General features: G+C 69.4%; 106 protein-coding genes (2 of these 106 running past the window's edge). 50 read left to right on the top strand and 56 right to left on the bottom strand.

All coding sequences use genetic code 11. From position 1 onward, the window contains the following. Together ACGFJ2_RS41055 and ACGFJ2_RS41050 are read right to left on the bottom strand one after the other, a co-directional pair. Window positions 1-1794: the 5' portion of a hypothetical protein gene (locus ACGFJ2_RS41055; RefSeq protein ID WP_393477787.1), read on the bottom strand. The gene continues 51 nt to the left of window position 1, outside the view; only the first 1794 of its 1845 coding nucleotides appear in the window; its start codon is at window positions 1792-1794; its stop codon lies beyond the left edge, outside the window. 191 nt (window positions 1795-1985) lie between these two features. Then, the gene (locus ACGFJ2_RS41050; protein ID WP_393477784.1) at window positions 1986-3197 is read right to left on the bottom strand and encodes a methyltransferase domain-containing protein; all 1212 of its coding nucleotides are present in this window, start codon (window positions 3195-3197) and stop codon (window positions 1986-1988) included. Between the two features lie 399 nt (window positions 3198-3596). Here ACGFJ2_RS41050 and groES point away from each other — a divergent pair, with 399 nt between their 5' ends. The 4 genes from groES to ACGFJ2_RS41030 all read left to right on the top strand — a co-directional run bounded on the left by groES (window position 3597) and on the right by ACGFJ2_RS41030 (window position 6784). Then, complete coding sequence (gene groES, locus ACGFJ2_RS41045) at window positions 3597-3911, top strand: co-chaperone GroES (RefSeq protein WP_214633886.1); 315 nt, start codon at window positions 3597-3599, stop codon at window positions 3909-3911. Between the two features lie 82 nt (window positions 3912-3993). Next, window positions 3994-5613: a chaperonin GroEL gene (gene groL / locus ACGFJ2_RS41040; RefSeq protein WP_393477782.1), complete on the top strand. Its 1620-nt coding sequence runs from the start codon at window positions 3994-3996 to the stop codon at window positions 5611-5613. 386 nt (window positions 5614-5999) lie between these two features. Then, window positions 6000-6635 carry a sigma-70 family RNA polymerase sigma factor gene (locus tag ACGFJ2_RS41035; protein ID WP_357651164.1) on the top strand — a complete coding sequence of 212 codons (636 nt, stop codon included), beginning with the start codon at window positions 6000-6002 and terminating at the stop codon, window positions 6633-6635. Next, the gene (locus tag ACGFJ2_RS41030) at window positions 6632-6784 is read left to right on the top strand and encodes a hypothetical protein (RefSeq protein ID WP_357650738.1); all 153 of its coding nucleotides are present in this window, start codon (window positions 6632-6634) and stop codon (window positions 6782-6784) included. Before ACGFJ2_RS41035 ends, ACGFJ2_RS41030 begins: the two co-directional genes overlap by 4 nt. On the opposite strand, the gene ACGFJ2_RS41025 is transcribed toward ACGFJ2_RS41030, so the two are convergent. Both ACGFJ2_RS41025 and ACGFJ2_RS41020 read right to left on the bottom strand, forming a co-directional pair. Beyond that, window positions 6745-7122, bottom strand: a complete 378-nt coding sequence (locus ACGFJ2_RS41025) for a DUF5319 domain-containing protein (protein WP_225293853.1) — start codon at window positions 7120-7122, stop codon at window positions 6745-6747. The genes ACGFJ2_RS41030 and ACGFJ2_RS41025 overlap by 40 nt on opposite strands. Before the next feature lie 39 nt (window positions 7123-7161). Beyond that, entirely contained in the window at window positions 7162-8193 is a 1032-nt protein-coding gene (locus ACGFJ2_RS41020) for a helix-turn-helix domain-containing protein (RefSeq protein ID WP_357948278.1), read from the bottom strand. A gap of 410 nt (window positions 8194-8603) precedes the next feature. Here ACGFJ2_RS41020 and guaB point away from each other — a divergent pair, with 410 nt between their 5' ends. Next, the gene (gene guaB, locus ACGFJ2_RS41015) at window positions 8604-10085 is read left to right on the top strand and encodes an IMP dehydrogenase (RefSeq protein ID WP_393477778.1); all 1482 of its coding nucleotides are present in this window, start codon (window positions 8604-8606) and stop codon (window positions 10083-10085) included. 3 nt (window positions 10086-10088) lie between these two features. Further along, window positions 10089-11210 carry a GuaB3 family IMP dehydrogenase-related protein gene (locus tag ACGFJ2_RS41010; protein ID WP_357948283.1) on the top strand — a complete coding sequence of 374 codons (1122 nt, stop codon included), beginning with the start codon at window positions 10089-10091 and terminating at the stop codon, window positions 11208-11210. A gap of 511 nt (window positions 11211-11721) precedes the next feature. Here ACGFJ2_RS41010 and ACGFJ2_RS41005 read toward each other — a convergent pair. Continuing rightward, the gene (locus ACGFJ2_RS41005) at window positions 11722-12360 is read right to left on the bottom strand and encodes a TetR/AcrR family transcriptional regulator (protein WP_393477774.1); all 639 of its coding nucleotides are present in this window, start codon (window positions 12358-12360) and stop codon (window positions 11722-11724) included. 61 nt (window positions 12361-12421) lie between these two features. On the opposite strand from ACGFJ2_RS41005, the gene ACGFJ2_RS41000 reads away from it, so the two are divergent. The 4 genes from ACGFJ2_RS41000 (at window position 12422) to ACGFJ2_RS40985 (ending at window position 14481) form a co-directional block, all read left to right on the top strand. After that, window positions 12422-13090, top strand: coding sequence for a class I SAM-dependent methyltransferase (locus ACGFJ2_RS41000; RefSeq protein ID WP_358179503.1), 669 nt, complete (start codon window positions 12422-12424; stop codon window positions 13088-13090). Between the two features lie 87 nt (window positions 13091-13177). Then, window positions 13178-13651: a nuclear transport factor 2 family protein gene (locus tag ACGFJ2_RS40995; RefSeq protein WP_393477771.1), complete on the top strand. Its 474-nt coding sequence runs from the start codon at window positions 13178-13180 to the stop codon at window positions 13649-13651. 6 nt (window positions 13652-13657) lie between these two features. Continuing rightward, a complete protein-coding gene (locus ACGFJ2_RS40990; protein ID WP_393477769.1) occupies window positions 13658-14239 on the top strand; it encodes a TetR/AcrR family transcriptional regulator in 582 nt (193 codons plus the stop codon). Between the two features lie 56 nt (window positions 14240-14295). Continuing rightward, window positions 14296-14481, top strand: a complete 186-nt coding sequence (locus ACGFJ2_RS40985) for a hypothetical protein (protein WP_393477766.1) — start codon at window positions 14296-14298, stop codon at window positions 14479-14481. Between the two features lie 239 nt (window positions 14482-14720). On the opposite strand, the gene ACGFJ2_RS40980 is transcribed toward ACGFJ2_RS40985, so the two are convergent. From ACGFJ2_RS40980 to ACGFJ2_RS40970, 3 genes are all read right to left on the bottom strand, one after another. After that, window positions 14721-15476: an alpha/beta fold hydrolase gene (locus tag ACGFJ2_RS40980; RefSeq protein WP_393477764.1), complete on the bottom strand. Its 756-nt coding sequence runs from the start codon at window positions 15474-15476 to the stop codon at window positions 14721-14723. Window positions 15477-15570: 94 nt separating this feature from the next. After that, window positions 15571-16488 (bottom strand): alpha/beta fold hydrolase, encoded by a 918-nt coding sequence (locus ACGFJ2_RS40975; protein WP_393477762.1) that lies wholly within the window; start codon window positions 16486-16488, stop codon window positions 15571-15573. A 235-nt stretch (window positions 16489-16723) separates the two neighbouring features. Beyond that, window positions 16724-17209 carry a hypothetical protein gene (locus tag ACGFJ2_RS40970; protein WP_393477759.1) on the bottom strand — a complete coding sequence of 162 codons (486 nt, stop codon included), beginning with the start codon at window positions 17207-17209 and terminating at the stop codon, window positions 16724-16726. A 697-nt stretch (window positions 17210-17906) separates the two neighbouring features. Here ACGFJ2_RS40970 and ACGFJ2_RS40965 point away from each other — a divergent pair. Further along, window positions 17907-19340: a serine hydrolase gene (locus ACGFJ2_RS40965; RefSeq protein ID WP_358179513.1), complete on the top strand. Its 1434-nt coding sequence runs from the start codon at window positions 17907-17909 to the stop codon at window positions 19338-19340. On the opposite strand, the gene ACGFJ2_RS40960 is transcribed toward ACGFJ2_RS40965, so the two are convergent. Further along, window positions 19341-19532 carry a hypothetical protein gene (locus tag ACGFJ2_RS40960; RefSeq protein ID WP_393477756.1) on the bottom strand — a complete coding sequence of 64 codons (192 nt, stop codon included), beginning with the start codon at window positions 19530-19532 and terminating at the stop codon, window positions 19341-19343. Window positions 19533-19537: 5 nt separating this feature from the next. On the opposite strand from ACGFJ2_RS40960, the gene ACGFJ2_RS40955 reads away from it, so the two are divergent. Both ACGFJ2_RS40955 and ACGFJ2_RS40950 read left to right on the top strand, forming a co-directional pair. Continuing rightward, window positions 19538-20098, top strand: a complete 561-nt coding sequence (locus ACGFJ2_RS40955) for a sigma-70 family RNA polymerase sigma factor (protein ID WP_357948309.1) — start codon at window positions 19538-19540, stop codon at window positions 20096-20098. Next, a complete protein-coding gene (locus ACGFJ2_RS40950) occupies window positions 20095-20775 on the top strand; it encodes a hypothetical protein (protein ID WP_393477754.1) in 681 nt (226 codons plus the stop codon). The genes ACGFJ2_RS40955 and ACGFJ2_RS40950 overlap by 4 nt, the downstream gene beginning before the upstream one ends. Before the next feature lie 50 nt (window positions 20776-20825). Here the strand turns inward: ACGFJ2_RS40950 and pip are convergent, their stop codons facing one another. Further along, complete coding sequence (gene pip / locus ACGFJ2_RS40945; RefSeq protein WP_393477751.1) at window positions 20826-21791, bottom strand: prolyl aminopeptidase; 966 nt, start codon at window positions 21789-21791, stop codon at window positions 20826-20828. Between the two features lie 109 nt (window positions 21792-21900). On the opposite strand from pip, the gene ACGFJ2_RS40940 reads away from it, so the two are divergent. Beyond that, entirely contained in the window at window positions 21901-22668 is a 768-nt protein-coding gene (locus ACGFJ2_RS40940; protein WP_393477749.1) for an RNA polymerase sigma factor, read from the top strand. Window positions 22669-22912: 244 nt separating this feature from the next. On the opposite strand, the gene ACGFJ2_RS40935 is transcribed toward ACGFJ2_RS40940, so the two are convergent. Together ACGFJ2_RS40935 and ACGFJ2_RS40930 are read right to left on the bottom strand one after the other, a co-directional pair. Continuing rightward, window positions 22913-24331 carry a hypothetical protein gene (locus ACGFJ2_RS40935; protein WP_393477746.1) on the bottom strand — a complete coding sequence of 473 codons (1419 nt, stop codon included), beginning with the start codon at window positions 24329-24331 and terminating at the stop codon, window positions 22913-22915. A gap of 229 nt (window positions 24332-24560) precedes the next feature. Beyond that, window positions 24561-25838, bottom strand: coding sequence for a S1 family peptidase (locus ACGFJ2_RS40930; protein WP_393477744.1), 1278 nt, complete (start codon window positions 25836-25838; stop codon window positions 24561-24563). Between the two features lie 156 nt (window positions 25839-25994). On the opposite strand from ACGFJ2_RS40930, the gene ACGFJ2_RS40925 reads away from it, so the two are divergent. Continuing rightward, window positions 25995-26675: an SDR family oxidoreductase gene (locus ACGFJ2_RS40925; RefSeq protein WP_393477742.1), complete on the top strand. Its 681-nt coding sequence runs from the start codon at window positions 25995-25997 to the stop codon at window positions 26673-26675. 8 nt (window positions 26676-26683) lie between these two features. On the opposite strand, the gene ACGFJ2_RS40920 is transcribed toward ACGFJ2_RS40925, so the two are convergent. Beyond that, window positions 26684-27415, bottom strand: coding sequence for a TetR/AcrR family transcriptional regulator (locus ACGFJ2_RS40920; protein ID WP_393477739.1), 732 nt, complete (start codon window positions 27413-27415; stop codon window positions 26684-26686). Window positions 27416-27523: 108 nt separating this feature from the next. On the opposite strand from ACGFJ2_RS40920, the gene ACGFJ2_RS40915 reads away from it, so the two are divergent. Then, complete coding sequence (locus ACGFJ2_RS40915) at window positions 27524-27949, top strand: nuclear transport factor 2 family protein (protein WP_393477737.1); 426 nt, start codon at window positions 27524-27526, stop codon at window positions 27947-27949. Here ACGFJ2_RS40915 and ACGFJ2_RS40910 read toward each other — a convergent pair. Further along, window positions 27946-28515 (bottom strand): dihydrofolate reductase family protein, encoded by a 570-nt coding sequence (locus ACGFJ2_RS40910; RefSeq protein WP_393477734.1) that lies wholly within the window; start codon window positions 28513-28515, stop codon window positions 27946-27948. The two genes, ACGFJ2_RS40915 and ACGFJ2_RS40910, sit on opposite strands and share 4 nt — an antisense overlap. 90 nt (window positions 28516-28605) lie before the next feature. On the opposite strand from ACGFJ2_RS40910, the gene ACGFJ2_RS40905 reads away from it, so the two are divergent. Next, on the top strand, window positions 28606-29040 hold the full coding sequence (locus ACGFJ2_RS40905) for a GNAT family N-acetyltransferase (protein WP_393477732.1): 435 nt from the start codon (window positions 28606-28608) through the stop codon (window positions 29038-29040). Window positions 29041-29047: 7 nt separating this feature from the next. On the opposite strand, the gene ACGFJ2_RS40900 is transcribed toward ACGFJ2_RS40905, so the two are convergent. The 4 genes from ACGFJ2_RS40900 to ACGFJ2_RS40885 all read right to left on the bottom strand — a co-directional run bounded on the left by ACGFJ2_RS40900 (window position 29048) and on the right by ACGFJ2_RS40885 (window position 32948). Then, on the bottom strand, window positions 29048-29872 hold the full coding sequence (locus ACGFJ2_RS40900) for a ketose-bisphosphate aldolase (RefSeq protein ID WP_393477729.1): 825 nt from the start codon (window positions 29870-29872) through the stop codon (window positions 29048-29050). A 99-nt stretch (window positions 29873-29971) separates the two neighbouring features. After that, entirely contained in the window at window positions 29972-30946 is a 975-nt protein-coding gene (locus ACGFJ2_RS40895) for a 1-phosphofructokinase family hexose kinase (RefSeq protein WP_393477728.1), read from the bottom strand. Continuing rightward, a complete protein-coding gene (gene nagA, locus ACGFJ2_RS40890; RefSeq protein ID WP_393477725.1) occupies window positions 30946-32079 on the bottom strand; it encodes an N-acetylglucosamine-6-phosphate deacetylase in 1134 nt (377 codons plus the stop codon). Before nagA ends, ACGFJ2_RS40895 begins: the two co-directional genes overlap by 1 nt. Further along, window positions 32076-32948, bottom strand: coding sequence for an SIS domain-containing protein (locus ACGFJ2_RS40885; RefSeq protein WP_393477722.1), 873 nt, complete (start codon window positions 32946-32948; stop codon window positions 32076-32078). The genes nagA and ACGFJ2_RS40885 overlap by 4 nt, the downstream gene beginning before the upstream one ends. Before the next feature lie 128 nt (window positions 32949-33076). On the opposite strand from ACGFJ2_RS40885, the gene ACGFJ2_RS40880 reads away from it, so the two are divergent. Continuing rightward, window positions 33077-33847: a DeoR/GlpR family DNA-binding transcription regulator gene (locus ACGFJ2_RS40880; RefSeq protein WP_357948347.1), complete on the top strand. Its 771-nt coding sequence runs from the start codon at window positions 33077-33079 to the stop codon at window positions 33845-33847. A 266-nt stretch (window positions 33848-34113) separates the two neighbouring features. Beyond that, window positions 34114-35844, top strand: coding sequence for a glycerol-3-phosphate dehydrogenase/oxidase (locus ACGFJ2_RS40875; protein ID WP_357948350.1), 1731 nt, complete (start codon window positions 34114-34116; stop codon window positions 35842-35844). Between the two features lie 30 nt (window positions 35845-35874). On the opposite strand, the gene ACGFJ2_RS40870 is transcribed toward ACGFJ2_RS40875, so the two are convergent. Further along, window positions 35875-37851: a beta-propeller domain-containing protein gene (locus tag ACGFJ2_RS40870; protein WP_393477717.1), complete on the bottom strand. Its 1977-nt coding sequence runs from the start codon at window positions 37849-37851 to the stop codon at window positions 35875-35877. Between the two features lie 38 nt (window positions 37852-37889). Then, complete coding sequence (locus ACGFJ2_RS40865; protein ID WP_393477713.1) at window positions 37890-40028, bottom strand: serine/threonine protein kinase; 2139 nt, start codon at window positions 40026-40028, stop codon at window positions 37890-37892. Window positions 40029-40101: 73 nt separating this feature from the next. On the opposite strand from ACGFJ2_RS40865, the gene ACGFJ2_RS40860 reads away from it, so the two are divergent. Then, a complete protein-coding gene (locus tag ACGFJ2_RS40860; RefSeq protein ID WP_393477710.1) occupies window positions 40102-41607 on the top strand; it encodes a succinic semialdehyde dehydrogenase in 1506 nt (501 codons plus the stop codon). 55 nt (window positions 41608-41662) lie between these two features. Continuing rightward, window positions 41663-42421 carry an MBL fold metallo-hydrolase gene (locus tag ACGFJ2_RS40855; RefSeq protein ID WP_357948361.1) on the top strand — a complete coding sequence of 253 codons (759 nt, stop codon included), beginning with the start codon at window positions 41663-41665 and terminating at the stop codon, window positions 42419-42421. A gap of 230 nt (window positions 42422-42651) precedes the next feature. On the opposite strand, the gene ACGFJ2_RS40850 is transcribed toward ACGFJ2_RS40855, so the two are convergent. Next, window positions 42652-43389: an N-acetyltransferase gene (locus ACGFJ2_RS40850; RefSeq protein ID WP_358179539.1), complete on the bottom strand. Its 738-nt coding sequence runs from the start codon at window positions 43387-43389 to the stop codon at window positions 42652-42654. 33 nt (window positions 43390-43422) lie between these two features. Next, complete coding sequence (locus ACGFJ2_RS40845; RefSeq protein ID WP_357948368.1) at window positions 43423-43899, bottom strand: Lrp/AsnC family transcriptional regulator; 477 nt, start codon at window positions 43897-43899, stop codon at window positions 43423-43425. 64 nt (window positions 43900-43963) lie between these two features. Here ACGFJ2_RS40845 and ACGFJ2_RS40840 point away from each other — a divergent pair, with 64 nt between their 5' ends. The 6 genes from ACGFJ2_RS40840 to ACGFJ2_RS40815 all read left to right on the top strand — a co-directional run bounded on the left by ACGFJ2_RS40840 (window position 43964) and on the right by ACGFJ2_RS40815 (window position 51140). Next, window positions 43964-45322, top strand: a complete 1359-nt coding sequence (locus ACGFJ2_RS40840; RefSeq protein ID WP_393477705.1) for a pyridoxal phosphate-dependent decarboxylase family protein — start codon at window positions 43964-43966, stop codon at window positions 45320-45322. Window positions 45323-45366: 44 nt separating this feature from the next. Next, window positions 45367-46860 carry a DUF885 family protein gene (locus ACGFJ2_RS40835; RefSeq protein ID WP_357948373.1) on the top strand — a complete coding sequence of 498 codons (1494 nt, stop codon included), beginning with the start codon at window positions 45367-45369 and terminating at the stop codon, window positions 46858-46860. 87 nt (window positions 46861-46947) lie between these two features. After that, on the top strand, window positions 46948-48495 hold the full coding sequence (guaA, locus tag ACGFJ2_RS40830) for a glutamine-hydrolyzing GMP synthase (RefSeq protein ID WP_357948376.1): 1548 nt from the start codon (window positions 46948-46950) through the stop codon (window positions 48493-48495). 643 nt (window positions 48496-49138) lie between these two features. Then, a complete protein-coding gene (locus ACGFJ2_RS40825; protein WP_393477702.1) occupies window positions 49139-49465 on the top strand; it encodes a PadR family transcriptional regulator in 327 nt (108 codons plus the stop codon). Between the two features lie 2 nt (window positions 49466-49467). Further along, window positions 49468-49953 (top strand): hypothetical protein, encoded by a 486-nt coding sequence (locus ACGFJ2_RS40820; protein ID WP_393477700.1) that lies wholly within the window; start codon window positions 49468-49470, stop codon window positions 49951-49953. A gap of 317 nt (window positions 49954-50270) precedes the next feature. Continuing rightward, window positions 50271-51140: a hypothetical protein gene (locus ACGFJ2_RS40815; protein ID WP_393477697.1), complete on the top strand. Its 870-nt coding sequence runs from the start codon at window positions 50271-50273 to the stop codon at window positions 51138-51140. Window positions 51141-51402: 262 nt separating this feature from the next. Here the strand turns inward: ACGFJ2_RS40815 and ACGFJ2_RS40810 are convergent, their stop codons facing one another. From ACGFJ2_RS40810 to ACGFJ2_RS40795, 4 genes are all read right to left on the bottom strand, one after another. Then, on the bottom strand, window positions 51403-52638 hold the full coding sequence (locus tag ACGFJ2_RS40810) for an RNA polymerase sigma factor (protein ID WP_393477695.1): 1236 nt from the start codon (window positions 52636-52638) through the stop codon (window positions 51403-51405). Next, window positions 52635-52958 (bottom strand): YciI family protein, encoded by a 324-nt coding sequence (locus ACGFJ2_RS40805; RefSeq protein WP_142570976.1) that lies wholly within the window; start codon window positions 52956-52958, stop codon window positions 52635-52637. The genes ACGFJ2_RS40810 and ACGFJ2_RS40805 overlap by 4 nt, the downstream gene beginning before the upstream one ends. A gap of 324 nt (window positions 52959-53282) precedes the next feature. Then, entirely contained in the window at window positions 53283-53768 is a 486-nt protein-coding gene (locus tag ACGFJ2_RS40800) for an RICIN domain-containing protein (protein ID WP_393477691.1), read from the bottom strand. A gap of 30 nt (window positions 53769-53798) precedes the next feature. Beyond that, window positions 53799-54338, bottom strand: a complete 540-nt coding sequence (locus ACGFJ2_RS40795; protein ID WP_393477689.1) for a hypothetical protein — start codon at window positions 54336-54338, stop codon at window positions 53799-53801. A gap of 201 nt (window positions 54339-54539) precedes the next feature. Between ACGFJ2_RS40795 and ACGFJ2_RS40790 the strand changes: the two genes are divergently transcribed. The 5 genes from ACGFJ2_RS40790 to ACGFJ2_RS40770 all read left to right on the top strand — a co-directional run bounded on the left by ACGFJ2_RS40790 (window position 54540) and on the right by ACGFJ2_RS40770 (window position 59472). Continuing rightward, on the top strand, window positions 54540-55400 hold the full coding sequence (locus tag ACGFJ2_RS40790) for an SDR family oxidoreductase (protein ID WP_393477686.1): 861 nt from the start codon (window positions 54540-54542) through the stop codon (window positions 55398-55400). Window positions 55401-55533: 133 nt separating this feature from the next. Next, a complete protein-coding gene (locus tag ACGFJ2_RS40785; protein WP_393477684.1) occupies window positions 55534-57393 on the top strand; it encodes a CocE/NonD family hydrolase in 1860 nt (619 codons plus the stop codon). 154 nt (window positions 57394-57547) lie between these two features. Continuing rightward, a complete protein-coding gene (locus tag ACGFJ2_RS40780) occupies window positions 57548-58366 on the top strand; it encodes an alpha/beta fold hydrolase (RefSeq protein WP_393477681.1) in 819 nt (272 codons plus the stop codon). After that, on the top strand, window positions 58363-58563 hold the full coding sequence (locus ACGFJ2_RS40775) for a MerR family DNA-binding transcriptional regulator (RefSeq protein ID WP_393477679.1): 201 nt from the start codon (window positions 58363-58365) through the stop codon (window positions 58561-58563). Before ACGFJ2_RS40780 ends, ACGFJ2_RS40775 begins: the two co-directional genes overlap by 4 nt. 3 nt (window positions 58564-58566) lie before the next feature. Next, window positions 58567-59472: an alpha/beta fold hydrolase gene (locus tag ACGFJ2_RS40770; protein WP_393477676.1), complete on the top strand. Its 906-nt coding sequence runs from the start codon at window positions 58567-58569 to the stop codon at window positions 59470-59472. 677 nt (window positions 59473-60149) lie between these two features. Here ACGFJ2_RS40770 and ACGFJ2_RS40765 read toward each other — a convergent pair. Then, a complete protein-coding gene (locus tag ACGFJ2_RS40765) occupies window positions 60150-60413 on the bottom strand; it encodes a GntR family transcriptional regulator (protein WP_393477674.1) in 264 nt (87 codons plus the stop codon). A gap of 508 nt (window positions 60414-60921) precedes the next feature. Further along, window positions 60922-61521, bottom strand: coding sequence for a short chain dehydrogenase (locus tag ACGFJ2_RS40760; RefSeq protein WP_393477672.1), 600 nt, complete (start codon window positions 61519-61521; stop codon window positions 60922-60924). A gap of 132 nt (window positions 61522-61653) precedes the next feature. On the opposite strand from ACGFJ2_RS40760, the gene ACGFJ2_RS40755 reads away from it, so the two are divergent. Then, window positions 61654-62502 (top strand): helix-turn-helix transcriptional regulator, encoded by an 849-nt coding sequence (locus ACGFJ2_RS40755; protein WP_393477669.1) that lies wholly within the window; start codon window positions 61654-61656, stop codon window positions 62500-62502. A 14-nt stretch (window positions 62503-62516) separates the two neighbouring features. Here the strand turns inward: ACGFJ2_RS40755 and ACGFJ2_RS40750 are convergent, their stop codons facing one another. Continuing rightward, the gene (locus ACGFJ2_RS40750) at window positions 62517-63518 is read right to left on the bottom strand and encodes a CU044_5270 family protein (protein WP_393477667.1); all 1002 of its coding nucleotides are present in this window, start codon (window positions 63516-63518) and stop codon (window positions 62517-62519) included. Continuing rightward, window positions 63515-64081, bottom strand: a complete 567-nt coding sequence (locus ACGFJ2_RS40745; protein WP_357949474.1) for an RNA polymerase sigma factor — start codon at window positions 64079-64081, stop codon at window positions 63515-63517. Before ACGFJ2_RS40745 ends, ACGFJ2_RS40750 begins: the two co-directional genes overlap by 4 nt. A 130-nt stretch (window positions 64082-64211) precedes the next feature. Between ACGFJ2_RS40745 and ACGFJ2_RS40740 the strand changes: the two genes are divergently transcribed. Beyond that, window positions 64212-64574 (top strand): helix-turn-helix domain-containing protein, encoded by a 363-nt coding sequence (locus tag ACGFJ2_RS40740; protein WP_357948413.1) that lies wholly within the window; start codon window positions 64212-64214, stop codon window positions 64572-64574. Between the two features lie 4 nt (window positions 64575-64578). Here ACGFJ2_RS40740 and ACGFJ2_RS40735 read toward each other — a convergent pair whose 3' ends face one another. The 11 genes from ACGFJ2_RS40735 to ACGFJ2_RS40685 form a co-directional block, all read right to left on the bottom strand. Continuing rightward, window positions 64579-66039, bottom strand: coding sequence for a hypothetical protein (locus ACGFJ2_RS40735; protein ID WP_393477664.1), 1461 nt, complete (start codon window positions 66037-66039; stop codon window positions 64579-64581). Between the two features lie 19 nt (window positions 66040-66058). After that, window positions 66059-66736, bottom strand: coding sequence for a polysaccharide deacetylase family protein (locus ACGFJ2_RS40730; protein WP_393477662.1), 678 nt, complete (start codon window positions 66734-66736; stop codon window positions 66059-66061). Window positions 66737-66746: 10 nt separating this feature from the next. After that, entirely contained in the window at window positions 66747-67409 is a 663-nt protein-coding gene (locus ACGFJ2_RS40725; protein ID WP_393477659.1) for a class I SAM-dependent methyltransferase, read from the bottom strand. Window positions 67410-67418: 9 nt separating this feature from the next. After that, the gene (locus ACGFJ2_RS40720; RefSeq protein ID WP_393477657.1) at window positions 67419-68114 is read right to left on the bottom strand and encodes a class I SAM-dependent methyltransferase; all 696 of its coding nucleotides are present in this window, start codon (window positions 68112-68114) and stop codon (window positions 67419-67421) included. Between the two features lie 5 nt (window positions 68115-68119). Next, window positions 68120-69337 carry a glycosyltransferase gene (locus ACGFJ2_RS40715; protein ID WP_393477654.1) on the bottom strand — a complete coding sequence of 406 codons (1218 nt, stop codon included), beginning with the start codon at window positions 69335-69337 and terminating at the stop codon, window positions 68120-68122. A 74-nt stretch (window positions 69338-69411) separates the two neighbouring features. Beyond that, entirely contained in the window at window positions 69412-71685 is a 2274-nt protein-coding gene (locus ACGFJ2_RS40710; RefSeq protein ID WP_393477652.1) for a hypothetical protein, read from the bottom strand. Between the two features lie 58 nt (window positions 71686-71743). Further along, window positions 71744-72922: an acyl-CoA reductase gene (locus ACGFJ2_RS40705; protein ID WP_393477650.1), complete on the bottom strand. Its 1179-nt coding sequence runs from the start codon at window positions 72920-72922 to the stop codon at window positions 71744-71746. 41 nt (window positions 72923-72963) lie between these two features. Next, window positions 72964-73995 (bottom strand): acyl-protein synthetase, encoded by a 1032-nt coding sequence (locus ACGFJ2_RS40700; RefSeq protein WP_358179567.1) that lies wholly within the window; start codon window positions 73993-73995, stop codon window positions 72964-72966. Then, a complete protein-coding gene (locus ACGFJ2_RS40695) occupies window positions 73992-75392 on the bottom strand; it encodes an AMP-binding protein (RefSeq protein WP_393477647.1) in 1401 nt (466 codons plus the stop codon). Before ACGFJ2_RS40695 ends, ACGFJ2_RS40700 begins: the two co-directional genes overlap by 4 nt. A 30-nt stretch (window positions 75393-75422) precedes the next feature. Next, window positions 75423-76175, bottom strand: a complete 753-nt coding sequence (locus ACGFJ2_RS40690; protein WP_393477645.1) for an SDR family NAD(P)-dependent oxidoreductase — start codon at window positions 76173-76175, stop codon at window positions 75423-75425. Continuing rightward, window positions 76156-76401: an acyl carrier protein gene (locus ACGFJ2_RS40685; RefSeq protein ID WP_357948443.1), complete on the bottom strand. Its 246-nt coding sequence runs from the start codon at window positions 76399-76401 to the stop codon at window positions 76156-76158. Before ACGFJ2_RS40685 ends, ACGFJ2_RS40690 begins: the two co-directional genes overlap by 20 nt. A 221-nt stretch (window positions 76402-76622) precedes the next feature. Here ACGFJ2_RS40685 and ACGFJ2_RS40680 point away from each other — a divergent pair, with 221 nt between their 5' ends. The 3 genes from ACGFJ2_RS40680 to ACGFJ2_RS40670 are packed head-to-tail and all read left to right on the top strand — an operon-like array spanning window position 76623 to window position 81010. Continuing rightward, on the top strand, window positions 76623-77399 hold the full coding sequence (locus tag ACGFJ2_RS40680) for a hypothetical protein (RefSeq protein ID WP_358179573.1): 777 nt from the start codon (window positions 76623-76625) through the stop codon (window positions 77397-77399). After that, the gene (locus ACGFJ2_RS40675; protein WP_393477641.1) at window positions 77396-79108 is read left to right on the top strand and encodes a hypothetical protein; all 1713 of its coding nucleotides are present in this window, start codon (window positions 77396-77398) and stop codon (window positions 79106-79108) included. Before ACGFJ2_RS40680 ends, ACGFJ2_RS40675 begins: the two co-directional genes overlap by 4 nt. 15 nt (window positions 79109-79123) lie before the next feature. Next, window positions 79124-81010, top strand: coding sequence for a glycosyltransferase family 2 protein (locus tag ACGFJ2_RS40670; RefSeq protein ID WP_358179577.1), 1887 nt, complete (start codon window positions 79124-79126; stop codon window positions 81008-81010). 8 nt (window positions 81011-81018) lie between these two features. On the opposite strand, the gene ACGFJ2_RS40665 is transcribed toward ACGFJ2_RS40670, so the two are convergent. Continuing rightward, window positions 81019-82143 (bottom strand): DegT/DnrJ/EryC1/StrS family aminotransferase, encoded by a 1125-nt coding sequence (locus tag ACGFJ2_RS40665; protein ID WP_393477638.1) that lies wholly within the window; start codon window positions 82141-82143, stop codon window positions 81019-81021. Beyond that, window positions 82143-83126, bottom strand: a complete 984-nt coding sequence (gene pseB / locus ACGFJ2_RS40660; protein ID WP_357948455.1) for a UDP-N-acetylglucosamine 4,6-dehydratase (inverting) — start codon at window positions 83124-83126, stop codon at window positions 82143-82145. The genes ACGFJ2_RS40665 and pseB overlap by 1 nt, the downstream gene beginning before the upstream one ends. 88 nt (window positions 83127-83214) lie before the next feature. Between pseB and ACGFJ2_RS40655 the strand changes: the two genes are divergently transcribed. Together ACGFJ2_RS40655 and ACGFJ2_RS40650 are read left to right on the top strand one after the other, a co-directional pair. Further along, window positions 83215-83943: a glycosyltransferase family protein gene (locus ACGFJ2_RS40655; protein ID WP_357948458.1), complete on the top strand. Its 729-nt coding sequence runs from the start codon at window positions 83215-83217 to the stop codon at window positions 83941-83943. Further along, window positions 83940-84938 carry a PseG/SpsG family protein gene (locus ACGFJ2_RS40650; protein WP_393477634.1) on the top strand — a complete coding sequence of 333 codons (999 nt, stop codon included), beginning with the start codon at window positions 83940-83942 and terminating at the stop codon, window positions 84936-84938. The genes ACGFJ2_RS40655 and ACGFJ2_RS40650 overlap by 4 nt, the downstream gene beginning before the upstream one ends. Window positions 84939-85023: 85 nt before the next feature. Here ACGFJ2_RS40650 and pseI read toward each other — a convergent pair whose 3' ends face one another. After that, entirely contained in the window at window positions 85024-86067 is a 1044-nt protein-coding gene (gene pseI, locus ACGFJ2_RS40645; protein WP_357948463.1) for a pseudaminic acid synthase, read from the bottom strand. Continuing rightward, window positions 86064-86582, bottom strand: a complete 519-nt coding sequence (pseH, locus tag ACGFJ2_RS40640) for a UDP-4-amino-4,6-dideoxy-N-acetyl-beta-L-altrosamine N-acetyltransferase (RefSeq protein ID WP_357948466.1) — start codon at window positions 86580-86582, stop codon at window positions 86064-86066. Before pseH ends, pseI begins: the two co-directional genes overlap by 4 nt. A gap of 159 nt (window positions 86583-86741) precedes the next feature. On the opposite strand from pseH, the gene ACGFJ2_RS40635 reads away from it, so the two are divergent. The 3 genes from ACGFJ2_RS40635 to ACGFJ2_RS40625 are packed head-to-tail and all read left to right on the top strand — an operon-like array spanning window position 86742 to window position 90121. After that, window positions 86742-88181, top strand: a complete 1440-nt coding sequence (locus ACGFJ2_RS40635) for a glycosyltransferase family 2 protein (RefSeq protein WP_357948469.1) — start codon at window positions 86742-86744, stop codon at window positions 88179-88181. 49 nt (window positions 88182-88230) lie between these two features. Beyond that, the gene (locus ACGFJ2_RS40630) at window positions 88231-89055 is read left to right on the top strand and encodes a CDP-alcohol phosphatidyltransferase family protein (RefSeq protein ID WP_363993067.1); all 825 of its coding nucleotides are present in this window, start codon (window positions 88231-88233) and stop codon (window positions 89053-89055) included. A gap of 16 nt (window positions 89056-89071) precedes the next feature. Further along, entirely contained in the window at window positions 89072-90121 is a 1050-nt protein-coding gene (locus ACGFJ2_RS40625; RefSeq protein ID WP_357948475.1) for a sulfotransferase, read from the top strand. Between the two features lie 43 nt (window positions 90122-90164). Here the strand turns inward: ACGFJ2_RS40625 and ACGFJ2_RS40620 are convergent, their stop codons facing one another. From ACGFJ2_RS40620 to ACGFJ2_RS40585, 8 genes are all read right to left on the bottom strand, one after another. Further along, window positions 90165-91229 carry a glycosyltransferase gene (locus tag ACGFJ2_RS40620; RefSeq protein ID WP_393477630.1) on the bottom strand — a complete coding sequence of 355 codons (1065 nt, stop codon included), beginning with the start codon at window positions 91227-91229 and terminating at the stop codon, window positions 90165-90167. Continuing rightward, window positions 91226-93862, bottom strand: a complete 2637-nt coding sequence (locus ACGFJ2_RS40615; protein ID WP_393477627.1) for a CDP-glycerol glycerophosphotransferase family protein — start codon at window positions 93860-93862, stop codon at window positions 91226-91228. The genes ACGFJ2_RS40620 and ACGFJ2_RS40615 overlap by 4 nt, the downstream gene beginning before the upstream one ends. A gap of 159 nt (window positions 93863-94021) precedes the next feature. Next, window positions 94022-94759, bottom strand: a complete 738-nt coding sequence (locus tag ACGFJ2_RS40610) for an SRPBCC family protein (protein WP_357948483.1) — start codon at window positions 94757-94759, stop codon at window positions 94022-94024. 75 nt (window positions 94760-94834) lie between these two features. After that, on the bottom strand, window positions 94835-95689 hold the full coding sequence (locus ACGFJ2_RS40605) for an FAD binding domain-containing protein (protein WP_393477865.1): 855 nt from the start codon (window positions 95687-95689) through the stop codon (window positions 94835-94837). After that, complete coding sequence (locus tag ACGFJ2_RS40600) at window positions 95686-98001, bottom strand: xanthine dehydrogenase family protein molybdopterin-binding subunit (RefSeq protein ID WP_393477625.1); 2316 nt, start codon at window positions 97999-98001, stop codon at window positions 95686-95688. Before ACGFJ2_RS40600 ends, ACGFJ2_RS40605 begins: the two co-directional genes overlap by 4 nt. Further along, entirely contained in the window at window positions 97998-98480 is a 483-nt protein-coding gene (locus ACGFJ2_RS40595; protein WP_357948488.1) for a (2Fe-2S)-binding protein, read from the bottom strand. Before ACGFJ2_RS40595 ends, ACGFJ2_RS40600 begins: the two co-directional genes overlap by 4 nt. A gap of 70 nt (window positions 98481-98550) precedes the next feature. Beyond that, window positions 98551-98754 carry a hypothetical protein gene (locus tag ACGFJ2_RS40590; protein WP_357948491.1) on the bottom strand — a complete coding sequence of 68 codons (204 nt, stop codon included), beginning with the start codon at window positions 98752-98754 and terminating at the stop codon, window positions 98551-98553. Continuing rightward, window positions 98744-100405: a PspC domain-containing protein gene (locus tag ACGFJ2_RS40585; RefSeq protein ID WP_393477622.1), complete on the bottom strand. Its 1662-nt coding sequence runs from the start codon at window positions 100403-100405 to the stop codon at window positions 98744-98746. The genes ACGFJ2_RS40590 and ACGFJ2_RS40585 overlap by 11 nt, the downstream gene beginning before the upstream one ends. Window positions 100406-100518: 113 nt before the next feature. Between ACGFJ2_RS40585 and ACGFJ2_RS40580 the strand changes: the two genes are divergently transcribed. The 6 genes from ACGFJ2_RS40580 (at window position 100519) to ACGFJ2_RS40555 (ending at window position 105686) form a co-directional block, all read left to right on the top strand. Then, window positions 100519-101727 carry a PspC domain-containing protein gene (locus tag ACGFJ2_RS40580; protein WP_357948497.1) on the top strand — a complete coding sequence of 403 codons (1209 nt, stop codon included), beginning with the start codon at window positions 100519-100521 and terminating at the stop codon, window positions 101725-101727. Next, the gene (locus ACGFJ2_RS40575) at window positions 101724-102356 is read left to right on the top strand and encodes a response regulator transcription factor (protein ID WP_225293703.1); all 633 of its coding nucleotides are present in this window, start codon (window positions 101724-101726) and stop codon (window positions 102354-102356) included. The genes ACGFJ2_RS40580 and ACGFJ2_RS40575 overlap by 4 nt, the downstream gene beginning before the upstream one ends. 173 nt (window positions 102357-102529) lie before the next feature. Then, window positions 102530-103930, top strand: a complete 1401-nt coding sequence (locus ACGFJ2_RS40570; RefSeq protein WP_357948500.1) for a glutamate--cysteine ligase — start codon at window positions 102530-102532, stop codon at window positions 103928-103930. Then, the gene (locus tag ACGFJ2_RS40565; RefSeq protein ID WP_393477618.1) at window positions 103927-104571 is read left to right on the top strand and encodes a neutral zinc metallopeptidase; all 645 of its coding nucleotides are present in this window, start codon (window positions 103927-103929) and stop codon (window positions 104569-104571) included. Before ACGFJ2_RS40570 ends, ACGFJ2_RS40565 begins: the two co-directional genes overlap by 4 nt. Before the next feature lie 108 nt (window positions 104572-104679). Beyond that, window positions 104680-104937, top strand: coding sequence for a WhiB family transcriptional regulator (locus tag ACGFJ2_RS40560; protein WP_393477616.1), 258 nt, complete (start codon window positions 104680-104682; stop codon window positions 104935-104937). A 53-nt stretch (window positions 104938-104990) separates the two neighbouring features. Next, window positions 104991-105686 (top strand): CPBP family intramembrane glutamic endopeptidase, encoded by a 696-nt coding sequence (locus ACGFJ2_RS40555; protein ID WP_357948508.1) that lies wholly within the window; start codon window positions 104991-104993, stop codon window positions 105684-105686. A gap of 42 nt (window positions 105687-105728) precedes the next feature. Here the strand turns inward: ACGFJ2_RS40555 and ACGFJ2_RS40550 are convergent, their stop codons facing one another. Continuing rightward, window positions 105729-106448 (bottom strand): PIG-L deacetylase family protein, encoded by a 720-nt coding sequence (locus ACGFJ2_RS40550; RefSeq protein ID WP_358179601.1) that lies wholly within the window; start codon window positions 106446-106448, stop codon window positions 105729-105731. Between the two features lie 276 nt (window positions 106449-106724). Between ACGFJ2_RS40550 and pcrA the strand changes: the two genes are divergently transcribed. After that, complete coding sequence (gene pcrA / locus ACGFJ2_RS40545; protein WP_393477863.1) at window positions 106725-108944, top strand: DNA helicase PcrA; 2220 nt, start codon at window positions 106725-106727, stop codon at window positions 108942-108944. A 126-nt stretch (window positions 108945-109070) separates the two neighbouring features. Here the strand turns inward: pcrA and ACGFJ2_RS40540 are convergent, their stop codons facing one another. Both ACGFJ2_RS40540 and ACGFJ2_RS40535 read right to left on the bottom strand, forming a co-directional pair. Further along, on the bottom strand, window positions 109071-110081 hold the full coding sequence (locus tag ACGFJ2_RS40540) for a L,D-transpeptidase (protein WP_357948514.1): 1011 nt from the start codon (window positions 110079-110081) through the stop codon (window positions 109071-109073). Between the two features lie 137 nt (window positions 110082-110218). Next, on the bottom strand, window positions 110219-110992 hold the full coding sequence (locus tag ACGFJ2_RS40535; protein ID WP_393477612.1) for a hypothetical protein: 774 nt from the start codon (window positions 110990-110992) through the stop codon (window positions 110219-110221). 121 nt (window positions 110993-111113) lie between these two features. Between ACGFJ2_RS40535 and galE the strand changes: the two genes are divergently transcribed. Next, window positions 111114-111450, top strand: partial view of a UDP-glucose 4-epimerase GalE gene (galE, locus tag ACGFJ2_RS40530; protein ID WP_357948520.1) — the 5' portion only. Its footprint extends 650 nt past the window's final position; the window shows 337 of its 987 coding nt (coding positions 1-337); the start codon lies at window positions 111114-111116; its stop codon lies off the right edge, out of view.

Genomic DNA, 111450 nt, shown 5'->3' with positions numbered 1-111450 from the left:
CTCCTCCAGAGCGCCCAGACGCCTGGTGAGGTCGGTGGTGGCGGGCTCGACGATGTCGGTCACCGTCTGGGTGAGCTCGGTGCGGTCGGGGCGGGCCGCGACCAGCTCCGTGAGCACCGCCGCGGCGGCGGCCAGGCGCTCGCCCTGGTGGGTGGTCTGCGAGTCGAGGAGCTCGCCCACCCGCTCGCCGATGCTGAGCGTCGCGGGCAGCTGGCCGATGCGCTGATTGACGGCCTCGATCCGGTCGTCGACGGCTTCGAGGTGCTCACCGGCCTGCTCGGCGCGCTGGGCGAGGCCGGTCAGGTGGGTTTCCACGCCGTTGAGCTGGGTGCCGAGACCGTCGAAGCGGGTGGTCACCCGCTCCTCCACCTCGCCCAGGCGTTCGTCGAGCGTGTCCATGCCGTTGTCGAGCTGGTTGAAGCGGCCCTCGTTGCGGGTGGCGGAGTCGATGAGGTGGCGGTCGGCGGCGGCCAGGCGTTCGTCGAGCCGGATGAAGTGGCCGTCGACGCGGCCGTCGAGCGTGTCGAAGCGGTTGTCGTGGCGGGACAGGTGGCCGTTCACGGTGGTCAGATGTCCGCTTACCGTGCTCAGATGGCCGTTGACCGTGGTCAGGTGCTCGTCGACGCCGCCGAGCCGGCTGTCGAGGGCGCCGTGGACGTCGAGGAGCTTGCCGTCGACGCCGTCGAGGCGCCCGGCCACGCGCTGCTCGCTCTCGTCGAGGCGGCCCGCCAGGCGCTGCTCGGTCTGGTCGAGGCGGCTTGCCGCGCTCTGCTGGGTGTCGTCGAGGAGTTCGGTCAGGGTCTGCCCAGTTTCGTGGAGCCGGGCGGTCAGCGCCTGCTCGGCCTCGTCGAGGCGGTCGGCCAGGCCCTGCTCGGACTCGCCCAGACGGGCGGTGAGGCCCTTTTCGGCCCGGTCGAGGTGCGTGGTCAGGCTCTGCTCGGTCCTGTCCAGGCGGCCGGTGAGCCGCTGGTCCAGGTCGGTCAGTAGGTCCTCGGTCTCGCCCAGGCGTACGGAGAGGCGCTGCTCGGTGCCGTCCACCTGGGCGACGAGCCGGTCCGTGGCCGCGGTGAGCTTGCCGCCGAGCTGGTGGGCGGCGGCGGTGAGCTTGCCGTCGAGCTGCTCGGCGTTGGCGGCCAGCTTGCCGTCGAAGCTGTCGGGCAGCTCCAGCAGCGCGCCTTCGATGCGGTCCGTACGGGCGGTCAGCTCGGCGAGCGACTTGTCGATGCGGCTGAAGCGGCCGGCGGCGGCCTCCATGCCCGTGTTGAGGTGACCCAGCCTGACGCCCAGGTCGCTCATCCGCTTGGTGATGCCCTCCGTGAAGTCGAGGACCGCCTGCAGCTTCTTGAGCACCTCGTCCACGTTGTCGCCGACGGTGCCGACCTCGGCCCAGAGCCCCGGCAACTCCGCCACCGGCGCGACCCGCTGGTGAACCGACTCCACATGCGCGTCAACGGTGCCCACCTGCTCGCCGACGGCGTCGACGTGGTCGCGTACCGCCTCGACATGCTGGGCAAGGCCCTCCGCCCACATCGGCGGTTTGGCCGCGATGTCGTCAAGTCGCCCGCTCACCGTTTCGAGCGTGCCGCTCAGACCCCCCAACTCCCGCTCGCGGACCTCCCTGAGCAGCCACTCCATACCCTCAAGGCGCTGGCGGATCTCGTCGAGGACGGCACCCTGGGTCCGCTGCTCGTAGACGTGGTCCTGAGACGCACGCGCGAGCAGGTCCCGCATCCTTTCGGAGATGGCGGAATCGCCGCCTGCCTGTAGAAGGGTGGTGTGGTTGGCGTGATCCACCGAAAGGCTCCTTCGCTCGCCGACGGTCTGCCGCGCAGCGGTGGGATAGGTCCGGTTTGCAGATGAAACGAGAACGCGGCTAATCGCCAAAGGGGGAGGACTCCCGCGTGCTCACCTTAGCCGCTCGATCAAGGTCCGTCAGGAGCGAAGTAAAAGATCGGGGTTGGCCCGATAATGCCCTAGTTTGCCATTTATGCAGGTGGGGCGGGGTGACAAATCAGGGCGGAAGGCTTATCCATGATGCGGGTAAGTATGATTACCGCAGATTTGTCACCCGAAAGTCGCAGGTCATTTCTGAGTCGTTCGATGTCGACCGCCGAGGCTCGCTTCTTGATGACGACATTTCCGACTTGCCGCTCGCGGAGAGTAGCGCGGAGGCGCTTCAGCGAGAACGGCAGCACTTCTTCCACCGCGTAACGCGCGGCCCATGGGGTGTCGAACGGCTCGTCGCCGGTGATGTAGGCGATCATCGGGTCGGGGAGGCGGCCGCCGACCAGCTCGGCGACCTCCCCGACGAGGTGCGCGCGGATCGCGGCCCCGTCGGGTTCGTACACGAAGCGACCGACGGGGCCGGTCGGCGCCTCGGTCCCGCGGGCGACGAGCGTCTCGCCGCCGGGCAGCAACGTCGCCCGCCGCGTCGGCCCTTCGCCTCGCGTCGGCCCCTCGGCCCGCGTCGCCCCTTCGGCGGGGCCGGTCCAGAGGGCTGCCTCCTTCACCTCGCCCTTGTACGACACCCACTCGGCTTCGGCCTCGCCCGGGATGAACTCGTACGGGATGCCCGGAGCCACCTTCAAGCAGGCCCGCCGAGCCCTGGCGACCAGGTCGAGCACGACCGGCCACGGCGGCGAGTAGGCCATGGGGTCGAACGTCCTGCCGCGGCTGGTCCGGCGGGCGGGGTCGGCGAACAGCCAGTCGTAGTCCTCCGGAGAGACCGTCGCGGCGTCCGCCTGGCGTACGGTGACCCGATCCGCGAGCCCGAGCGCCTCCGCGTTGACCCGGGCGACGGCGACGGTCAGCGGGTCGAGGTCCACGGCGTCCACGACGCAACCGGCGCGGGCCAGCGCGAGGAAGTCGCCGCCGATGCCGCAGCAGACGTCCACGACCCGCGTCCCGCCGGCGGTTCCGGCCAGGCGGCGGGCCCGGTGGGCGCCGACCTCGGCTCGGGTGGCCTGCTCCAGACCGTGCGGAGTGAAGTACATGAGTGCCGCGTCGGCGCCGAACTTGGCCTTGGCGCGCTCGCGCAGCGCCGCCTGGGTGAGCGCGGCCGAAGTGAGGCCGGCGTCGTACGACCTGCGCAGCCTCGTCGCCGCGGCCACCGGATCGGCGCCCACCACCTCGACGGCCTCGGCGAGTGCGCGCTGCCCGCGCGGGGTGAGCAACTCGGTGAAGGCGTCGAGATCCACGTCACCCGACGTTAGCGCCTCCCCGCCGCACTCCAGCCTGCGGCCGTGCGCGTACGGTGGTGGACCGGAACGTCCGCCGTGCGCGTACGGCGGACGGCTGGAACGGCCGCCGTGCGCGGTGGCTGGAACGTCCGCTGTCCGCGGAGGTGCGGGCTCAGGCGTTCGCCCCGCGTCAACAGTGCGTGTCACCCCATTTAGCCCCAACCTTGGGCAAGCTCTTGGGCCTTATCGCTCTGAGCAGACGCGTTCGTGTTGACTGTCAAGCCCCTCTTGCATATGTTTCCTGTTGGCACTCTCCCCTTGAGAGTGCCAACGTGCGACGAGGCAGGTCTGACACCCGCGACGGCAGGCCCCGCTGGTCGCCTCTTCTAGATCATTCAAATCTGAAGGGGAGGTCCGATCGTGACGACCGCCACCAAGGTTCCCGTTAAGCCGCTCGGCGACCGCATCGTGGTTCAGCCGCTTGAGGCCGAGCAGACGACCGCTTCCGGCCTGGTCATTCCTGACACCGCCAAGGAGAAGCCGCAAGAGGGCAAGGTCCTCGCGGTGGGCCCGGGCAACTGGGATGAGGACGGCGACAAGCGTATTCCGCTCGACGTCGCTGAGGGCGACATCGTCCTCTACAGCAAGTACGGCGGCACTGAGGTCAAGTACGGCGGCGAGGAGTACCTCGTGCTCTCCGCCCGCGACGTTCTCGCGATCATCGAGAAGTAAGCCGGATGCGTCGGGCCCCGGGCGCGCGTCTCGTCTGAGCGCGTGCGGCCGGGGCTTTCGACGCTAGGAGAGGACTTTCAGCATGGCGAAGATCCTAGCGTTCGACGAGGACGCACGCCGCGCGCTTGAGCGCGGCGTCAACGCCCTCGCGGACGCCGTGAAGGTAACCCTCGGCCCCCGTGGCCGCAACGTCGTCATCGACAAGAAGTTCGGTGCTCCGACGATCACGAACGACGGCGTGACCATCGCTCGTGAGATCGAGCTGGAGGAGCGCTACGAGAATCTCGGCGCCCAGCTCGCCAAGGAAGTCGCCACCAAGACCAACGACGTCGCCGGTGACGGCACCACCACCGCGACGGTCCTGGCCCAGGCGATGGTCCGCGAGGGCCTGCGCAACGTGGCCGCCGGCGCCTCGCCGCTGTCGCTGAAGCGCGGCATCGACAAGGCCGCCAAGGCGATCAGCGACAAGCTGCTGGCCAGCGCGCGCCCGGTCGAGGACAAGAAGGAGATCGCGAACGTCGCGACCATCTCCGCCCAGGACGCCAAGATCGGCGACCTGATCGCCGAGGCGTTCGACAAGGTGGGCAAGGACGGTGTTCTCACCGTCGAAGAGTCCAACGCCATGGGCATGGAGCTCGAGTTCACCGAGGGCATGCAGTTCGACAAGGGCTACCTGTCGGCGTACATGGTGACCGACCCCGAGCGCATGGAGGCCGTCCTCGAGGACGCCTACATTCTGCTCACCCAGGGCAAGATCTCCTCGATCTCCGACTTCCTGCCGCTGCTCGAGCAGATCGCGCAGACCAAGAAGCCGCTGCTCGTGGTCGCCGAGGACGTCGAGGGCGAAGCCCTGGCCGTCCTGGTCACCAACAAGATCCGTGGCACGTTCACCTCGGTCGCCGTCAAGGCTCCGGGCTTCGGCGACCGCCGCAAGGCCATGCTGCAGGACATCGCCATCCTCACCGGTGGCCAGGTCGTGAGCGAGGAGGTCGGCCTCAAGCTCGAGAACGTCGGCCTTGAGGTGCTCGGCAACGCCCGCCGCATCGTCGTGACGAAGGACAACACGACCATCGTCGACGGCGGCGGCGACCAGCAGGCGATCGAGGACCGGGTCAAGGAGATCAAGATTGCCATCGAGCAGTCCGACTCCGACTGGGACCGCGAGAAGCTGCAGGAGCGCCTTGCGAAGCTGGCCGGCGGTGTGTGCGTGCTGCGCGTCGGCGCCGCCACCGAGGTGGAGCTCAAGGAGAAGAAGCACCGCCTCGAGGACGCGATCTCCGCTACGCGCGCCGCGATCGAGGAGGGCATCGTCTCCGGCGGTGGCTCCGCGCTGATCCACGTCGCCAAGGACCTCGACGACCTGGGCCTGACGGGCGACGAGGCGACCGGTGTCGCCATCGTCCGCCGCTCGCTGGTCGAGCCGACGCGCTGGATCGCCGAGAACGCCGGTCTCGAGGGCTACGTGGTCACCCACAAGGTCTCGGAGCTGTCGGCGGGCCACGGCCTCAACGCCGCCACCGGCGAATACGGCAACCTGCTCGACCAGGGCGTCATCGACCCGGTCAAGGTCACCCGTTCGGCCGTCCAGAACGCCGCGTCGATCGCCGGCATGCTCCTCACCACCGAGGCGCTCGTCGTCGACAAGCCGGAGGAGGAGCCGGCCGCCGCTGGCCAGGGCCACGGTCACGGCCACGGCCACTGAGCCGTTCTTTCACTGAGCCGTTTCTTCCTCACCCGACCCGCGCCTGATTTCCAGGTGCGGGTCGTGTGCTTTCTCCGGCGCGCCCCTGGGCCTCCAACCCCCGCAAAGCCATGTATGGCATATGACATACGGGCAATCCAGTCGAAGCTGCTGAGAGGGTGAGCGAAGGGTGATGAACCGGGAAAGTGGTTTATTCGGGTAAACCGGATGTGTGGCTTAAGCGTCTAGGCGTCTGACAATTTCTGCACATTTGGGGTTATGGGATGAAATATTCTTCCGCAATAAAGGCTTAGTGTGGCCGGTCGATTACCGCGCGTTATCGCCGCGTCAATGTGACCAATCCGTAGCCGTTCACGATGACGACAGGCCCGATCAGTGCGGGCATCATGCCTATCGTGAGCGAGGGAAGCGTCGCCGACGCCAAAATTGGGGTAAGGCTCGCGTCGAGACTTCCGGCACGGACGGATGACTCCGACCTAAGGGAACTGACGAGCCTCGCCGTACAGGGAGATCGCACTGCGATCGAATCCCTGCTCGGCGAGTTGCGTCCGATGGTGGTGCGCTATTGCCGCGCCAGGCTGGGCAGGGTTTCAGGGCAATATCACATTGCCGATGACGTAGCCCAGGAGGTGTGCATCGCGGTCCTGTCCGCGCTGCCGCGATACCGCGACATGGGACGGCCTTTCGCCTCCTTCGTCTTCGGTATCGCCTCGCACAAGGTGGCCGACGCGTTGCGGAGTTCGGTCCGCTCGGCCGTACCGACTCAGGATCTACCGGACGGGCCGGACGACGGACCGGGGCCCGAGGAGACGGTGGTCCGCTACATCGAGGTGGAGTACGCCCGCAGGCTGCTCGCCAGACTCCCCGACAACCAGCGCGAGTTGCTGTTGTTGCGGGTGGTGTCGGGGCTGTCGGCGGAGGAGACCGGTAATGTACTCGGTATGTCACCAGGTGCGGTCCGTGTTGCCCAGCATCGAGCGCTGGCGAGGCTGCGGCAGATGGCCGAACTGGAGTCGGCTTGACGCCGGAGGAGCAGACTGACGCGCTCCTCGACGTGCTGGCCCGCGGCGAGCTGCCCGATTCACGCGATCCGGCCGCGCGGCTGCTCGCCGCGCTGCTGGACGACGTGGATCAGCGGCGCTCCTCGGTGTCGATGACACCGTCGACGTAGCCTCTGGCGTATTCCCAGGTCACGTAGTCGGCCGGGTCAGGGTGAAAGGCCGGCTCGTGCATCTGGGGCTGGCCTTTGTCGATCATCTGGCGCAGATTGCCGCGCAGCAGCTCCCAGTCGAAGAAGTGCTGCTCGCCGCATTCCGGGCAGTCGAGCACCAGGCCCAGCACTCCCTGCTGCTCTAACAAGGAGCGGAAGACCTCGACGTCGGCCAGGTCGGTAATGGCCTCGTCGCGCTCGGAGGCGGTCAGCGGTTCGGCGTCGTCGAGCTCGCCCATCGCTGAGGAAGGGTCGTTCGGGTCGTCCGCGAACGGGTCGCGGGGGACGTCTTCCAGCACCTTCCCACCATATGACCGATGCGGCCACCGCGGTGGTGATTAGCTCAGCCATCCACGCCGGGCGGCCTCCACACCTGCGTGAAAGCGTGATTGCGCGCCAAGCTGAACCATGGCGTCGGCAAACCTGGCCCGTACCGTGCGCACGGAGACACCGAGCTGGCGGGCTATCGAGTCGTCGCACATGCCCTGCGCCGCGAGCCGCAGCACCTGCACCACGCCCTCGCCCCGGCGACCCCAGGGCAGGGGTACGGCCCGGCCCCACAGCTCCTCGAAGAGCGACCGGAGCATGCCCACGACGATCGGGGTCCGGACCAGGTAGAAGTTGTAGGCGTGGTCGGGCAGGTTGCCGCCCCACAGCGCGGGCAGGCCGGCGGCGTCGGGCCCGGCGGTCATGAACCAGCTCGGCACCCGGTCCAGCGTGCGTACGGTCCCGCCGGTGGCCAGCAGCCTGGTCAGCTGGTCGCGTACGCCGGGCAGGGTCAGGGTGGAGACCGGGATGACGGCCCGGACGTTCAGGAGTTTCCGCTGCTGTGCATCGATCCAAGGATCGGCAAATTTCCGTACGAAGTCCGCCATCGTCCGCTCGTCGGGAATGGCGGTGAGTAAGTGCATCGGCGGCGACTGGGACTGCACCGCCATGCCCACCACGCTCTCGTAGAGCACGTCGGCCCCGCTCACCATCTCAACCCGGAACGCGCCGTTCTGGTAGTCGTGCCCCACGTCGTAGTCGCGGATCAGCCCTCTGATCGAGCCGAGGGCGGAGTCGATGCGCCTGCTCTCCTCGGCCAGCCGGTCGAGGCGCTCGGCGATCAGCCGGCCGAGCGCGGCGGCGGGGTGCCGGGCGAGGTATTCGCCCGATTGTTCGTCGATCACCCCGAGCCTGACGAGATCGTCGAGCTGTCTGCTCACCTTGTCGACGGGACCGTCCATGGCCTCGGCCAGTTCGGTACGCGTAGCCCTGTGCAGGCGCAGCACCGCCGTGTAAAGCGCGGTCTGGGCCGGGTCGAGGCCCAGCGTCGCGAGGGGAGCGTCCGCGAGAGGGTCGGACAGGGCGTGGGACTCGCTGCGCATATAAGGGGCTCCGTAGGGGGGACACGGGCGTGTCGTGAGAATAACTCGGCGATACGTCCTTGTCCGCTCCTTGCGTGGACTCCTTGGCCACATGTGCAGCTTCGTGCAATTGCACGTTTTCACATTGCGGTGTGCCGATGAGTAACGCAGGCTTAACCCAGCGTCGGCATCCACTTGAGCTGGCAGCGCTTGCCATCAGGACGCGGAGGGGGGTTCGGTGGCGCTTTATGCGCTTCCGCCCGGATGTCGGTGGCCGGAGGATGGGGCGGATCACCGACCGCCCCATCCTCCGGCTCTTTGGGATGCCGGGGGTACGACGGGCCGTGGGGGTCATCGTGCTCCCGGCCTCGGGACGTTTTGCATGTAGGCCCTAGACTTGCCTCATCAGCATCGGCAGGAGGGGCCGCAGCATGTCCAAGTTCACCGAGACGGGTCTGACCTTCGACGACGTGTTGCTCGTCCCAAGCTATTCAGACCTGCAACCTGGTGACGCGGACACCGGTTCGCGCCTGTCGCGCGGTATCAACCTGTCGATCCCGCTGGTCTCCGCCGCGATGGACACCGTCACCGAGGCCCGCATGGCCGTCGCCATGGCCCGCCAGGGCGGCATCGGCATCCTGCACCGCAACCTGTCGGTGGAGGAGCAGGCCCAGCAGGTCGACCTGGTCAAACGGTCCGAGGCCGGGATGGTCACCAACCCGGTGACCTGCACTCCCGACGACACCCTGGCCGACGTGGAGCGGCTGTGCGCGACGTACCGGATCTCCGGGGTGCCCGTCACCGACCTCTCCGGCGTGCTCGTCGGCATCGTGACCAACCGCGACATGCGCTTCGAGACCGACCAGTCGCGGCCGGTGCGTGCGGTCATGACCCCGATGCCGCTGGTCACCGCCCCGGTCGGGGTGTCGCGTGACGGCGCGTTCGAGCTGCTGCGGCACAACAAGATCGAGAAGCTGCCCCTGGTCGATCCCGACGGCCGGCTGCGCGGTCTGATCACGGTTAAAGACTTCACCAAGAGCGAGCAATATCCGCTGGCCACCAAGGACGCGGACGGCCGCCTGGTCGTCGGCGCCGCCGTGGGCGTCGGCGGTGACGCGGAGCTGCGGGCCAAGGCGCTGATCGAGGCGGGCGTCGACGTGGTCGTGGTCGACGTCGCGCACGGCCACTCCAAGGGCCTGGCCGACATGGTCGCCAAGCTCAAGGCCAACAGCAAGGTCGACGTCATCGGCGGCAACATCGCGACCAGGGCGGGCGCCCAGATGCTCGTCGACGCGGGCGCCGACGCGGTCAAGGTCGGCGTGGGCCCCGGCTCCATCTGCACCACCCGCGTCGTGGCCGGCGTGGGCGCGCCGCAGGTCACCGCCATCTACCAGGCGTCGCTGGCGTGCGGCCCGGCCGGCGTGCCGGTCATCGGCGACGGCGGTCTGCAATACTCCGGCGACATCGTCAAGGCCATCGCCGCCGGCGCCGACACGGTCATGCTCGGCTCGCTGCTCGCCGGCTGCGAGGAGTCGCCCGGTGAGCTGATCTTCATCAACGGCAAGCAGTTCAAGTCGTACCGGGGGATGGGCTCGCTCGGCGCGGTCCGCAACCGCGAGCGCGGCGGCATGTCCTTCAGCAAGGACCGCTACGCGCAGGCCGACATCGGCGGCGAGGACAAATACATCCCCGAGGGCATCGAAGGCCAGGTCCCCTTCCGGGGACCGGTCGCGGCGGTCGCCCACCAGCTCGTCGGCGGCCTGCGCCAGGGCATGTGGTACGCCGGCTGCCGCACGATCACGCAGATGCACACCGACTGTGAGCTCATGCCGATCACGGCGGCGGGACTCACGGAGAGCCATCCCCACGACATTCAGATGACCGTGGAAGCCCCGAACTATCACAGAAGGTAAGACATGACTCAGCAGGTGGAGATCGGCCGGGGCAAGACCGGTCGCCGGGCCTACGCGCTCGACGAGATCGGCCTCGTACCCTCCCGGCGCACTCGTGACCCGGAGGAGGTCTCGATCGCCTGGCAGATCGACGCTTACCGGTTCGAACTACCCGTGGTCGTCGCCCCCATGGACAGCGTGGTCTCGCCCGCCACCGCGATCGAGATCGGCCGCCTCGGCGGCCTGGCCCCCCTCGACCTCGAAGGGCTCTGGACCCGCTACGACGACCCGTCGCCGCTGCTGGAGGAGTGTGCCTCGCTCGACGCCGAGGCCGCGACCAAGCGGCTGCAGGAGATCTACACGGCGCCGATCAAGGAAGAGCTGATCGGCCGCCGGATCGCGGAGATCCGGGAGTCCGGCGTGACCACGGCGGTCCGCCTGTCTCCGCAGCGTACGGTGCAGTATCACAAGGCCGTCATTGACGCGGGCGTGGACATCTTCGTCATCCGCGGCACCACGGTCTCGGCCGAGCACGTCTCGGGCCGGGCCGAGCCGCTGAACCTCAAGCAGTTCATCTACGAGCTCGACGTGCCGGTCATCGTGGGCGGCTGCGCCACCTACACGGCCGCCCTGCACCTCATGCGTACCGGCGCGGCGGGCGTCCTGGTCGGCTTCGGCGGCGGCGCCTCCCACACCACCCGCAACGTGCTGGGCGTGGCCGTACCGATGGCCACCGCGATCTCCGACGTCGCCGCCGCCCGCCGCGACTACATGGACGAATCAGGCGGCCGCTACGTCCACGTGATCGCCGACGGCGGCATGGGCACCTCGGGCGACATCGCCAAGGCCATCGCCTGCGGCGCCGACGCGGTCATGGTCGGCTCCCCGCTCGCCCGCGCGACGGAGGCCCCCGGCCATGGCTTCCACTGGGGCTCGGAGGCACACCACCCGGACCTGCCTCGGGGCCGGCGGGTGGCGTTCGACACGGTGGGCAGCCTGGAGCAGATCCTGCACGGGCCGTCCAGCGTGGCCGACGGGTCCATGAACCTGATGGGGGCGTTGAAGCGGACGATGGCCTCGACGGGCTACTCGGACATCAAGGAGTTCCAGCGCGTCGAGGTCGTGGTCGCTCCTACCCAGCGCTGACCATTTAGCGCCCACCCGCTTCCGGCCCAAAGGCCTTCGCGGGTGGGCGCTTCGCGCTTCGGGGGCAGACGTTGCTCCCAGTCGGGCCGGAGGGCTGAAGGGCCTCGCTCCGCTCGGACGTCCTTATGCAGCGCGGCTCCGCCACGCCCACGGCATATTGATGGGCCCCCAAGCTACCCATGATCGGATGGCCGGTAGCGTCTCGGTGATCGCTGTGGTGACCCGGTACAGTCGGCCGCCCCACTCCTCATCTTTGGCGCGGCCCCGGAAGTGATGTATTGATCAGGCGGTAAGTCGGTAGCCACCTGGTGGTAGGGCTGCGACCCTGGGGCCGGAGTCTTGTTTGTCGTGGTCGGCCTACCGGCCCCGGGGCTTGGGTGGTTGGGGTGATCTGGTCGGCGTAGGCCCGGTATGGGTGTCGGCCAGGTTGTCCGACCCGGCCCGCAGGAGGCCGGCCAGGTGGTTGGCCACCGGCATTGCGGCCTGGAGGACCATCGTGACGGCCGTCCGCTCAGCCGGGGTCGGCGCAGAGCTGGGAGGTCAAGGCGGTGCGGGCCCACTCTTCCCACATGTCCGGTGACCAGTCGCGGTCGCGGACGAAGATCAGGTAGAGCTGCGGGCTGAGCAGGCCGAACAGCAGGTCCGCCGCCATCTCGACGGAGAGGCCGGGGCGGATGTCGGGCTTGCGGGCCAGGGCTTCGGCCGCTGCGTACTGCACGGTGTAACGCGGGTCGGGGCCGTCCGGCCACTGTGCGGCGATCTCAGGGTCGGTGGCCGCGGCAGCCGCGATCAGCGGCATGATCGGGGCGACCCGGCCCAGGATCTCGCGGGTGCCGTGGACGTGCGCGCGCAATTGCCCGGCTGCGGTGGGCTCGGCGCACGCGGCGCGAAACCACTCACGATCCATGGTGGCGACCGGCTCGGTATCCCCGGCGATGGATGTGTCGACGACGTCCTTGAACAGCGTGCGCTTGTTGCGGAAGACGAAATAGACCGTCTGGACGGCCACGCCCGCCTGGTCCGCGACCTCCTGCAGGCTCGTCGCCCCGTAACCCTGCGCGACGAACAGCTCGCGAGCCGCCTCGACGACCTTTTCACGGGTGCGGCGTGAGCGCTCGGCTCGCTTGTCCGGCCGCTTGACTTTGTCCATATTGCGAGTATATCTCTAGAGTATGCCACTAGAGTTCAACTCTAGATTCTTGGAGGAGACGATGGACCAGCCCAACGCCATCCAGAAGCCGGAGCCGGACCTGGCCTCAACGCAGCGAGACCAGGAGGAGGAGTCCGTCCACCGCGCACTGGAGGGCTACTACCGCACCGGCAAGCCGCCGTGGGACACCGGCGTGACGCCGCCCGAGCTGGTCGCCCTGGTGGAGGGGCACGGCGCGCTGCCGCCCGGCCGCGCCCTCGAACTCGGCTGCGGCACGGGGACCAACGCCATCTACCTGGCACGGCACGGCTGGGAGGTGGCGGCCGTCGACCTGATCGACCGCGCCGTCGACCAGGCCAGGGAGAAGGCCGCGGAGGCGGGAGTGGCGGTACGGCTGCTGCACGGAGACGCCACCCGCCTCGACGAGCTCGACGTGCCGGGCCCCTTCGACCTGTTCTTCGACCTGAGCTGCTACTGCGGGGTCCCGCTGCACCGCCGCGACGCCTACGCCGCCGGGCTCACCCACCGCGCCGCTCCTGGAGCACGGTTGCTGATGTTCGGGTACGGCCCCGAGCCGCTCGGCAATCCGATCCCCGAGGTCACGTCGTGGGCGGCGGGCGTCACAGCCGACGAGCTCCGCGCCAGGTTCCCCGGCTGGGAACTACTCGACGTCACACCGGGCACCAACTCGGTGCCGACCTTCTGGTTCACGCTACGCCGCGACGCCTAGCAATCTCCGGTCGCGGGTTTGTGTCAGCGCCCGACCTGGCAGCTGCGGCTGGTATGTTATTGGTTGATTACTAACCTAGGAGTGGGTATGACAACCGACCAAGACCACGCCAGCCGCCGCACCGCTGCCCAGCACACCGTGGCCGAGCACCTGCGCCTAACCGCCGCAGGACGCACCGACGAATGGGTGACGCTGTTCGCTCCGGACGCGGTGCTTGAGTTCCCGTTCGCGCCGGTCGGCGTGCCTCAACGGGTGACGGGGCGAGACGCACTGCTGGCGCACATGAGCAACTTTCCCGAGACCTTCGACGTAGAGTTCGTCGACCTGGTGTTCCACCCGACGGTCGATCCGAGTCTCGTGATCGCCGAATTCCGCTCGACGGGCACCGCGCTGCCGACCGGCAAGCCGTACGAGCAGAGGTGCGTCTCTGTCGTCCGGACCGATAAAGACGCGCGCATCACCCACTACCTGGACTACTGGAACCCGCTGGTGGCGATCGAGGCACTCACACCCCACGACGTGCCGGCCGACCCTGAGCTCAGCGTGACGTTTGGAGGTTGAGGGTCCATGCCCGCCGCCGGCACCAGCACGAAGAGCGACGAACGACGTCGGGCCATCGTGGCCGCCGCGATGGATTGCTTCGCGCAGAAGGGTTTCTACGGTACGACGACGCACGAGGTGGCCGAGCGGGTCGGCATCTCTCAGCCATATCTCTATCGCCTGTACCCGAACAAGGAAGCGCTGTTCGCGGCGGTGGTCGACCACGTGTCCGTCGTGATGACCGAAACCTTGGTCGCGCACTCGCCGGCGTCGGGTGAGGCCGGGCTGACGTCCGAGGCGGCGTCGAGAGGGGCCGGGCCGGCGTCCGAGGCCGCGTTGGATGCGGCACGCGGTGCCTACACCGCGCTCATCGCGGACCGGACCATCCTGCGTTTCCTCATGCACGCGAACTGTGCCGCAGGCGAGCCGCTGGTAGGGCAGGCCGTGCGTCGGTGCTACGCGAAGCAGGTTGACACCGTTCGGCGGCTGCTGGGCGACGATGACGCCGTGCGGCGCTGGTTCGGCGCCGGAATGCTCGACAACGTGGTCGCCGTGCTGGGTCTGGCCGACATCGATGAGCCGTGGGCGCACGTACTCGCCGCTCGATGACCTGTCGCCGGGGGATACGCCCGATCGGGAACAGCAGGAGCACAGCGAGCACCAGCGTGACCATGGTGGAACCTGGCCGGGACGCCGTCGTGGGCGCGTACGTGGACGGCAAGTTCGCGGGCAGTGGCACCGCTGGGTCGCGGCCGCTCAACGGCGAAGGCGGCCCGATCCCGGCGGACTCCCGCTACTACCCCGGCTCCAACGGCACCCTGCGCGACGTACACCGCTTCAATGCCAGCTGAGGCAGGGGCGCCGGCGGCGTCGTCTCGACCACGAAGGACGTCAGTACCTTCCAGCGAGCCTTCGACCAGGGCAGGCTGCTGCCGCCGTCGCTACGGGAGATCCTCACCGGTGGGCCCCGTGGCAGCGGCGGCGCGCAGCAGGGCACGGGCCGGTGCGAAGAAGACCTGAGAATTCAGGGCGGCTCGGCGCCCGGCTGCACCACACTGATCCTCTTCTCGACCGATGGCCGGCAGCAGTTCTAGATTTCCGTCTCCAGGAAGTACGAGATCTCGTTCGCGACGACGTCGGGCATCTCGAGACCACACAGGTGTCCAAGCTCGCTCAGCAGGACCGCACGGCTGCCGGGGATGCGCCGCACGTCGTCAAGCTGCTTGGCTTGATCTACGACGACGTCCTTTCCGCCGAGTATGTAGCAGGTCGGTATGCGTATCTCAGACAGCTCGTCGGCCTGGCTCGTCAGCGCACCGCCGGCCAGCCAGCCGTGCCACATCTGTTCGGTGACGGTCAGCATGCTGCTCGTCAGACTCGAGGTCTTCGAGGGATCTACCGAGATCGCTGCCACTCCTTGCGTGAGAGCCTCGACGTTGCCGTAGGCGGCATCGAAGCCGGCGATCACCTCGTCCCCGGCAGTCGTCCCCGCGGCGTTCCACGGAACAACACCGACCAGCGCACGTACCTCATCCGGGTAGTCGAGCGCGATACGCACCGCGATCGCACCACCAAGGGAATAGCCGACGAGGCAGTAGGCGTCGACGCCCACCTCGTTGATCGCGTCGTGCAGGGTCGCGGCCAGTGTGGACAGTCTCCCGTCCGCCGGCGCGCGTACGGACTGACCATGTCCGGGCAGGTCGAAGATCAAGACGCGGAACCCGCTCAGGTGTCGCGCGATTCCGGTCATGAGATCAGCCGAGGCGCCGAATCCTGGCAGCATGACAAGGGTCAGAGGGCCCTGGCCGTGTTCCTCCCAGTAAATGCCTGAACTGGTGTGGGGCATCGCGATCTCCTTAGCCTCGGCGAAGGTTGTCGGGTATACACGTACGGCTCCACCCGCACCGCAGGCGGGTCCCGCCATGGGCGCATCATCTCGTTCAGCGCGCCTGGGGGGTGTGGCTCGCGGTGAAGGCCAGAAGAAGCGCGGCGGTCCGCTGCGGATCCTCCATGATGGGCGAGTGCCCAACACCGGCCAGCAACTCCACTTTCGCGCCCGGAACGGCGCTGTATTCGGCGGCGGAGGAGGATCGCCATCTCCGATCTTCCTCACCGAAGATCACCAGCAGTGGCTTGCCGAGGGGAATCAGCCGATCGGGGAGCGCGCGCTGATTCACATAGTCATCGCCGGTCTGCGTTGTCGCGATGAGGGCGTGGTAGGTCATGCCGCGCGCGTCGTCCACGACCGCCTGCGGGACCTCGTAGCCGCGGCGGCTGAACGCGGTGCTCGCGGCGTTGCGGATCAGGCTGTCGGTCCGAAGCCGCCACAGCAGTTGGCCGATGACGGGGGTGTACAAGAGCCCGCCGACGCCGCCGGCTGAGACGGCGGCGGCCAAACGGGGCGCGGTGTCGATGAGAACGAGCGAGGTCACCAGGTCGGGGCGTTGCTCAGCGAGAGCGGTGGCGACCGCGCCACCGGTGGAATGGCCGACCACTGTGGCGTGCTTGACCCCGAGCCGGTCCATTGCCTCACCGACCCGGAGTCCCTGCTCCGGCATCCCGTAGCCACCGCCGGCCGGCTTGGCCGACCGGCCGTGCCCGAGCAGGTCGATCCGGATGACGCGATGGGACTTGGTCAGCAGCGGAACGAGCGCGTCCCACGAGCGGGTCGACGCGGCGAGCCCGTGGATCAGTACGAGTGCCGGGGCATCAGCGGGGCCGTCCTGGCGCACATAGATGTTCCCGCCGTTGAGGGGCAGGGTCGGATCCCCACTGGCCTCGGCGCTCTGCCGCGTCACCACCTCCGCGTTCACGAGGAGCAACCCGACGACGACGAAGAGGACAGCCGAGGCGATCAAGAGGCGCCGCCACCGCCGTGCCGGGCTGCTCACATCAGCCTGCCGGTGCGGAAACCGCAGGTCGGCGTCGGCGAAACAACGGGGTCATCAAGCCCCAGGGAGATAATCACGGCCCCACTGTCGTCCCTGGTGCGCGCCGGTAGCTTGTACAAATGTTCCGGTGAGAGCGTCGTTGACCGACTGTGATTACCGAGAGTTACCTTGGGCTGGTTGCGCGAACCCGAATGGGCCCCGTTCAAGCGGGCAGGTGCCACGAGGGGCCGTCGGGATCGCCGAGCCACACCTTCTGCCCCTGCCCGGTGACCGTGAGGCCGTACCCCGACCGCGGCGGCTGCCCCGCCGCTTCCCAGGTCGAGACCGCCTCTTCGACGCCATCCCACAGCTGCAACGGCCCGTGCTGGCGTACCAGCCAACCTCCGTCCGGCGACGGCTCGGTGGTGGCCTGTGAGCCGGTTGCCACGTCCAGGAGGATGATCCGGTCGCCCGCCCCCGTCTTCTCCGCCGACGGGGCGCCGAGCTGGGCCACGAACACGCCGGTCGGGTCGTTCAGAACGCGCGGATCGATCACGCTCTCGCGCTGCTCGCCCAGGCCGATCAGGTAGTGCGAGCGCGGTGGCCGGTCGTGGGGCCGGGCGAACATGAACGACAGCTCGTCGGCCAGGAAGGGTCCGGTCGCGGTGCCGTCGTCGGCACCCTCCACCCCATCCTCGCGCGCTGCCACGGCGTGAACTCGAAGGCTGCTTCGCGGCAATTACTGACGAGGATCCAGGCGATGGAGAGGTACGCATGAGCTCAAGCATGGCCGCGGCCGCCTTGGGTCGATCGGAGGCACGGCCCGGCAGACGCCCGTCGACGCGGCTTCGCTCGCGCCACCAGGGGTCCTCTCGCCAGAGATCAAAGCGCAGCTAAGATCATTCTGTTGGGGGCTCTCATGCGCGTGATCTTGGGAATGGCCGCGAAGCGTCCGGGGGCGGATATCGGGCGGCCCCTCGCCTTGGCCCGGTCGCTGCTCGGTGACGTTTTCCCGGTGCCATCGGAAACCGTCGATGCCGCTGAGTGGGTCGGGCCGGGGAGCCGCCTTGCTCGCCTGGTCCAATGAGCAAGCGGCTGATTCACGCCCACCGCTGATCGTGCGTGCTTACCGGCGCTTTTCCCGGGAAGCCGCCCGCGATCACCGATCTGATTCGTATCGATATCCCGCAGGAGATCTGAGGGAAGGCACCGGAAGTCCGGAATCAAGATCCAGACTGTGTTAAGGTCACGAACCTGCAACGGGGGCTGCAGGGTGACGGCTGCCCCTTTGGGTGTCCTTTCCATGAACCGGGCCGATTCCTCGCCGCGTTCGAAGTCCGCGTCACCAGCCCACACAGACCTGAACTCCCTCATCGGGAAACGTCTGCCAAGGAGAATTACAGATCGTGTCTATTTTCCGAACCAGAACGAGTCGTGCCGTGGTCGCACTGTCCACTGCCTCGGTGCTGTTAGCCGCCGTGACGCCGCCGGCCCAGGCCACCACCGATGGCGGCGGCGTCGCCGCCTTCCTGCGGGACACCATGAACGGTCTGCGCTTCGAGCAGGTCCTCGACCTGGCGCCGCCGGCATCCCCGCAGGCTCGGACGCTTTCCAATGGCGTCGACAAGGACGCGAAGACGGCCGCCGACTACGCCCGGTTGTTCGCCAATGCGGCCGACCCCAAACCCATCGTCCAGCAGCCGCAACTCGACGTGACCGTACTGGAGTTGGACCGGCGGGGCCGGCCGGTGTCGTCCGGCACGGTCCTGATGAGCCCGCAGTATCCGAACGGGATCGTCGTGCCGGTGGACCGGAACTTCCACACTGATCAGGTGCGCTGGCGGCAGTGGGACGACGCCGGATGGTACGCCAACCAGGGCAAGGGCACCATCGACATCGTGCCGGGCCGGGAGAACGCGCCCATCGACTTCATGCTCCCCTACCCGGCCTCCGTCCTGAAACTGATGGTCAACTTCGGGGTGCTGCGCCTGGTGGACAAGGGCGTGATCAAGCTTGACGACACCTACGACTACCAGCCGACCACGGTCAGCTCACTGTGCGGTGGGCCGTCGAGCAACACCATCAGCGCCTACATGGACGCCTCGATCACCTCTTCCTCCAACGCCGCGTCCTGTGCGTTGGTGAAGCTGCTGCACGACAAGGGCGCGGTGGACGAGCTCAACCAGACCTTCCAGGACCTGGGCCTGGAGACCATGCAGCTGAAGAACACCAACCCGGCCAACGGCGGGCGCTGGTCCAACCCGGTCACGATGAACTCGTTGGACACGGCCAAGCTGCTCGCGCTGGTCGATGGCGTACAGGGCACGGCGTGGACCGCCCCCAACGGTTCACCGGTCACCGGCGCGGTGCTGAGCCCCACCTCCCGCCAGGTCTTCAAGAAGCTGCTCGGCGAGCAGGGCTTCAACGACATGCTCTCCACCACCAACCGGTGCGGCAGCGCGTACCCGGCCGCGGGCATCCCGCAGCGGGTGGCTTCGCGGTGGGTGGCCGCCGATGGCACGGTGACGGTCGAGGGCAACAAGTTCGGCAAGGACGTCCGGCCGTGCAACAAGCAGGCGCAGGTCACCTTCGCGCACAAGACCGGCTGGGTCGGCAACTCGGGAGCTGACGCGGGCATCGTACGGTCCCTGCCGGGCAAGGCCGGCCGCCACTACGTCGTCGTGGCCTTCACCAACCTCGGCACCCAGTACGTGGACGCCAACCGGCCGGCGACCGAGCCCGGTGTCTACCCCGTCGCCTACACCGAGAAGCTGGCCCAACTGGGCTCGGCGATCGACCGGTACGAGGCCGCCGGGCTCGCCCAACGCACCAAGAGCTGATCAGCGCCAAGAGCTGATCAGCACCAAGAGCTGATCATCCGCAATAGCCAGCCGCGTTGACGGCGGGCCCATGATGCCGATGTTCCCGGCCCGCGAGACCGATGCGGCCGGGAACATCGGCATCATCTGTTCACTCTCATAACGCTTTTTCGGCAGCTGACCAAGAAGGGGTGTAATCGACGAAGGGAGCATGGCCGGTGCGTCGCAAACAGTCGGACATCGCCACAGACCCGGAGGCTTTCGAAGCCTTCTACCGGCGGCACGTTGACGCGATCGCGCGCTTCCTGGCTCGCCGGGTCGATGATCCGCACACGGTCGCCGATCTGGTGGCCGAGGTTTTCGTCGCGGTGCTCGACTCCGCTCACACCTACCGGCCCGGGCTCGGCAGCGAGATCGCGTGGTTGTACGGCGTGGCTCGCAACACTTTGTCGGCCGAGCGGCGGCGGGCGTTCAAGGAGACGAGGCTGGCCGATCGCCTGGGCGGGCGAAGGCTGCTCGACTCCGACGACCTCGCCGAGTTGGAAGAGCGGATCGACGCGGAAAGCGTGGCCAGGCGGGCCTTCCAGGCCATGGCCGGATTACCGGACGGTGATCGCGCGATGCTCGAACTGGTCGTCATCGACCAGCTCACGATCGGCGAGGCGGCCACCGCTCTGGGCATCCGGCAGGGGGCCGCCAGGGCCAGGCTGCACCGCGCCCGCCACGCGCTCAGAAATGTGCCGGAGATGGCTCCCTTCGTCATGGAAGGAATGCGATGAGATTCAAGGAGCAGCTGCTGATGGAGCTCAAAACCGAAATCGCCGCCCGGAACACGGCTAGACGTGTGGTCGTCAGGCGGCGTCTGCTCGCCGGAGCGGCGGTGGCCGCGATGGCGGCCGCGGCGGCCGTCGCGGTGCCGTTTCTGACCGGGTCGGAGACCCCGGCCTACGCGGTCACGAAGAACGGCGACGGCTCGGTCACCCTGAAGATCACCGAGTTCAGAAACCCAGATCAGGTGGAGAAGGACCTGGCGACAGCCGGCGTGACCGCCGATGTCTCCTACGTCAAGCCCGGCACCCGATGCGCCCCCGGCCGTGGCGACGCCGACTTCGGCCCCTCGTTCTCCAAGGAGGAGATCACCAGTAAGGATCCCGCGGTCCAGAAGAGGGTCAGGGAAGCGATCGAGAACTCGGTGAACAAGAAGACGTTCAAGTTGGGCCGTGGCGAGGTCCGGATCAGTCCGCAGTACATCAAGACGGGGCAGACGGCCGTCATGGAGTTCGTCGAGAACGCGGACCAGACCTCGGGCCCGGAGAAGCCCAGAGCCCTGTGGGGGTTCAGCGGCTATCTCATCACCGGTCCGGTCAAGCCGTGCAAGGTCATCGACGACCCGTCCTGGGACAAGATGCCCGACCCCAAGAAGCACCCCGAGGCATACCCGCCGGCCGGCAGCTGACCCGCGTAGCTGGCCCACCGCCGGGCAGGCTCCCGCCCGGCGGTGGGCGCTTAACCGAGGGAGGCGGGGCGGTAGCCGTCCGTGGCCGCGATGAGCTCGTGCAGCGTGCCGGGCTCGGCGCCCGCGTGCCCGGCGTCCTCGACGATTCGCAGCTCCGCCTCCGGCCAGGCCAGATGCAGGTCCACCGCCGCGTCAGGCGGCGTCTTCATGTCATAGCGGCCGTTCACGATCACGCACGGGATGTGCCGGATCGCGGCCACGTCGAGCAGTTCGCCCTCCTCCAGGAAACACCCCTGGCTGAAGTAGTGCGCCTCGATGCGGGAGAAGCCCACCAGCTCCTGGTCGTCCAGAGGTGGCGGTGGGGCGGGGAGCAGGGTGTTCGCCGACAGCTCCCAGGCCGCCCAGGCCCGCGCGGCCGGTACGTGCACCTCCGGGTCCTGGTCGGACAACCGGCGGTGGTAGGCGGCGACCAGGTCGTCCCGCTCCGCCTCCGGGATGAAGTCGCGGAAGGCCGCCCACTCCCGCGGAAAGAGCCGGGCCGACCCGGTGCCGGTGAACGCCCACGCGTCATCGGCCTTGCTCGCCAGGTAGACGCCGCGCAGCACCAGCTCGCTCACCCGCTTCGGGTGCCGCCGCGCGTAGGCCAGCGCGAGCGTCGACCCCCACGACCCGCCGAACACTTGCCAGCGTTCGATGCCGAGGTGCCGCCTGAGCCGCTCTATGTCCGCCACGAGGTGCCAGGTCGTGTTGGTCTCCAGCGACACCCCTGGGTCGGCCGCGTGCGGTCGGCTGCGCCCGCAGTTGCGCTGGTCGAACAGGACGATGCGGTACGCCTCGGGATCGAAGAACCGCCGCTGCGGCGGTAACGACCCGCCACCGGGACCGCCATGGAGAAAGACGACAGGTTTGCCGTCGGGGTTGCCGCTGACCTCCCAATAGATCTCGTTCCCGTCGCCCACATCAAGCATCCCGGTCTCGTACGGCTCAATAGGCGGATAAAACGTTCTTTGTCCCATGGCTATCAGACATACACGCCGACGCCGCATGGCGCGCACGCTCGCCGCTCCTGATTCAGCTACTCGTCAGAAAGCATGTTCAGGAGGTGAAGGAGGCGCCGCTTACCTGATGTCCAAATGGCTGGCGGACCTGCCGGCCGGTGACGAGGTCAGGCTGTGGCTCTACGGCGCGGCCCGGCGGATCCTGGCCAACCAGCGCCGCGGGACCCTGCGCCGTACGGCCCTGACACTGCGCCTTCGCGAAGAGCTCTCAGCGTACGCCGGCACGACGTTCGACCAGGCCCCGGAAGGGGCCAGGGAGGCGTTCGCGCGCCTGTCGGACGACGACAGGGAGTTGCTGTCACTCGTGGGCTGGGAAGAGCTCAGCCCCACCGAGATCGCCAAGGTGCTGGGCTGCTCGCGGGTGGCGGTGCGCCAGCGCCTGCACCGCGCCCGCAAGCGCCTGGCCCCTGACCCCGGCCCCGGCCTCACACCGGGCGCGCGGGAGATGCTGACCCAGATCATGGACATGGCCGAGCCCGCTCCGCGCGCCCGGCGCACGAGGTGGCGGCCGTTGATCGCGTTGCCGATCGCGGCGGCGCTCGCCGGCGCGGGCTGGTCGGCCACGGTCGTCCTTGGCGCCACGCCCGCCGCCGCGCTGGACATCAAGGACGAAGGTGATCACTACCTCATCGAGGCGAGACGCCGATGGACGAGGAGCTCATGCGCACGATCCTCCGGAAGGACGGCTGCGCCGCCGACGAGAAGAGCACGTCATGATCGCCGCCAGGGCGCTGACCGGTGCACTGCTGCTCGCGGTGACCGCCGCGACACCGTTATCGGCCGCCCGGGCGAGCGCCGGACCCGCCGGGAACACGGTGACCCTGATCACCGGTGACCGCGTCATGGTCGCCGGCAAGGGATACCGCGTGACACCCGGCCCTGGCCGGGAGGTGACGCGAACTCGAAGCGGGCCGGGCGGTCTCGGTGGAATCCCGAGCCGACCGGCCCGTTCTCACATGCCCGTGCGATCCCGGGTGAGGCATGATCGGTGTCAGAAACCCGCCACCGGGACCGCCATGGAGAAAGACGACAAGTTTGCTGATCCGCTGATCCGCTGATCCGTCCCAGCCGTTGAGCCGTCAGACGGAGGCGGTGAACAGCTTGCGCATGATCTCCAGAACCTCGTCCCGGTGGTCGGCGGTCATGGGGATCTCGTTGCGGCGCAGTTCGTAGATCGCGGCGTACGTGACCCCGACCGGTGCGGAGAGCGACAGGGACGTGATCACATGGCTGTGCCCAGAGCCGGCCGCGTAGTGATCGGTGGCCTGCGCGGTGGAGTCGGTGTAGGCGAGTACGGCCCTCTTGATCCACGTGGTCAGGAGCGAGCCGTTCGCTCCCAGGACGGCGTTCTTGATCCCGTCGAGCTCCATGGGCAGGATCTTCTTGTCCTGGACGGCCCGCCGCTCCGTCTCGGCGATGGCCTCGGCCTTGGCCGGAGCGTCACCGGGCCCTCTGGACAGCTCGTTCTTGGTCTTGCCGGTCGCGAGGGCGAACGCGTCACAGCGGTTCCAGATCAGTTCGCCCAAAGCGGCGGCGATGGCGTCGATGTTCGTGCGTAACTGGTTCAGGTACCGGTCCGCGAGCGGCCGCGCGGCGAGGGCCAGTACGTAGGCGTCGCGGCGCGACTTGGGGAAGAAGCGCTGCATGTTCTTGTCGTCGGCCTGGCCGATGGTGTCCGCGTGGCGGCTCTGCACCGACGCCATCGCGTCGTTCACGATCATCAGGGTGATGAGACCGACCTGATCCTTGGTCAGCAGGTAGCCGCCCTCGCTGGAGATCGCCTTGGCGCTCTTGGTCAGCTCCGCCAGCAGGGCCAGGGCGGCGGTGTGGCTCGAGGTTCCGGTGAGGTCGTACTTCGCCTTGTACGTGATTCCCGTCGTGCCGGTCACCACGTCCACGTCGTCGCCGGGATCGATCTTCTTGCCCGGCAGCCATCGGGCGGCGTTGATCAGGCAGATCTGGGTGATGGTCGTGGGCTTGGTGTACTGCACGGTGATCTGCACCGTTCCGGTGGCGGTCGCGGGCGCCTTGCGGTACCAGAAGAGCCCTTGCGCCCCGGGTGGGTACATGTTGACCGCCGCGCCCGGGGCGAGGATGATCATGTTGTCCGCGCTCGTCGCGGCCGTCGCCTGGTCGACCTCCTGCTTGATCTGCTGGCGCAGGTTGATGAGCGTGCCGATGTCGGCCTTCATGTTCGCCATCATCGTGTCGATGTTCAGGCCGTCCTGCTCGTGGCCCTCGATGACCCATTCGGCCGAGATGGTGTCGTTGGTGAGCCGGACCCGCCCGCTCTTGCAGACCTGGTGGTCGCTGTTGCGCTGAGCGCCCAGCCAGGCCTGGTTCGCGGGGTCGATGCTGTAGACACCGATGTTCTCGCCGCCGATGGTCAGCGTCCTGGCCGGGGCGACTGCCGTGCCCGGGTTCACGTTCCCCGGGAAGGACACCAGATTCGTGAGGTTGGGGTCCTCGGTGTACTCGAGTCCGCCGTAGACGCTCAATTTCCTAACCCCCTTCATACGGGCCGTCAGGCGCGCGCACCCGGGGACACGCTGGGTCGCCAGGGGGCTGGAATCGCTGCGTCGCTGAAGCCGCCTCATGGTATGCCGGGCCGCCGCGGCCGCCTAGGCCCAGATTCGGCCCCGGGGTCCTGGCAGCCGGGAGCGCCCAGGGCCTCCCGTTGGGGTGGTCCTGGGCGCTGTGGCGGCGAAGCTCAGCCTGGTTGACGGACTACCAGACCTGGAGCAGGGCGCCGAATTCCAGGTCCACGTCCCAGACGCGGGAGAATATGATCACGGATCCGCCGTCCGCGGCGCCGCAGTACACCTTCTTGCTGACGGCCGAGGTGATGCCCTGTGCGGCGACCTCGTCGAACCAGTTGGTGTAGGAGTAGATCGGGCCCCCGCTGTCACCGTGTGCGACGGCGCAGCCGCCGCCGACGCTTTTGGCGCGGACCATGTGCTTGACGTACTGACCGTTGGTGTAGGTGCCGCTCCAGCCGGTCTCGGTCACCTTGATCAGGCAGTTCTCGCCCAGAGTGGCCCCGGAGTTGCAGACGAAGTTGCCCACGTGCGCCTTCCACAGCGCCACCACCTTGTTGCTGGTGGAGGCGGTGTTGCTGCCGTCGAAGACGTTCGCGGTCGCGTCGGCGAGCACGATCGCGGCGTCTCGCTTGGCGACGCGCCAGGAAAGCTGACCCATGTAGTTCGCCGGGCTGATGCCTCCGCCGTCGTAGAACTGGTCCCCGACATTGCCGCAGTGAGCGGCGGTGAGGAACCCCGGCGTGCCGTACTTGTCGACGACCGCGAAGCCGGAGCTGCAGCCCGCCCCCGACTGCTGGTTCCAGGTCCGGCCGCCCGCGTAGTAGCTCGGCACGTCGTCCTGCCTGCTGTAGGCCGGGCTGAACTCCTCTCCTGTCTCCAGCGTGATCGGCGCGCTCGTGCCGCTGGGCCGCTGCAACTGCTGCGGGTCGGCGTCCTCCCCGGTGACCGAGAGCCGGATGCCGCTGCCGTCCGCCTGCGGCGCCGCGCCGCTCGCCTGGCCGGCCTCGGCCCACTTCTCGGCCTCCCGCAGGAGCTGCGCGTTGGTGTAGGCGGCCGGCAGCACGGCCACCGGAGCCGTCTGCCGTCCCTGGTCGATCGTGGTCTGTACGGCCGGCGGCACCGCGCCCCGCCAGTACAGGCGTACCTCGTGGTTCTCCGGTGCGACGACGATCCCCGCGTAGCCCTCGGCGTTCTCGGCCGACTCGATGATGCGGTCGGCCACCCCGTTCAGCCGAGTCTGCTCCGAGAACAGCGCCTTCCAGTCGGCGAACCCGCCCGGCACCGCCCCCCGCGGCCCCGTCGCGTCCCTGTCCGGCGTCTTGCCGCCCGGGTCGTCGATGGCCCGCGTGGTCACGCCCGGGTCGTCGGTGGCGGTCTGCGCCGTGGCTGCCCCCGCGCCCAGAAAGGGCAGCAGCGCACAGGCGGTGCTGAGGATGGTCAGGCGTAAGCGGACTTTCTGCTGCATGAGTGAAACCCCCGTGTCTGTGACAAACGCGAGTCATCACAGCATGGGGATCACGGTTTGTTCCGCGTCCAATTACAAGGGCGGTGTGTGCACCCCGCCCTTGTGCCTGATCAAGGTCAGGCTCAGGGAGCGGTTCCCGTGGGTAGGGTCGTACGAATGAATCGCGTCTGCCTGGTCACCGGGGCCAACCGGGGCATCGGATTGGAGGTCTCTCGCCAGCTCGCGCTGGCCGGGGACACCGTCATCCTGACCGCCAGGGATCTGGGGAAGGCGGAGAAGGCGGCGAGCGGACTGCGCGGGACCGTGGAGCCGCGGCAATTGGATGTCGGTGATCCGGTGTCGGTGCGCCGGTTCGTCGAGGAGTTGCCGTACGACAAGGTAGATGTCCTGGTCAACAACGCCGCCATCCACTACGACACCTGGCAGCGAGCCGAGAACGCCGACCTCGACGTCGTGCGGGAGGCACTGGAGACGAACCTGCTGGGGACCTGGCGGGTCACGTTGGCGCTGCTGCCGTTGCTGCGGGCCGGCGATCACGGGCGGGTGGTGAACGTCTCCAGCGAGGCCGGGTCGCTGGCCGTCATGGGCGGCGGCACCCCGGCCTACACTGTGTCGAAGACCGCGCTCAACGCGCTGACCAGGATGCTGGCCGCCGAGCTGCGCGAGGATCGGATCCTGGTGAACTCCGTCTGCCCTGGGTGGGTGGCCACCGACATGGGCGGGCCCGGCGGGCGGCCGGTCGCCGAGGGGGCGCGGAGCGTGCTGTGGGCGGTGAATCTGCCGGATGGCGGGCCAACCGGGGGATTCTTCCGTGATGGCGAGGCTCTGGCCTGGTAAGCCACCCGTCAGCCGGTGGTCCGGCGGCGGTGGGCCTTCTGCCTGCAGGCGCCGCCGCAGAAGCGGGGTGGGCGGCCGGTGCGGGACGTGTGAATGACGGTGCCGCACTCCTCGCAGCGGGCGGACTCGGTAGGGGTTTCGTTACGGGTCTCCTGTTTCGTAACGGGTTTCGTTACGGTGGGCAGCGGGGAGCGTCCGGTGCGGAGGCCGTCCAGGACGAGGGCGGTGGCCCTGCCCGGGGTGGTGCTGTGCGTCTCCATCGTGAGGCATCCCGCCATTAGGGCCATGACGTCCGTCAGCTGCGCGTCCGGGCGTACGGCTCCGGCCTGGCGGGCCCGGTCGAGCAGGGCGGCGAGGGCGGTGCCGTAGCGTCGCCGGGCCTCCAGCGCCATCTCCGCCTTGAGGCCGGAGGCGAAGGATTCGCAGAGCGCCTTGTTGAGTCCGGCCTGCTCGACGGTCGAGGCGAAGGCGGTGAAGAACGCCTCCCCGGTCTCCGCTTCGCCGGTGGCCAGCAGGGCGGTGAGCTCGTCGGCCAGGCGTTCGATCCGGTCGTGGACCACCGCCTCGAACAGCGCCTCCTTGCTGGGGAAGTGCCGGTAGACCGTGCCCGCGCCGACGCCCGCGCGTCTGGCGATCACGTCGAGTGGCACTGACAGCCCCTCCGCCGCGAACGCCTCTTGGGCGGCCTCCAGCACGCGGGCGCGGTTGTGCCGGGCGTCCGCGCGAGCGGCGATCGTCATGTGGCCTCCCGTGTGCCGGTCTGGTGCCCGGATTGACAACCGGAACGTGCGTTCCGTAGCGTCTAAGCGGGTTGACCGTTCCGATTCTATGCACAACGAGGAGTTCGCATGTCCGTACCGACATACCCGACCGCCCGAGAGGTCGTCGATCGCTTCCTGCGGGCGTCCGTGGACGGCGGGCTGGCCGACCTGTACGCCCCCGACGTCGTGATCGAAATACCGTTCGCCCCGGCCGGCATCCCTCGGCGCACGCAGGGACGTGAGGAGCTGCGGGCCAGGTTCGAGGCCGCCAAAGGCGTGCTGCGCTGGGAGCGGACGGACAACGTGCTGATCCACGAGACCGCGGACCCCGAGGTGGTCATCGTGGAGTTCGAACTCCACGGCTCTCTCGTCGCCTCGGGGCGGCCTGTCGTCTCGACGTACATCATGGTCGTCCGGGTGCGGGAGGGCTTGATCGTCCATTCCCGGGACTACGGGAACCCCATGGGCATGGAGGAGTACCGCGAGGAGCTGATGAGCGCGCTGAACTCCTAGCGCGCGTACCTCATGAGGACCGCGCCGTTGCCGAACGTGCGCGTCGCGGTCAGGTTGAACGGGGTCGGGCGGAACTCGCCGTCGAAGGCGGGGATGCCCGACCCCCCGACCACCGGGTACGCCTTGACGACCAGCTCGTCGATCTCCGGCAGCAGCGTGCCGGCCAGCTTGCCGCCGCCACAGAGCCAGATGCCGAGCCCGTCGTCCTCCTCCTTCAGGCGGCGCACCAGCGCGAGAGGGTCGCCGGAGACGAGCTCCACCGCCGGGTCGGCGATCTCCGGGATCGTGCTGGAGAAGACGTATTGCCGCAGGTGGGCATAGGGGCTGGTCACGCCGACGTCGAGGACCGGCCCGTAGGTGCCCCGGCCCATGAGGACGGTGTCGAAGCGTTTGTTGGGGGCGTCGAAGCCGATCTGCTTCCGGATGTGGGTGGGGACGGTCTCGGGGAACTCCTCGTTGGCGTAGGCGGCCAGGTCATCGGACAGGGGGTAGAAGTCGAACTCGCCGTTCGGGCCGGCGATGTAGCCGTCGATGGACGTCGCGACGTAGTAGGTGAGCTTTCGCAATCGAGTCACTCCATCTGTAGTACTTAGATCGAAGTGATTCAACCGTAGTACTACATCTAGAGTGGTGTCAAGGCTGCGACGATGGAGGACATGAGGCGCGCGAAAGAGACGGACAGGGGTGCGGTCGAGGAGCTCGTACAGGCGGCCTACCAGCCGTGGGTGGCCGTCATCGGCGCGCGGCCCCGCCCTATGGAGGCCGACTACGCCGAGCTCATCTCCGAGGGCCGGGTACACGTGACAGGCGACGACCTCGACGGGCTCATCGTGCTGATCCCCGAGAACGGGGTGCTCTACGTCGACAACGTCGCGGTACGCCCCGGCCTCCACGGCAAGGGCATCGGCCGGAGCCTGCTGGCCTTCGCCGAGCAGGAGGCGCGGCGGCTCGGCCTGCCTGCCCTGCGCCTCTATACCAACGTCAAAATGGCCAGGAACATCGCCCTGTACGAGTCGCTCGGCTACGTCGTGACCGGCCGCAAGGAACGCGAGGGCCGCACGGTCGTGGCCATGCGCAAACAGCTTCCGTGACGGCGGCTCAGCCCGTGAGGACGCCGAGGAGGTGGGTCACCTCGCGGGCCACCGCGTCGCGGCCCGCCCGCAGGTACTTGCGCGAGTCGACCACCTTCTCGTCGCCGGCCAGGTAGTCGCGTACGGCACCGGTGAACGCCTTGTTCAGGTGCGTGGCGATGTTGATCTTCTTCATGCCGTGCCGTACGGCCGCGCGCAGGGTGTCGTCGGGCACCCCCGACGAGCCGTGCAGCACCAGCGGGACCGCCACGGCGGCGCGGAGCTCGGCGATGAGGTCCAGGTCGAGTACGGCGTCCTTGGTGGTCATCGCGTGCGAGGTGCCCACGGCGACGGCCAGCGCGTCGACGCCGGTACGCGCCACGTAGTCCACCGCCTCGTGCGGCTTGGTCCGCGCGCCCGGCGCGTGCACGCCGTCCTTGCCGCCCACCTCGCCCAGCTCGGCCTCCACCCACACGCCGCGCTCGTGGCACCAGGCGGTCACGTCGGCGGTGGCGGTCACGTTCTCCTCGTCGGGCAGTGCCGACGCGTCGAACATCACCGAGCCGACGCCCAGCTCCACCGCCTCCTCGACCAGGGCGCGATCGGTGGCGTGGTCGAGATGCACCGCCACCGGCACCACGGCCCCCCTGGCGACCGCGAGGCAGGCGAGCGCGATGGGTTCCAGGGCGCCGTGGTAGCGGACGCAGTTCTCGCTGATCTGCAGGACGACCGGCAGGCCCAGGGCCTCGGCGCCCGCGACGATGGCGGTGGCGTGCTCCAACTGGATCACGTTGAACGCGCCCACTCCCGCAGGTGATTCGCGGACGATGTCGCCGATTCGGGCGAGGGGCATGACGGCTCCTTTGACGGTTCCTCAGGCGATTCTTCAGACGGTGAAGGCTCGGACGACGAGGGCTCGGACGACGAAGGCTCAGGCGGTGAAGGCGGTTTCTCAGGCGATGACGATGCGGGGGTGGATGTCGGCGTAGACGTCACGGTCGAAGTCGCCCGCCACGGGCGCCGCGACCGCCGCCGCGCCCAGTGCCGCCGCCCGGATGAGCCGCTCGGGCCACGGGGACCGCTCCACGAGCCCCAGCGCCAGCCCGGCGACCAGCGAGTCACCGGCACCGGTCGGGTTGCCCTCCACCTTGTACGGCATGCGCGCCCGGAAGATCCCATCGGGCGTGACGGCCAGCAGACCATCGGCACCCATCGACACGACCACCGACTCGGCCCCGCGACCGCGCAGCGCCTGCGCGCCCTCCTCGGGACCGCCTTCCGGAACGGCCCGAGCGAGCTCCTCGGCGTTCGGCTTGACGATCGAGGGGCGGCCACCGGGCGCGTGCCGCAGCGGCTCGCCGTCGGCGTCCACGATGGCGGGCACGCCGTGCTCGGCGGCGACGGCGGCCAGCGTCGCGTACGCGTCGAGCGGCACACCCCTGGGCAGGCTGCCCGAGATGACGACCGCCTCCGCCGTGGCCAACAGGTCGGTGAAACGGCCGACCATCCGCCCGAACTCGACCGCCGTGACCTCCGGCCCCGGCTCGTTGAACAGCGCGGTCTGGCCTCCGGAACCCCGCCCGACGCCCGCCCCGGCCCCGGCTCCGGGACCCCGCTCGTCGCCCGCCACGGCCTGGCCGGAATCCGCGACCACCAGCGTCGTGCGCGAGTCGGCCGCGATCCCCACGAAGGCGTGCGGCAGTCCGGCCTCCTGGAGGTCGGCCTCGATGGCCTGGCCGGTCGGGCCGCCCGCGAGGCCGGTGACCAGCACGTCCTGGCCGAGCGCGGCCAGGACGCGGGCCACGTTGACGCCCTTGCCGCCGGCCCGCCGGTGTACGGCGGCGACGCGGTTGACCCCGTCCCAGTCGACGCGGGGCACCTGGTAGGTGACGTCGAGGGCGGCGTTGAGCGTCACGGTGAGGATCATCAGGGCTCCACGACCCAGGCTCCGCGCTTCATCACACCCGCTACCTCCAGCTCGTCGGACAGGACCACCAGGTCGGCCGCCTTGCCCACGGCGATCGAGCCGGCGCGGTCGGCGACGCCCAGCACACGGGCCGGCGTCAGTGAGGTGAGCTGGACCGCCTCGGACAGCGTCAGGCCCACCTCCTGGACGGCGCGGCGGAAGGCCACGTCCATGGTGAGCGTGCTGCCCGCGATCGAGTCGCCTTCGGCCAGCCTGGCGACGCCGTCGGTGACGATCACGTCCATGGAGCCCAGCACATACGTACCGTCGCCCATGCCGGCGGCGGCCATCGCGTCGGTGATCAGCGCGGTCCTGGCGGGCCCGGCCACCTCGTAGGCCAGCCGCAGCATGGCCGGGTGCACGTGCACGCCGTCGTTGATCAGCTCGATCGTGACCCGCTCGTCCTCCAGCAGCGCGGCGATGGGGCCGGGGGTACGGTGGCCGAGCGGCGGCAGCGCGTTGTAGAGGTGCGTGGCCACGGTCGCGCCGGCCTCGATGCCGGCCAGCGCCTGCTCATAGGTGGCGTCGCTGTGGCCGAGCGCGGCGAGCACGCCCTCGGCGGCGGCCATGCGGATCGTCTCAAGGGCGCCGGGCAGCTCGGGGGCGATGGTCAGCATGCGTACGTGCCCGCGTCCGGCCTTCAGCAGCTCGCCGAACTCCCGAGGAGACGGCTCACGCAGCAGCCCGGGGTTGTGGGCGCCGCAGCGGGCCCGTGAGATGTACGGGCCTTCGAAATGGATGCCGGCCAGCAGGCCGTCGTCGCACAGCTCGGCCAATGACGACGTGGCGCGGGCCAGGTCGTCGAGCGCGCCGGTCACCAGGCTGGCCACCATCGTCGTGGTGCCGTGGCGCTCGTGCAGCGCCACGGCGTCACGCGCTCGGTCCTGCTCGCCGGTCGGGAACGAGCCGCCCGCTCCGCCGTGGTTGTGCAGGTCGACGAAGCCGGGCACCACGTGCCGCCCGCCCAGGCTGTGGCCCGCGCGAGGGGCGGCTCCGTGCCCGACGTGCGTGATGCGGCCGTCTTCGATGGTCAACCATCCGTCGTGGACTCCCTCGGGAGTCACGATGCGGGCGTCGGCAAGAGTAAGGCTCATGAAGAAAGGATCACAGATCGGGTGAGGTGCAGGGGCTCGTCCGGGTCGAGACCCCTGGCGAACGCCCTGGCGACCGCGACCCGCTGCGCCCTGATCAGCTCGGCCATCGGGTCGAGGCCGGTCTGGAAGAACGTGCCGCCGGTCTCCTCGACCTGCTCGCGCAGGCCCTCGGGGGCCGTGCCGAGCATCCAGGTGACCCGGCCGGGGCCGGCGATGCTGATGGGGCCGTGACGGTATTCCATCGCCGGGTACGCCTCGGTCCACGACCGTGACGCCTCACGCATCTTCAGCGCGGCCTCCTGGGCCAGGCCGACCGACCAGCCGATGCCGAGGAAGCTGAACTGCTCCGCGTCGGTGAGCTCGGCGGGGAGCGGGGCCGCCACGGCCTGCTCGGCGTCGGCGATCGCCTGGGCGAGGTCCTCGCCCAGGCTGGCGCGGAGCATGGCCAGCTGCGTGGTGGCGAACCGGGTCTGCACGACCGACTGCTCATCGGCGTAGTCGAGCACGATGACGTCGTCCGCGGCCGTCATGACCGGCGTGCTCGGGTCGGCGGTGATGGCCGTGGTCCTGGCGTCGGTCCTGCGCAGGAGTTCGAGCACCTCGGTCGTGGTGCCGGAGCGCGTCAGAGCCAGCACGCGGTCGTACGAGCGGCCGGTGGGGGCCTCCGAGGCGGCGAACGCGTCGGTCTCGCCCAGCCCCGCGCGCTCGCGCAGGGTGGCGTAGGCCATCGCGATGAACCACGACGTCCCGCAGCCGACGACGGCGACCCGCTCACCGGGGCGGGGCAGCGCGTCGACGGGTACGTCCGCGACGGCGCGACGCCAGCACTCGGGCTGGGAGTCGATCTCGGCCTCGGTGTGGGTGGTCACCACTTGCCTCCCCGGCGATTGATTGTTTCTGCTGTTTTTATAGCATAAAGGAGCAGAAATTTGCACCGGTGGCTTGACCTCCCAGGTTGTGCCACGCTTGGCCCGACGGATCTCAAAGGGGAGGCATCGTGTCCCGCTACGATCGTTGGAACGCGATTCTCGAGCTGCTCGCGCAGGAAGGACGGCTCTCCGTCGAGGAGGCCGCCCAGGAGCTCGACGTCTCCACCGCCACGATCCGCCGCGACTTCGACCAGCTCGCGCAGCAGCAGATGCTCATGCGCACGCGGGGCGGGGCCGTCGCGCAGAGCGTCAGCTACGACCTCCCGCTGCGCTACAAGACCGCCCGGCACGCCGACGAGAAACACCTCATCGCCGCGGCGGCCGCCGAGCTGGTCTCGCCGGGCGCCGTGATCGGGCTCAACGGCGGCACCACGACCTCCGAGCTGGCCCGCACGCTGGCCACCAGCCCAGCACTCGAATCGGGCGTCACCATCGTCACCAACGCCCTGAACATCGCCTCGGAGCTCACGGTCCGCCAGCACGTCAAGATCGTGGTCACGGGCGGCGTGGCCAGGCCGCAGTCCTACGAGCTCATCGGTCCGCTGGCGTCGGGCGTGCTCGAACAGGTGACGCTCGACGTGGCCTTCCTCGGCGTGGACGCGCTCGACGTGGAGCTGGGCGCCTCGGCCCACCACGAGGGGGAGGCCAGCGTCAACCACCTGCTCATCAGTCGTGCCGCGCAGGTCGTGGTGGTGGCCGACTCCTCCAAGATCGGTAAGCGGGCGTTCTCCCGCATCTGTCCCATCAACCAGATCGACACGCTCGTCACCGATGCCCAGCTCTCCGACTCCCTCGCCGGCGAGCTGACCGACGCGGGGGTAAAGGTCATCCGCGCCTGACGCCCCCGCATTCCCGCCTCCGCCTCAGGGTGTTCCCCAACACTTCCGCGGGCCGTAACGGCGCTCGGCCACCATCCGGTCAGAGGCCGTCTCCTGGAGGACCCCAGGCATGGTCGGCGGGTGGCGGGTAACCCATGCTTGCCGTACAAGAGCCTTCTCCTGAGGACCCCAGCCATGGTCGGCGGGTGGCGAGTAGCCCATACGTGCCGTACAAGAAAAGAGTGGAGTTTGTCGCAGAAGAGCCTGCGGCGGGTAAGAGGAGGGGCATGGCGGGAAGGGGAATCGCCCGGCTTGGGCCTGGAGAGCGGACCTCGGCGCTGGATTGGATGGGGGCACAGGAACTCGACGTGGTCGTGGTCGGCGGGGGAGTCGTCGGCGCGGGGATCGCGCTCGACGCCGTCACCCGAGGGCTCGACGTCGGCCTGGTGGAGGCGCGCGACTTCGCTTCCGGTACGTCGTCGCGATCCTCCAAGCTGATCCACGGCGGCCTGCGTTACCTGGAGCAGCTCAATTTCGAGCTGGTCAGAGAGGCGCTGCAGGAGCGGGCGCTGCTGTTGCAGCGGATCGCGCCGCATCTGGTCCGGCCGGTGCCGTTCCTGTTTCCGATGACCCACCTCGGGTGGGAGCGCCCGTACGTGGGGGCGGGGGTGGCCCTTTACGACACGCTGGGGTTCGCCACGGGGCTGGCTCGCGGGGTTCCGGGGCATCGGCACCTGTCCAGGAGCAGGGCGTTGCGGCTGGCGCCCGCCTTGAAGCGGACCGCGTTCACGGGCGCGGTGCAGTACTGGGACGCGCAGGTCGATGACGCGCGCTACGTGATGACGATGCTGCGTACGGCGGCCACCTACGGCGCGCACGTGGCGCCACGGGCCCAGGTCGTGGGGTTCCTGCGCGAGGGGGAGCGGGTCACCGGGGTGCGGGTGCGCGATCTGGAGAGCGGCGCCGAGCTGGACGTACGCGCCCGGCAGGTGGTCAACGCGACCGGCGTGTGGAGCGACGACATCCAGGAGCTGGTGGGCGGCCGGGGACAGATCCATGTACGGGCGTCGAAGGGCGTCCACCTGCTGGTGCCGCGCGACCGGATCCACTCGCTCACCGGAATCATCCTTCGCACCGAAAAATCCGTACTTTTCGTGATTCCGTGGGGGCGGCACTGGATCATCGGGACCACCGACACCGAGTGGAAGCTGGACAAGGCGCACCCCGTGGCGTCGCGGGTCGACATCGACTACCTCCTCGACCACGTGAACGCCGTCCTGTCCGTGCCGCTGACGCGGGACGACGTCGAGGGCGTCTACGCGGGGCTGCGGCCGCTGCTGTCGGGTGAGTCGGAGGAGACGTCGAAGCTGTCGCGTGAGCACGTGGTGGCGCATCCGGTTCCCGGTCTGGTGATGATCGCCGGCGGGAAATATACGACTTATCGGGTTATGGCAAAGGACGCCGTCGACGCCGTCGCCCACGGATTGGACCAGCGGGTGCCGAGGTCGTGCACGGACCGCATCCCGCTCGTGGGCGCCGAGGGCTACCAGGCGCGGTGGAACGCCAGGCACCGGCTCGCCCACACCTCGGGCCTGCACGTGGCCCGCATCGAGCACCTGCTCCAGCGGTACGGCTCGCTCGTCGACGAGGTCCTGGAGCTGATCGACCACGACAGGTCGCTGGCCCGGCCGCTCGGCGGGGCCGACGACTACCTGCGCGCGGAGATCGTCTACGCGGCCACCCACGAGGGCGCCAGGCATCTCAACGACGTACTGACCAGGCGGACGCACATCTCGATCGAGACCTTCCACCGTGGCCTGGCCAGCGCCCACGAGGCCGCCGAGCTCCTCGCCCAGCCGCTCGGCTGGGACGGGGAGCAGGTCAAGCGCGAGGTCGAGTACTTCACCAAGCGCGTCGAGGCCGAACGCCTGTCCCAGGAGCAGGACACCGACCAGGAGGCCGACGCGATCAGACTCGGCGCACCCGAGATCGTGCCGGTCGCCCTCCCGGAGCAGTGACGCCTTTCAACGGCCCTCTCATTGGGGCTTTTAGTGGAGCGGGATGTACGCCTGCTCGGCCAGCGTGGTCGCGTCGTTGACCTGGACGCCGTCCGTGGAGACGGTCCAGATCGAGTCGCCGATGACCATCGCGCGCTGGATGCTCGGCTGGTACGCCCCGTCCTTCGGCCGCTGGACCGGATGCTTGATCATGCCGAGCTTCGTCACCGCGGCGTCGTCGATCTTCAGGACCACGGCGCCGATCTCCTCCTTGTTCTCCGCGTAGGTGTTGAGCGGAATGACCGACAGGCCGGTCTTGGGCCAGTACAGGAACGCGTGGGGGTCCCACTCCGCCTCGGAGCCCGAGTTCTTCTGGAACATCTGCGACAGCCGCTTCGGATTCGCCGGGTCGCTGACGTCGAAGAGCGAGATCTGCGTGCCGAGCGTCCTGCCCTTCTCGCTGGCCTCCTGCCCGATCCCGATCAGCCGGCCGTCGGCGCCGGGGTGGAGGTAGGCGGAGTAGCCGGTGATCTTCAGCTCGCCGGTCACCTTGGGGGCGGCCGGGTCGCGCAGGTCGAGCGTGTAGAGCGGGTCTACCTGCTTGAACGTGACGCAGTAGCCGACCGGGCCGATGAACCGGACCGAGTAGATGCGCTCGCCCTCGCCCAGGCCGCCCACCTCGCCGACCTTGTCCAGGGTGTCGGCCTTGAGGACGTACACGCTGCTGGTGCTGGTCTTCTGGGCCTCGGAGTTGAGCGTGGTGGCGACGCGCAGGTTGCCGTCGTACTCCGACAGCGAGTACTGGTTCAGCAGCCGTCCGGGCACCTTGCCCGAGGCCACATAGGAGGGCGGACCCGGCTTGCTGATGTCGAACCGGTGAACCTCGGTCTCCTCAGGCGGGGCAGTCGGGGTGGGCTCGGGACTGACGGTGGTCTGGGCCGAAGGGCTGAGGGTGACCTTGGCCGAGGGGCTGGGCTCGGTCGGGTCGGGTTCGGTGGCGGGGGCCTGGGGTGTGTCCTCCACGGCCGCCAGCGGCACCGGCCACCACCAGCGCGGATTGCTGCTCACGTACAGACTCTGGCCGGTGCCGTAGACCGTGTCGCCGTCGGCCGCGAGGCTGATCGGGTCGGTGCCCGCCTCCGTGAGGCCCTGGGCCAGGTCGATGGTGTGCACGGTCAGCAGCGAGGTGCCGGTGTAGTCGGCCGGATGGCTGACCCGCGCGCAGTCGACCGTCTTCTTGGTGACGGTCCCGGCCGCGTCCGTGATCTGGATCTTGGGCAGCCAGGCGTCGAGCGGCGCCCGGCGTACCGCGTCCGCGTTCGCCTTCTTCATCTCGGCCTCGGAGGCGTTCTGCTTCGGCTCCGGGAAGGTGATGTCGGGCTGGCTGCGGGTGACGAGCCTGACGGTCGAGCCGACCATCCTGGCGTCCACGTACGTGCCCTGCGGCTTGATCGTCCCGAGCACCTTGGGCTCACCGGACAGGTCCACCAGCAGGTATCTGGTCTCGCCGACAGGCGCGAACCCCTTGTACATGATGTCGCCCCCGCGATACAGCACCAGCGCGCGGTCGCCCGAGACGAGCAGGTCGGCGGGGGCGTAGGCGGGCTCGTCGGCCTTGGTGAGCTTGACGGATCCGGTGATCTTCCTGGTGGCCGTGTCGATGATCCGCAGCGTGCCGCCCGCGACCGTGATGATCCGGTTGCCGTCGGTCTTGACCAGGTCGGGCTCGTCCACTCCCGCCTCGTGGGTGTTGGTCGTGGAGTGCTCCGGGGCGGCGTCGTTGGTCGCCTCCATGGACTTCTGGCGGGTCATGTACATGGGCACCGGGCCGCCGAAGCCCCACTGGCCGACGTTGCTCGCCGCGTGCTCGCGCAGCCCGGCGAGCATGTCGTCGCACCCGTTGTAGGAGACCAGGCGCACCTGCAGGCGCTGCTTCACGGGCGTGGTGCCCCCCGGCGCCGAGGTGCAGGCGGAGATGGCCGTCGCGAGGGCCGCCCCGGCCACGACCGTACGGATCAGCGTCTTCATGACCTCATTGACGGATCTCCGCGCCGAGCGGTTCACGATCATCCAGGGGGGTCGACCGTGAAGACCGGGCTGAAGTCAAGGTTCTCGGGGATGTCGAGCAGCTTGCGCACCAGTTTGCCCTGGAAGTCGACCACCTGGATCTCGTCCCTGGTGGAGTTGTCCTGCTCCCAGCAGTAGAGGTGGGTCTCGTCGTACCAGCCGAGGACCTTGTCGCAGTCGGAGGTGAACCGGCGGACCCGGTTGCCGATCTCCGTGTTCCAGACGCAGTGGTCGCCGTCTCCGCCCTTGGGGCAGTTCGTGATGAACACCTTGCCGGAGGGGGAGAAGATGTCCTGCGTGCCGGAGGCCAGTGAGCCGATGTTCGCCATGGTGCGGGTGGCCTTGCCGCTCGTGTCGAAGAAGCGCAGGCCCCGCCCGGGGGACATGTTGACCACGCCCTCCTCCTCGCCGTCCCAGCCGAAGGCGGTCTTGCGGATCGAGGTGTCGGACACGGTGACCACCTTGGCGTCCTCCGCGGCCACGTCCACGATGACGAAGCCGAGGTAGAGCCAGTCCTTGCCCGATTCCTTCTCGATGTTGAGCAGGATCTTCTTGCCGTCCTTCGACCAGGCGCGGATGCTGCTGATCAACGGCTTGCGGACGGTCTTGATCGAGGTCCTGTCGCCGGACCGCCGGTCGGTGATGATCACCGAGTCGTAGTTGTCGGAGGTGTAGTTGCGGCCGCGGCCGACCATGGAGTGGCCGTCGGGCGAGACCAGCGTCTCCCAGTTGCCGGAGTATTTCGTGAACGTGCCGCGCAGCGAGTTGCGGGCGTAGTCGATCCAGTCGTCGGCCTTCTTGTTGTAGACCTCGTACGAGGTCAGCGTGATCGGGTCGGCCGAATTCTCGTACAGAGAAATGGCGCCGCCGGGTATTGCCCGCTTCGTGCCCCTCCGCGGCACGCCCGGCGGCGTGGTGCTGGGATTCCTGGCGGACGCCGTGGTGGAGGCGCGGCTGTTGGCGGTCAGTGTGGCGGCCGGGGGCTTGGTCTGGCTGATGACCACGCCGACGCCGGCCAGCACGAGCAGCGCGACGGCCACGGTCACGCCGATGACGATGGGCGCCCTGCTCTTCTTCTGCTGGGAGTGTCCGGCGGTGTACGGGCTCGGGTGCGTCGGCCGGTGGTCGCCCGTGTGCGGGTATCCGCCGCCGCCCATGGACGGCGGTCCGTGGTGGTGGCCGGGCACCGAAGGCGGCCCTCCAGGCATGGAGGGCGGCCCCATGTGAAGAGGTTGACCGGTCACGGGCGGTTGACCGTAGGGCGCCGCCTGCCAGGGCTCCGCCGGGGCGGCGGCCGCCGCGGCCTGAGCGAGCATGCCGGAGTTGGGCACCGGGTGCTGCAGCAGGCGCATGATCACCTGCTCCGCCGTCGGCCGCTGCGCCGGATCCTTGGACAGGCAAGCGGCCACCACGTCGAGCAGCGGACCGTGCAGCCCGCTCATGTCCGGCTGGTGGTTCAGCACCCGGTTGATCACCGCGGGCATCGTGTCGCTGCCGAACGGCGAGCGTCCCGAGGCGGCGAACACGATCGTGCTGCCCCACGAGAACAGGTCGGCCGCCGGTCCGACGGTGTGGCCCATCACCTGCTCGGGCGGCATGTACGAGGGCGTGCCCACGGGCATGCTGCTGATCGTCGAGGTGGCGTTGAGCGCCCTGGCGATGCCGAAGTCGATCACCCTTGGCCCGTCGGCGCCGATGATCACGTTGGCCGGTTTGAAGTCACGGTGCACGATCCCGGCCTGGTGGATCGCGGCCAGCGCGGTCGCCGTGCCGATGGCCAGGCGGTGCAGGGCCGTGCCGGTGCGCGGGCCCTCCTCCTGGACGACCCGCTGGAGGGAGGGGCCCTCGATGAACTCGCTGACGATGTACGGCCGGTCGTGCTCGATGCCCGTGCCGAGCACCGCGGCGGTACAGAACGGCGCCACCTGCTGGGCGACCTGGACCTCGCGCAGGAACCGGCCCACGCTCACCTCGTCGCCGGCCTGGTCGGGGCGCAGCCACTTGACCGCCACGTGTGTGCCCGCCGGGTCTCTGGCCAGGTAGACGACGCCTTGGCCGCCTTCGCCCAGCCGTCCTAGGAGAGGCAGACCGCCGAGCCTCTCGGGGTCTCCCGGTCTGAGTGGCGCGAAGGAAGGCATAAAGGGATTCTGTCCCCATGCCATGGATTGGCAAAAACTACCCGCCGGTAGCGATCCGGAATAACCTGCTGCCATGCATGTGACGTCCAGCGGCAAGACGACTGAGATCACCGCACCGTTCACCGGAGAACCCCTTGCCGACCTGCCGGTTTCCGGGGTGGATGACGTACATGAGGCATATGAGAAGGCGCGGGCGGCGCAGGCGGAGTGGGCCGCGCGGCCGGTCGCGGAGCGGGCGCGGCCGTTCCTGCTGCTGCACGACGCGATCCTCGACCGCAGGGACGAGATCCTCGACATCGTCCAGAACGAGACCGGCAAGGCCCGCAAGCACGCCTTCGAGGAGGTGCTGGACGTGGCGGGCTGCAGCCTCTACTTCGCCCGGCGCGCGCCCGGCCTGCTCGCCCCGCGCCGGCGCGCCGGCATCTTCCCCGTGGCCACCCGGGTGACGGAGCTGCGCCGGCCCAAGGGCGTGGTCGCGCTGATCACGCCGTGGAACTACCCGCTCTCCCTGGGCGTCACCGACGCCGTGCCCGCGCTGCTCGCCGGCAACGCCATCGTGCACAAGCCCGACACGCAGACCGCCCTGTCGACGCTGTGGACCATCGACCTGCTGGCCGAGCTGGGCCTGCCGCGCGAGGTCTGGCAGGTCGTGCTCGGCGAGCCCGCCGAGGTCGGCGACGCGCTGCTCGACGGCGCCGACTATGTGGCCTTCACCGGCTCCACCCGGGGCGGCAGGAAGATCGCCGAGGAGGCCGCCAAGCGGCTCATCGGCTGCTCGCTGGAGCTCGGCGGCAAGAACCCGATGGTGGTGCTCGACGACGCCGACCTGGACCTCGCCGTCCAGGGCGCGATCCGCGCCTGCTTCACCAACGCGGGCCAGCTCTGCCTGTCGATCGAGCGCCTGTACGTGCACACCGCCGTGTACGACGCCTTCGCGGAGCGCTTCGCCGCGCAGGCCGCCGAGCTCAAGATGGGCGCGGGCCACGACTGGTCGGTCCAGATGGGCTCGCTCACCTCGCGGCGCCAGCTGGACGCGGTCAGCGCGCACGTGGACGACGCCGTGGCCCACGGCGCCACCGTGCTGACCGGCGGCAAGGCCAGGCCCGACCTCGGCCCGCTGTTCTACGAGCCCACCGTGCTCTCCGGGATCACCGAGGAGATGCGGCTCTGCCGCAACGAGACGTTCGGCCCGGTGGTCGGCCTCTACCGGTTCTCCTCGGATGACGAAGCGGTGGCGCTGGCCAACGACACCATCTACGGGCTCAACGCCTCCGTCTGGACCTCCGACCTCGCGCGGGGGCGCGCGCTCGCCGCCCGGATCAAGGCGGGCACGGTCAACATCAACGAGGGGTACGGCTCGGCGTACGCCTCCTATGACGCGCCGATGGGTGGCATGAAGGCGTCCGGGCTGGGCCGCCGGCACGGAGCCGAGGGCCTCCTCCGCTACACCGAGGCGCAGACGGTCGCCTCGCAGGCCACGTGGCTGGGATTCGAGCCGCCTTTCGGCATGACGTACGACAAATGGGCGGGCGCCCTGGTCACCACGCTCAAGACGATGAAGAGGCTGCGCCTTAAGTAGGTATGTGAGGGATGCGGGGCGGAATACCGCGTGCGGCGCGGGTGTCATGATCTCCATGGAGATTCGTTACGTCGGCGGCCCGACCGCGGTCCTGGAGATCGGCGGGGTGCGGCTGCTGACCGACCCCACATTCGACCCGCCCGGCGACTACCCGATCGGGAACCGGGCGCTGATCAAGACGGCCGGACCGGCGTTCGGGCCGGACGACGCCGGGACCGTGGACGCCGTACTGCTCTCCCATGACCAGCATCCCGACAACCTCGACAAGGCCGGGCGCGCCTTCCTGTCCTTGGCGCCGGTGGTGCTGTCGACGGGCTCGGCGGCCGAGCGGATCGGCGAGCCGGTGCGGGCGCTGCCGAACTGGACGCACACCGAGCTGGTACGCCCCGGCGGCGGCGCGCTGCGGATCACCGGCGTGCCCGCGCAGCACGGGCCCGACGGGAGCGAGCACCTGGTGGGCGAGGTGACCGGGTTCGTACTGAGCGGCGAGGCACTGCCGACCGTGTACGTGAGCGGCGACAACGCCTCCCTGGACGTGGTCAGGGACATCGCGGCACGCGTCGGGCCGGTGGACGTGGCGGTGCTGTTCGCCGGAGGGGCGCGGACGCCGCTGGTGGGCGACGCGTACCTGACGCTGACCAGCGACGACGTGGCCGAGGCGGCCGAGATCCTGGGCGCCCGTCACGTGGTGCCGCTGCACTTCGAGCACTGGGGACATTTCACGCAGGGCCGGGACACGCTGATCAAGTCCCTCGCGGGGCTCGGCGACCGCGCGCACCTGCTGGAGCCGGGCGAGCGGGTGACCCTCTCCTAGCCGTCTTCTTTCGCTCTCGCGCAGGGGGTCCCGTTCTAGGGACCTCTGCCACCACGGACCGTCCTCTTTTCTCCCCCCTGCAGGGGGTATTCCTTCAAAGGGCCCCAGCCACCACGGACCGTCTTCCTTTTCTCCCCCCTGCAAGGGGGTATTCCTTCAAAGGACCCCAGCCACCACGGACCGTCACAGAGATCGAGACGGTGGGTGTGACGAACCTCCGGGGGGTCGCGTCAGCCCAGCCGGTGGCTGACCCAGACGTTCGGCTCGATGTAGACGGCGTGATCCTGGGCGACGTCGCAGTACACCGGGCTGAGCGCCCCAGGGACCTCGACCGGCCCGGTCCGGTCGAACGGCAGGCCGGTCCACTCGCGCCACTCGGCGAGCGTGCCCGGTATCACCATCGAGCGCGGCGCGACCTTGACGATCTCCCCGCCGGCCCGTACGTGCACACGCAGCCAGGCATCGTGCGGCAGGCCGTCCTCGCGGGACCTGAAGGCGTACTCCGTCATCGGCGTGTGCGGTTCGAGGTGCTTCTGGTTCGGCCGGACCGGCGCCACCAGCTCCCGGAACCCCAGCCGCGCCGCGTGGTCCCGCATCCCGGCCACCATCGCCGGCGACACCCCCGAGCCCAGCAGGTCTTTCCTGACGGTGATCTCCAGCGCGGAGACGGCGTCAAGGGGGCGGTCCAGCTTGCGGGCCAGCCACCCTCGGCGGATCACCCCGTCCCAGCCGTCATCGGGCAAGTCGCCGGCCGGGAAGGGGATCATGCAGCCCCTGGCCACCATCCGGCCGGGCTCGGCGTCGTCGTCGGCCACCAGCACGTAATCGGCGTAGTCCGTCGCCGCGACGGGATAGAAGAGGTCGGCGATCGGGTCGTTGAACATGAAGACCCGCCACGAGTGATCCATCTCCCATAGCGCGGACACGAACTCGGGACGCTCGGCGAGCGTGGTGATCCGGAGCGACATGCGGATTATTGTCACACCTGTCGCGATCTTCCCTCAGCCCATTTCGGCCGGCCGCTGGACGGGCTGGTGCTCGGTCTTGAAGATCAGGGTGGTGTGCAGGTGCACGATCTCCGTACGGATCAGGAACCGCTCCAGGGCCAGCCGGTGCAGGTGGTCGGCGTCGGCCACGGCCACGTGCACCAGGAAGTCCTCGGTGCCCGCGACGTGGAACAGCGTGATCGTCTCCGGCAGCCCCAGCACGAACGTACGCAGTGGGTCCACGATCCGGCTGGTGTGCGGCCGTACGCGCAGGGCGAGCAGCGCCTGGAGCGGGCGGCCGAGCCGGGCCGTGTCGACGGCGGCGCGGAAGCCGGTGATGACCCCGCGGCGGCGCAGCGAACGTACGCGTTCCAGCGCGGTGGAGGGCGCGACGCCGAGCCGCTCGGCGAGATCCTTGTTGGGCAGCCGGGCGTCCTTCTGCAACTCGGCCAGGATCGCGAGGTCGATCGAATCCAGTTCGGCGTTATGCACGATTACCGCCCCTCAATTCGGCAAGGCTAGTCGTACGCCACCCAATTGACGAGTATTTCGAGGTATGTGGAACATCGAGGAGTTCACCGCAGCCGCCGGGATCACGGTCGGCGAGCTGGCGGCCTACGTGGACCGCAGCCAGCGCGGTGACGAGCCCGCGATCAGCCGCCGCCCACCCCGTGAGCTGGCCGAACGGCTGAGGCTCGGCGAGCTGATCGCCAAGGGCGGCATGACGCCCGAGACCTACCGGGACTTCCTGCGGACCTTCCTCGGCGAGGGGACCCGGCTGCACCACCCCGCCTACCTGGGCCACCAGAGCGCCTCGCCCGATTTCCCCGCCGCGCTGGCCGACTTCATCCATGGCGCCACGAACAACCCGATGGCCATCTATGAGATGGGCGCGGCGGCGGCCACGGTGGAGTTCGAGGTGCTGAGGTGGATGCTGGCCAAGGTGGGGTTCCCGGAGGGTGGCGGGGTGCTCACCCATGGTGGCTCGCTGGCCAACCTCACGGCGCTGCTGGCTGCGCGGGCGCGGGCCGTACCCGAGGCATGGGAGGACGGTGTGCCCGGCGACCTGGTGATCCTCGCGCCTGAGTCGGCGCACTACTCGGTGTCGCGGGCGGCGTCGATCCTCGGGCTGGGGCAGCGGGCTATGGTGCCGCTGGCGACAGACCACCTCGGACGCATAGACATCACGAAATTGCCGGATATTTCGGGACGTAGGGTGATGGCGCTGGTCGCGGCCGCCTGCGCCACGGGCACCGGCCTGTACGACGACCTGCGCGCCATCGGCGAGTGGTGCCGCGAGCGGGACGTCTGGTTCCACGTGGACGGCGCGCACGGCGCCTCCGCCCTGCTCGCCGAGGACCACGCGCACCTGCTCGACGGCATCGAGCTGGCCGACTCGGTCATCTGGGACGCGCACAAGATGCTCCGTACCTCTGCCCTGGCCGCCGCCGTCCTCGTACGCAGGGAGAACGACCTCGACGCGGCCTTCAAGCAGGAGGCCAGCTACCTGTTCTACGGCGAGCGCGGCTTCGATCTCATCGGCCGCACGGTCGAGTGCACCAAGGCCGAGCTCGGGCTCAAGATCTTCCTGAACCTGGCCTGGCGCGGCGAGCGCGGCCTGGGCGAGTACGTCGCACGCCAGTACGCCACGGCCCACCGCTTCTGGGAGCTGGCCCGCCGGCGGCCGGGGTTCGCGCTGCCGTACGAACCGGAGAGCAACATCGTCTGCTTCCGGTACGGCGACGCCGACCACGCGGACCTGCGCGAACGCCTCATGGCGGACGGCGCCTTCTACCTCACCTCGGCTGAGCTCGACGGCGTCCGCCACCTACGCGTCACGGTCATGGCCCCGGCCACGGACGACACCACGCTCGAAGCCCTGCTGGACGCGATCGAGGCCCTTCACGGCGGCTGATCGGCCAGGTCCTTTCTGGGCTCCTGTGCGCTAGCGTCGGCGGCATGACGGAACTCGACCCCAGGCTCCGCGCCATCACGGATCTGAACGTCGCCGACGCCCGCGAATCGGGCGGCAGGCACGAGTACGACGGCAAGATCCAGGACCTGTCGCCGGAAGGCGTACGGGCCGGGCTGGCGCGGCTTGGAGAGGGCGCCGCACCCGCCGACCCGTACGACTCGGCGCATCTGCGTGTCTTCGAGGACGGCCTACGCACCCAGTACGGCGAGCTGGAGCTGCACCGGAGCAATCCGCTGCCGCATCTGGCGAACCTCGACCTGGCCTGCTACGACCGCGACTACGCGCCGCAGGCCGAGCGCGAGGCCGCCAAGGCCGCGCACCTGGCGCGCTGGCCGGAGGCGGTGACGTACGCGATCGCGGCGCTCGACCGGGTCAGCGCGCCCGTCGCGAGGTCGCTGGTCGCACCCGTACAGGGACTGTCCGCCGGTGTCACGGACGAGGCCGCGCTCGACGCGCACGGCCTGCTGGTCGCGCACATCGAGCGGGCGGCGGCGGTCGGCGACCCCGACGCGTCGCTCGGCGGCGACGCGCTGGCCCGGCTGATGGGCGACACCGAAGGGCTCTCCGTCGACCTCGGCAGGCTGGCCGAGCGCGCCGACGCCGAGCGCGACCGGCTCATGGCCCTGCTCACCGAGTCCTGCGCCAAGCTGGGGCGGCGGGGCGAGGCGCCGCTGGACGTCGTACGCGAGCTGGTCAAGCAGCACCCCGACGCCGACGGCGTCATCGAGGCGGCCAGGATCGGCACCGAGAAGGCCCTCGCGTTCACCCGCGAGAAGGACCTGGTGCCCTACCACGACGGCGAGTGCCTGGTCGGCCTGGCGCCTCCGTCGCGCCGCTGGGGGATGGCGATGATGTCGTGGAACTCTCCCGGCGAACCGGAGGGCCCCTCCTGGTACCACATCACCCCGCCCGACCCCGCTTGGCCCGCGCAGGACGCCGAGGAGTGGCTGGAGGTGTTCAGCGACACCACGCTGCCCGCGATCAACGTGCACGAGGTCGCTCCCGGGCACTTCTCGCACGGCCGCGCCCTGCGCCGGGCCGGCTCGGACGTGCGGCGGCTGCTGCACTCGATGGCGTTCGCCGAGGGCTGGGCGCATTACGCCGAGGAGCTCTGCGTCGAAGAGGGGTTCGAGGCCCAGGATCCGCGTGTAGAGATCGGGGTCTGGATGGAGGCGTTGATCCGGGTAACGCGGCTGGCCTGCGCCATCGGCGTACACACCGGGCAGATGACGGTCGAGGACGGTGCCAGGCGTTTCGGGTCCGACACCCACCTGGCCGGACCGGCCGCGCTGTCGGAGGCGAGGCGGGCCACGTTCGACCCCACCTACGGCCGCTACACCTGGGGCAAGCTGCTCATCCTCGACCTGCGTGAGCAGGCGCGCAAGGAATGGGGCGCGGGCTTCACGCTGCAGCGCTTCCACAAGGCCCTGTTCGACCTGGGCTCGCCGCCGCTGGGGCTGATCGGCAGCATCCTCTAGGATCAGCCCCGGGCTGGTCGGGAGCATTCTCTGGGGCCACCCCCCGATACACTTGGGGCACCGCATTCGCTTTGGGGGGTCCTCTCGGTGTCTGAGTTCGACACAGTGCTCGTCGTCGACTTCGGCGCGCAATACGCGCAGCTGATAGCCAGGCGGGTCCGTGAGTGCCACGTCTTCTCCGAGATCGTCCCCTCGACGATGCCGGTCGAGGAGATGCTGGCCAAGAAGCCGAAGGCGATCATCCTGTCCGGCGGGCCCTCCTCGGTCTACGCCGAGGGCGCGCCCGCCGTGCCCCAGGGGCTGTTCTCGACAGGGGTGCCGACGTTCGGCATCTGCTACGGCTTCCAGGCCATGGCCCAGGCGCTGGGCGGCGAGGTCGCCCAGACGGGCGTCGCCGAATACGGCGGCACCGACCTCGACGTGCTCAGCGAGGGCGTGATCTTCGCCGGGCTGCCCGCCGCGCAGAAGGTCTGGATGTCCCACGGCGACAGCGTGGCCACCGCTCCCGAGGGCTTCACGGTGACCGCCTCGACCCAGCAGACGCCCGTCGCCGCCTTCGAGGACGCCGGGCGCGGTCTCTACGGCGTGCAGTTCCACCCTGAGGTGCTCCACTCCGAGCACGGCCAGGCGGTGCTCAAGCACTTCCTCGACGCGGCGGGCTGCCGCCCGACCTGGACCATGCTCAACATCGTCGAAGACGCCGTCGAGGCGGTCCGCCGGCAGGTGGGCGACGGCCGGGCGATCTGCGCGCTGTCCGGCGGCGTCGACTCGGCGGTGGCCGGCGCGATGGTCCAGCGAGCCATCGGCGACCGGCTGACCTGCGTGTTCGTCGACCACGGCCTGCTGCGCAAGGGCGAGGCCGAGCAGGTCGAGCGCGACTTCGTCCGCGCCACGGGCGTCAAGCTCCGCGTCGTCGACGCCGCCGACCGCTTCCTCAAGGCCCTCGAAGGCGTCAGCGACCCCGAGGAGAAGCGCAAGATCATCGGCCGCGAGTTCATCCGGGTCTTCGAGGACGAACAGCGCGCCATCATGGCCGACGGCCCCGTCGACTTCCTGGTGCAGGGCACGCTCTACCCCGACGTGGTCGAATCCGGCGGCGGCACGGGCACCGCCAACATCAAGTCACACCACAACGTCGGCGGCCTGCCGGAGGACCTGCAGTTCAAGCTCGTGGAGCCGTTGCGGACCCTGTTCAAGGACGAGGTGCGCCGGGCGGGCGAGGAGCTCGGCCTGCCGGCGGCGATGGTCTGGCGCCAGCCGTTCCCCGGCCCCGGCCTCGGCATCCGCATCGTCGGCGAGGTCACGCGGGAGCGCCTCGACCTGCTGCGCGAGGCCGACGCGATCGCCCGCGAGGAGCTGTCGCGCGCCGGTCTCGACCGGGAGATCTGGCAGTGCCCGGTGGTGCTGCTGGCCGACGTGCGGTCGGTGGGCGTGCAAGGGGATGGGCGTACGTACGGGCATCCGGTGGTGCTGCGGCCGGTGACGTCGGAGGACGCGATGACGGCCGACTGGTCGCGGGTGCCTTATGACGTGCTGTCCCGGATCTCCACCCGGATCACGAACGAGGTCCGCGACGTGAACCGGGTGGTGCTCGATGTGACGAGCAAGCCGCCGGGCACCATCGAGTGGGAGTAATGTCGCAGCGCTGATCGGGCTGCGTGCCTGCGAAGCCAAGGTCATGCCGGTGCTACCGCTGCAGTGTGGATGCCCGTCGGGCCGATGTGCCTGTCGCACGGCCGGTCACGCGCAGTCCGCAGCCGCCACGCTGCTGCTCGCGGGCGCTTCGGAGGTGACCATCGTGGTGGTCGCACGCCGCATTCGCACTGACTTCCAGAGCTCGCTTGTGGAAGCATCCCTTCAGCGGATTCTCGCTGACCGGGAGTACTCCCTGGACATCTGTCCCGTCACGGGCGGCGACTGTCGACTGCCGCTGGTGACGTCCTAGGCCCGAGCTTGTAGCCCAACGGGTGGGTCCGCGGGTGCCTCATAACATGCTGTCCCGGATCACGAACGAGGCGGGGGCGGCGGTCAGGGACAGTGGCATCGGTGCCCTGGCCTACCTGATGCTGCTGTCCGCCGACGCGGACTGCTGGGGCCGCTCAGCCCGCCACCGACCACGTTCGCCGTCGCGCCAGGGCATCGCCGGCCTAGTCACTCGGACCCGACCTGGCAGAGCCAACCCGCAGCAGACCGGTTCAAGGCCGGAGGCAGGCGAAGCGCTCAGTTTGGGGCCGCTTGCCTCTTTGACCGATAGTACGGTTAGCGATATATATCGGATATGCCGCTACGTGAACAGAGCTATCTCGTGCTGCTGGCCCTTTCCGAAGGCCCGTTGCACGGTTACGGCGTGATCAAAGCCGTGCGCGAGCTGTCGGAGGACCGCATACGCCTCGGCGCGGGCACCCTCTATGGCGCACTTGATCGCCTGACCGAAGCGGGGCTCGCCCGTGTGGTCGGCGAAGAGGTCGTGGACGGCCGACACCGCCGCTACTACGAGCTGACCGGTCAGGGCGCCGAGCTCCTGACCGAGGAGACCGCCCGCCTGACCCGCCTGGCCGCCACCGCGCAGCGCCGCCTCGGCGCCCGACTCCAACCCGGGACGTGATCATGGATACCTACGAGCGCCGCTGCCGGCTCCTGGCGCGGGCCTATCCGCTCCGATATCGGCAGACGCGGGGCGAGGAGTTGATCGGCACGCTGCTGGACCTGGCGAAGCCGGAGCAGACCAGGCCGACCCTGCGCGACTCGCTCGACGTCGTACGTGGCGGTATCGCACTGCGCCTGCGCGAACGTCCGCCACTGTGGCACTGGGCGCTGTATCGCCTGTTCCACAAGCGCCTTCCCTACGCCTACCGCTGGTGGGCACGCGACGACCTGCTCGATTCGCGCTACCTGGCGCGGCAGTGCGCGACATTGCTACTCGCGACCTCACCCCTGTGGGCCTTCATCGGGCTCATGCCCATCGAATTGGTCTACACGGTGATCTCCTGGCCGCTCATCCGTATGCTCGGCTTCCTCCCGCAGCGATCCCTGCGCCTCTACCAGCTGAGGAGACACGGATTCGACCTGGAGGTGCAAGGCGACTCGCGATAGGCGGCCACCAAGTCGACGGCAGCGCGCAGGAGTAGATCCACGGTCGGCTCCTGTCGCCGGGCGGGAGGGATCTGGGCGATCTCCGAGTATCAAGCTGGCACCCCAATCGCGCACGAGCCGCTCAGACCTGGGAGCGTAGGTCGGGCACGACGGTGACCGGCCAAAACATGAAGGTTCCTCTGGATGCGGCCGTTCGGCACCCGCTTTCTTGACACATCGTTGTCACGATCATGGTGACAGATGGTCAAGATGCGCTCATTCTTTGTTATGGTCACTTCTTGTCCCGATTTTGGGACAACCTTTACCTAAGGAGGACCATGAGGAACACTCCGAGAATCGTCGCTGTCACCACGGTGCTCGCGGCGGCCACGGCCCCCTTGCTGGCGCTCTCGTCTCCCGCGATGGCCGAGCAGCCCGCCAAGACCGTCCAGACTGCCCAGAGCCTGCCGCTGAGCTGGCTCTCCCTCCAGGGACTCACCGAGAACGCGCACCTGCAGCGCATCAAGCAGTTGCTGGGTACGGGTTATGTTCCCTCGGCGTTGAGCGTGACCAACGCGGCCAACCCGGAGTACACCTCCGTATGGGTCAAGGACGCCACCCGCAAGGTGAACGTCCTGCAGGACCTGTCGGTCACCGACCTGCCGAAGCGCATCGCCGAACAGCAGCAGCTGGGTTTCCAGCCCACCATGATCACTGGTACGGGTACGGGCACGGGCGCCATCTTCGCGGCGGTCTTCGAGAAGACCACGCGCAAGCTCCAGTCCAAGACCAACCTGACCAAGGAAGCCTTGGCGACCGTCAACACCCAGCTCGGCGCCGCCGGCTACCAGATTTCCTCGCTGGACGTGTACGGCACGGCCGAGAAGCCGCTCTACACGGCCGTTTGGGCTGCCGGAGCCGTCACGGGAACCCTTCAAGTGACCACCGGCCAGACCGTGGAGCAGCGCGGCAAGGAGCTCCTGGCGCGGGCGAAGCAGGGTCTGAGCCCTGTCGCCATGGCGGTCGAGCCCGGCAAGCTCTACACCACCGTGTGGGGCAAGGCCAACTCGACCGGTCTGAAGGAGTACCTGCAGCTGTCCAGCGTGACCTACAAGCTCAAGTCCCTTGAGCTGAAGGGGCTGGGCTACCACCCCATCGTCACGAACGTCGAGGACAACGTCTACGCGGGGATCTGGAGCAAGAACTAGGCGTTCGGTGGCCCGCCGCTGTCGGTGGTGGCGTCGAGTTCGCCCACCAGGCGGTCGCCGTACAGGATCGGCAGCGCGAAGTATCTCCACCGGCGCTTGTGCGTCTAAAGCCGGCCGTCGACCTCAAAGAGCTCGACGGCCGGCTTTGTCGGCCTATGGTGCCTCGCGGGGCATCAGGGCGACGATCGGCCGGCCGGGACGGCGTCTCCGTTGGCGGGCGACTTTCCGGGATCTCCGGCATGGAGCGCTTCAAACGCGGGCGCTACCGCAGTTGGTCGCGGCGGCGGGTGAGGTACGCGGTCTCGCCGGTGTTGCCGGCCAGCTCGATGGCCCGGTCATAGGCCGCGCGTGACTGCTGACTTCGGCCCAGCCGGCGCAGCAGGTCGGCGCGGGTGGCGTGGTAGGCGTGATAGCCGGCCAACGCCTCGGCGAGGCGGTCAACGATGGCCAGCGCCACCTCCGGCCCGTCGAGCTCGGCCACGGCGATGGCCCGGTTGAGGGCGATGATCGGCGAGGGGTCGAGGCGGACGAGCTGGTCGTAGAGGGCGAGGACCTGCGACCAGTCGGTGTCGCGGATGTCGCGGGCGGAGGTGTGCACCGCGTTGATCGCCGCGAGAATCTGATAGCGGCCCGGAGCCACCCCGGCGGCGGCAGCGGCCAGGCGCTCGCGTACCAGCCGATGACCTTCGGCGATCAGTTCCGCGTCCCAGGCGCCGCGGTCCTGCTCGGCCAGGGGGACCAGTTCGCCGCCGGCCGAGACCCGGGCGGGGCGGCGGGCCTCGATGAGCAGCATCAGCGCCAGCAGGCCGGCCACTTCTCCGTCCTGCGGCAGGAGCACGCGGATCAGGCGGGTGAGCCGGATCGCCTCGGTGGTCAGGTCGTGTCGTACGGGATCGGTGTCGGGACCGCTGGCCAGGTAGCCCTCGTTGAAGACGAGGAACAGGACGGCCAGGACACCGGAGACACGAGCCGGCAGATCGTCGGCGGACGGCATCCGATAGGGGATGCGAGCCGCCTTGATCTTGGCCTTCGCGCGGGTGATCCGCTGCTCCAAGGTGGTCCGCTGCGCCAGGAAGGCACGGGCGATCTCGGGCACGGTAAGACCGCCGACCATGCGCAGCGTCAACGCCACGCGCGCTTCCATCGCCAGCGCCGGGTGACAGCAGGTGAAGATCAGCCGGAGCCGGTCGTCGTCGATGGTGCCCAGCGGCTCGGGCGGGTTGACGTCGTACACCATCTGGGCCTCCTTATGCTTGTCGTCGCGTTTGTTCTCGCGCCGGATCCGGTCGATGGCCTTGCGGTTGGCGGTGGTGGTCAGCCACGCGCCCGGATTGGGGGGCAGGCCGTCGGCCCGCCACCGCTCGACGGCGGTCGCGAACGCCTCGGCCGCTGCCTCCTCGGCGATGTCGAGGTCGCCGAAGCGTCTGGTCAGTGCGGCCACCACCCGCGCCCACTCGTCGTGGTGGGCCCGGGTGATCGCCTCCTCGATGTCGCTCACTGGAACGGCCGCACCTCGATCTTCCGATCGCAGACCTTCGACGCCTCGGCGGCGAGCTTGAGCGCCACATCCAGATCGGGGGCCTCCCACACCCAGACGCCGGCGAGGTACTCCTTCGACTCCACGAAGGGCCCGTCGCTGAACACCGCCTGCTCGCCCCGGTTGTCGATGACCGTGGCCGCGTCGGTGTCCGCGAGTCCGCCCGCGAAAACCCAGTAGCCCTCGGCGATCAGTCGTTCGTTGAACGCGCTGATGGCAGGCTGCCTGTCCGTGCTGCCGGGATTGCTCTTGTCATCGATCACGGAAACCAGGTAACGCATCTGAAGATCATCTCCTGTGGTGTCAAGACAGCGTCGTTCGGTGGTAGGGACTTCAGGCCGTCGCATACCGCGGGCGCCCGGCCGGCCGGTCATCTCGTTCTCCAGCAGCCATGGGGTCAGGATGCCACTGCCGTGCACCTACGGCTCACCCCCGGGACCTGAGTCACGGTCGTCAGCTTCATGGTCGCGGCTCCTTTGCCTTGGCGCCGCCCCTTGCGGGCGGCCTCACCCCTGCTACGAACACCACCGCCCCGATCCGACACTTCCTCCCGGACTTCTTCGCAGAATTTTCCGGGAAGTCGGCCGCCGACGCCGGCCACGGTGCTAGCGCATCAGCCAGGCCTGGTCGGCGGAGTCCCGGCACGTCCACTGGATGATCCATTTGCCCGGCTTGCGTTCGGCCTTGCCGACCGCCAGGCACATGTCGGTGGCTCGGTTACGCAGTCGCTGGTGCTCGTCGTAGATCCACTCTTGCTCGGTTCCGCCGTCGGTGCACGGCCACTGGATCGCGTACTTGCCCTTGACCTGGACGCCGCGTGCGATCGCCAGGCACATGCCGGTCTTGGCGTTGATGACCTTGCCCTTGCGGTAGATCCACTGCTGGTCCTTGTTGGTGGAGCAGGTCCACTGGATGACCTTCTTGCCGGCCCGCACTTCGCTCTTGCCTACGGCCAGGCAGAGTCCGGTGGCCGCGTTCATCAGACGCGACCTGCTCGCACTGCTCGCCGCCGAGGCGGGGGCGGCGGCCAGGGACAGAGCGATGGCGGCTGTCGTGGCGATGGCGAAAAGCTTCTTGGGGGTGGCGTCCATGTCGACGACCTTCCTGAGAGGTGTTGATCGCTATGACGCGCACAATTCCCTTTTTGTTGGGCCGCCCGCGTGGCCGGGCACGGCCGACGTACTCAGGAAGATCTGCACGCCGCCGCCTTCCTGCCCTTGCGGAACGAGGCCGTTCACGTTCGTCCGGCCGAGCTCGAACGTCGACGTGACCGGGGGCATCAGGTGGGGCCGGACCAGCAGCGGCATGGCCAGCTGGATCGCCGCGAAAGCGACCAGGGTGAGGGCCATCGCGGGCAGCGTACGGCGTACCAGCACGCCCACGGTCACGCCGAGGACGAAGGCGAAGGCCGCGCACCCGATCGGGGCGATGCCGCGCGCGCTGAACACCAGGGGCGACATCTGGGCCATTTCCGGAACGGCGGACTTGTCCAGCGGGTCGGACCACCAGGTCACCACGAGGCCGCACACGCCGACGGCGGCCATGGCCGCCAGGCCGAACCGCCTCTCGGAGGGCCACCAGCGGTAGATCGTCTGCTTGCCGACACCGGCCCGGGTCGTGATGCCCTCGACGCTCTGCTTGGCGTATCCGACCTCCTGCACCAGCTCGAAGGCCGGGGTGAGGATGCCCGCCGTGAGGCCTCGTTCTGGTGGGCCGCGCCGGAGAGGAATCCGTCCAACCTGGCAAACAAACGAGACGAGACGGTCCGTCTTGACACAGTAATGGGGAGCCAATATAGTCACTGCTTGTCGAGACGAGACGGATCGTCTCGGAAACCTGTGCAACCGATCGGAGTTCTGCATATGCGCACCGCGGATACCGCCTCTTCCCGCACCTGGTTCATCACGGGAGCCAGCCGCGGCCTGGGTCGTGCGTTCGCTGTCGCCGCGCTGGAGCGTGGCGATCAAGTGGTCGCCGCCGCCCGTACCATCACCCGACAGGACTTCGACGACCGGCACGGAGACCGGCTGCTCACCCTTGTCCTGGACGTGACCGACCGCGACGCGGTGTTCGCCGCCGTGCACACCGCCGTCGAGCACTTCGGCCGGCTGGACATCGTGGTGAACAACGCAGGCACCATGTCCTCGGGCATGATCGAGGAATTCACCGAGGCCGAGGCGCGCGCCCAGCTGGAGGTCAATCTTTTCGGGGCGATGTGGGTCTGCCAGGCTGTCCTGCCGCACCTGCGTGGCCAGGGATCCGGGCACATCGTGCAGATCTCCAGCATCGCCGCGCTGGGCGGCTTCCCGAGCACCGGGATGTACAGCGCGAGCAAGTTCGCGCTGGAGGGCATGAGCGAGGCGCTGGCAATGGAGGCCGCGCCGTTCGGCGTGAAGGTCACCCTGGTCCAGCCCGGCGGTTACTGGACCGACCTGTACACCAGCATGACGACGACGTCGCCTCTGGAGGAGTACGGCCCGTTGCGCGCCGAGCTGGAGAAGCAGTGGGCCGAGGGCTCGATCGACAGTGAGCCACGTCTGGCCGCCGAGGCGCTGCTGAAGCTGGTGGACAGCGAAGACCCGCCGCAGCGGTTGCTGCTCGGCAGCATGGTCTACGACCTGGCCTTCGACATCTCCCGCCGGCGGATGGCGACCTGGGCCGCCTGGGAGCAGGTCAGCCGCGCCGCCGAACACGCCGTACCCGCTCCCGGAACCACCGATTGACCGCGGCCCTCGACGCCCGCCTGGCCGGCGCCCACCGCCGGGTATCGCGCCGTGATCCGACCCGCCCCCGCTGTGCCGGGCGGATCCGGCCTCCCTGCTTTTCTCCCATCGACACCGCTTAACGGGGGCACACATGTCAATCTCACAACGGCGAGGTTCCCTCGCCACCGTCGTACTCGCGACCGCACTCGCAGTCGCCGGGGCTCCAGCCGCGTCCGCGACGGCGGAGCCGGCGGTCGAGATCTCCGGCGGGCTCACGCAGCCCGTCTTCTCCTACCAGGACGCCATCCGTGAGCACGTTCGGGTGCAGTCGCCGGTCGACAGCGACGGCGACGGCAAGAAGGACCTGGTCCGGGTGGACATCATCCGGCCGAAAGAGACCGGTTCCGGGCTCAAGGTCCCGGTGATCATGCACGAAAGCCCGTACTACGACGAACCGGGGGTCGGCTTCGAACTGGACCACAAGAAGTACGACGCGGACGGGAACCTGACGAAGTTTCCGCTGTTCTACGACAACTACTTCGTGCCGCGCGGGTACGCGTTCGTGTCCGTCGACATGATCGGCACCAGGCTGTCGGACGGCTGCCCCACCTCCTACGGCGCGTCCGACGTGCTCGGCGGCAAGGCGGTCATCGACTGGCTGAACGGCCGGGCGACCGCCTACGACGACAACGGCGATCCGGTGAAAGCCACCTGGACCACTGGGCGTACCGGGATGATCGGCCAGTCGTATGAGGGAGCCCTCGCCATGGGGGTCGCCGGCACCGGGGTGGCGGGGCTGGAGACGATCGTGCCGGTCGCGGGGTTCAGCAGCGGATACGGGATGTGGCGCGCGAACGGCACCCTCACCTGGTTCAAAGGCGGGCCGGAGTGGCAGGCCGACCGGGTCGACCTCGATCCGGAGGAGAAATGCGCGGCGGTGCGCCGGCAACTGGCCGCCGGCTCGGACGACGAGACGGGCAACTACAACGCCTTCTGGCGCGAGCGCGACTATCGGACTGGGCCGATATCGAAGGCACGCAACGTGCGTGCCAGCGTATTCACGGTAGTAGGAATGCAGGACCGGAACGTGCGAGCCGACCAGTTCTCCACCTGGTGGGCCGGATTGCCGCGCAATGTGCAGCGCAAGGTGTGGGTGACGCAGTACGGGCACCTCGACCCGTTCTATGCCCGCCGCGACGTGTGGGTCGACACCCTGCACCAGTGGTTCGACCACGAGTTGATGGGCGTGCCGAACGACGTCATGCGCCGGCCGCGCGTTGACGTACAGCTCGGCCCGGACCGCTGGATCACTCAGGCCGACTGGCCGACGCCGACGCGGACGGTGACCCTGCGACCGGGGCAGGACGGCTCACTGGGCCGCAAGCCATCGACCGGAACCGGCAGCTACCTCGACACCGCCCAGACCGAGGTGGCGATGGCCGGCGATCCTGCCACCACCAACGCCAACCGGCTTGCCTACCTGACCCCGCCGCTGAAGAGCGCGATACGGCTGTCCGGAACGCCGTCGGTGAGCCTGCGCCTCAAGCTGGACAAGCCGACCGCCAACCTGGGCGTCCTGCTCGTCGACTACGGCCAGGACACCCGCATCCACGGCGTCGATCCCGCCGGCGGGCAAGGTCTCAAGTTCATCGGCGGCGAGGACTGCGTCGGCGAGAGCACGGCCGATGACGACGGCTGCTACTTCAGGGCCGCCGACAACACGGTGACCGCCGGCTTCCAGGTGGTCACCCGCGCAATCCTGGATGCCCAGAACCACAAGTCGCTCAGCCGCCAGACACCTCTGACGCCGGGCAAGCCGTACCAGATCACCTGGTCGATGCTGCCTCAGGATTACGAGTTCAAGGCGGGGCACCGGCTGGGCCTGGTGCTGACCGGGACCAACGACGACATCACCGACGCCGAACCCGGCACCGGGACCAAGGTCACCGTCGACCTGGCCGGCACTTCGGTCTCGCTGCCGCTGGTCGCCGGCACGTCCAGCGCGGAATAGCTCGATCGATCTTCACGTACGGTCGCGGCCGGCGTGGTCGCGACCGTACGCATGACGTCCCGGACATCCTTGCCCGTACCTGCCACCACGGCATGCCGCTGGACGGCGAAGAACACGATCGCGGTACATCGTTCACAGATGCGAAGGAGCACCCATGACAACCTCAAACCCGGCCAACGCGACCTGGACCGGCATGGTGCCGGTCGACGACACGGCGCTGGCCGTGACCGACACCGGCGGTCCCGGTGTCCCGGTGGTCTACCTCAACGGCCAGTTCGGCATTCAGCCGCAATGGCGTAGGGTCATCGCCGAACTGGGGACGGGGTGGCGGCACATCACCTACGACATGCGGGCCCGCGGCAAATCGCAGCGTTCGGCGGACTATTCATTCGAGACGAACATCCGCGATGTCGATGCCGTTCTCGGGGCCAGGGGTGTGCACCGGCCGCTTCTGGTCGGCTGGTCCTACGGCGCGGCGGTCGCGGCGCACTGGGCCAGCCGGAATCCCGAGCGTAGCGTGGGCGCGGTCCTGGTTGACGGCGCGTACCCGCACGACTGGCTCGACGAGGCCATGGAACAGCGGATCCGCAAGCTGTTTCGACGGATGAGCTGGTTATGGCCGCTGCTGCGCCCCTTCGGTATGGCCCCGCGGATGACCGCCGACCAGCAGGCGAACAGCAACATCGAGCTCGGCGTGATCTCCCGCGAGCGCGCGCTCGGCCCCGTGCTGAACAACATCACCGTCCCGGCGCGGTATGTAGTCGCTTCGGGTACGTCCTTCGGAAGCCGCAGCGACGAGCAAGAACGGATGCGGACCAGCCTTGACACGGTGACCGCCCGCAACCCCAACATCCACATCAGCGCGAAGGTCGCCGGCAACCACGGTGCGATCCTGCGTAAGGACTTCCGCGCCATCGCCGAGGCCGTACGCGAGGTCGCCGCCCTTGACCGTGGAGGGCGCCTGAAGATATGACCAGCGCACTGACGATCCGCCAGGCCGCGGCCTTCGCCGATGCCACGGTGCAGACCGTGCGACATCACCACCGGCTCGGCCTGGTCGACCAACCGGCCCGCGACGTCTCCGGCCGCCGACGGTACGCCTCGGCCGAGCTGCCACGGCCGGCCCAGGTCCGCACCGTGGCCGGGGCGGGTCCAACCTATGAGGAGTGAGACATGGCCCGCGTGACCGACTCGCAGACCGGCGGACTTCGCCGCACTGAGATCTTCGTGGATGTCGCGGACGGCTATCGGCTCTGGGCGGAGATGGCCGGCGATCCGGAGCGTCCCGCCCTGTTGCTGGTGATGGGAGCCAACACAAGCGGGCTGGGCTGGCCCGACGAGTTGGTCGAGCTGCTGTCCCGGGAGCACTTCGTCGTCCGCTACGACCACCGCGACACCGGACGCTCCACCCATGGCTTCCACGAGCGTCCCTACCCGATCCGTGCGCTGGCCGACGACGCGATCGCGATTCTCGACGCGCTGCGGATCGAACGCGCTCACGTGGTCGGGATGTCGCTGGGCGGCACTCTGGTCCAGTTGCTCCTCCTCGACCATGCGGACCGGCTGATGAGCGCCACGATCTTCGGCTCCGCGCTGCTCGGCGGAGCGGCCACCGACCCCGGTATCTCCGACGACGACCTGCCCGGGCCCGACCCCCGGCTGCTCGCTCTGTGGGCGGAGCTCGGCCAAGAGCGCGACCCGGAGACGGAGCTGCGGTGGCGCGTCGAGCACTGGAGGGTCCTCAACGGTGACGTCCTGCTCTTCGACGACGAGGAGTTCGCCGATCTTGAACGTAGGATCGCCGCCCACAGCGGCACCTGGCACAGCCCCGCCGCCCATGCCCTGGCCGACCAGTCGGGCATGGAGCGCGGAGCCGAACTCGCGAACGTCCTTGTGCCCACCTTGGTGATCGACGCGCCGGAGGATCCCATCACCCCGCCCCCGCACGCCACCCGGCTGGCGCACGCCATCCCCAACGCCACTCTGGTCACGGTACGCGGTCTCGGCCACGCGCTGCCCCTCGCGATCGTGTCGCCCCTCGCAGCAACGATCATCGCCCACACCGGTCGACGACCCTGATCCGGGAGAACCGTCCGAGGCGCCGGTGCCGAGCCTTCACACGGCCGGGCGGGGCCTGGAAGCTCGTGTCGAGACGCTGCTGCGCTCCTCGCTGGACCGGAGTGACCGCCGACCAAGCACCCTGCCCAAAGACCAAATCGAAGATCCACAAACTGCGTAACGTTGCGGTTGTTGGTTCACCCAGTGATTCCCACGGCATCTTGCAGGTGTCCAGAAGATCGCGCGACGGCAGCGGCCCCGAGGACGCGAGCCGATCGAGAATGTCCAGACGGCACGCGTCGTTGGCGCACACCCAGTCGCGACGGTGCTCCTGCCAGGGGGACAGCTCCCGTTCCCGGGTCGCTCGGCCATCCTGGCGCGGTACAGCGCGAGATCTTCGCCGGCCGGATCATCGCTCGAAGCCCGATCAGCGTCCGGTCTCAAGCGCGGTGTCCAACTCGGTCGGCGCGTACGAGGACCCGAGGCGACTCCAAGCGACGAGGTCGGAGCTCGGCGCGATTGCGGTGACGGGGCCGATTCGCAGCAGGGTCAGCTGGCGCGCCACATCAAGCAGCTCAGTCGGCCGCTAGCTGCCCAGGAACTGAACGCGTACGACAAGTGCCGATATCGGCTGGCAGAACCGCTTGGATCGTCACCGGCGACGTTCCACGCCGATGTCCGGACAGTACTCAGACGCTTCAGTGATGCAGGTCAGGGTCGGTATCGGGTCCGGTGAGCGGCTTCACGTACACGCCCATCCCGCGGACCGTTTCTACCAGGCCTTCGTCCTTGAGTACCTGTATTGCCTTGCGAAGGGTGTCGCGGGCCACGCCGAACTCGGCCTCCAGCTCCACCAAGCTTGGGATACGTCGGCCCGGCGGTATCTCCCCCGACTGAATGCGCTTTCGGACAGCTGCCGCAATCTGCCGGTACGGCGGCACCGGACCCTCTCTGTCAATCACCTCAGCACGCTATGCGACTAGCCTAAACAGGCCATAGCTACCCCAGAGGCTAGTCAGGGGTAGTACACCTGCTCTACCCTGCCACAAGAGCGCTTTGCCGCCGATGCTTGGGATCCCGAATGGTCCTCTCAGCATCCGGTCTACGAGGAGTCAGAGCACCATGACCGAGTTGCCCGACTTTCATGGCCCGCATGTTGGTCCCCGTCGAGCCGGTGCCGGACGGGTCGATTGGAGCAAACCGGTGCCGCGCTTCGATTGGGTTCGGGTGCTGCGGCACACGTGCGAGTGCAAGGCCCGCATCTACGAGCTTTGTGTCGCGGGCGGGCTCGCGTGGATACGACAGACGGACCGGCTGGAGTCTGTCCCCGTTGTCAGGGAAAGTACCCCGCGGCCTCTTGGCGAGGTCGAGAACATTTGGAAGAAGCTCCTCGCCGGTCAGGCTCGATAGCGATAGGGCTGCCCAAGCGCCGACCAACTTCGATGCCGTTCAAAGAGTCCGGTGGAGTGCTCAGGGCGCGTTCACCAAAAGGGTGCGGCCGTGGGCGGGGCCCTCCACGGCGTCCACATAGACGCGCGCAACGTCCGCCGCCGGCGCCCCAGCGGCGGGGTCCATGCCCAGAGCGAGGAGGGTTTCACATACCCAGCCGGGACTGACGGCGTTCAGGCGAACTCCTCGCGGCATCTCGATCGCGGCAGCATGTACGAACGCCTCCAAGCCCGAGTTGACCAGGTAACCGAGCGAGCTCCCCGGGACAGGCTCCACGAACCGTCCGCTGGTGAGCGTGACCGATCCGCCATCCCACACGTGAGTGAGTGCCCGCCGGACCAGGTTCACCTGCCCGACCAGCTTCCCTTCGAGCCCGTCGCCCCAGAAGTCCGCGTCCGAGCGCGTGTCCAGCGGTGACAGGCCGCCGCTCGCCGCGCAGCACGCCACCGCGTCCACCTGGCCGACCTGCGCGAAGAGGGCGTCGATCGACGCGGCGTCGGTCATGTCCACCCGTACAGGGCCTCGGCGCGACGCGCGTACCACCTCGTGGTGGCGCGCCTCCAACGCCTCGGCGACCGCACTGCCGATGGTCCCTGTCGCACCGATCACAATGATCTTCACTATTTCTCCCGTTCCGTCTGAAGCGAACCGGGAACCAGACTGCGGCCGACGGTGAGCCTCATCCAGCCCTCCGCCGGGGGTACACCTGGCAGGTGCAGGCTCCACGGCCGCTGGTCCGTGACACTGGGAGATATGGACGTACATGGTGAACTGGGCGAATTCTTGCGGTCGAGGCGGGCGCGGCTGCAGCCCGAGGACGCCGGGTTTCCCACGTTCGGGGGACGCCGCCGGGTGCCTGGCCTGCGGCGTGAGGAGCTGGCTCAACTCGCCGGGGTGAGTGCCGGCTACTACACCCGTCTCGAACAGGGCCAGAGCCCCAACGCCTCCGACGCCGTGCTCGACGCCGTCGCCCGCGTCCTGCGCCTGGACGAGGCCGAACGCGCCCACCTCTACTCACTGGCCCGGCCGAAGGCGAGGACCCGGCGCCGGGCGGTCAAGCCTGAGCGGGTACGGCCGGGCGTACAAGTCATGATCGACTCGTTCAGGGACGTACCCGCGCTGGTCATGGGGCGCTTCCTCGACGTGCTCGCGTGGAATCCGATGGCGCACGCGCTGCTGGCCGGGCACCTCGACTTCGACGCGCCGAGCCGGCCCGCCGAACGCCCCAACATCGCCCGCATGCTGTTCCTCGACCCCCACATGCGCGAGCTGTACGGCGACTGGACGCGCAAGGCGCGCTCCACCGTCGCCGACCTTCGGCTGATCGCGGGCCGCTATCCCGGTGCCCCGGGCCTGACCGGTCTCGTAGGCGAGCTGACGGTCGGGAGCCCGGAGTTCGCGAAACTGTGGGCCGCGCATTCCGTCGGCGACTGCGGCACCGACACGCGGACCTACCACCACCCCATGGTGGGCACTATGGCGCTCATGGCCGAGTTCATGGCCCTGCCGAACGACGAAGGGCAGCGTGTGGCCGTGTTCAACGCCGAACCGGGCTCGGCGTCCGAGGCCGCCCTGCGGCTGCTCCAAGCCGCGGACTGGTAAAGCTCGTCGAACGGTTACGGCTTCTGTCCGGCCCGGTCGACGACGCCCACGACGGTGCGCGTGAACGCCAGCCAGACGGTTCCCTTCTCGACGCTCCACAGCAAACGCGAGGGGACCGGAACGGACTTGCCGTCCTTGACGGTGAACACCTTCTCTCCCAGTCGCGGGTTTCGCTCCTCGTAATCCGCCACTGCGGTCTCGCGCCTGCCTCGGAAGGCGTACGTCGACGGGTCCAGCAGGACCTCGCGTTTGAGCCACTTGTCGGAGACGCGAGAGACCGACAGCGCCGGACGGCCTTCGTCATCCACCGCCGACTCGTTCACCGTCACGCCGGAGAGCTTGGCCATCGCCTTGAAGATGGCGGCCTCCTGGGCCGGCGGGGGGACGTTCTGCTCCAGGGTCACGGAGAACCGCAGGAAGATCCAGTCGTCCTGATCTCCGCCCCGCACAGCGTGTATCTTGCGGAACTTGGCCAGCAGTTTGTCGGGGTCGGTGGGCAGCGCGGCCACCATCGAGTAGGTGTTCTCCGGCGTCCGCTCTCCGGGGTTGGTGGTCATCAGCTTGCCACCCGTCATGTAACCGACCCGCTTGCCGTCGGCGCGCGTCCAGAACTCCTTGATCGTGCTAGTCAACGGCGTCCGCGGCGTGAGCCGCTTGTCCATGAGGCCCTTGCCGTGGCTCCGCACCCGCATCTCGGTGTAGATCCACTGATCGTCGCGGGGCGGCGTGAAGTCCTTCTTCTGTACCGTCGCCGCGATCCTGGTGAGCACCACCTGCGCGTTGGCGGCGGGGAGTGTCGGCTGTCCTTCTCCTCCTCCCACGGACTGGAACACGGTTGCCCCCGTCGCGATCACCACCGCCGAGGCGGCCACCGCCAGCGCCCGCATCGCCCACCCGCGCTTGGGGCGGGGCCTGGCGGCTCGCGCCAAGAGGGCGGCCCTGGCCGCTGACTGCGCGGCGGGCGAGGGGGGATTCGGGCGATCCCAGGCCTCGCGCAGCGTCTCCAAATCGTTCATGACGCGTCCTCTCCCAGTACGGCCTGGATCTTCCTGCGGGCCCTGTGCAGCCGTGAGCGCGCCGTTCCTGCTGGAATGCCGAGCGCGCTGCCCGCCTCCTCGGAGGTGAGCTCGGCCCAGGCGATCAGGAGCAGCACATCCCTGTCGCCGTCGGCGATCTCGGCCAGGGCCTGGGCGAGCCGGGATTTGCGCGCGCCCGCGTCCACCACCCCGGCTACTCGGTCGGCGTGGTCCTCCATGGGTTTTTCCGTGCCTGCTTTGGCCAGCGCCCGGTACTGGCGTACTTCGGCGCGGCGGTGCCGGGCGATGAGGTTGGAGGTTATGCCGTACAGCCAGGGCCGCGCGTCGGGACGTGCGAGGTCGTAGCCGGTGCGCTTGTCGAAGGCGATGAGAAACGTCTCCGCGGCGATGTCGTCGGCTAAGGCGCTGTCCAGCCTGCGTGCGGCGTAGTCGTGGATCTCGGGGTAATAGCGGTCGAAGATGGCGGAGAAGCGTTCGGGCTCCCCCCACGACTGTTCGATGATCACGGCGTCGCCGATCTGCGCGGGCAGCGCCCGTGACATCGCGATCACCTCTCGGTCCTTGGGTTCACACCTCTCCTTCACCGATCACGCGGGAAGTGTTCACGACTGGCGTGAAGCGGCTTTGACGAAGGGTTGTAACAGTGGGTCATGATGTGTGACCATCAGCGACATGCTTCACAAGAACACCGCTGTAACGCCGCGCGAGGTCCTCGACCGGATCGCCGGGAAGTACGCGATCCAGATCCTCGTGGCGGCGTCGGACGGGCCGGTCAGGTTCACCGACTTGGAACGACGCATCGAGGGCATCAGCCGCCGGATGCTCACCCTGACCCTGCGCGCTCTCGAACGTGACGGCCTGCTCGAACGTACGGTCTACGCCACCGTCCCGCCCATGGTCGAGTACGCGGCCACGCCCATGGCGTTGGAGCTCCACGAGGCGATGCTGACGTTCACCGACTGGTCGATCAGGCACAGCGCGAGCGTGGCGGAGTCCCGCGAGCGCTACGACGCCCGTCACGCGGCCGCCGGCTGACGAGCTAAGCCGGCGTGTCAACATGCTCGGCCGAGGGCGAGGCCGATGCCGGTTCCCGAGGGGGCAGGCGCCGGACGAGCCGGCCGATGGAGGCGATGAGCAGCGGGACCAGCAGGACGCCGATGAGGATCGGTGAGGCCATGTACCGGAAGTCCTGGGCGGAGATGTTGGCCAGGATGGCGAGCTGCTGCCCAATCACCGGCGCCGCCACGGCGATCACGTAGCGGTTGCGTTGTGCCAGCGCGCCCAGGGCCACAGCCAGATAGGACAGGTAGCACCAGAACGCGCCCCGCCACAGCAGCCAGTCATACTGCGGCTGCTCGGCGGTGGCCAGCCACGAGCTCGCCCGCTGGTAAAGCTCCTGCGACATCGGCCTGAGCGAGTAGACCCAGCGGCCCTGGAAGTCGGGCACCTTGTTGGGTCCCACGTAGGTGTCGGCGTTGGGGCGGAGCGAGAACCGGTAGGTCTGCCCGCCTTGGACCGTGTCGTCCCCGAACAGCTTCCAGGCGATCGCGCCCCGGCACAGCCTGGCGTCGACCACCATCGCGGGCTGAGCGAGGAGCAGGCGTTTCCAGAGGTCCAGCAGCTCACCGGCGTGCGCGTCGGCCTGCGGCCAGCTGAAGTCGCGCCGCCAGATCAGCGGGTTGATCGTGTAGCAATTGCCGCCCTCGGTCCACCTGGTCAGGGGCGCGACGGCCGTCATGAGGGTCTTGTCCTGCTCGGTGAACAGCTCCGGATGGTCCCGGTACGCGACGGCGATGTCGCCGAAGGCCGTGTGGTAGACGTACGTCTTCGACGGGGCAGCGATGCCGAGCTGGGGGAAGAGCAGGTTGTTGAGCAGCAGCGGGATGGCCGCCGCCACCGTGCCGACCAGGGCCAGCCGTACGCGCATGGCCGAGACGACCACCAGCAGCACGACGATGGCGACGCCCACGATGAGGAAGCCGTTCGCCCGGAACAGCCCCAGGGCGGTCATCAGCAGGCCCAGCCCGAGCAGCCTGCGGTAGGTGACGGTACGGTCGGCGGCCATCGCGGCGCAGGCGGCCGTGATCGCGACCGCGCAGATCGTGAACGGCACGTCCTTCCAGAGCGTGACCGTGAACGCGCCGGCCGTGGGCACCAGCGGCAGGAGCACCGCCACCACCGTCGTCGACCTGCGCGGCGCGCCGAGGTTCTTGAGCGCTTCCGTCAGGTAGGTGAGCGCCGCCGCCATGGCCGTGGTCTGCAGGAACGTGACCGCGCCAAGGTCACCGGTGGTCCTGAAGCTGAGCCACAGCAGCGAGTCGTAGAGGACCGAGTGGTCGCTCACCCAGGGACCGACGAGGGTATGGCTTAGGTAGAGGACCGAATCGCGGCTGAACAGCCCGGGATAGAACGCCGCCCACCAGCAGGCGAGAACGGCCTGAATAGCGACGAACGTTCCGAGTGGCACCCATCGCCGGCGCTTGGCGATTTCGATCTGCATGACTCCCGATCCAGGCGGTTCAGGGGTAACTCACCCCGGCTTCCATCCCCTTGCCGCGCTCCAGCGTCGGCACGGTGACGAGGTGGTAGCCGCGCTTCTTGAGCTCCTTGATGATCGCCGGCATGGCTTGTGCGGTCTGCGGCACCACGTCATGCATGAGTATCACGCCGTCGCGCTTGGCCAACCTGAACACGGCCGCCTTGATTTTCGCCACGTTACGCAGCTTCCAGTCGAGCGTCGTGCCGGTCCACAGCACCTGCGAGAGGTTCTGCGACCCCGCCAGGCCCAGCACCCGGTCGTCGGTGGCCCCGTACGGCGGGCGGAACATCTTCGGCAGCGTCCCCGTCTGCTCCTTGATGAGTTCCTGGGTGTTCTGGATCTCGGCCAGGATCTCGTTGTCGAGCAGCGTGGGCAGCGACGGATGCGAATAGGTGTGGTTGCCGATGGCGTGGCCTTCGGCGGCTTCCCGTCTGACGATGCTCGGATATTTCTCCACCTGCGCGCCGACCAGGAAGAAGGTGGCTTTGACACGTTCCTTTTTGAGCAGGTCGAGCAGCTTCGGCGTATGGACGCTCGGGCCGTCGTCGAAGGTCAGGGCCAGACATTTGACCCGGCTGCAATCGATCTCCGCGTGAGCGCTCGTCGCGGGGAGTGACGTCAGTGCTAATGACGCCGCAAGTATGCCGTGAATCACCACATGCGCTAGCTTATGGCCAAAGTCGGCGCCGGAAGACTCTTAGATCGTTCCCATATATGACGCGGTGCGCGGTGCGGGACACCTCCAGAGCGAGCCGGTTCTCCGCCGCCCAGTCCTCGATCGTGCTGATCGGCACCGGGTGGATCCACTCGCGGACGACGATCAGATCGTGGATCCGGCAGGCGGCGTTGCGCCACAAGGGCCGCGCGCTCATGTCCGTGTAGACGAGCAGGCCACCGGGCCGTACCGCGGCGCAGGCCCGGTCGAACACCGCCCGCTGCGCCGGAATCGGCACATGGTGGATGACGTCCTGCATGTGGACCACGTCATAGGAGCGGGCCGGCCACGGCGAGCGGGCGTCGCGGTGCTCGAAGCGCAGTGTCGAGCCGCTGTCGCGCAGGCGGACGGCCATCCGCCCGGCCAGCCCGATCGCGACCGGGCACGGGTCGAAGCCGTGCCCCTGGACGCGTTTCCCGCGCGCCGCCATGAGGCCGAGCATCAGCCCGGAGCCGCACCCGATGTCGAGCACGCTCGCGCCGTCCGGCACGTACCCGATCGTCTCCTCGAACGGGCAGACCAGCACCCGCAGCCGCTGCTTGAGCCGCAGGGCCCGGGGCGCGTCCGCGTACAGCCGCCCCGCGTCCTCGAGCAGCAGGCTCCGATCGAGCGACACGCCGGTCTCCTAACTCTCGAGGCGGGCACGCAGGAACAGCGTCACGCCCCTGAGCGAACCGACCGGCAGGCACCTCTCCAGCCTGACGACCGCGGACAGGCCGGCGTTGACCAGCGGGGGCACCGGCCGCAGGGCGCTGCCTGTGGACGAGTGCCGATGCCGGGCGATCAGCGGGCGCAGGAGTACGTTCCAGCTCCACAGCCGCTCGACGCGCAGGCCCGCCTTCTCGACCACGCCGGTCAGCGAATCGCGGCAGTAGCGGCGTACATGGCCGACGGCATAGTCGTGGGCCGACCACAGCGACATGTCGCAGGGGACCGCGATCAGCGCCCGCCCGCCCGGCCGCAGCACCCTGGCGATCTGCTCGGTGGCCAGGTAGTCCTCCTCGATGTGCTCCAGCACGTCCAAGGCGGTCACGAGGTCCACGCTCCCGGACTCGACCGGCAGGTCACGCGCGTCCGCCTGTACGGCCCGCAGCCCGCGACCCCTGGCCACCTCCACCGCGAGTTCGGAGCAGTCGGTGGCGGTCGCTTCCCAGCCCTCCTCGACGAGGACCAGGGTGTTGCCGCCACCGGCCGCGCCGACGTCGAGCGCCCGGCCCGGTCGCAGGCGGCGTACCTCGGCACGGAGGATGGCCCGGCGCTCCCGGTACCACCAGTGGTTGTCTTCGAGCGCGGTCATGCGGCGGATCTCTTCTGCTCGCATCTCGTTCATCTCTTCGGGAGGACCCACCGGTCGAGTGCGGCGAAGCGCAGCAGGGTGAGCAGGCAGTACGTGCCGACGGCGGTGGTCGCCTCGAACACGCGGCCGCCCGGTGGCGGCAGGCCGAGCACCGCCATGGTGGTGATGGCGTAGTCGGCCAGGAAGGCCGGCACGGTCCGGACGCGTGGCGCCGTACGGTGACCGCCGAGCACGTTGACCGTCCAGCGGCGGGCCTCGGCGCCGGCGAAGCCGGTGAGCAGCAGCGCGGCGAGGTTGGCCGCCGCGGCGGGCCAATGCTCACGCAACGGGAGATAGAGCAGCGCGTAGAGGACTGTCGAGAACCCGCCGATCAGGGCGAACGACCCCAACCTGGCCAGCGTCACCGCGCGCGGCCGGGCGACGACCGCGTCCGGGTGCGTGGGCGTGGGCTCCGTCTCGTTCGTCAACTTCAGCGCCGCCTTGCCGGTGGACATCGACCGCGCAACCCTGGCCAGCCCTCTGAGGTCCTCGACCGCCGTCCTGATGATGCGGACGCGCGAGTCCAGGTCCTCGACCCAGTCCACCGGCACCTCGTGGACGCGCAGGCCGTTGTGCTCGGCCAGCAGGAGCAACTCGGTGTCGAAGAACCAGCCGTCGTCCTCGACGCGGTCCAGGAGCGGCCTGATCACGTCCGTTCTGGCGGCCTTGAAGCCGCACTGGGCGTCGCTGAAGCCGACGCCGAAACCGTACCGGAGCAGGGCGTTGTACCCGCGCGAGACCAGCTCTCGCCGCAGCGACCTGCGGGTACGGGCGCCGCGCGCGAGCCGGGTGCCGATCGCGACCTCGGAATGGCCGCTGGCGAGCGCGGCCACCATCGGGAACAGCGCGCCGAGCCCGGTCGACAGGTCGACGTCCATGTACGCGACGATGTCGGCCGGGCTGTCGCGCCAGGCGGCCTTCAACGCCGCACCACGGCCCCTGGTCTCCAGCCTGCGGGCATGCACCTGCGGGAACTCGCGCGTCAACCCCTGGGCAACCCGCCAGGTGCCGTCGATGCTCCCGTTGTCGACGATCGTGATGCGCCACGGCAGCGGGAAGGAATCGCCGAGGAACGCGTTGAGCGTCCTGATGCAACCGGGCAGTGCCTTTTGCTCGTTGAGCACCGGAATGACGATGTCCACGGTCGCCAAGGTGACCGGTTCGCCGAGAACGGCCGGGCTCCTGTCCATGGCGGAACGCGTGTTCATAGGGGAATGCTGCTGCTGCCGTCCATTGATGCGCGGGCTGTTTCTCCGCACCATTCTTGGAGCTGGACAGACTTTTACCCGGCGCGGAGTTCGTAGACCGAGCACTGGCCGCTGCGGAAACGCAGCGTCGCGAAGCCGTCAAGGGCCGTGTCATTCTCCGTGAACGCCCATTTGACGCCATATTCGCGTACGAGCCGCGCGACATTCTCCGCCGACGGCTGCCGGAACATCGCGTCGTTCGCCGCCAGCCGCGCCTGGTCCGCGAACGGCAGGGCCAGGTAGGAGATGCCGAACGGCTCACTCCGCGACATCGTGCTCTGAGCGTACGCCCACCCCTCCACCAGCACCCGGCGCTCGCTGTAAGCGGACACCCAGAAATGGCGGCTGTCGCACACCTTCCAGCCCACGGGCCGGCAGTGCGCGTTGGTCGCCACCACATCGTCGGGCGAGGAGTGGTCCCGCAGCCACCGCCCGGCCTCCAGTGCACCCTGCGGCACCATACGCACAGGCGGCGGCGCCTCGTGGTGGCTCGACGGCCCGACCCCTTGGGTCAAGGTGGCCGGCACCGCGTAGCCGGTGAGCACCGCGACCACCGCCAGCACTACGGGCCCGCGCCGCAGCGCGACGGCCGCGACAACCCCCACGAGCACGAGGTACGGCAGCGCGAGGGGGAACAGTCCGTGGACCGGCACGTCCGGTCCGAGCAGCACCCGGACCCCCACGGCCAGCCCGGCCCCCAGCGCCGCCCACCACTTGGCGGCGGCGAATCCGCGCTCCCGGCCGCACGCAGCCATCCCGGCCACGGACGCGATCGAGAGGTAGGGCCGAGCGCCCTCCAGGAAGTAGTACTGGCTGGCCGACGGATGCCCCAGCAGCACGACGGCGCCGATGCCCCCCGCCCCGATCCCGAGCAACAGCAGCATGCCCGGATCCCGCAGGACCGCCCGCCTGGCCAGCACGCCCAGCACTCCCGCCCACACGCACGCCAGGCAGATCAGATGAATCCCCATCAGCCCGGCGATCGGCCATACGGAGGCCCTGGCGACCTGCTTGGGTCCGAGGTCCATCACCAGTCCCCAGACCGGCCGCATGCTCGCGAACGGCGCGAGTACCAGCCCCTGCCGCTGACCCCCGAAGACCACGAACTGCGCGAACGCCAGACCGGCCAGCATGATCCCGATGCCCACAAGCGCGGGCCGCGACCACCGCTCGGTTGGTGTGTTTTTGACGTCCACGGGTGCGGGTCGTGACCACGGCTCGGTCGGGGTGTTCTCGACACCTACGAGTGCGGGCCGTGTCCACCGCCTGACGACCAGGACGAGCACCAGCCCACCCAGCAACAGCGGGAGGAATGTCGCCTTCGCCCCGGTCAGCGCCGCCGACAGCACCCCGACCAGCACCCACCCGCCCCACCCGGTCCGCTCCCGGCGCAGGTACCCGACGAGCACCAGCACCACAGGGACGCAGAGCAACGCCCCGAACGTCTGCGTCGGACTCGTCCACACCGTGAACATCGACCGCGACGTGAACAGATTGCTCGCTCCCCGGTACAGCTCCGGGCTGAAGGCGAAGTACGTCACGAAGACCGCCGCCACGCCCGCCCACCACCGCCCGGTCAGCCGCCTGGCGAGCACCGCCACCAGCACCACCATGGCCACCATCATCGGCAGCATCGACAGCCGGTAGAGGAGGGTCTGTGGTTCGATCCCGGTGACCCAGCTGGTGGCGGCCATCTCGACATAGACGTACCAGTGGTAGGACAGCGGCTCACCCAGGACCGTCGGGACCGTTGGGGGCATGTGGTGTTTGAGCTCGCCGAGCAGGGCGAGGTGGTAGGGCATGTCGACGTAGGGAGTCGAGTTGCCAGGCCAGGTCAGGCCATGGCCCCCGTAGAACGACAGGGTGCTCCAGACAACGAGATAGCAGACGACCCCCGCCAGGGCCCACGCGCACCACAGGGGCATCCACTCGCGACCCGCCGTCCCCGATCGCCAGTGCCGTCGTAGCCGGGGTACGGCGACGAAGGCGGCGATCACCGTAACGGGCCAGACGAGCACCAGCAGCGGTAGCCCGACCGCGCGCGCCGGGATGTAGGCCAGCACCTCGACCGCGTACCCCAGCGCCAGCCCCGCGGCCAGCTCCTCGGCGAGCGACCCGCGCCCCCGTGCCAGCGCCCGCCACAGCAGCGTCCCGGGAGCCAGCACGCCGATACCGATATAGCCACCGAAAGCCGCAATGTCCCGGACGGAAACCCCGCGCCAGACGAGCGCCGCCACGGCCACCAGGCCGACCAGCCCCACCGGAACCCAGCCGGACCACCCCCGCCGCCCGACCACCGGCGAGGTCACTACCCTCTTTGCCGCTGTGATCGTCATGCGATCGCCACGCTCTGCTCTGCCCCGATCGTCATGTGATGACAGTCACCAGACGGGTGAACTCGGCGGTCAGGTCCACTCCATCCCAAACCCGGTGAAAGCTCAGCGCGCTCCCGACCGGCACCATCCGATCGACCCCCCGCCCGCCCAGCGCCCCCGCCAGCAACTCCAGCTCGGCCGGGACGAACCCGAAGTGCGTCATGGTCTGATCCCGGCGCTCCACCAGCCGAGCCAGCTCGCCAAGCCCATCGAGCCGGGCGTGCGCGAACGTCCCGGCGCCCAGCCACCGTCGTGGCGCCGCCTCGGGAGCGGCCAGGGTGACGCTGGCCAGCGCGTTGCCGTGGAAGTCGATGGCATGGGCGTCGCCGTCGGCGGCCAGCCCGTACGTGGCGACCCGCTTCTCGACCGCCATCGCGGCGTCCACGGACCACCCCCGCTTGGCCACGGCCCGCGCGAGCCAGGCGGTGAACTCCTCGCGCGCCGCGTCGCAGTCGGCGGCCGAGCCGACCCAGTAGACGGTGCGCGGGGACGAGCAGGCCGCCTGGTCGAACCAGTAGGCGTCGTTGGCGAACCCCTCGGCGACCGCCCCCCGCGTGGCGGCCGACGCCGTCAGCCAGGCCGCCGCCCGGAGCACCGCGAACGACGTCCGATCGGGAAAGGTCAGGTCACGCGCGTGCGGGGCGAGTGGATGGCGGCGGATCTCGCCGACCGCGGCGTCGCCGCCCCAGATGACCCGCAGGTCGCACGCCGCTGACAGGGCCGCGGTGATGGCGTCGGATCGGTCGTACGTGACGATGCGCTGCGTGGCGGCCACCACCGGATCGGCGTCGGCCAGCGACTCTCGCAGCGTCCGTGTGATCGTCTCGGCCACGGCGCCCGCGCGCGGCGACAGGCGTACCACGTTGCGGTTGCCCATCAGCGCCGACAGCGCCCAGGAGTAGACGAAGACGGTGTCGACGTTCGCGGGTGGGACGTGGAACACCAGGCCGCGCGGCGCCCGCAGGTGATCGCCCCGGGGCCCGTCGAGAATCCGCGTCAGCTCGCTGGGCCGCAGGAAGAAGCCCAGTGAGGCCAACTCCGGATGACGTCGCGCCAGCTCCGGGCTCAGCAGGCGCCTGCCGAACGCGGTGAGGAACCCACGAATCCGCTCATCAGCCACCGCGAGCGGCTCACCCCCGGACACCTGCTCGATCAGCGTTTCGACCGACATATCCCGGCAATCCGGGAACCTGACCCCGACCCCCGGTCTCATCACGCCGCCGACCGCGCCGAAGTGTCGCTGCAGCCGCGCGCCTCCGCCCTGGGCAGCCGCCCGAGCACCGAGAACCGCTTGCCCGGCCACACCCCGTCGTCCACCCCGTGCACCACGCCGAGGTCCTCCGTCAGCAGCACATGCCCCGGATAGGACGTGGGCAGTGTGCTGACCACTTCGATCAGCCCCGGCACGCCGGGCGGCGCCTCCTGCCACGTCTCCGGATCGCGGATCACGACATCGGCGAAATCGGGGCAGTAGAGCCCGTCTCCGTCTGTCCCCTCCAGGAACACGGTGCCGATCTGCTCGACCATCCCGTAGAAGTCGTGGATGCGCCGCAGCCCGCACTCCTCGCCCAGTCGCCGGCGGAACGTGGCATTGTCGACGGCCTGCTCCGCCAGCCGTTTCCAGCCCCCGGAGTGGATCAGTACGCCTTGCGAGAGGTCGAGCCCCAGCTCACGCAGGTGCGACCACGCCATGAACGTGAACCCGAAGATCAGGTAGGGCGCACCACCGTGCCGCGCGAGAAAGCCCTTGACCGCTTCGGCATCCAGCTCGCCACCCTCGTCGAGCACGAAGGTGTGGTCCCTGCCGAAGTGCATCATGCCGAGCACGCCCGCCCCGCGAGCGCTCAGCGTCGCAGGGCCTATCGCCGAGCGGCTGTCGACGATCAGCATCGGCAGCCGCCGCTCACCCAGCACCGCCCGGAGTGTCGCCGCCAGCATGCGCGGCTGCGCGGCCGCCGCCTCGCGGTCGAGGTAGACGCGGCTGGGCCGCTGCCCGGTCGTACCGCTGGAGGTGAGCACCCTGAACACCGCGCTCTCCGGCACACTGCGCAACTCGTGCGTCTTGAACAGCCGCACCGGCAGCCACGGCAGATCCGCCACCCGCTCGTAGGGCCCCACCGCCCCGATCGCGTCGAGAATCCGGCGGTACGGCAGGCACGCCCGCCGATGCCGCTCGGTCAGCGCGACCAGCTCGGGCAGCAGCGCGGCCTCCTTCGCGTCCTGGGACAAGGTGAAGACGCTCATGTGCGGGCCTCCAGAGCGGGATAGTCGATCTTCCCGGTGCCGAGCAGCGGCAGCCGGTCCACGCCGCGTACGTCGAACCCGCTCCAGTGGAGCCGCAGCTCGGACCCCAGCCGCCGGGCGAGCGTGGTGCATCCGTCGGCGTCGAGGCCCTCGGCCCAGACCGTGACGCGGTCGTCGCCGCTCGTGGCCGCGACAGGGCCTCGGTCGCGGAGCAGGCGTTCGATGTCGTCGAGATTGACGCGTACGCCGAAGACCTTGGCGATGCGCTTCATCCGGCCGGTGATGTAGAGGAAGCCCTCGTCGTCGAGGTGGCCGAGGTCGCCGGTGCGCAGCACACCGCCCAGGTCGTCGCCCCTGGCCAGGTCGTCGGCCGTGTCGGCGTAGCCCATCATCACGTTGGGGCCTTGGTAGACGACCTGGCCGTCGTCGATGGTCAGGCGACCGCCGGGGACGGCCGGGCCCACGGAGCCCGGCTTGGCGGCCAGGCGGTCGTGGGGGAGTACGGAGATGCGGGCGGTCGCCTCCGTCTGGCCGTACATGACGAGGAAGCGCTGGGCCTTGGCGGCGAACTCGGTGACCAGGTCGGGCCGCAGCCGCCCGCCCGCCTGGGTCATGGTGGTGAGAGCGGGGTGCTCGACCGGGTCGAAGCGGAGCTTGCGCAGCATCTCGTACTGGTAGGGAACCGCGGCCAGTGAGGTGCAGCGGTGTTCGTCGAGCATGGTCCAGAAGGACCGTTCGAGCAGGCCCGCGTCGGTCAGCACCACGGTGGCGCCCGCGGCGAGATGGCTGTTGAGCACCGACAGGCCGTAGCTGTAGTAGAGCGGGAGACTGGTCGGCGCGATCTCGCCGGGCCCGATGGCCAGGGCCCTGGCGATGGCGTGGGCGTTGGCCGACACGGCCGACCGCGACAGCCGCACGAGCTTGGGGTTGCCGGTCGAACCCGAGGTGGCGAGCAGGACGGCCAGGTCCGGATGGGGCTCGGGGGTGCCGCCCCGGGCACGCCGCAGGCCGTCGGCGGCCCGCGTGAAGCCGAGCAGGGCGGCGGGCTTGAACCTGGCGGCCAGCTCGGCCAGCGCGCCCGGCGGCAGGTCGGGGTCCAGCAGCGCGATGGGCCTTCCCGCCTGGAACGCCGCGAGGTAGCGCAGCACGGACGGCAGGTCGTTACGCATGCCGCAGAACACCGGGCCGGGTGGCAGCGCGGCCAGCGCCTGCGTGGTGCTCGCGATCCGAGCCGCCAGGTCGTCACCGGTGAGCACCCCCGGCTCTCCCGCGACGACTATCCGTGCGTCCGGGTGCGGAAGGCCCTCCCGAGGAGTCAGCTCCTCGCCGTTGTGCGGTGAGGGACCGTCGGCGGGTTGGGGTGCGCCGGAGTGTCCGGAGTGTAGAGAAGCGTTCATGGCAGACCGCCCGTCCATCGTGTCGGAGACTTACAGCACCAGCCCGCCGTCCACCCCGATGACCTGGCCGGTGATGAAGCAGGCGTCGGCGGAGAGCAGGAAGGCGGCCGCGGCGGCCACGTCGCCGGCGGTGCCCAGGCGGCCGAGCGGGGTCGCGGCGACGGTGTCGGCGCGGGCCCGATCGTCGAGCGTGGAGAGCATGTCGGTCTGGATGTAGCCGGGTGCCACCGCGTTGACCCGGATGCCCTGGGGCCCGAGCTCCTTGGCGGCGGCCAGGGTGAGGCCGAGCATGGCGGCCTTGGTGGCGGAGTAGACGGCCTGGCCCGGCGCCCCCTTGCGGCCCATGACCGAGGAGACCAGGACCACGGCCGGGTCGGTGCCCCTGCGCAGCAGCTTGACCCCGGCCTGCAGGGTGTGGGTGGCGCCCAGCGCGTTGACGTGGAAGAGCCGGCTCACCACGTCGCTGTGCATCATGCCGAGCAGGCTCGCCGCGTGCCCGCCCGCGTTGATCACCAGGGCGTCGAGTCGCCCGTGCCGCCGGTGGATCTCCCGCATCATGGCGGACACCGCGGCGGGGTCGGCCACGTCGCCGTGGACCGTGTCGGTGCGGCCCCCGGTCTCGGCGGCCACCTCGGCCGCCGCCTTGGCGGAGCGCTCCCGGTCGCGCCCGTGAAGGACGACCTCGTGACCGGTCCGGGCCAGCCGCGCGGCGACGGCCCGGCCGATGCCCAGCGTGGAGCCGGTGACGAGCGCGACCCGGAGGTCAGGTGACGGCGTCGGCACCGTGCTTCTCCAGCAGCTCGGCGGCCTTGGCGAACGAGCTCATGTCGATCATCTCGTCCGTGTCGATCATGATGCCGAACTCGTCCTCCATCGCGGCGACGAGGGCCATGTGGGCCAGTGAGTCCCACTGCGGGATCGCCCGGTATTCGAGCCCGTCGACGTCCCGGTCGGCCGGCAGGCTCAGCGAGGCGCGGAAGACGCCGCGCAGGCGGTCGAGCTGGCTCATCTCTGCTCACTTTCTGTCTTCGGACAACCACGTAGTGTAGCCGTGATCGTCCGTCAACAGAAACCAAGCACCCGTCGTGAGTAATAGAACCGTATAACGGCGAGTGCCCGCTGTGCCGGGCTGAGAATGTCGCATGGGGCGCGTCAACCGCTACAGGGGGAATGATGGACGAATCCAATCACTGGTACGGGCACTCCCGCATACTCGGCCGATACTGTGAAATGGCGGAAGACACTCCCCGGCGAATACAGGGTTTCCTGCAGCACGGCTGGAACTATCTCCACGGATTCCCGCCCAACGACCACTGGTGCAGCCCCGGCTACCCCCGTTTCGTCTGGTCCGACGTGCTCAGGCGGCGTGGCTGGTCGATGGGCCGCCGTGGTCACTATGTCATCGGCGCGCCGTGGATCTACCTTCTAGATATGGAGCCGGGAAAGGCCGCGGTCCCCGAAAGGAAGGGTACGATCTGGTATCCCTTCCACGGCTGGGAAAAGCATTCGGTCAGCGGTGACCATGCCCGGCTGGCCGCCGAAATCGCCGAGGTGGAGACGGAGCCGGTGACAATCTGTCTTTACTGGTTGGAATTCGCCAATCCGGACATTCGGCGGGCTTATCGGTCGGCGGGTTTCCGCGTCATCTGCCATGGTGAGCGCGGTTCGCGGTGGGACGGCAGAGGACGCGACTTCCTGTCCGGCCAGCTGGCCGAGCTGCGGCGGCATCGCCGGGTGGCGTCCAACCGGCTCGGTAGCGCGCTGTTCTATGGCGCCTCCGTGGGCTGCGACGTCGCCGTCTACGGAGACCCGATGCAGCTGGAGGACGAGCGGCCCGAGTACGGCGGCACCGCCCGCCGCATGCGGCTCTGGCCCGAGCTGCACGGCGTGCGCGTCGACCCAGAGGCGGCCAGGGAGGCGGCCCGGCAGGAGCTGGGATTCGAGTATCAGGCGACACCGGAGGAGCTACGGCGAATGTTCGGCTGGAAGCGGGCGCGATGCGCATGAACGAGGCACCCGAGAACGTCCGGCTGATCGGCGGCGAGATGCTGCTGTGGTCGGACTCATCCCATACGTCCGGCGTCACGGACTGGCGGGGCGTGGCCCTGGAACTGGTCAGACGCCTGCTCCCCATCGAGACCGGCGAGGGCCGCCAGGACAGCGAGGGCGGCCAGGGCCGGGAGGGCCGCGAGGCCAAAGAAGCCGCCGAGGGCGCGAGGGCCAGAGTGCTGCTGGTCGGGCCGCATCCACGCGGCTTGGTGGACGAGGTGGTGGCGCGGGCCGCGTCGGTGGCCGTGCTGCTGCGCTCCTACCCCGACGCCTGTGCCCTCGCCGAGCGCCACCCCGATCTGGCCGTGCACTGCGGCCGTCTGTCGGCGCTGCCCGAGACCGAGCCGTACGACCTGGTCCTGGCGCTCGACGGGCTGCGGCGTACGCACTCGGCCGAGGAGGTCGCGCCGCCCTGGCGCGAGTCGGTGGGCGCGCTCGCCGCCCTCGTCGCGCCGGGCGGGCGGTTCGTCCTGAGCGTGAGCAACGACCTGGGTATCGACCGGTTCGTCGAGGCCAGGCCAGCCGACCGGGACGGCGGCGACGAGCACTGGGAGCCGCACGGGTTCGACCAGGGCTACCCCGACGGGCCCGGCGCCCTCGACGAGGCGTTGGTGGCGGCCGGACTGACCCCCGAGAGGTGTTACGCCGCCTATCCGGGCCGCGCGGCGCCCCGCGCGCTGCTCGCCCGCGAACTGCTCGGCTGCGATCTGCCCGACGCGCTCACGGTGCCGTTGAGCGCCCGTGGCGGCGACAGGATGCTGGTGGCCGACCCGCTGCGGCTGACCCGGCTGGTGTTCAGCCACGGTCTCGGCGAGCAGCTCGCCCCGGTATGGGTGGCCATGGCGACCAAACCCTCGGACGCGCCCAACCCGCCAATCGGCCAGTTCGAGGGCCCGCCCACAGCGCACGCGGACCTGCCGCTCGGCCTGTTCGAGGAGGGTCACGCCGTACACGAGGTCATCTGGGGCGCCACCCGCCGGCTGCCCGACGGCGTGGAGCGGGCCATCCCGGCGGGCCGCGTCGTGGAGGAGGTCCTGATCGAGGCGTGCGCCCGCGAGGACGTACGGGCCGTCCGCGACCTGCTCACCGTGCTGGGCGACTGGGTCGAGATGGGCGGCGACGCCGCGGCCGACAACCTGGTCTGGGACGGCGATCGGTTCGCCGCCATCCATGCCCTGCCCGCGCCGCCTGACCGGCCCGCCGACCGCGTGGTGTTGTGCCGCGTGTTGTGGCGGTTCGCGGTACGCCTGCTGGCCGCCGGTCACCACCACCCGTGGCCGTGGCCGCGGCAGGCCGAGCAGCTGACGCTGACGCTCTGCGGCATGGCGAACCGGCCGTGCGACCAGGCGGATCTCGACCTGGCCCGCAAGCTCGACGCCGAGCTTGGGCAGCCGGCCGAGCTGAGCGACGCCGCTCCGACGTACCGGGACCTGCTCGGCGCGCGGGACCGGCTGGCGGACCAGCTGACCGCCGCGCTGGCCAGGGTGTCCCGCCTGGAGACCAAGCTCACCTACCGCGAGCGCGAGCTGCTGCGGGCCAGGGGCCGGCTGAGAAAGAGCCAGCGGAAGTCGGCCGCCTACCGCAGGACGCTCGGCTACCGGCTCTCGCGCCGCCTGGCCCGCCCGCGCAGGGTCGCCCGCCGGGTCCTGCGCCTGCTGTCCGGCTGACGAAGAGGAGTTCCCGTGCCGGTTCTTTCGGTGATCGTCCCGTTCTACAACGTTGAGAAGTACATCGGTCCCTGCCTGGATTCGCTGGCCGCGCAGAAGCTCCAGGACCTTGAGATGATCTGCGTGGACGACGGCAGCACCGACGGCGGTGCCGCCGTGGTCGAGGCCCGGATGGCGGCCGACCCGCGGATCAGCCTCATCCGGCAGGCCAACCAGGGGGTGGGGCGGGCCCGCAACATCGGCGTCCGCCGGGCCACGGGCCGCTACCTGGCCTTCGTCGACGGTGACGACAAGGTGCCGCCCCGCGCGTTCCAGCGGCTGGTCGCCTCCCTGGAGGCCACCGGTTCCGATCTGGCCTGCGGCAACGTCATGCGGCTGCACCGCAACCTGCTCGTACCCTCGTGGGCGCACAAGCAGGCGTTCGCCGAGTCGCGCAAGCGCACGCACATCACCCGCCACCCGCTGCTGATCCGCGACCGCATGCTGTGGAACAAGGTCTACCGGCTCGACTTCTGGAACGCCCTCGGCCTGGCCTTCCCCGAGCGCATGTACGAGGACCAGCCGGTCGCCATGGCCGCGCACGTGGGCGCCTCGTCGGTCGACGTGATCAAGGGCATCGTCTACCACTGGCGGCAGCGCGACGAGGAGGGCACCTCGATCACCCAGCGCCGCCTGGAGCCGGCCAACCTGCGGGACCGCCTGCTGTCGGTGCTGGAGACGGCCGCGCTGCTCACCACCGGCGCGCCCGCGCTCAAGCCGGACTTCGACCGTGACACGCTCGAGATCGACATGAGCGTCGCGGTGGAGGCGATGGCCATGATGGGCGCCGCGGCCGATCCCGGCCTCGTCGACCTGGTCGTTCGCTATCTCGACGGCGTCGCGCCGGAGGCGTGGCAGAGCATCCCGTTCGCGCAGCGGCTCCAGGTGCACCTGCTCCACGGACGTCGCCTGGACGAGCTGGCGCGCGTCTTCGAGCAGGACCGCGCGGGCCGGCTGCTTCCGCGGGTCAGCCCTCCGGGCCTGCTGCGCAAGCGCTGGTACGGCCGGCACCCGGCCATGCCCAGGCACCTGTCGGAGGTGTCGGCCGAGCTCAAGCTGTCGGCCCGGCTGGTCGAGCTGGAGTGGCGCGATGGCGAGCTCGGCGGCACGGGCCGGGTGAGCATCGGCCGGTTCGACGTCTCGGACCTGCGCCGTACGAGTGTGCAGGTGTGGCTGCAGGAGCGCAGGACCGGCGAGATCGTCGCGCTGTCCGACCAGCGCGTCTCACCGACCTGGGCGAGCGTCGAGCAGGAGGAGGGCGCTGCGGTGGCCGAGCACGGGTTCTCCTTCGCGTTCGCGTTCGACCCGGCGACGCTGAGCCGCGCGCAGCTTGCCCGGCTTGGGCACTGGGATCTGCGGGTACGGCTGCGCGGCCCCCGGCTGAAGCTGGAGGCGAAGGTCGTCGGATCGCGCTGGCTGCCGCCGCTGGTGCCCGCGCCGAAGCGCAGGGCGGGCGTGTGGCTGGTGCCGGTACGCGGCGGTGGCGGGGCCTGGGGATTGCGGCTGCGCCGGGCCGAGGCGCTGATCGGTGAGTGCCGGGTGGACGGTGACGACCTGGTCTTCTCCGGCGAGCTCAGCGACCCTGGCGACGGCGATCCGGTGCTGCGGCTGGTGCGCAGGAGCGACGGCGAGGAGATGTACTTCCCCGTCACGCTGGCCGGGCAGAGCTTCCGGGCCCGGGTGTCGCTGGTGGACATCGACGAGGTCGTCGGTCGTGAGTCGCGCTGGGACTTCGTCATCGACCAGGGCCGGGAGATCCGGCCGCTGGTACGTACTCGGGCGCGGCCGATCGTGACGGTCGCCGAGCGGCGCTTCCTGGTTGACCGGGGCGACGACGGCTGCCTCATGCTCGCCGAACGATGAGACGGCCGTCAGTCCAGGATGGCCCGCAGCCGGTCGACGACCTCGTCCTGCTGCTGGTCGGTGAGGTCGGGGAAGAGCGGCAGTGAGAGCTGCTCGGCGTAGTAGGACTCGGCTTCGGGGCAGATCCCGCGCCGGTAGCCGAGGTCCTCGAAGACCGGATGCCAGTAGGCCGGGATGTAGTTGACCTGCACCCCGATGCCCTCGGCCCGCATGCGTTCGTAGACCTCCCGCCTGCGGCCGTCGCGGACCCTGACCGGGTAGAGGTGCCAGCACGGCGTGGTGTACGGGCGCCGCGCGGGCAGCGTCAGGCCCGGCAGGTCGCCGAGCAGCGCGTTGTAGCGGGCGACCAGCTCGATCCGCCGCGCGCGGAAGCCTTCGAGTCGCCGCAGCTGGCTGAGGCCGAGCGCGCAGAGCACGTCCGGTAGCCGGTAGTTGAGGCCGAAGTCGTGGACCTCCTGGTGCCAGCCGCCGTGGCCGGGATCGCGCTGCTCGGCCGGGTCGCGGACCAGGCCGTGGTTACGGAAACGGGCGGCGCGGACATAGCGGTCATGGTCGCGTACGGCGACGGCGCCGCCCTCGGCGGTGGTCACGGTCTTGGTCGGGAAGAAGGAGAACGTGGTGAGGTCGGCCTGCTCCCCGACCGGCCGGTCCTTGTAACGCGAGCCGAGGGAGTGGGCGGCGTCGCCGATCAGCACGGCTCCGGTCCGGTCGGCTATCGCGCGGAGTTCGTCGTAGTCGGCGGGGTGGCCGGCGTAGTCGACCGCGGTGATCGCCTTGGTGGCGTCGCCCGCCAGTGACTCGACCGAGGCGGGATCGAGGTTGCCCGTGTCGGGCTGCACGTCGGCGAAGACCACCCGGGCGCCGCGCATGGCGGCGGTGGCGGCCGTCGCCACGAACGTCAGCGGCGACGTGATCACCTCGTCTCCCGGCCCGACCCCGGCCGCCGCGTACGCGACGTGCAGGGCCGCCGTGCCCGACGTGACCGCCAGGCACGGCACGCCGCCGGTCCACCGGGCCAGCGCGGCCTCGAACGAGCCGACCATGGGCCCGGTCGTCAGCCACTCGCCGAGCAGCACCTCGGTCACGGCCTGGACATCGGTGTCGGCGATCGACTGCCGTCCGTAGGGAAGCATCAGACGCCCACCGTCACCATGGCGCGCAGGTCCTCGACCGACAGCCAGCGGTCGTTGGTGTCGGAGCGGTAGGCGAAACCGTCCGGCAGCAGCTCGCCGCCCTGCGGGGGCACGTAGCCCCAGCTGGCGATCGTCGGCTGCACCACATAGCGGTCGCTCAGGCGCAGGGTCCTGCGGCCGTCGTCGGGGCCGATCATCTCCTCGTGCAGCTTCTCGCCGGGCCGGATGCCGATCTCGTAGACCGGGCTCCGGGGCGCCAGTGCTTGGGCCAGGTCGGGCAGGCGCATGCTGGGGATGCGCGGCACGTACAGCTCGCCGCCCTGCATCAGGTCGAAGGAGTCGACCACGAATCGGACGGCCTGGTCGAGCGTGATCCAGAACCGGGTCATCCGCTTGTCGGTGATCGGCACGCTGCCGCCCTCCTGGGCCAGCCGCAGGAAGAACGGCACCACCGAGCCCCTGCTGCCCACCACGTTGCCGTAGCGGACCACGGCGAAGCGGGTGACGTGGCTGGCGGCGTAGTGGTTGGCCGAGACGAACAGCTTGTCGGCGACCAGCTTCGAGGCGCCGTACAGGTTGATCGGGCTGGACGCCTTGTCGGTGGAGAGCGCGACGACCTTGCGCACGCCGCAGTCGATGGCGGCCTCCACCACGTTCTGGGAGCCGGAGACGTTGGTCCTCACGTATTCGAACGGGTTGTACTCGGCCGTGTCGACCTGCTTCAGCGCCGCCGCGTGCACGACGTAGTCGATGCCGTGCATGGCCCTGGCCAGGCGATCCCTGTCGCGCACGTCGCCGATGAACCAGCGCAGCCGCTGGTCGTCGTCGAACAGGTGACGTGCCTCGTACTGCTTGAGCTCGTCGCGCGAGAAGACCACCATGCGGCGCACGTCGAGGTGGTCCAGCGCGTGCCGGACGAAAGCCTTGCCGAAGGACCCCGTGCCTCCGGTGATCAGAATTGACGATCCACTGAGAATGCTCACGCGGCCCCCCGCCGTAGTCATCCGAGCTGCCCGGTAGCATAGCGCGATCGTTCGATGACACACGGTCACAGAGGGGAATGGGGCTTCCGTGCGAATTGTCGGAATCATCCAGGCGCGCATGGGCTCGACGCGCCTGCCGGGCAAGGTCTTGCGCGATCTCGGGGGCCGCTCCGTGCTGGGCTGGGTGGTCCGTGCGGTACGCGAGGCGGCCGCGGTCGACGATCTGGTGGTGGCGACCACCACGGAGGCGGTCGACGACGTGGTGGTGGCGGAGTGCCGCCGGCTCGGTGTGTTCTGGCACCGGGGGCCGGTCGACGACGTGCTCACCCGGTTCACGCAGGTGCTGCGGGGTCGCCCGGGCGACGCCGTCATGCGGTTCACGGCGGACTGCCCGCTGCTCGATCCGGTGGTGATCCGCGAGGCCGCGCTGGTCTTCCGCGCGGTGCCCGGCCTCGACTATCTGAGCACGAGCCTGGCGCGCACACTGCCGCGCGGGCTCGATGTGGAGATCGCGGGGCTGGCCGCGCTGAAACGGGCCGACCTGGAGGCCACCGCGCATCACCGCACGCATGTCACCTCCTACCTCTACACGCATCCGGGGGAGTCGCGGCTGCTCGGCCTCGCCTACGCGCCGTCGGCGGCCGACCTGCGGGTCACGCTCGACACCGAGGACGACTGGCGGCTCATCTCACGGGTCGTCGCGGAGCTGGGCGATCGGTGCGTGCCGGTACGGTCGCTGGTCGGCTGGCTGCGGGAGCGGCCCGAGGTGTGCGAGCTCAACGCGCACGTGGCGCAGAAGGCGTTGCAGGAGGCGTGACGCACCGGGTGGGGTTCCGCTGCGACGCGGGCGTGGCGAGCGGGGTCGGTCACCTGATGCGCTGCGTGGCGCTGGCCGAGGAACTGTGCGGGCGGGGGGCCGAGGTGCTGTTCCTCGGGGGCGTGGCGGGGTCGGCGTGGGCGGAGTCGCAGTTGCGGCAGCGCGCGTTCCCGCTGTGCCCGGCGCCTTCGGAGCCGCGCGCGCTGGCCGAGCTGGTGCGGGTGCTCGGGCTGGACGCGGTGGTGCTGGACTCGTACGTGCTGGCTCCCGGTACGGGCGCGGCGCTGCGGGCGGCGGGCACGGCCGTGCTGGCGATCGTCGACGGCGACCCGCTGGGCCAGGAGGCGGACCTCTACCTCGACCAGAACCTCGGCGCCGAGCTGCGCCCCTTCCGACACTCGGGGCAGGCTGCGGATGGGCCGTGGGGTGGGCGGCTGGCGGGGGCTCGTTATGTGCTGCTGCGGGACAGCGTCCTGCTGATGCGGGGGACCGCCCGCCGCCGCCCGGCCCGGCCGGAGGGGCCGCTGGTGCTGTGCTTCTTCGGCGGCACCGACAGCGCCGGTGTGGCGCCGGCCTGGGCCGGGGCGCTGCGTGCCACCGGGCTGCCATTCCGGGCGACCGTGGTCAGCCCGGTGTCGTTCGAGGTGGACGGGCCCGTCACGGTCATCCCGCCGACGGACCGGCTGCCCGGCCTGATGGCCGAGGCCAACCTGGTGATCACCGCGGCGGGCTCGGCCGTCTGGGAGCTGCTGCACCTGGGTGTGCCCACCGCGCTGAGCTGGGTGGCCGACAACCAGCTGATCGGCTACGAGGCGCTGGTCGGCGGCGGACTCGCGGCGGGGCTGGGACCGGCCCCGGACGCGGCGGCCGTTGGCGTCCTGGCCCGCCTGCTCGCCGACCCGGCGGCCCGCGAGGAGTACGGCAGGCGCGGCGCCGGACTGATCGACGGCCGCGGCAGGGAACGCGTCGCCGACGCGCTCCTCGCCCTCCTCTGAACCGAGCCCCCGTCGGACCAGTGAACCGGGCGCCCGTCGGACCAGTGAACCGGGCGCCCGTCAAAACCGGTGAAACCAGGGCGCGTCAGACCAGGTCCCAGGTCAGCGGGGTGCCGAGCGTGGCGTCCCTGGCGAAGCGGCGGCCCATCACCTGCGCCGCCGCCGCCGGCGGCAGCCCCCCGGCCGGCCGGATGGAGCGGACGTTCTGCTCTGTCACCGGCTCGCCCGCCCGCACATCCCGTACGACATACAGCGACCGCCGGAACCGCAGCCCCTCGCGCTCGGAGGCCCGCGGCCCGATGACCGCGCTGCCCAGCGACTGCCAGGCCCGCTCGCTCTCCACCACGAGCGCCGCGAGCTCGGCGGGCTCCAGCGAGAACGCCGAGTCGACACCCCCGTCACCCCGGTCCACCGTGACGTGCTTCTCGATCAGGCACGCCCCGAGCGCGACGGCCGCGAGCGCGGCGCCGATGCCGGGCGTGTGGTCGGAGATGCCGACGACCGCGCCGGTGAGCCCGGCGAGCAGCGGCAGCGAGCGCAGGTTGCTCTCGGCGGGCGCGGCGGGGTAGGAGGCGGTACAGGCCAGCATGGCGAGCTGGGTGCAGCCCGCCTCGCGGGCGGCCTCCGCGGCGGCGTGGATCTCGCCGATCGACGCCATGCCGGTGGAGATGATCAGCGGCTTGCCCGTGGCGGCGGCGAGCCTGATCAGGGGGAGGTCCACGATCTCCGAAGAGGCGATCTTGTAGGCCGGGGCGCCGAGATTCTCCAGCAGATCGATGGCCGTGGGGTCGAAGGGCGAGGAGAACGGGATGAGCCCCCGCCCGCGAGCCCTGGCGAAGATCGGCTCGTGCCACTCCCACGGCGTGTGCGCCCGCTCGAAGAGCCGGTAGAGCCGCTCGCCACCCCACAGCTCATGGTCGTCACCCAGGCGGAAGGCGGGGCCGTCGGCGTCGACGGTGATCGTGTCGGGGCGGTAGGTCTGCAGCTTCAGGGCGTGCGCGCCGCTGTCGGCCACCGCGTCGACGATGGCCAGAGCCTGCTCCAGGCGGCCGTTGTGGTTGCCCGACATCTCGGCGATGACGAAGGGGGGCTGTCCCGCCCCGATCGCCCGCCCGGCGATGGAGATCATGCGTGGTCCTTCCTCAAAGAGTCGTCCTTCCTGATGAGTTGCACGGTGACGACGTCGCGGCGGACGCCGTCGATGTCGCGCCGGTGGACGGCGACCTCGGCGAACCCGAAGCGCCGGTGCAGCCCCCTGGCCGCCTCGTTGCGGGCGAGCACCTCGCCACGCAGCGTGGTCAGCCCCAGCGGCCCGAAAGCGTGGTCGATGGCGGCCCGCTCCAGCCCGATCCAGGCCGGCAGCAGCGCGCCCGACGGCTCCAGCCCGGCCAGATCGAGGTAGAACCCCCACTCGCCGCTCCGCGCGGCGGGGTCGAGCTCGGAGAACGTCACCACCCCCGCCGCGGTCCCGTCGTGAACGTAGATCAGCACCCGCCTGGCCGGATCGTCCTTCACCCCGGCCCACCACCGGGCGTGCTCCTCCTCGGCGATGACGTGGGTGGTGAAGCTCGCCGCCCGCACCCTCGGGTGGTTGCGCCATCGGCGGATGGCGGGCAGCTCATGGTCGTGTACGGGTCTCAGCACGGCTTCCCCCTACTCAGCGCGCTCGATCCATTGCACAACGTAGCGGATCCATCCGGCAAAGAGCTGATCAGAGTGCGGCATCGAACGTCGTGCCGGAGTGATGGCCAGGGCATGCTGCCCTCGACCCCTACTACCCCGACCCCAAGGGAGCTTCTCGGTATGACGCCCATGCTCAGCGTCGTCGTCCCGATCTACAACGTGGAGCCGTATATCGGCGAATGTCTGGAATCTCTGGCGGCTCAGACGCTGGAGGACATCGAGGTCATCCTCGTGGACGACGGCTCGTTGGACGGAAGCGCGCGGGTGGCCCGTGAGTTCGTGGCCCGTGATCCGCGCTTCGTCCTGTTCGACCAGCCGAACCAGGGCCCAGGTCCGGCGCGCAACGCGGGGATCCGGCGGGCCCGCGGCACCTATCTGGCCTTCGCGGACAGCGACGACGTCGTGCCGCCCAAGGCGTACGAGCTGCTGGTCGAGTCGTTGCGGGAGAGCGGCTCGGACTTCGCGTGCGGCGGGGTGCTGCGCCTGAGGGAGGGCGAGCTGGCCGTGTCGTCCATGCACGAGAAGGCGTTCAGGCGCCCCGCGCGGGGCGCGCACATCCGGGAGCGCCGGTCCCTGATCAGGGACCGCACGGTCTGGAACAAGGTCTACCGGCAGGACTTCTGGCGCGCGCACGAGCTGGAGTTCCCGGCGGGGATCTATGAGGATGTGCCGCTCAGCATGCGGGCGCACGTACTGGCGAAGGGCGTCGACGTGCTCCCCGACATCGTCTACCACTGGCGTAAGCGCGAGGAGGGGGAGAGCTCGATCACCCAGCGGCGGATGGAGCTGCCGAACCTGGCCGAACGGCTGGCCGCCATCCGCGCGGTCCGGGCCTTCCTCAGTGAGCAGGAGCCCGAGCTGGCCGACGCCTTCGACGGCGTGGTGCTGGAGAAGGACCTCCTGTTCCTGTTCCAGGCGCTGGAGTACGCCGAGGACGACGAGGTCGGGCCGCTGCTCGAACTCTCGCAGGAGTGGCTGGCCGGGCTGAGCCCCGTCGCTCTCGGCGAGGTGGCGTCGCTGCGCCGGCTCGAACTCCACCTGCTGAGCCGCGGCCTGGTCGAGGAGCTGCGGGTGGTGCGCAGGTTCAGGCGCGACTCGGTCGACGGCACCCCCATCGTGCCGCACGAGATCGGCTGGTACGGCGACTACCCCTACTTCCGCGACCGGACCCTCCAGATCCCCGACGCCGTCTTCGAGGCGAGCGACGAGGTCAAGCTGCTGGCCACGGTCCATGAGTGCGGCTGGACGGGGAGCCGCTTCGAGGTAAGCGGCGAGGTGGTCCTCCACCGGGTGGCGCGGGAGCCGAACCGGATCGGCATGTGGCTGACCGACGGCGAGCGCCGGGTCCCGCTGGAGGTACGGCGTACGGGCGGGCAGGGCGTCTCGGTGGAGATCGACCCGGCACGGCTCGAAGAGGGCGGCCCGAGCTGGCGGCTGCACGCCCGCGTGGAACTGTGCGGCCTGGTGCTCAAGACGTGCTTTCGCGATGCCGAGGCGCAGAAGGTCTGGCGGCTGTCGGTGCCAGGATGGTCAAGAACCGGCATGGACATCGCCCAGTAGTTCCAGAGAGTAATTGGATCACGGCGGTGCGTCGCCATGCTTGGAAGCCATGAGGACCTATTCGCTGGATGACGTCTACGCGACACGCAAGCGGAGAGACTCCTGGTGGACCGTGTACTTCGTGGACCCGGTCGCCTGCCGGGCCGCTCTGCTGGTGGCCAACCACACGCGGTTGACACCCAACCAGCTCACGGTGGTCTCGCTGGTCCTCGGCATGGTGTCCGCCGTATGTCTCGCGATGGACCTGCTGGCCGCGGGGGCGGCCATGTTCTATCTGAGCTTCATGGTGGACTGCCTTGACGGCAAGATAGCGCGGCTCAAGGGCTCGGGGACGCCCTTCGGCCTGTGGCTCGATTACGTCGGCGACCGGATCAGGGTGGTGTGCTGCGCCACCGGCCTCGCTTACGGCCAGTACGCGATCACCGGCGACGTCCGCTACATCGTCATGGGCGCGGCGGTGGCGGTGGTCGACCTGTTCAGGTACGTCAACGCGCCGCAGATGAAGCGGGTCCGCGAGACGGTCAAGGCGGAGCGGGAGGCCGACGGGGAGGCCCGGGCGGAGGAAGAGGACGAGCCCGAGGTGCGGATCCCGCGCCAGAGGCCGCCGATGAGCCGGTCACGTCGCCTCATGCGGCGGATCAACAAGGCGATGGTCCGCCGCCGTATCCGTGCCCACCTGATCAGCGGCATCGAGTTCCACGCCGCGGTGTTCGTGGTCGCGCCGCTCGTGGGCACCGTGGCGCTGATCCCGGTTTCCGCGGTCGCCAGCGTCTCGTTGCTGGTCAACGAGGTCTGGCTCGTCCACCGGATGTGGCTCTTCACGCGCAAGCACAGCGTGCCCTCCACGAGGAGCCGAGAGCACGTTCTCGTCTAAGTTTTCGGGGGTTTTCATGTCAGACCGGCCCATTTTCGTCGTCGGCTGTCCGCGCTCCGGCACCACGATGCTGCAGCTCATGCTCCACTCGCACCCGCGGATCGCGGTGCCGCCGGAGACCAGGTTCCTGGTGCCCGTCTACCACCGGCGCCGCTCGTTCGGCGACCTGCGCGTCGAGGAGCGCCGCCGCGCGCTCGCGGAGTGGATCGCGGGCGACCGCAGCACCAAGTTCCGCGAGCTCAAGATCGACAGGGAGGACTTCGTCCAGCAGGTCGTGGACGGGCCCGGGACGCTCGGCTCGGTGCTCGGCACCACCTTCCGCATGTACGCCGACCGCTTCGACAAGGCCCGCTGGGGAGACAAGCGGCCGAGCTACGTCAAGCAGGTCGACATCCTGCTCAGGCTCTTTCCCGACGCCCAGTTCATCCACCTGATCAGGGACGGCCGCGACTGCGTCTCGTCACTGAAGGAGATGCCCTGGTACACGCTGGACTCCTTCCACGCGATCTCCACCTGGGCCGAGGCCATCGACGCGGGCAACAGGCTGCGGCGGATGCTGCCCGAGGACACCTACTACGAGCTGCGGTACGAGGACCTGACCGACGACCCGGCGACCGAGATGAAGAAGCTCTGCCACTTCCTCGACGAGGACTTCGACCCGAGCACGGTCTCTCCGCGCGAGGCGGCCACCGTGGCGGTCCCCGCGCACAAGGTCTGGCACAGCAACACGCACGGCGAGGTCACCCGCGCCAGGGTGGGCAGCTGGGCCAAGCGGCTGGAGGACTGGGAGATCTCGCTGTGCGAGCAGGTGCTCGGCGACCGGCTGGAGGCCAACGGCTACGAGCTGTCCGGCGCGCCGGCAGCGTCCAAAGAGCACCTGGTCACCTGCCACAAGACGATGCAGAAGCGGCGCGCCAACCGGATGCGCAAGATGGTGCGCGACCGCATCAACCGGCTGCGCGAGCCGAGCCCGGTCGCCGCGCTGCTCACCTCGAAGCAGCAACTGCTCGCCGGGATTCCGCAGCCGCGTAACGAGTCGCCCGAGCTGGCCCAGCGCGCGCGGTAACAACAGCGCGCGCGGTAACAGAGCGCGGTGATGAACCTGGCCGTCACCTGGTCAGGTGGACGAACAGGGATTCCCAGCGGTCCAGCACGTGGTCGAGCCGGAAGGCGGCGGCCCGTGCCCGAGCGGCGGCGCCCAGGCGCCGCCGCTCCCACGCCGAGCCCATCAGCCGGGCCAGCGCCGCGCCGAACGCGCCGACGTCCCCGGCCGGGACGAGCACCGGCGCCGCCGACCGCACCCCGCCCGACACGTCGAACGCCACCGCGGGCACCCCATGCGCCGCCGACTCCAGCAGCACGATGGGCAGCCCCTCGTGCTCGCTGGTCAGCCCCACGATCGCCGCCTCCAGGTATTCGCCCGTCATCCGGGCGGCGGGGACGCGGCCCCTGAACACCACCCGCTCCCCGACCCCCTCACGCACGGCGTGCGCGCGCAGCCGCTCCAGCTCGCTACCGTCGCCGATCAGGTGCAGCTCCCACGGCGCCGGCGCGCCGGCCCTGGCGAACGCGCTGATGAGCCGGTCGAACCGCTTGACCCCCTCCATCCGCCCCACCCCCAGCACCCGGGGCGTCTCCAGCCCGGAAACCTCCTCCGGCCAGCGCGCCAGCGGGTTGGGCAGGGCCCAGGTGTTGGGCAGCAGCGCGTCCTCGGAGAAGCGCCAGGCGTCGTCCTCGCTGAGGAAGACCGCCTGGTCGAGCTTGGGGTAGTGCTGTCGGATCGAGCCGAGGTGCCAGCAGCCGCGGGCGTGCTCGTACGAGCCGTGATACTGCCCGACCCGATGGAGCGAGCCGGGCAGGACGGACGTCAGCCGCGTCACCACCCCCGGCGAGGTCAGCACCGCGAAACCCGTCCGCATCGGGCCGAACAGGGCGGCCAGCCGCTCGTCGGCCCGCCTGCGTGCCCGCGGGCTCTGCGGTCCCAGGGGTTCCGGGCTGATCACGTGGCGCCGGTAGCCGGGCTCCTCGACGTAGCGGAACGGCGCCGCCGCCTGGTGCAGGCTGACCACGTGCACGTCGTAGCCGCGTTCGGCCAGCCCCTGCGCCAGGGTGTGCGTCACCTGCTGGATGCCCCCCAGCGTGTCGGCGTCCATGCAGGCGAACACCACGGTCACGACGCCGCCCGATGCCCGAAGAAGGCGTCCACGACGCGCGCGGCGGCGTCCCCACGCTCGTCGGCGCACCACAGCTCGCGGAAGGCCGCGTACCGCTCGGCATGGGCCGCGTGTACGGCCGGCAGCTCCCGTAGCGCCTCGACCACCTCCTCGGTCGTCGTGACGCACGGCCCGGGGGCTATCGCCGGCAGGTCGTGGTAGACGCCCCGCTCGGTCAGCCGGTACTCGTCCCAGTCGTCGATCAGGAACACCATGGGCTTGCCGGTCAGCGCGTAGTCGCACATCACTGACGAGTAGTCCGTGAGGAGCGCGTGCGAGGCCAGCATCAGGTCGTTGATCTCCGGGTACGACCCGGCGGGCCGGACGAAGTGCCTGACGTGCTGCGGGGTCCTGAAGCGTTCCACCGGGTGCGTCCGCAGGATCAGCACCCACTCGCCGGCCAGTTCCTCGGCCATCAGCTCCAGGTCCGCCCGGACCGATCGGCCGCTGTTCTTGGCCCCGTCGCGATAGGTGGGCGCGTACAGCAGGATCTTCCTGCCGGGCGGTATCTCCAGCCGTTGCAGGACGTCGTGCCTGCTCTCCTGGCGCACCAGCGCGTCGCAGCGCGGCGTGCCGTACCTGAGGACCTGGCCCGTGTAGCCGTTGGAGGGCAGGAAGACCCGCGAGAACTCGGCGCTCGGCGAGACGAGCGCGTCCCAGCGGGCGACGGCGGCGCGCCACTCGGTGCGCGGGCGGTCGAAGTCGGCGCGCAGGTCGGGCGCGTCGAAGCCGACCGACTTGATGCCCTGGCCATGCCAGGTCTGGAGATAGCGGGTACCGGGTGGTTTCGGGTAGTTGAGCGGGAAGCCGTGGCTGTCGACCCAGATGCCCGCGCGGGCCAGCAGCCATACGTACCGCCAGCCGCCGCGGCGGACGAGCCGGGCGTCGGCGGGGAAGTTCGCCCGGCACCTGGCCACCGACCAGAAGACGCGGATCGGCAGGCCGCGCCGCCGCAGTTCCTCGTAGATGGCGCGCGGGCTGCCGGTGTAGCCCTTGCCGACGTCGGCCTCGAACAGGGCCAGGTCAGGGCGGGGCGGGAGCAGGCGGATCACCGTCTTGTAGAAGCGCAGCTTCATCGCCGGTGTGCTGAACCGCCGCAGCAACCGGCGCTTGATCCGGTGGAGCCGTGACCTGACCGATGGGACGCGTACGCGCAGGTAGGCGGCGTTGCCCTCGGCCGTGACCGTACGCGCCAGCTGCAGCGCGATCGGCTCCATGTCGGGCGGGGCCATCAGCCGGTCCATCGTGGTGCGGCCGTCGCAGTTCCTGGTGAACCCGATGCGCGGCTCGCATGAGGCCGTGGGCGTGAAGGTGATCTCACTCACGTAGCCGCCGTCACCGGACGGGACCGGATCGATGGGGACGCGTTGGCCGCCGAGCTGGAGGAAGGCCGTCCAGTCGACCGGCAGCACCCCGAAAGGGTCGTAGGTGTGCACGCTCATCCGGATCCGCTCGCCGTCCCCGGCGATCTCGGTCACCTCGTGCCGCAGCCGGGCCGCGGTATAGGGCAGCTCGGCCATGCGCAGCCGGGTGATGTCCATGCCGGGCGTGACCGCCGTGCCCCAGTACGTCCGCCCCTCATGGCGTACGGCGGCCCGTGGGGCGGCGCACGGGTCGGGCAGTGACCGGGCGGCCACCAGCAGGTCGTCGACCCGGTCGTCGAGGATGAGATGACAGCAGACCCGGACCATCGGCTCGATCCGCTCGAACACCTCAAGCGGGATCTCCTCCAGGTACGGCCGCACGACGGCGGCGAACTCCTTGGCCCACACCCGGCCGCGCCTGGGCAGCGGGTTGAGGTAGACGCGCAGGTCCTGCCTGAGGAAGCGGTACTGCCGGTCGGGCACCAGGTCGGCGGCGTCGTGGGCGCGCAGCACGTCGTCGCTCATCCGGGCCGCCGCCACGCGATGCCGTACGTTGTCCATCTCCTTGATGTTGAGCGAGATGGAGCGGTCGTCGGACGCGCGGTGCCAGTGGTAGACCACCCAGGGCACGACCGCGAAGCGGCGCGACACGGCGTACAGGCCAGCCGCGAAGACGTGGTCCTCGTAGTGGATGTCCTCCGGGAAGCGCAGCCCGTTCTCGCGCAGGAAGCGCACGTCGTAGAGCTTGTTGGTGCTGAAGCAGTCGAGGAACAGCTCGGGCTCCGCGCCGATGCCCGCCACGACCCGCCGCCTGGCGAACAGCGACGGGTAGTAGGGCGTCAGCCGGCCGTTCCGCTCGTGCAGCCGGGAGATCTGCCCGGCCACGAAGTCGGCGCCGGTCCGCTCGATCTCGCCGAGCAGGCTCTTGCAGGCGTGCCTGGGCAGCTCGTCGTCGCTGTCGAGGAACATCACGTACGGCGCGGTCGTCGCGTCGAGACCGTCGTTGCGCGGCGCGCCGCAGCCTCCGCTGTTGACCTGCCGGCGCAGGTAGCGGACGCGGGGATCGGACCGCGCCAGCTCGCTCGCCACCCGGGGGGTGTCGTCGGTGCTCGCGTCGTCGGCGATGATCACTTCGAGGTCGTGTAGCGACTGGCCGAGTACGGATCGCACGGCCCTGGGCAGGCGGGCCGCGTCGTTGTAGGTGATCACGACAACAGTGCAGTCCGGCATGCTCATCTCCCCCGAATGTCCCCCGAAATAAGACATGTGGGGATGAACTGCCCCGGCTTCGGGCGAAGTGTCCGGACTTGATGGTGTCTTTGCTGATATCAGCGCGACTGATCAGCCGGCCGATATCAGCGCATGAGACGTCTGATCAGCCGGCCGATGTCAGCGCATGAGACGTCTGATCAGCCAGCCGATGAACAGCAGCCCCGCGATCGCCCCGGCGACGGGCGCCAAGCGCTTCAGCAGTGGCGTCCCGGCGATCTCCAGGAGGTCGAGCGCCTCCTCATCGGGCGTGCGCGACGTACGCAGCGTCCCGGCGGGCCGGACGTCCTCCTCGGGACCGGGCACCACGCTCAGCCGCGGCTCACCCTCCAGGGGCTCCGCGGGTACCGCTACGGGCACGGCGGGCGCCTCGTGGGCGGGCTCGGTCACCAACTGCGTCTCGTGAGCCGGCTCGGTCAGCAACTGCGCGAGGTTGGCGGCGAACTTGTCGATGAGCTTCGCGCCGACCTCGGCCATGACCCCGCGCCCGAACTGGGCGGGCCGGCCGGTCACGTTGAACGACGTCTCCACCCGGACCGTGGTGGACCCGTCGTCCGGCGTCAGCGTGGCCTTGACGGTCGCCGAGGCCGTCCCCGCGCCGCGCGCTTCCTTGCCCGACGCCTCGATGGTGAGCGTATGGGCGTCCTTGTCCACGTTCTCGAACCTGGCCACGCCACGGTAGGTCACGGTGATCGGGCCGACCTTGACCTTCATCCGGCCGGTGAACTCGTCGCCCTCGAAGAGGTCGAGCGAGGCCCCGGGCAGGCATGGCGCGACCCGTTCGACGTCCAGCAGTACGGCCCACGCCTGCTCGACCGGCACCGGAACGCTGAACTCATGCTCGAACCGCATCGCCATGGATCCGCTCCTCTCCGCTGATTGCGACATTACGACTGAGAAGGGGCGCCCCGAAAGGGCGCCCCCTCGAACCGATCAGGGAGACCCGGCGGCGTGCAGAATCGCGCGATGGGTCAGCACCCTGGCCAGGTGCCGGCGATAGTCGGGCTGGGCATGCAGGTCGGAGGGCGGAGAGGTGTCGGCCGCCGCCTCCTCGCACGCCTGCCGTAGGTCATCGCTCAGCTGCCTGCCCCGCAGGGCGGTCTCGACCGCGTGGGCTCGTACGGGCGTCGGGCCCATGTTGGTCAGGCCGATCCGCGCCTCCGCGATCGCTCCGTTGGAACGCTTGACCGCCGCGGCCACCCCGACGATGGCCCACGACTGCGCGGTCCGGTGGAACTTCTCGTAGTGATAGCCCCAGCCGGCGCCGAGCTTCGGCAGCCGCACCCCGACCAGGACCTCTCCCGGCCGCAGCGCCGACTCCAGGTAGTCGACGAAGAACTCGGCGGCGGGGATCTCCCGCTCGCCCTCGGGCGACCTGGCCACGAAGACGCCCTCCAGCGCCAGGACCACCGCGGGCAGGTCACCCGCCGGGTCGCAGTGCGCCAGAGAGCCGCCGAACGTGCCGCGGTGGCGTACGGCGGGATCGGCGACCGTCGCGGTGGCCTGCGCCACGAGCGGGCAGTCGGCGTTGACCACGCCGGAGCGCATCACCTCGTCGTGCGTGGCCATCGCGCCGATGAAGACGTGGTCGCCACGGTCGTGCACGCCCGTCAGCTCGGGCAGGCGGCCCACGTCGACCAGCTTCGACGGGTAGGCCAGCCGGAGCCGGAGCAGCGGGAGGAGCGACTGGCCACCGGCGAGGACCTTGGCGTCCTCGTCGGCGGAGAGCTCCTGGACGGCCTCGCCGAGCGAGCCGGCGCGGACGTAGTCGAACTGGGCCGGGATCATCGCAGCGCCCTCCAGATCCGCTCGGGTGTACATGGCATCTGGATGTCGTGGATGCCGCGTGGTCGCAGCGCGTCGACGATGGCGTTGACGACCGCCGGGGTCGAGGCGATCGTGCCGGCCTCGCCGACGCCCTTGGCACCCAGCGGATTGCTGGTGGCCGGGGTCTCGGTCCGGTCGGTGACGAAGTCCGGCAGGTCCATCGCCGTCGGCAGCAGGTAGTCGGCCATCGTGGTGGTGAGCAGATTGCCCTCCGAGTCGTAGACGGCCTCCTCGTACAGCGCCTGCGCGACGCCCTGCGCGATGCCGCCGTGGATCTGGCCCTCGACGATCATCGGGTTGACCACCGTGCCCACGTCGTCGACCGCCACGTACGAGCGGATCTTCGCCATGCCGGTCTCGGTGTCCACATCCACCGCGCACAGGTGGGTGCCGTGCGGGAAGGAGTAGTTCTCCGGGTCGAAGGTGGCGTCGGAGTCGAGCCGGGCCTCGACGCCCTCGGGCAGGTCGTGGGCGGTGAACGCGGCGTAGGCCAGCTCTTGGATGGTCTTCTGGGAGTCGGTGCCCTTCACCTTGAACACGCCCTCGGCGAACTCCAGGTCGTCGGGCGAGCACTCGAGCAGGTGCGAGGCGAGCTTCCTGGCCTTGTCCTTGACCTTGTCACACGCCTTGAGCACGGCGATGCCGCCGACGGTCAGCGAGCGCGAGCCGTAGGTGTCCATGCCCTTGTGCGCGATCGCCGTGTCCCCGTGGAGCACCGTGATGTCCTCGAACGGCACGCCGAGCGCGTCGGCCGCGATCTGGCTCCACGCCGTCACATGTCCCTGGCCGTGCGGGGAGGTGCCGGTGATGACCTCGACCTTGCCGGTCGGCAGCATGCGTACCGAGCCGTGCTCCCAGCCGCCCGCGCCGTAGTTGGCCGCGCCGAGCATCCGGGACGGGGCCAGCCCGCACATCTCGGTGAACGTGCTCACCCCGATCCCGAGCTGGACCGGGTCGCCCCGGTCGCGCCGGTCGGCCTGTTCGGCGCGCAGCTTGTCGTAGCCGAACAGCGCCATCGCCTTGTCCGTCGCCGCCTCGTAGTTGCCCGAGTCGTAGGTCAGTCCGGAGATGGTGGTGTACGGGAACTCCTCGTGCTTGATCCAGTTGCGCCGCCGTACCTCCAGCGGGTCCAGGCGCAGCTCGGCGGCCAGCTCGTCCATGATCCGCTCGATGCCGTACGTCGCCTCGGGCCGGCCCGCCCCCCGATAGGCGTCGGTCGGCATCTTCGTGGTGAAGACGCCCGTACAGCCGAACTCGTAGGCGTCCATCTTGTAGATGGCGTTGAACATCGACGCGCCGAGCAGCGGCACGCCGGGCGTGACCAGCATCAGGTAGGCGCCCATGTCGGCCAGCAGCTCCACCTGCAGCCCGCGGATCCGCCCGTCGGCCTCGGCCGCCAGCCTGAGGTGCTGGATCTGGTCGCGGCCGTGGTGCACGGTCAGGTTGCCCTCGGAGCGGGACTCCGTCCACTTGACCGGCTTGCCCAGCCGCTTGGTGAGCAGCAGGCACAGTACCTCTTCGGCGGTGACCTGGAGCTTGGAGCCGAACCCGCCGCCCACGTCGGGCGCGATCACCCGGATCTTGTGCTCCGGGATGCCGGTCACCACGGCCAGCATGACGCGCAGGACGTGCGGGATCTGCGTGGCCGACCAGAGCGTGAAGGAGTCGCCGTCGGTGGTCGCGAGCACCGCCCGCGGCTCCATCGCGCTCGGGATCAGCCGCTGCTGGATATAGGTCCGGTCGATGACCACCGGCGCGTCCCTGAAGGCCGCCTCGATGTCACCCGAGGTGATCTTCGCGGTGAACGCCTGGTTGCCCGCCTCGTGCACCTTGGGGCTGTCAGGGGTGAGCGCCTCGTTCATGTCGAGTACGGGCGGCAGCGGCTCGTAGTCGACCTCGATCGCCTCCAGCGCGTCCGCGGCCAGGTAGTGGTCGGTGGCGACCACGCAGGCGACGGCCTCGCCCACGTAACGCACCTCCGACACGGCCATCGGCGGGTGGTCGGGGATCACGATGTCCTCGCTCACCGGCCAGGCGCACGGCAGGCTGCCCTGCTCGGCGGCGAAGTCCTGGCCGCTGAACGCCGCCACGACACCCGGCAGTTCGCGTGCCGCCGAGACGTCGACCCCGGTGATCCGCGCGTGCGCCATCGGGCTGCGCAGGAACATGACATGCAGCATCCCCGGCTGCCGCAGGTTGTCGGTCCACTGGGTACGCCCGGTCAGCAGCCGCCTGTCCTCCTTGCGCTTCCTCGCCTTGCCGACCTCGGTCATGGTGTCTTCACCGCCTGGCCCATCTCCTGCGCGCCCCGGCGTACCGCGCGGACGATGTTGCAGTAGCCGGTGCACCGGCAGAGGTTGCCTTCCAGGCCCTCCCTGATGGCGTCCTCCGACGGGTCCGGATTGTCCCTGAGCAGGTCGATCGCGGCCATGATCATGCCGGGGGTGCAGTAGCCGCACTGCAGGGCGTGTTCCTCGTGGAAGGCCTGCTGCATCGGGTGCATCGACCCGTTGGCGCCCAGGCCCTCGATGGTGACGACGTCGCAGCCGTCGGCCTGCACGGCGAGCACCGAGCAACTCTTCACACTCTTGCCGTCGAGCATGACGGTGCAGGCGCCGCAGTTGCTGGTGTCGCAGCCGACCGGGGTGCCGGTCTTGCCCAGACGATCTCGTAGCAGGTGGACGAGAAGGAGCCGCGGCTCGACTTCCTCCTCGTACTTGACTCCGTCGACGGTGATGGCTGTCCGAGGCATACGTCCTCCCAGAGGAGCGCGGGAAAGGCGGACAAGGCCAACGTACGCCGGTGTTTTTCCCGGTCAAGGGTTACTTGCCGCGGATCACCCGCGCGATTACGGCGACGAACCCCGCGAAGCCCAGCCCGATGATGACCAAAGACACCAGGACCAGGGGGTCCGTGATCTTATGGGTCAGGATCAGGATGCCCAGCACCACGAAAAGCATGCCGCTCAGCAGTGCCATCCAGTCCGTCCGGTGCACGCGGCGCGGCTTGTCGACCTCACGCGCCACGCCGCACCTCCATGTCGCCGATGCCGCCCCGCAGGTTCAGCACGATCGTCGGGACGGCGCCCTTCGGGCGCGTGTCGGGCTCCAGCACCTTGTCGAATTTGACGTCTACGCCGCCTCTGAGCGACTGGTCCACCTTGATGTCGCCGACCTTGTTGGTGGCGTGCACCTCGACCCGCGCCGTCGGTGGCACGATCACCATCAGCTCGCCGATCGAGACCTTGGCGTTGACCGTCAGGCTCGCCCCCGGCGTGAGCTTGAGCTCGGACAGGTCGAGCCGGCCGTCCCCGACGCCCACGTCGTAGATCCGGTTCGTCTCCGCCACGGTGGTCGGCCGCCAGACGAAGTCGCCGACATTCCGCGGCAGGTCGCCGACCATCAGACCGAGACCGATCAGCAGGGCGACCATGGTGCCGGCCGCGACCAGGCCCGCGCCTCGGCCCCACCAGGCGGCGATGAGCAGCCCGGCGCCGATGGTGACGAGTACGGCGCCGCCGACCAGGGTGGGACTGACCCCCGAGGCGGACCTGGCTTGGACCGCCACGACGATCCCTCCAATGATGATTGCCAGCAACATGGTCATGGCGCCGATGAACGATCTGGGCCGCTTCTGCTTCTGGCGGGGCGGGGGCGTCGGCCTGCCGTACAGGGCGGGGTCGTACGGCGAGTAGCCGCCGGCTCGTTTGCGCGGGTCGAGCGGCTGGAAGGGGCCGTTCGGCGCGAACGGCTCGCCGTAGCTGAGGGCGGTCATCGGCTCGGCACGGAAGCGCGGCGGCGCGGGCGGCTGGGGCGGCTGGGGCGGCCGCTCGGGGGCGGGCCTCCGGTGCGGCTCCGCGCTCCCGTACGGCTCCGCGCTCCCGTATGGCTCTGCCCTCTCGTATGGCTCGGCGCGAACGGCAGCCGGCTCATCGGCCGGCCTGTCGATCGGCGCTCGCGTCGGTTCGACCGGCTTGTCGATCGGCACGTCGGCGGGGACGGGGTTGACGCGCGTCGGGGCGGTCGGCGGCTCCGATCCGGCGGGCGACGCGGCCACCTTCTCCGTCGGCGTCTCTGCCGCCCGGTCCGTCTCCGTCACCGGTTCGCGTGTGTACGGCGCGGCGGCCGGGCGGGGCCGCGCGTAGCCAGTCGTAGGCGCGGTTTGGCCGGAGATGGGCGAATATGTGATGTCGTTCAGGTACGGCTCGGGCTCGCCCGGCTGGGCGCGGCGGGTGAGCCGCTCGGGCATCGACCGGACCAGGCCGAGCAGGTCCACGCCGTTGGTGTGCGCCGCGAGCAGCCCGATGGCCAGCAGCATGCCGACCACCAGCGTGCCCGAGTCGAGCCAGACCGTGGCCAGGTTGAGGCCGAGCCCGGCGGCGAGCACCGCCGTCAGCAGCGCCATCACGGTGGCGGCGTCGAAGTCGCGCCCGGTCCACTGCTCGATGTATCCGGGCCGTCCGTTCGGCTCCTTCATCAGCAGGAACGCCGCGATGTACAGGAACAGCCCCATCCCGGAGCCGAAGAGCAGCACCGCGAAGGCCACGCGGAACACCACCGGGTCGATCCCCGTGTAGCGTCCGAGCCCGGCGCAGACTCCCATGAGGAAGCGCCCCTCGCTGCTGCGTCGCAGCGCGGTCGGCGGAGCGGCCGGTTCCTTCGGTGGTGCTTCTGTCATGCCACTATCGTGGCCCCACCGGCCCGCCGTCTGCATCCGGGAGACCCCTGACCCGACCCGGGGGTTGTTCCCTGATGTCCCTAACGCGGCCTTCATGTGACGATGGCGATGTTATGGCTGACCAGAAGACTCTTGCCCAAGCCGGTGGCGACGCGCCCTACCGCCGGATGATGCGCCCCATGGAGGGCCGGCTGCTCGGTGGCGTGGCACAAGGGCTCGCGGCTCAGCTGAAGCTCGATCCCGTGGTGATCAGGCTGATGTTCGTACTGCTCAGCGTGGTCGGCGGGGTCGGCGGGGTGGCGTACGCGGTGCTCTGGATGATCACGCCTCGCGTGCCGTACGAAGGGCAGCCGCCGCAGCGCGACTGGAGCCAGCTCGCGGCGTTCAGCGCGATCGGCGTGGCGCTGTTCGCGTTCGGCTGGCTGACCGGCGCCTCCAAGGGGGGCATCGCCATCCTGCCGTTCGCCGTGGGCGGCATCGGCGCGCTCATCCTGTGGCAGCAGGCCGATCCCGAACGCCGCCGCAACTGGGTGAGCGGGGCGACGAACAGCATCAGGAAGAACCGGGTCCGCACGCTGCTCGGCATCGCGCTCGTCGTCATCGGTGCGGCGGGCTTCCTGGCCGCTCAGGGGGAGCTGTCCAAGGCCAAGCCCGGCCTGCTGTTCACCGTGGTGGTGGTCGGCGGGCTGGCGGTCATCGCCGCGCCCTGGCTCGCGGGCCTGTGGAAGGAACTCCAGCTGGAGCGGCGCGAGCGCATCAGGTCGGAGGAGCGGGCCGAGGTCGCGGCGATGGTGCACGACTCGGTCCTGCACACGCTCACGCTGATCCAGCGCGTCGCGCACGACCCCCGCGAGGTCACCAGGCTGGCCCGCGCACAGGAGCGCGACCTGCGCAACTGGCTCTACCAGCCCGCCCAGGACGCCGACGCGACGCTCGCCGCGGCCGTACGCAGGATCGCCGCGGAAGAGGAGGACGCGCACGGCGTACCGATCGAGGTAGTCTGCGTGGGCGACATCGAGCTCGACTCGGCCGGCAAGCTCGGCGCCATGCTGAAGGCGTCGAGGCAGTCGATGGTCAACGCCGCCAAGTACTCCGGCAGTCCCTCCATTTCCGTCTATGCCGAGGTAGAGGGCGAAGAAGTCACGATTTTCGTGAAGGATCGTGGCAAGGGATTCGACCTCAACGCGGTGCCTCTCGACAGAATGGGGATCAGGGAGTCCATCATCGGGAGAATGGAGCGTCACGGCGGCGCCGCCAGGGTGCGCACCGAGCCCGGTGAGGGCACGGAAGTGATGTTGACGATGAAGGTGGAGAGGCAATGACCAGGGTGCTGATCGTCGACGATCACCGGCTGTTCCGTTCCGGCGTACGGGCCGAGCTGGGCGACTCGATCCAGGTCGTCGGGGAGGCCGAGGACGTCGAGACGGCGGTCAAGGCGATCGCCGAGCTCGCTCCCGACGTGGTCCTGCTCGACGTGCACATGCCCGGCGGCGGCGGGCAGGAGGTCCTGCGCAGGGTGCTCGGCGCCGGGTCGCAGGTACGCTTCCTGGCGCTGTCGGTGTCCGACGCGGCCGAGGACGTGATCGGCGTGATCCGCGGCGGCGCCCGCGGCTACGTGACCAAGAACATCAGCGGCACCGAGCTGACCGACGCCATCCGCCGGGTGGCCGACGGCGACGCGGTCTTCTCGCCGCGGCTGGCCGGGTTCGTGCTCGACGCGTTCGCCTCGTCGGAGGCGCCGTCGATCGACCCCGAGCTCGACTCGCTGACACAGCGCGAGCGCGAGGTGCTGCGGCTGATCGCCCGCGGCTATGCCTACAAGGAGATCGCCAAGGAACTGTTCATCTCGGTCAAGACGGTCGAGACGCACGTGTCGTCGGTGCTGCGCAAGCTCCAGCTGTCGAACCGGCACGAACTGTCCCGCTGGGCCACGGCCCGACGTCTGGTCTAGCTTTTGGGCGAGCATCTGATCTAGCGGTTTTCTGGGCCAAAGGCGGCGTGTGTCGGTTTTGGCGGGCGGACATGCTGGCTTAGTTGGCTCTGGCATGCGACATTTCCAGAATGGGCAGGGACGTGCCGGTCGTCGTGTTCAGTCGGGACGATCGTCGGAAATATCGGGAAAAAGTGCGACGATGCCTGGACGTCTTCGCCCAGATGCTCCGCGAGGCTCGCTTCGAGGTCGACCGGCCCCTCGCCGGGCTGGAGATCGAGCTCAACATCGTGGACGCCGCGGGCGAGGCGGCCATGCGCAACGCCGAGGTGCTCGCCGCGATCGCGCAGCCCGACTGGGCCACCGAGCTGGGCCAGTTCAACATCGAGATCAACATCGAGCCTCAGGAACTGGGCGCCGACGGGTTGCTCAGGCTGGAGAACGACGTCAGGGCCCGGCTCAACCACGCCGAGGAGCGCGCCCAGTCCGAGGGCGGCCACCTGGTCCTGATCGGCATCCTGCCCACGCTGCGCGAGCAGGACATCGGCGAGGGCACGCTGTCGGCCAACCCGCGCTACCGGCTGCTCAACGAGCAGATCTTCGCCGCCCGTGGTGAGGACCTGCACCTGTCGATCGAGGCCATAGAACGCCTCGACACCCACGCCGACAGCGTCGCGCCCGAGGCCGCCTGCACCAGCGTGCAGCTCCACCTGCAGGTCAGCCCGGAGCAGTTCGCCGCGCACTGGAACGCCGCCCAGGCCATCGCCGGGGCGCAGGTGGCCGTCGCCGCCAACTCGCCGTACCTGTTCGGCAAGGAGTTGCACCGCGAGACCAGGATCACGCTGTTCGAGCAGGCCACGGACACCCGTCCCGCCGAGCTGAAGGCTCAGGGCGTACGGCCGCGCGTCTGGTTCGGCGAGCGGTGGATCACCAGCGTGTTCGACCTGTTCGAGGAGAACGTCTCGTACTACCCGGCCCTGCTGCCGCTCTGCGAGGAGGAGGACCCGCGAGCCGTGCTGGAGCAGGGCCGCATCCCGGAACTGCACGAGATGACCCTGCACAACGGCACGATCTACCGGTGGAACCGGCCGGTGTACGCGGTGGCCGGTGGCGCCCCGCACCTGCGGGTGGAGAACCGGGTGCTGCCCGCCGGGCCGTCCGTGGTCGACATCGTGGCCAACGCGGCCTTCTACTACGGGCTGATGGCCGTACTCCCGCATGCCGAGCGGCCGATCTGGAGCCAGATGTCGTTCGCCGCCGCCGAGGACAACCTGAACAGCGCGGCCCGGCACGGCCTCGACGCGCGTCTCTACTGGCCGGGGCTGGGAGAGGTGCCCGCGGGCGAGCTGATCCTGCGCCGCCTGCTCCCGCTGGCCCACGAGGGGCTCGACAAGTGGGGCGTGGACCGGCGCGTGGCCGACCGGCTGCTCGGGGTCATCGAGGGCCGGTGTCTGTCGGGTCGTACCGGAGCGACCTGGCAGGTGGAACGGGTACAGGCGCACGGCGGCGACCGGCACGAGGCGCTGCGGGCGATGACGCTTGAGTACATAGAGCGGATGCACGGCAACGAGCCGGTGCACACTTGGGACGTGTGACGCCTTTGAGAAGAGCCCTGGCCCTCGTCCTGGTGTTACTCCTGGCCGCGTGCGGGCTGTCCCGGCCCGCTTCCATGGACGCGTCAGGGGCCGACACGTTCGAGGGTGACGTACGGACGGCGCGCGAGCTGACGGAGGCGTTCTGGAAGCAGCAGTTCAGCGCCCTCGGCCGTACTTACCGCCCTATTGCCGACTTCGTACCCTATTCCGGGAAATCTGGGCCCAACTGCGGCGGCCAGCCCGCCGTCCCGAACAATGCCTTCTACTGCCCTGACGGGCATTTCATTGCCTATGACCAGGACTGGATGGAGTCGCTCTGGAGCGAGATGGGGGACGGCTCGGTCTACCTGATCATCCCCCACGAGTTCGGGCATTCGGTGCAGGCCCAGCTGCGGTCCGGCTTCGACCTGAACGTACAGGCGGAGCTGCAGGCCGACTGCTACGCGGGCGGCACGCTGTCGTCGCTCGTCAGCTCGGGCGCGCTGCGGGCGGAGCCGGGGGACGAGAACGAGCTGATCCTGAACCTGGAGGCGGCGGGCGACCCCACGGACGACTGGCTCAACCCCAGTGCCCACGGCACGGCCCAGCAACGCCAGCAGTCCTTCGCCAACGGCCTCAACGGCGGAGTGGGCGCCTGCTGATCTTTTGTCGGGTTCGTGGCGGGTGGGGCGAGGGCCTGCTGGGGATGTACTCGCGTGTCAACCCAAAGGATGATGCGGCCGATCATGAGGTCGGCATACCGTTGCCCCATGCCATTGGGAGAGATCGGCTGGCTGCGCGGGGGTGCCTGCAGATCCAGTGATCCTGAGCTGTTCTTCCCGCTCGCGCCCTCCGCCGACCAGGAGGCGCGCGCCAAGGCGGTCTGCGCCACCTGCCAGGTCCTGACCGAGTGCCGCTCCTACGCGCTGACGGCAGGGGAATCGGACGGCATCTGGGGCGGCCTGACCCCGGAGGAGCGCCGACGCTCCCGCTTCCCCTCCGGCTGGCGCAGCCCAGCCGCCAGTTAGCGTCGAGCGGTGCGGCCAGTCCGTGGTGGACGAGGGCGACGTAGTCTGCGGGAGTGCTGCTTCGCTCGATCGCCGTGCTGGCCGCGGCCAACGTCCTCAACAACCGGGTGGCGCCCCGCCTCGCCCCCCTGACCTCCGTCGCCGCGACGGCCGCCCTGGTGGCGATGGCGCGACGGTCCGGGGTGTCATGGCAGGAGCTCGGGTTCGAGCACGGGCCAAGGGGCGCGGCGATCGGCGGCGCTCTGGCGGCGGGTGTCGCCGCCGTCTACACGGCCGGGGTCGCGATGCCACGCACCCGGCCGCTGTTCCAGGACGACCGCGCCCTGTCGCTGTCGCGCGCACGTGTCCTGGAGGAGGCGCTGGTGCAGGTCCCTCTGGGCACGGTTCTGCTGGAGGAGATGGGTTTCCGCGGCGCCCTGTACGGCACGCTTCGCCGTACCCACGGGACCGTCGCGGCGACGGCGGCGTCATCAGCCCTGTTCGGGCTGTGGCACATCCTCCCGGCCATCGACATGTCCCGCGCCAACCCGGCACTCGGCGCCCTGGCGGCCGGTGAGACCCCTGGCCGTCTGGACACGGCCCGCGTGGTGGCGGGCAGTGTGGTGTCGACGGCCGCCGCGGGCGTCCTGTTCTGCGAACTACGCCGCCAAGGCGGCTTGACGGCCCCGACCATGCTGCACCTGGCGACCAACTCCCTCGGCTACCTCTTCGCCCGAATCGCCGGAAAGCACCCCGCGCCCACCAAATGAGAAGACCCCGACCTGCCTCAGAGGGACGCTCCAGAGGGTGGGTCAGGCGGTTGTGACGGTTTGGAAGCCCTCCGCGTAGTGGCCTTCGCCGAAGCCGGCCTGTTCGGCCCATGCGGCGAAGCGGCTCTTCACGAAGTCGGCGAAGCCCTCGACGTGTCCCACCTGGCTGACGTGCGACTGCAGCGCCGCCAGCTTGCGGTCGATCGCCTCCGTGATATCCGTCCAATGGTTGGGGGTGGAGCCGCCCATGAGCCAGACCTCGCGGACCGTCCAGGCGTCCAGGCCCTCGTCCTTGACCAGCTCGGGGAAGGCGTACGGGTTGCGGGCGTCGGGGTAGACGGCGTCGAGGGTGGAGCCGCCCACCGCGCGGTGGTCGGGGTGGCTCGGGGCGATGAACTGGTAGTTGCGGTCGGGGTGATGGGTGATCACCAGGTCGGGACGTACCTGGCGGATGACCCTGGCGATGTCCTTGCGCAGCGCCAGCGACGGCACCACCGTGCCGTCCGCGTGGCCGAGGAAGCGGACGTCCGTGACGCCCACCGCCTTGGCGGCGGCCGTCTGCTCGGCTCTGCGCAGTTCGGCCATGCCGGTGTTGTCGAGCGTACGTTCGTTGCCGCCCGCGTCGCCGTCCGTGACCAGCAGGTAGGTGACCTCGACCCCCCGATCACCGAAGAGGGCGACCGTGCCCGCGGCGCCGAAGTCGGCGTCGTCGGGGTGGGCGGTCACGACGAGTACCCGGTTGATCTCGTTGTCGGCGAGCATCTTCTCCCTTTCGGATCGTTCTTTGACGACAACCAGCGGTTCACGGCCGACATTCCAGGCTGCTGGATCCGTCGCCACGGGTTTGGGGCCGGGGTTCCAGGCGGCCGGTGGGAAGGGGGTTTCGGAGGGCGGGGGCTGATGGGTGGGTTCGTGGTTCCAGGGGTTCGGAGTGGATTGTCGGTTTTTGGGGGTGGGATTCCAGGCGTCGAGGCGCCGTTTGTCGGTGGAGAGTCTTAACCTGGGTGCGTGCCGACCCAAGTCTCTGTTGACCACCCCTTGCTCGATGGCCTCAACCCGCAACAGCGGGAGGCCGTGATCCATCACGGCGGTCCGCTGCTGATCGTGGCGGGGGCGGGATCAGGAAAGACGCGGGTGCTCACCCATCGCATCGCCTACCTGCTCGGTGAGCGGCAGGTGCATCCGGGCGAGATCCTGGCCATCACCTTCACCAACAAGGCCGCGCGCGAGATGAAGGAGCGCATCGACCGGCTCGTCGGGCCCAGGTCAAAGGCGATGTGGGTGATGACGTTCCACAGCGCCTGCATGCGCATCCTGCGCCGCGAGGCCAAGCGGCTCGGGTTCCCCTCCAGTTTCTCCATCTACGACCAGGCCGACTCGCAGCGGCTGATGGCGATGGTGTGCAGGGAGATGGACCTCGACCCCAAGCGCTACCCGCCGCGGTCGTTCTCGGCCCAGGTGAGCAACTTCAAGAACGAGCTGGTCGACTACGAGACCGCGCTCGACAAGGCGGGCTCCCACCTGGAGAAGGTGCTCGCCGAGGCCTACAAGAGCTATCAGCGCAAGCTCACCGAGGCCGGCGCGATGGACTTCGACGACATCATCATGAACACGGTGACGCTGTTCCAGCTCTTCCCGGAGGTGGCCGAGCACTACCGGATGCGGTTCAGGCACGTGCTCGTCGACGAATACCAGGACACCAACCACGCCCAATACATCCTGATCAGGGAGCTGGTGGGCCGCCCCGACCTGCACACGGCCGACGGCGAGCTGGTCCGTTCTGGTGCCGACCAGTCGGAGCTGTGCGTGGTCGGTGACGCCGACCAGTCGATCTACGCCTTCCGCGGCGCGACGATCCGCAACATCCTGGAGTTCGAGCGCGACTACCCCGACGCGCGCACCATCCTGCTGGAGCAGAACTACCGCTCCACCCAGAACATCCTGGCCGCCGCCAACGCCGTCATCGCCCGCAATGAGTCGCGCAAGCCCAAGAACCTCTGGTCCGACCAGGGCGACGGTCCCAAGATCGTCGGTTACGTGGCCGACAACGAGCACGACGAGGCCATGTTCGTGGCCCAGGAGGTCGATCGGCTCAGCGACGAGGAGGGCGTCAAGGCCGGCGACGTCGCGGTCTTCTACCGCACCAACGCGGCCTCCCGGGTGTTCGAGGAGATCTTCATCCGCACCGGCCTGCCCTACAAGGTGGTCGGGGGCGTGCGCTTCTACGAGCGCAAGGAGGTCAAGGACCTGCTGGCCTACCTGCGCGTGCTGGCCAACCCCGCCGACGTGGTGTCCATGCGGCGCATCCTCAACGTGCCCAAGCGCGGCATCGGCGACCGGGCCGAGGCGATGCTCGAGGCGCTCTCCTCGCGCGAGCGCATCTCCTTCTGGGACGCGCTGCGCAGGGCCGACGAGGCGTACGGCATGGCGACGCGCTCGCTCAACGCGGTGCGCGAGTTCGTCGCGATGATCGAGGGGATGATCGGCAAGGCCGAGGGCATGCCGCCGTCGGCGCTCGCGGAGGAGGTCCTGGTCGCCACCGGCTACCGCGCCGAGCTGGAGGCTTCGGAGGATCCGCAGGACGAGTCCCGGCTGGAAAACCTCAACGAGCTCATCTCGGTGGCCTCGGAGTTCGAGGAGGCCAATCCCGAGGGCACGCTGGTGGAGTTCCTGGAGCAGGTGTCGCTGGTGGCCGATGCCGACCAGATCCCTGAAGCCGACGGCGGGCAGGGCGTGGTCACGCTGATGACCCTGCACACCGCCAAGGGGCTGGAGTTCCCGGTCGTCTTCCTGACGGCGATGGAGGACGGCGTCTTCCCGCACATCCGCTCGCTGGGCGAGCCGAAGGAGCTGGAGGAGGAGCGCCGGCTGGCCTACGTGGGGATCACCAGGGCCCAGAAGCGCCTCTACATCACGCGGGCCGCCGTACGCAGCTCGTGGGGCTCGCCGTCCTTCAACCCGGCCTCGCGGTTCGTCAACGAGGTGCCGGTGCAGCTGCTCGACTGGCGTACCCCGCCGGAGAAGTCGGCCTGGAGCGCGGCGACCCGGCGCGAGCCCGCGCAGGCGGCGGCGCCGAAGAAGGGCGCCCGCACGGTGCCCACGCTGGCACCGGGCGATCGGGTGACGCACGACGCGTTCGGGCTGGGCACCGTCGTGTCCGTGGACGGGGTGGCGGAGAAGACCAAGGTCAAGATCGACTTCGGGAGCGGAGGCGAGAAGACGCTGCTCCTCGCCTACGCTCCGCTGGAAAAGCTCTGACCCCAAAAGGTCTGACCGGCCGCATCAGGATCTGACCGGCCGCGCTCACCTGTCGGAAGCCTTCCACCTGCCGGAAGACTTGCTGGAAGGCTCCGACCCGCCGGGAAGCTCCGGCCCGTGGGGTGCTCAGCTCTTCTGCTGGGCGTCCTTCGGGAGGGCGCTGCCCTTCTTCCACTCGGTCCAGTTGAGCTGCCAGAAGCTCCACCCGTTGCGCCAGTCGAGCTTGCGCTTGGTGCCGGTGATCTTGACGACGTCACCGCGCTGGGCGATGCCGTAGAACCACTTGGCACCCGCCGGAGTGGCACGGACGCAGCCGTGGCTCTGGTTGGACCGGCCCAGATACTGGTAGTAGCCCGCGCTCTGGTGCACGTACTCGCCGCTGTCGGAGATGCGTACCGCCCACGGGATCTCCTCCTTGTAGTACTGAGGGTCCTTGGGGTCGGTGACGCCCATCCACGCCGAGGTCATGGTCTCCAGCGGCTTCTTGTTCATCGTGAGGTGGGTGCCGCTGGTGGTCAGGTAGACGTCCACGCCGTTCTTGACCATGCCGCCGCGGCCCGCGCTGATCGGGATCGACTTGACCAGCTTGCCGTCGCGCCTGACCTTCATCACGTGGCTACGGGTGTTGACCACCGAGATGTTGGAGTACCCGACGGCGAAGCGGCGGCTGACATCCTTGGCGGCCTCGTTGCCGGGAATCTGGCTCAGGCGGGCGTTGAGCTGAACCTTCTGGTGCGGCCGCCAGTACGTCTTGGTGCGGTAGACGACCTTGCGGTCGGTCACCCAGCGCCAGGCGCCGTCGACCGGCCGGTCCGCCTGCACCTGCAGGACGGTCTCGGCCGCCGCCCTGTCGGTCACCTTGCGGTCGAACGTCACGATGATGGGGAAGCCGACGCCGACCTTCTCCTTGGCTTCACCTTCGGGAGTGATGTCGGCGATCTCCAGCTTGGCCTTCTTCGCCGCGACCTTCTGTACCGGGCTCTTCGGTACGGCCTTCCGTGGCACGGCGGCGCCGGCCGCGTGAACCGGGGTGGCGGCGGCGACCTGAGCCACCGGGGCAGGCGTTCCTTCCGTGCTACAGGCCGCCACCGTGGTGATCAGGGCGGCCAGAGCCAGCATCCGGGGGAGGGGATTCAAGGGTTACTCCAGGACTATGTCTACGCATCAGGCGTCTCATAAGTGAGACAACCAAAAGACGCCATACGTGGACGCCTGGCGATAACGATCACGTAACGCCTCTCGGGGTCCTGGTTTACGGCCCCGGCGCGCCTGACTCAGTCGTTGAGCTTGGTGGTGACCTTGCTCGCGGGCGGCGACTTGATCGAGACCTTGGTGCCCCAGCCGGTGTAGTGGGTCTCGGTCGTGACCGCCTTGTCCTCCCACCAGGAGATGTCCAGGAAGTCCGTGGCCTGCCACGTGGTGGTCAACTGGCTGGGGAGCCCCTTGGCGTCGACCTTGAGGGCGTACGTGACGGTGGCCTCGGTGTCGGAGCGCATCGGGATCGAGCTGCTGAACCAGGGGGAGATCTTGAAGAGCTTGCTGAAGGTGATCTGGCCGCGGTAGGTGGATCCGCTGAGCTTGCCGTTCTTCACCAGGGCGGCGAGCGTCGCGGGCTCGGCCGGGCTCACTACCTGGCCGAACCAGCTGCTCATGGTGCTGAGGTTCATTTTGCTGTACGTCTTGAACCAGGTCTTGCCCTTCGGCATGTCCTCGCTCAGGGTGCCGCCCGACACCCACGCGACGTCACCGATCGCGATGGTCCGCTCGGGCGTGGTGTTGTGCCCGTCGTACAACGGACTGGAGAACTTCCCGGTGATGTCCCAGCCGGTGATCCCCTTCTTGCCGAACTGAATGCTGCCGGTGCGCCGGACCAGCGGATCCTTGTTGACGGCGCCGACGAAGGCGCTGGTGTCGGTGAAGCGGACCCCGTGCCCGGCCACGAGCTGCGCTTTTAACGCCGCGACGGGGTTCTTCGGCGCCGCTTGAGCGGGGGCGGACGAGACGAGTACGGCGACGCCGGCCGCGAGTGCGGTGATCATGAGTTTCATGAGGCGCCATCTTGCCGACAAATGATCACGACCGCACCTCATTAGCCGCGCGTAAAGCCACGATCACCCGAGTCGGCGCGAATGACGCCGGGCTCGGCGGAGGACCCAATAGGGTGCCGGGATGCGGGTACTGATTTCGGGTGGGGCGGGGTTCATCGGGAGCACGATCGCGTCGGCGTGCCTGGACGCGGGGATCACGCCGGTGATTCTCGACAACCTGGTCACGGGGCGGCGGGAGTTCGCCGAGGGCCGGACTTTCTACGAGGGCGATATCGCCGACGGGGCGCTGGTCGACAAGATATTCGCCGAGCAGCCCGACATCGAGGCGGTCGTTCATTGCGCCGCGCTGATCGTGGTGCCGGATTCGGTGGCCGATCCGGTCGGCTACTACCGGGCGAATGTCACCAAGAGCCTGGAGTTCGTGGATCACCTGCTGCGCAACGGGTGCGAGCGGATGA

It is taken from the genome of Nonomuraea sp. NPDC049028, from assembly GCF_043197735.1.
GTDB lineage: Bacteria > Actinomycetota > Actinomycetes > Streptosporangiales > Streptosporangiaceae > Nonomuraea.
The sequence above is the reverse complement of the archived record's forward strand: the minus strand, read 5'-3'. Positions and strand labels throughout refer to the sequence as shown.

Coding starts and splice junctions, on each gene's coding strand:
- groL (WP_393477782.1), top strand. CDS start 3,994: ATGGCGAAGATCCTAGCGTTCGACGAGGACGCACGCCGCGCGCTTGAG.
- ACGFJ2_RS41035 (WP_357651164.1), top strand. CDS start 6,000: ATGCCTATCGTGAGCGAGGGAAGCGTCGCCGACGCCAAAATTGGGGTA.
- ACGFJ2_RS41020 (WP_357948278.1), bottom strand. CDS start 8,193: ATGCGCAGCGAGTCCCACGCCCTGTCCGACCCTCTCGCGGACGCTCCC.
- guaB (WP_393477778.1), top strand. CDS start 8,604: ATGTCCAAGTTCACCGAGACGGGTCTGACCTTCGACGACGTGTTGCTC.
- ACGFJ2_RS41010 (WP_357948283.1), top strand. CDS start 10,089: ATGACTCAGCAGGTGGAGATCGGCCGGGGCAAGACCGGTCGCCGGGCC.
- ACGFJ2_RS41005 (WP_393477774.1), bottom strand. CDS start 12,360: ATGGACAAAGTCAAGCGGCCGGACAAGCGAGCCGAGCGCTCACGCCGC.
- ACGFJ2_RS41000 (WP_358179503.1), top strand. CDS start 12,422: ATGGACCAGCCCAACGCCATCCAGAAGCCGGAGCCGGACCTGGCCTCA.
- ACGFJ2_RS40995 (WP_393477771.1), top strand. CDS start 13,178: ATGACAACCGACCAAGACCACGCCAGCCGCCGCACCGCTGCCCAGCAC.
- ACGFJ2_RS40990 (WP_393477769.1), top strand. CDS start 13,658: ATGCCCGCCGCCGGCACCAGCACGAAGAGCGACGAACGACGTCGGGCC.
- ACGFJ2_RS40980 (WP_393477764.1), bottom strand. CDS start 15,476: ATGCCCCACACCAGTTCAGGCATTTACTGGGAGGAACACGGCCAGGGC.
- ACGFJ2_RS40960 (WP_393477756.1), bottom strand. CDS start 19,532: ATGCTCCCTTCGTCGATTACACCCCTTCTTGGTCAGCTGCCGAAAAAG.
- ACGFJ2_RS40950 (WP_393477754.1), top strand. CDS start 20,095: ATGAGATTCAAGGAGCAGCTGCTGATGGAGCTCAAAACCGAAATCGCC.
- pip (WP_393477751.1), bottom strand. CDS start 21,791: ATGGGACAAAGAACGTTTTATCCGCCTATTGAGCCGTACGAGACCGGG.
- ACGFJ2_RS40940 (WP_393477749.1), top strand. CDS start 21,901: ATGTCCAAATGGCTGGCGGACCTGCCGGCCGGTGACGAGGTCAGGCTG.
- ACGFJ2_RS40930 (WP_393477744.1), bottom strand. CDS start 25,838: ATGCAGCAGAAAGTCCGCTTACGCCTGACCATCCTCAGCACCGCCTGT.
- ACGFJ2_RS40925 (WP_393477742.1), top strand. CDS start 25,995: ATGAATCGCGTCTGCCTGGTCACCGGGGCCAACCGGGGCATCGGATTG.
- ACGFJ2_RS40920 (WP_393477739.1), bottom strand. CDS start 27,415: ATGACGATCGCCGCTCGCGCGGACGCCCGGCACAACCGCGCCCGCGTG.
- ACGFJ2_RS40915 (WP_393477737.1), top strand. CDS start 27,524: ATGTCCGTACCGACATACCCGACCGCCCGAGAGGTCGTCGATCGCTTC.
- ACGFJ2_RS40905 (WP_393477732.1), top strand. CDS start 28,606: ATGAGGCGCGCGAAAGAGACGGACAGGGGTGCGGTCGAGGAGCTCGTA.
- ACGFJ2_RS40900 (WP_393477729.1), bottom strand. CDS start 29,872: ATGCCCCTCGCCCGAATCGGCGACATCGTCCGCGAATCACCTGCGGGA.
- ACGFJ2_RS40895 (WP_393477728.1), bottom strand. CDS start 30,946: ATGATCCTCACCGTGACGCTCAACGCCGCCCTCGACGTCACCTACCAG.
- nagA (WP_393477725.1), bottom strand. CDS start 32,079: ATGAGCCTTACTCTTGCCGACGCCCGCATCGTGACTCCCGAGGGAGTC.
- ACGFJ2_RS40875 (WP_357948350.1), top strand. CDS start 34,114: ATGGCGGGAAGGGGAATCGCCCGGCTTGGGCCTGGAGAGCGGACCTCG.
- ACGFJ2_RS40870 (WP_393477717.1), bottom strand. CDS start 37,851: ATGAAGACGCTGATCCGTACGGTCGTGGCCGGGGCGGCCCTCGCGACG.
- ACGFJ2_RS40865 (WP_393477713.1), bottom strand. CDS start 40,028: ATGCCTTCCTTCGCGCCACTCAGACCGGGAGACCCCGAGAGGCTCGGC.
- ACGFJ2_RS40860 (WP_393477710.1), top strand. CDS start 40,102: ATGCATGTGACGTCCAGCGGCAAGACGACTGAGATCACCGCACCGTTC.
- ACGFJ2_RS40855 (WP_357948361.1), top strand. CDS start 41,663: ATGGAGATTCGTTACGTCGGCGGCCCGACCGCGGTCCTGGAGATCGGC.
- ACGFJ2_RS40850 (WP_358179539.1), bottom strand. CDS start 43,389: ATGTCGCTCCGGATCACCACGCTCGCCGAGCGTCCCGAGTTCGTGTCC.
- ACGFJ2_RS40840 (WP_393477705.1), top strand. CDS start 43,964: ATGTGGAACATCGAGGAGTTCACCGCAGCCGCCGGGATCACGGTCGGC.
- ACGFJ2_RS40835 (WP_357948373.1), top strand. CDS start 45,367: ATGACGGAACTCGACCCCAGGCTCCGCGCCATCACGGATCTGAACGTC.
- ACGFJ2_RS40825 (WP_393477702.1), top strand. CDS start 49,139: ATGCCGCTACGTGAACAGAGCTATCTCGTGCTGCTGGCCCTTTCCGAA.
- ACGFJ2_RS40820 (WP_393477700.1), top strand. CDS start 49,468: ATGGATACCTACGAGCGCCGCTGCCGGCTCCTGGCGCGGGCCTATCCG.
- ACGFJ2_RS40815 (WP_393477697.1), top strand. CDS start 50,271: ATGAGGAACACTCCGAGAATCGTCGCTGTCACCACGGTGCTCGCGGCG.
- ACGFJ2_RS40805 (WP_142570976.1), bottom strand. CDS start 52,958: ATGCGTTACCTGGTTTCCGTGATCGATGACAAGAGCAATCCCGGCAGC.
- ACGFJ2_RS40800 (WP_393477691.1), bottom strand. CDS start 53,768: ATGGACGCCACCCCCAAGAAGCTTTTCGCCATCGCCACGACAGCCGCC.
- ACGFJ2_RS40790 (WP_393477686.1), top strand. CDS start 54,540: ATGCGCACCGCGGATACCGCCTCTTCCCGCACCTGGTTCATCACGGGA.
- ACGFJ2_RS40785 (WP_393477684.1), top strand. CDS start 55,534: ATGTCAATCTCACAACGGCGAGGTTCCCTCGCCACCGTCGTACTCGCG.
- ACGFJ2_RS40780 (WP_393477681.1), top strand. CDS start 57,548: ATGACAACCTCAAACCCGGCCAACGCGACCTGGACCGGCATGGTGCCG.
- ACGFJ2_RS40775 (WP_393477679.1), top strand. CDS start 58,363: ATGACCAGCGCACTGACGATCCGCCAGGCCGCGGCCTTCGCCGATGCC.
- ACGFJ2_RS40770 (WP_393477676.1), top strand. CDS start 58,567: ATGGCCCGCGTGACCGACTCGCAGACCGGCGGACTTCGCCGCACTGAG.
- ACGFJ2_RS40755 (WP_393477669.1), top strand. CDS start 61,654: ATGGACGTACATGGTGAACTGGGCGAATTCTTGCGGTCGAGGCGGGCG.
- ACGFJ2_RS40750 (WP_393477667.1), bottom strand. CDS start 63,518: ATGAACGATTTGGAGACGCTGCGCGAGGCCTGGGATCGCCCGAATCCC.
- ACGFJ2_RS40745 (WP_357949474.1), bottom strand. CDS start 64,081: ATGTCACGGGCGCTGCCCGCGCAGATCGGCGACGCCGTGATCATCGAA.
- ACGFJ2_RS40740 (WP_357948413.1), top strand. CDS start 64,212: ATGCTTCACAAGAACACCGCTGTAACGCCGCGCGAGGTCCTCGACCGG.
- ACGFJ2_RS40735 (WP_393477664.1), bottom strand. CDS start 66,039: ATGCAGATCGAAATCGCCAAGCGCCGGCGATGGGTGCCACTCGGAACG.
- ACGFJ2_RS40720 (WP_393477657.1), bottom strand. CDS start 68,114: ATGCGAGCAGAAGAGATCCGCCGCATGACCGCGCTCGAAGACAACCAC.
- ACGFJ2_RS40715 (WP_393477654.1), bottom strand. CDS start 69,337: ATGAACACGCGTTCCGCCATGGACAGGAGCCCGGCCGTTCTCGGCGAA.
- ACGFJ2_RS40705 (WP_393477650.1), bottom strand. CDS start 72,922: ATGTCGGTCGAAACGCTGATCGAGCAGGTGTCCGGGGGTGAGCCGCTC.
- ACGFJ2_RS40700 (WP_358179567.1), bottom strand. CDS start 73,995: ATGAGCGTCTTCACCTTGTCCCAGGACGCGAAGGAGGCCGCGCTGCTG.
- ACGFJ2_RS40695 (WP_393477647.1), bottom strand. CDS start 75,392: ATGAACGCTTCTCTACACTCCGGACACTCCGGCGCACCCCAACCCGCC.
- ACGFJ2_RS40685 (WP_357948443.1), bottom strand. CDS start 76,401: ATGAGCCAGCTCGACCGCCTGCGCGGCGTCTTCCGCGCCTCGCTGAGC.
- ACGFJ2_RS40680 (WP_358179573.1), top strand. CDS start 76,623: ATGGCGGAAGACACTCCCCGGCGAATACAGGGTTTCCTGCAGCACGGC.
- ACGFJ2_RS40675 (WP_393477641.1), top strand. CDS start 77,396: ATGAACGAGGCACCCGAGAACGTCCGGCTGATCGGCGGCGAGATGCTG.
- ACGFJ2_RS40665 (WP_393477638.1), bottom strand. CDS start 82,143: ATGCTTCCCTACGGACGGCAGTCGATCGCCGACACCGATGTCCAGGCC.
- pseI (WP_357948463.1), bottom strand. CDS start 86,067: ATGATCTCCATCGCCGGGCGGGCGATCGGGGCGGGACAGCCCCCCTTC.
- ACGFJ2_RS40635 (WP_357948469.1), top strand. CDS start 86,742: ATGACGCCCATGCTCAGCGTCGTCGTCCCGATCTACAACGTGGAGCCG.
- ACGFJ2_RS40630 (WP_363993067.1), top strand. CDS start 88,231: ATGAGGACCTATTCGCTGGATGACGTCTACGCGACACGCAAGCGGAGA.
- ACGFJ2_RS40625 (WP_357948475.1), top strand. CDS start 89,072: ATGTCAGACCGGCCCATTTTCGTCGTCGGCTGTCCGCGCTCCGGCACC.
- ACGFJ2_RS40615 (WP_393477627.1), bottom strand. CDS start 93,862: ATGCCGGACTGCACTGTTGTCGTGATCACCTACAACGACGCGGCCCGC.
- ACGFJ2_RS40610 (WP_357948483.1), bottom strand. CDS start 94,759: ATGGCGATGCGGTTCGAGCATGAGTTCAGCGTTCCGGTGCCGGTCGAG.
- ACGFJ2_RS40605 (WP_393477865.1), bottom strand. CDS start 95,689: ATGATCCCGGCCCAGTTCGACTACGTCCGCGCCGGCTCGCTCGGCGAG.
- ACGFJ2_RS40600 (WP_393477625.1), bottom strand. CDS start 98,001: ATGACCGAGGTCGGCAAGGCGAGGAAGCGCAAGGAGGACAGGCGGCTG.
- ACGFJ2_RS40595 (WP_357948488.1), bottom strand. CDS start 98,480: ATGCCTCGGACAGCCATCACCGTCGACGGAGTCAAGTACGAGGAGGAA.
- ACGFJ2_RS40585 (WP_393477622.1), bottom strand. CDS start 100,405: ATGACAGAAGCACCACCGAAGGAACCGGCCGCTCCGCCGACCGCGCTG.
- ACGFJ2_RS40580 (WP_357948497.1), top strand. CDS start 100,519: ATGGCTGACCAGAAGACTCTTGCCCAAGCCGGTGGCGACGCGCCCTAC.
- ACGFJ2_RS40575 (WP_225293703.1), top strand. CDS start 101,724: ATGACCAGGGTGCTGATCGTCGACGATCACCGGCTGTTCCGTTCCGGC.
- ACGFJ2_RS40560 (WP_393477616.1), top strand. CDS start 104,680: ATGCCATTGGGAGAGATCGGCTGGCTGCGCGGGGGTGCCTGCAGATCC.
- ACGFJ2_RS40550 (WP_358179601.1), bottom strand. CDS start 106,448: ATGCTCGCCGACAACGAGATCAACCGGGTACTCGTCGTGACCGCCCAC.
- ACGFJ2_RS40535 (WP_393477612.1), bottom strand. CDS start 110,992: ATGAAACTCATGATCACCGCACTCGCGGCCGGCGTCGCCGTACTCGTC.